Raw genomic sequence first — 115,343 nt, 5'->3', positions numbered from 1 at the left:
TGTTCCTTGTTGCGTTGCCAAAGATTTTCAAAATCAACTTCTTTTTTGGAAAGTTGGATGGCCAGACTGTCTTTCTCGTTTCGAATGTTTTCTTTTTCGGAATTTGATAATTCCAGTTGTTTTTCAAAAGCGGTTTTATCTAATAGAAATTGTTCTTTTTGCTGGTTGAATTGTGAATTCAGTGCGATTAATTTCTCTTCTAGACTTACTTTTTCCGACTGGAATCGTGCCGAAAAAATGAGTTTACCAATAAAGATACCGATTGCAAGGGCAATAATAAAAACCAATAATAAAGGAAGAGTTGTTAACATAGAATTTCATTTTAAAAAAGTAAAAGTACGCATTAATACGTAGTACTTAATTTTAAAAAATGAAATTTCACGAATTATTCTAAATCTAATGCTAAACGAACAATTTTATTTTTTTTAAATCGAAACGCAACCTTTTTATTGGAAAGTCATCTTTACTATATAACCAATTAAAATATAATATGAAGAATTTAATTTCAATCTTGTTTGTCGCCTTAAGCTTTTATTCGTGTAATGATCTATCCGATGATAATGCACAAAATTGCGGCAGTATTACCAATGTAGTTTATGAGAGTTTTAGTTATTGCGGGGTTTTGAAAGAAAACCCAAAACAATATTCTTTTGTGATTTTAAACTCAAACGAAGAGGTGCAAAAAATATTTACAACTTGTCAAACTGTCGATGTTGCGCTACCAGATTTTACTCAGAAAAGGATATTAGGAATTTATGCTGGCCCAAAACCAACAAGCGGATATGCTATAAAAATTCAAGCGGTGGTTGAAGATGATTGCCAAATAGTTGTTGAGTATTTTGAAAAAGAACCAACAAAGGATGAGGTTGTAACTACTGCTATAACTTACCCGGCAGATTATGTGATACTTCCAAAATCTAACAAACCTATTTTATTTAAGAAAGCAAATCAAATTAATGATTATGTAGTTATGGGAACTTATTTTGGTAACTGTACTGGGAATGATTGTCAACAATTTTTTAGAATGGAAAATGCGAAAGTTCTTCATTATCTAAAAGTAGGTTATGGTTCATATGATTTTAATCATTATAGTTATAAAGCGTTAGGTTTTAAAGATGATTTTGCAGCTTTTCTTTTGAAAATCCCAACTGAAATTAAAGATTTGAAAGGGAAAACAAAAACATTTGGTTCACCTGATTCCCACGATCAAGGTGGTGTTTATTTTGAATGGAGTCAAGCTGGTACTGTGACTAAAATATATTTAGATACCGATAATTCAACAGACCAAACGCAAAATATTATTCTCTTTAAGAAAGTTATTCAAGATAAAATAGCGGAATTAAAAACTAAATCATAAAAAAAATCCACTAAACGTAAATGATGATTTTCGGATAATGAATCGGAATTGAAGATGAAAACCAGTATCAATATTTAATACTTGCAAAATGGGAAAATTAATTTTTATAATTTTTATTGGACTTACTTTTTGTTCGTGTGCCAATGATGATGCTGGTTTTGATTCAAATTCCAAAAAGAAAATAGTGGAGAGTTGGGCATGGAAAATTTTTATTTTTACAGATGAAGGAGAATTTACGCCTGTTGAGACAGCCAAAAATAAAATTGATAATACTACAAAAGTAAGCCCTATTTTTGTAGAAGATGTTTTGGAAATTTACAGTAATGAAGATTTGTTTTTGAATAATCAAAAAGAATCGTTCAATGATCCCATTGCTTTTACCAATTTTAATTTAACTAAAAGAAAAAACTAACGAGTTAAAACTTATTTCTTGAAAGAAAACATAGAACTATATATAAAAAAATGTGTCGAAAACGACCGGGAAGCACAACTGAAAATTTATCAGTTGTTTTCTCCTGTTTTATATGGGCTATGTCTTAAATACATGCGAAATGAAGATGATGCCAAAGATGTTTTTCAGGAGGCTTTTGTAATTGCTTTTCAAAAAATGGGGCAATACAAATTTGAAGGAAGTTTTGAAGGTTGGATCAAAAGAATCTTTATCAATAAATTACTGGAAACACTAAAGAAAAAGAAAAAGGATGTACTCTTCCTGGATGTTTTTGATACCGATATAATTGAGGACGAAGAATTAGAATTGGCTTCAATTGAGCAAGAAAAATTATTAGAATACATTCAAGAATTACCAGACCAGTACCGAATGGTTTTCAACTTGTTTGTTTTCGAAAAAATGAAGCACAAAGAGATTGCAAAGTTGCTTGAGATTTCAGAAGGCACATCGAAATCGAATCTGAATAGAGCCAAGAGTATTTTGAAAAAAAGAATTTTGGCCGTATTAAATTGTAAAACAGCATAACAAAATACCATAAAAGTAAATAAGCAAGGCATGAAAAATAAAGAAGCAAAATCTATTTTTTCTTCATTGGAAAACTTCTCCAGTATACCGCCTCCCGAATTGTGGGAAAAAATTGAAGCGCAACTAGATGAACCTAAAAAGAAGAATCGTGCCATTATTTGGTGGTCGATTGCCGCCAGTTTAGTAGTTGGACTTTCAGTTCCAACTATTTTGTATTTTAATGCCAATCAAGGAAATGGTCTTGAAATAAATGTGGAAAATAATGTGAATAAAGTTGTTTTGCAAAAGGACTCGAATTTGAAAAGCAAGAGTACTCATGATGGGAATAAGAATAAAAATGAGAATAGTAATCTCAATCGCAATGATAGAGGAATTAAAAATGATGATTTAAATAACAATCAAGTTGTCACAACGACAGTTTCAGGTGTTTTTTCCAAAACAAAAGATTCTGCAAAATTTAATAATTTGAGTCAGTGGAGAAAGAAAGGAAAGATCCAAATTGTTAAGAATGAATCACAATCGAATGTGATAGTTTCAAATCAAAATGCGACTCCTGTTATTCTTCAATCTGAAATTCCAATTGCCAAATCAGCTCAAGTTGGTAATTCAAATTCAAACAAAAATGGAATAGTAAGAAATCAAGGCAATAGTATTTCAGAAGAAAATAAGAACAAGACAATTGCAGAAAATACCATTTCAAAATCAGAGATAGTAATTGATAAATCGGTTCAAGTAAAACAAACAAATGCCAATAACAAATCTATTGTAAGTAATCAAAATAATGAAATTTTGGGATTGAACAACGATAAAGGACTTACAGAAAAAACAAGTTCAAAAGATACTTTAAACAAAATAAAATTAGAAGTTGAGCAATTAGAGCAGGCTTTAGTGGAACTAGATAAAGGCAAATCAAAGAAAAAAAAGGTTTCAGAAAGCATAGATAAATGGTCGCTTCAAGTTTTTGCGGGTGTTATGAGTTCTCAAAATTATAGTAATGAAAAAGCGCTCGGAAATACTGTGGCTTCAAAACAGTCTAATGGTTATGGTGTGAAGACGAATTATAAACTGAACAAAAAATGGGGTGTAAGTTCCGGTTTCAAAATTAACGAACTAGGGCAAAAGATAGCTGGGGTTTCTTATTATGATAAGCAAAACTTATATGGGGCTGTTTCCGGTTCACTTCCACTTACCAATGATAATTATGTGCCTAATTCATCAACCAATTATCAATTTGTTTCCATTTCAAAAAATGAAGAATATTTATTTTCTTCCAATTCAAAAAATGAAAGTGGTCTTGAAAAAGGAGATGTAACACAAAACTTGAAGTATTTCGAAATGCCATTGGAGGTTTCGTATGCTATTTTGAGTAAAAAGAAAACCAATATTAGCATGAACACGGGCGGTTTTGTCGGGAAGTTAATTTCTAATGATATTGCTTTGAATGGAAATTCAATAGGGGAAAACAAAAATGTAAATGAATTTGTTTACGGAACTTTATTGAGTAGTACTCTGCAGTATGAACTCTTTAAAAAGACTAAATTTTTCATTGAACCTGGAATGAATTATTACATCAATCCGTTAGAAAATCAATCATTCAATCAATTTCAATGGATGTTTAATGTGGGGTTAAATGTTACATTTTAATTGGAAAAATTAATTCTTTGGCACTATTTTTTAATATGATTAATATAAAATGCTGGATGCTCCGTAGAGAATCTAGCATTTTGTATTTTTAAATTAATTTTAAAACGAATAAATTTTACTCATCCAATTTTTGGTTTCCTCTGTCTATATGATTGTCTGGATTTGAGTTTGGATAGCGATTGGGGGTTATGTCAGAATTTCGATCTCTATTTTCTAGTGTTTTTTCCGTGTCTTTTTCCGTTAAAACTCCACGGTTCAAACCTTCTTTTTCTAGTTGATCTTTATCGATTTCTTCTGGAAGATCTGGAGTGGTTCCTTCAATATTACGAGCTCTTTGGACTATTTTTTCATTTCCATGACTATCAATTTCTATTTCTTCCTTAAGTTTTGATATTTCTGGATTCAAGTTTTTACTGATGGACTCGGTGTCAGAATTTTGTTTGTTATTGGTTTTTTTAGAACCTAGATTATTATTTTCCATATCGCTAAATTTTATGTTAATACTATAAATTACTATAATGATACGCTTTTTATCTGCAGCAATTCAATCAATTAACATAGCATTGGGTTTGAAGAGTGAAATGTGCAGTGGTCTTTTTTTAAACTGAAAAAACAAATCTATCTTTGTACTCACAAAACAAGTCTAGAATGTCCCACCATCATTTCGTCCTTCACAAACCCTATGGTTATTTAAGTCAATTTATTTATGAATTGAAGCGCAAGAAAAAACTCTTGGGTGAGTTATATAATTTTCCAATTGGAACAATGGCTATTGGTAGGCTTGATGAAGATTCTGAAGGTTTACTTTTACTGACGACTGATGGGAAAATGAGTGAAATTATTCGGAGCAAAAAAGTCGATAAACAATACTATGTTCAAGTTGATGGTATCATCACTCCCGAAGCCATTGAACAATTGAAAAGTGGTGTCGAAATTGGTTTTAATGGCACAAAGTACATCACTAAACCCTGTGAATCATTTATTGTAAATGAAATTCCTAATTTTGGAGCAAGAGGGAAAAAGATTCGGGATGAACGCCATGGTCCTACTTCTTGGGCTTCTATAACTGTGAATGAAGGGAAGTTTAGACAAGTGCGGAAAATGACCGCAGCTGTTGGTTTTCCAACTTTAAGATTGGTAAGAGTCCGAATAGGAAACGTACTTTTGAATGACTTGCAAGCCGGTGAGGTTTTGGAGGTTTCCAATTTCCAATTAAACGATTAAAAAATTACCAATTAAAGAAATATATATGCTAAACATTGTTCTTGTAGAACCTGAAATACCTAACAATACCGGAAATATTGGTCGTTTGTGCGTAGGTACCGAAAGCCGTTTGCACTTAATTCATCCTTTTGGATTCGTAATCAATGATAAAAACCTAAAGCGTTCCGGGCTTGATTATTGGGTACACCTTGATGTAACCGAATACCAAAATGTAGCTGAATGGATGTCTCAAATTCCAGACTTATCCAGAGTTTTTCTGATGAGTTCACATGCTGAAAAGTCCTATTTGGAAAATCAATTCCATGATGGTGACTGGTTAGTTTTTGGAAAGGAAAGCGTTGGTTTGAACGCAGAAGTTTTAGCTTTGTTCGAAAACCATCTGACTATTCCCATGTCTCCATTAATTAGAAGTTTTAATATTGCTAATTCAGTTGCTTTTGTGGTGGGTGAAGCAAAGAGACAGATTACCGGGCGATGAAATTAATATAAGATTTTATAATTCTATTTACCGTGCTTTCCAATGACGGTTTTACATCTTTGAAATCTTCCTTGAGTTTACCGTCGGAAGTAAAAAAATCCGCTACCGTAGTCTTCATAAGAACCCTATCCGTATAAATTTCTTTTACAGTAAATGTAAGGGTATATTTTTGATTTTCTCCAAACACAATTTTAAGACTGTATTTGATGTCAAAATTGTATTTTACGGCTAAATTCCAGTAGTAATAAGCATTTTCATAGCGAGCTTCGATGGTTAAGGAATTTTTAGAAACATCAAAAACATCAGAACCTTTTTCATTGTAATACCGTGCCCATTCTTTGGATTGCTCTATTAAATTAGTAATGGGTTGATTGGGCATATCTATTTCCAAAGGGGCAAATCCTTTGGGGGTCATTTCCAACTTTGTCTGTGCCGAGCTTGCGACAATCCAAAAAAACAAGGTTATTTTAAGAAAGTGTTTCATCTCTAGGTTTTTACGACTCTTACAAAGATAAACAACAATGGTAGGTTTTTGAAAGTAAATTTTCCTTTTTCCCTTTTGAAAAAAGATTTTCATTTCTAAATATAATATCAAAAACTATTTTATCATTCCTAATGAAGCTATTAATCATCAGTTTTAATATTGCTAATTCAGTTGAGATAGACAAAGAACACATAGGATTATGTATTTAGGGTGAGGAGTTTAAAATCTATTGGCTATATGGAAATCTGTTTTTTTAAAGGAAATTTCATATATTTGAGATAGACAATGTTAGGTCTTAAATCTCTTTTTATGATAGATAACGTTTCCTTACGAAGTACTATTTTTAGACATCTCGACGGTTTAGTAACTGCTCCGGTAGCTTTTTGTTTGTATAAAAAAGGAGTCTTAGCTTATATTTTAGAGAGAAAAGAAATATGTCTCTCTGAACTTTCCGCAAAGTTTAAAACCAATGAGGGCTACCTAAATGTTGCTTTACGGGTTTTGGCATCACAAGGTTTTCTTGATTATTACGTAAACAACAAAACAGATTTGATTGCTTTTCGTATTAATGAAAAAAGTGAGATTGCTTTTTCTCTGTTTCCATTGTACAAAGATGTTGTAGATTTATTGCAATATTCAATGGATTTTCATCCCAGATTATTTGAAGAAGCTCCTTTTGAACGCTTAAAATCTATTTTCGATAAGTATAAAGATAATTATGGAATTTCGTTCTCTTCGGATTCTTTAACCAATACCATTCAACATCAAATTTTAAAGCATATTGAAGGCTTTTTGGTTGGCCCAACCGTAGTGCATCTTGGTATGAGTGGTATGTTTCATAAATATTTTATGGAAATATCTTTCCGACCTGAAGAGTTTCATAAATCACCCGAAAATTTCAAAATAATCCTTGACTTTTTGGTTGATTTGGAATGGTTCACCCAAAAAAAAGGTAATTATCAGTTTACCGAAACAGGTTTATTTTTCGCCAAAAGGGCTTCTGCCTATGGTGTGACAGTTTCGTATTTGCCTACTTTTAGTAAAATGGATGAATTGATTTTTGGTGATCCTTCTGTTTTAAGAATCGTTGGAGATGGGGATGATGAAATTCACGTCGATCGAGAAATGAATGTGTGGGGAAGCGGTGGTGCGCACGATACTTATTTTAAGGTAGTTGACGAAATTATCATCAAATTATTCAATTTGCCAATTGCTAAACAACCAAAAGGAATACTGGATATGGGCTGTGGAAATGGTGCTTTTCTGGAACATATTTTTGATGTGATTGAACGTCAAACTTTGAGAGGAAAAATGCTGGACACACATCCCTTATTTTTAGTGGGTGCCGATTATAACCAGGCTGCCCTCAAAGTAACGCGAGCCAATTTGATCAAAGCCGATATTTGGGCCAAAGTCATTTGGGGAGATATTGGTCGGCCGGATTTGTTGGCAGAAGATTTACGAGAGAATTATAATATCGATTTAAAAGATTTGTTGAACGTTAGAACTTTTCTGGATCACAATCGAATTTGGGAAATGCCAAAACAAATTACAAAAGGAAGAATAAGTACTTCGACTGGTGCATTTGCGCATAGAGGTATTAGAATCAGTAATAATTTAGTGGAAGATAATTTGTTCGAACACTTCAAAAAATGGTCGCCTTATGTTCATAAATTTGGATTGCTCATTATCGAATTGCATACTGTTTCACCTCATTTAACAGCTGCAAATTTGGGAAAAACAGCTGCGACGGCCTATGATGCCACACACGGTTTTTCGGATCAATTTATAGTTGAGATTGATGTTCTGCATAAAGTTGCCGCCGAAGCAGGATTATTTCCAGACCCCAATTATTTTAAAAAATTCCCAGATTCAGAAATTGCAACGGTAAGTATTAATTTATTGAAAGGAATTTAAAAAAAGTTTGCAGATTTCAGTTTACAGATTTCAGTCTTGTGCAGTAAACCCAAAACTCATAATTCTAAGTAATAACAAATTTGCCTTTTTCGCTGTCAAAAACGATATGTTCGTCTTTGAATAAAGTATTAAAACTTCCTTTAGTGATTAAGTTGCAAGGGTCGTCTTGTACCACAGTTTCGGGTGTCATGATAATCATCTCGTCACTTAATTGTATGGCCATATCGATGTCATGGGTCGAAAATAAAATGCATTTTCCAGTTTCGTGGGTTAGTTTTTTCAGGAGTTTTAGCAGCGAAACTTTGTGTAATAAATCCAAATGTGTTGTAGGCTCATCCAGAATAATCAAGGGAGTGTCCTGTGCCAATGCTCTTGCAATCAAAACCTTTTGCAGCTGACCATCACTTATTTCGTAATGTTTTTTTTGGGACAAATGACCAATTTGCGTTAGTTCAATTGCGTCTTGAACGATTTGAACGTCTGCATCTGATAACGTTCCAATCCAATTGGTGTACGGCTGACGTCCCAGTGCCACCAGTTCAAAAACGGTTAAATTACTGGGAGGCAATTTTTCGGTCAAAACCATGCTTAAATTTTGGGCTAATGCCAATGGTTCGTAACTGGTTATTTTCTTATTGTTCAAAAAAACAGTTCCCTGCAAAGGTTTTTGAATCCCCGTAATCGTGCGCAGCAAAGTAGATTTTCCAATACCATTTGCTCCAATTAAAGCAATCAGCTTGCCAGCTTGTAAGTTCAGGTTGAGGTTTTCGGCGATGGTCACAGTTTCTTTTTTGGAAGTGTACCCAATGCTTAAATGTTCTGTGGTGAGGATATTGTTTGCCATTTTTTTATTAAAAATTATGAACTCGTGAAAATGAATTTAAACACATAGAAACATAGGTAATTATTGTTTGGGTAGAAGTTTAAAAAAATCATTTACAAATGTTTTTTGTCCTTCTTTGAAAATATTATAACAATTAAAATTTATGATTATTCCTTTGGGTGCTTTTAAGAGTTGCATATAGGTTAGAAGCTGCGCTTCAAATATAGAATTCATTTCTAATACAGATTTTAATTCTACGACAACACAATTTTCAATGAATAAATCACATCTGAAATTAGTTGTTAATTCTTTTGTTTTATAAATTATTGGGACATTCATCTCTGTGTGAAAATTTATTTTCCTCTGAGATAGTTCTTCCATCATACAGTGATGATACACACTCTCAAGTAATCCTTTGCCAATAATTTTGTGAACCTCAATGGCTGAACCAATGATTTCATATGTTAGTTCGTCTAAATATTTTTGAGTAATCATTTGATTTTGTTTATGATATTAATAGGCTTAAAGTGTAATTCAAAATTATTATTTAACACTTAGATTTGGCTATGTGAAAGTATTACGACTATCTAACTCTTACTAATAGCTATAAATTCTATGTCTCTATGTGTTTAAAAACTTTATTTAAAATTCCTCTTTCGAATCAACAGCCAAATGACCACAGGCGCGCCCAATATTGAAGTAATAGCATTAATTGGCAAGGTAATTTCCATTCCCGGCATTTGGGAAACCACATCGCAAACCAACATTATAGCTGCTCCAAAAAGCAAAGTACTCCAGAATAAAACGGTATGATTACTGGTTTGAAATACTAACTTGGCAATATGGGGAACCGCCAATCCAATAAAGGCTATTGGGCCTGCATAAGCCGTTATGCTTCCTGCCAAAATACTCGTTGCTAATATGATAATAAGTCGGGCTCTGTTGAAATTTAATCCCATGCTTTTGGCGTAATTTTCACCAAGGAGCAATGCATTCAAGGGTTTGATACTGAGTAGGCTGAGGAATAATCCTAATAATACGCAAATCGTCAAAATGAGGATGGATGTCCAGGACAAATTGCCAAGATTTCCCATCGACCAAAAAGTAAATTTTTGCAATTGCTCTGCAGAACTGAAATACGTTAAAACCCCCACAACAGCACTGGTGAAACTGCCAAACATAAGTCCAACTATCAAAATTGCCATAGTGTCACGCAAGCGTTGTGAAACCAATAAAACCAATAATAAAACAGAGGTACTACCTAGAGTTGAAGCCAAAACAATTCCGTAAGGAGATAATAAAATGCCACTCAAAAAAGAAGGCAATACACTGGCTCCCAATATTACAAAGGCAACCCCCAAACTGGCCCCCGAACTGAGTCCCAAAACATAAGGTCCAGCAAGCGGATTTCGAAATAAAGTTTGCATCAGCAATCCGCTGATAGACAATCCCATTCCAACCAAAACAGCCGTAATCGCTTTGGGCAAACGGTAATTAATGATGATGTATTCCCAAGTCGATTTACTGGATTGGCCTCCTGTCAAACAGGTATAAACTTCCTTGAAAGGGATAGTAATCGACCCCAAACTGATGTTCACAAAAAACAGCACAATGAGCCCTAAAAAAAGGAATGAGAATAAGATTGTATTTCTTTTTTGATTGTTCAATTTGTATCTAATTCAATTTAGTAGCAAAAGTAAAAGCATAATCGGGAAGCAATTCAGGATGAAAAATTTTAATGTAATCTTTCAATACCAAATCAGGTCTTGATGGTGACAATTCATAAAAAATAGTACCTCCAGTGGCTCCCATTTTTCCTTCGAAAGTATAAATGGTTTTATTTGTAAAAGCATCAAACTGACTGTAATGAGGATTGGCTTTTTCCAATTCAGACAATGATTTGAACGAACCAGTTGCGATCCAAAAATTAGCAGTTTTTGCTTTGTCCAATATGTTTTCAAAAGACAACCCAAGACTTCCGGTACCTTCGAGGTCTTTCCAAAGATAATCGGCTTTGGCATCTTTCATAAATTGCGCAACCCAGCTGCTGCCTTTGGCCACAAACCATTGGTCTTGGTACATAGAACCATACAAAACAGTCGATGTTGGTTTTTTGTCAGCAACCAATGCAAGGGCGTTGTTGTATTCTTTTACGATGTTTTCAAACAGAACGTCAGCTTCTTTTTCCTTTCCAAATAAGGCTCCGTAAAGTTTTAGCCATTCTGCTTTTCCAAGAGGAGATTGCTCCATCCAATCGGCTTGAATGAGTACTTTTAAGCCACTTTTTTGTAAATTTTCAATAGAGGGATTGTTATTGTCAATCCCAAAAGTTACGATGAGTTCCGGTGCCAATTCGATAAGCTGTTCGATGTTGAGTTTTTCGTTTTGTCCAACATTTTTTACTGAACCAGCATCAATTAGGGCTCTCGTTTTTTCGGATGAGATATAATCGGTATGAGGGAAACCAACAAGCGATTTTTCGACACCGAGCATTTCAAGAAAGGGAATATTTGTGGTCGAAGTCACAACAATAGATTGCAATGGAACGGAAATTTCAGTGTATTTTTTTAAGCTGTCCGGGACAATTCCGTTTTTTTCTTTTAGAACATAAGTGAAATCTTTCACTGCATCCGGCCAAGGATTTGAAACCTCTATAACCGTATAGCCTTCATGCTTGTAAATGGCTAAATTTTTAGCATAATGAATACTGTTCGTAGTTTTGACATCAGTTAGAGTGTCGTTTTTTTCATTTTTTTTGCATCCGATAAATGAAAAAAGAATGGTTAATAAAATAACTTTGTAGAATGAAAATCGCATGTTTTATATTTTTCAATAAGAGCAAAGGTAGATTAATTTACAAATTTCCTGTTTAGTTTTTGGAGTAAAAAATATAACAAACGTTATCTTTACCAAATGAATATAATAAAAGTAAAACATTGTTCGGCTTGTAAAATGCCTTTTGATTGTGGAGATACGGTACAAGGAGAGAAATGTTGGTGCAATGATTTTCCTCCTATTTTTAATCCTTTAGATATTGCAGATTGTCTTTGTCCAACTTGCTTTACGAACGCTTGTTCTACTAAAATAGACGAATTTGTTGCCACCATAACTCCCGAAACGGCGGTTGGAAACAAAGCTTCTCTTTTGCCCGAAACCGCACAAATTATAGAAGGAATTGATTATTATTTTGAAGATGGCAACTATGTTTTCAAACCCTGGTTTCATCTCAAACGCGGATATTGTTGCAAAAGTGATTGCACACATTGTCCTTATTAAAAAAATAGTTACAAAACACAATATACCCAAAAATGATTTATTTAATTACAGGTGGAGAACGTTCCGGAAAGAGCAGTTATGCCGAAAATTTAGCCAAAGAATTATCCGAAAAACCAATGTATGTGGCGACAGCCAGAAAATGGGATGAAGATTTCCAGAAACGCATTGACCGCCATCAAAAAGACCGTGATGAGCGTTGGATAAACATAGAAAAGGAAAAGCATCTTAGTGAAATTGATTTCTCTGGAAAAGTGGCTATTGTAGATTGCGTGACGCTTTGGTTAACTAATTTTTTTGTGGATACAAAAAACGATGTTGCCTTAAGTTTGGAACAGGCCAAAGCCGAATTGGATGCCATCGCACAGCAAGAAAATAGTACGATAATTATCGTTACCAACGAAATAGGAATGGGAGTCCACGCAGATACCCATATTGGCAGAAAATTCACTGAATTACAAGGTTGGATGAATCAATACATAGCTCAAAAAGCTGAAACTGTCGTATTGATGGTTTCAGGAATTCCTGTAAAAATAAAAGGATAGATTTTATAAATTTGGGCGTTCCCCAAGGGTCGGGCTTTTCGTTACAATCTCCCGAAAAAAAATCGGGAGGATTTTCACTTCAATCCCTAACGCAAAAAAAATACTAGACATAATGACCTTAGATGAAATTATAAAATCCCGTCGCGACACCCGTCATTTTACAAACGATACCATACCGGATGAAGTGATTCAAAAAGCGTTGCAAGCAGGACATTGTGCCCCATCGGTTGGCCTGACTGATGCCACCAAATATTATTTGATCAAATCGGCTGAAATCAAAAAAGCCGTAAAAGAACTTTTTTTGGACTATGATCATAAGGCATCAAACTTAACGGACGATGAACTTCAAAAAACACAATATAAAGCCTTAAAACTGGAAGCGATTGAGGAAGCACCACTCGGATTGGTGATTTGTTACGACCGTTCTGTTTTGAATAATTTTACGATTGGAACTGTAGGCAGTAACGAAGCCATTAAATTTAGCGCAGTTTGTGCGGCCCAGAATATTTGGCTTTCATTGACGGAGCAAGGCTATTCGATGGGCTGGGTGTCAATTATAAACTATTACCAGTTCAAACTGCTTCTGGGTTTACCCGAAAATATAGAGCCGTTGGGGTATTTTTGCGTAGGCAAACCCGCAACCAATTACAACAACCAGCCTATGCTGCAACAGCTGAATTGGAAGCAAAAACAAGAGAACCCACATGTTGAGGAGATTTTGTTTTCAACTCCCGTCTCGGTTCCTGATTCTTTGCGAGTAACGACGCAATTACATACCGATGATTCCGCTATAAGCGAAGCACTTCAACAAGAAATAGACAATAAAACCAAGCCTTTGGGTTCTCTTGGTGTTTTGGAAAGTTTGGCGAAACAAATAGGAATTGTTTTCCAAACATTGGAACCCAAAATAACAAAACCCAATATAGTTGTTTTTGCTGCGGATCACGGAATTGCCAATCACGGTGTAAGCGCCTATCCGCAGGATGTTACCCGACAAATGGTGAATAATTTTCTGGAAGGAGGTGCTGCAATAAATGTTTTTTGTAGACAAAACAATATTGAATTAACCATTGTGGATGCTGGTGTAAATTATGATTTTCCGACAAATATCAATCTGGTTTCGGCCAAAATAGGTAAAGGTACACAGTCGTTTTTGCACGGTCCGGCAATGAGTCAAACCGAACTGGATTTGTGTTTTGTCAAAGGGGCAGCAATCGTGAATTCTATTTTTGAAACAGGTTGCAATTGTATCGGTTTTGGCGAAATGGGGATAGGGAATACTTCTACGGCTTCAATTTTGATGAGCATCCTCTTGCAATTGCCTATTGAAGATTGCATCGGAAAGGGCACAGGCGCTAATGACGAAAAGCTGATTCAGAAACAAAATATTTTGAAAAATGCCCTTGGGAATTATAGAGGGTCAGACGATTTACAAAGCAAGTTGGCTTATTTTGGAGGATTCGAGATTATGCAAATGACAGGTGGAATGCTACAGGCGAAAGAAAATAATATGCTCATTTTGGTGGATGGTTTTATTTGCACAGTCGCTTTTTTAATAGCCTATAAAATGAATCCGTCAGTAAAAGAAAACGCCATATTCTGTCATTCATCGGCAGAGAAAGGACATCAAAAAATATTGGATTATCTAAATGTTCAGCCGTTGTTGCAACTTGATTTGCGATTAGGAGAAGGTACAGGTTGCGCTGTTGCATTTCCAATTATCCAATCGGCTGTTTGTTTCTTGAATGAAATGGCCAGTTTTGAATCTGCTGGTATCAGTAAAAAATAAATAAAAATGAAAAAAGAAATCCATATATTTTTCACGGCTTTGATGTTTTATACTCGAATTCCGTGCCCCAAAAATATCGACCACGATCCAGATTATTTAAACAAGGCATCACGCTATTTCCCTTTAATTGGCTGGATAGTTGGAGGAGTATGCTTTGGAATGTATTATTTGGCTTCGTTTGTGTTTTCTGTCGAAATTGCTTTGATATTTTCGATAATTGCAGGGATACTGACGACAGGTGCTTTTCACGAAGACGGTTTTGCCGATGTTTGTGATGGTTTTGGCGGAGGTTGGACCAAAGAGAAAATCCTTTTGATAATGAAGGATAGTGCCATTGGAGCCTATGGAACTGTTGGTTTAGTTTTGCTTTTTTTGCTGAAATTTGAAGTTGTTATCAGCCTAGTTTCCAAATCAGAAATCGTTAATCTGCAATCTGCAGTCTGCAACCTTTTACTCTTTGTTTCTGCCCATTCAGTAAGTCGTCTAGCGGCTGTCTCTATAGTTTTTACCCACCAATATTCAAGGGAAGATGCATCGAGCAAAAGCAAACCAATTGCCCAAAATTTTACTAGGAAAGAAGTAATTGGAGCCTTGTTTTTTGGTTTATTGCCTCTTGTGATTTTGTCGTTTTTTCAATGGCAATTATTGTTGGCTTTAGTGCCTGTTTTTCTTGCTCGATTTTTTCTTGTTCGTTATTTTGAGAAATGGATTGACGGTTATACAGGAGATTGTTTAGGAGCAACGCAACAGGTCTGTGAAGTGGTTTTTTATCTGTCAATTATTGGGATATGGAAGTTTATTTAGTTCGTCATACCGAAACAGTTTGTGAAAAGGGAATCTGCTATGGCCAGAGTGATGTTGGAATTCGTGAACCTTACGATACTGTTTTTGAATCTATTCTAAATCAATTGCCATCAGACGCTATTTTGTATTCCAGTCCGTTGCAACGCTGTGTTATTTTGGCTAATCACATCAAAGAAAACACTAAAATCGAATCCATTATTGAAGATACAAGATTAATGGAAATGAATTTCGGTGATTGGGAATTAAAAAGGTGGGATGCTATTCCTAGAGAAGTTTTAGACCCTTGGATGGAAGATTTTGTTACCGTAAATGTGCCTAATGGAGAATCGTTTGTGGATTTGGATTATAGAGTCCAGGAATTTTTGGATAATGAGATCTCGGAAACACATTTAAAGCCGATTATAATTGTGGCGCATTCCGGAATTATCCGAAGTATTTTGTGCAAAATAAATAATCTTCCCCTGCAGGAAGCTTTTAATGCGCCACTGGATTATGGGGTTGTTATTAAATTAGAAATGTGAAATCGGTCCATTTTTAATTTTAAAACACTGATAAACAATTTTTTATATTTGTAATGAAATTAAAATGGGTCATTAATTTTAGTTTTCAATGTTTTTAACTTTATATTTGCACCCGAATTAAGGTTGTGTTTTACATTTTACGAAAACACATTAAAAGGGAATTAGGTTCAAAACCTAAGCTGTTCCCGCAACTGTAAGCTATTTAGCTTGTTGTTATCTACAATGCCACTGTCTCGTTCTAAAAACGTGATGGGAAGGTGAACAACAAGACGCAAGCCAGGAGACCTGCCTTTTTTCTTAACGAATATCGAACTTTCGGGAAAAAAGGTTCAGAAATTATGACTTTAAGAAAACTAATATTAGCCCTTTTTGTGTTAATGTGCCAATTAATTTCGGCGCAAAATGATTCTATAACCAATTTGAAAGAAGTTGTAGTCTCAGACCGTACTTTGTATTCTAGCAATAAATCACAAACCATTCAGATTCTTAATGATTCGGTTATTAATAAAAATCAATCTTCCCTTTCCAATTTATTAAATTATAACAGCGTGTTGTATTTCAAGGAATACGGGCGCGGAATGCTGTCAACAGTTTCTTTTAGAGGAACGACTGCTTCTCAAACGGCCGTAATTTGGAATGGAATAAATGTCAATTCTCAACTCAACGGAAGCGCCGATTTCAACACATTCACAGCTCCCGATTTTAATTCGATAAGTATAAAAGCGGGTGGAGGAAGTGTTAGTTATGGAAGTGGAGCCATAGGAGGAACTGTTCATTTAAGCAATGAATTGGTTTTCAAGAGCAAATTCGAAAATGATTTACGATTGGATTATGGAAACTTCAATACCATTAGCGCCAATTATAAAATGATTTTTTCGAATAAAAAATGGAGTACTCAAGTTGGCTTTTCCAGAAATAGCTCAGATAATGATTATCCCTACATCAACCAATATACTTGGGACGGAATTCAACGGAAAAATGAAAATGGTCAATATTCTACAACCAATTTGTTTGCCAATGTCGGTTACAAAATAAAACCCAATTCTATCATTACTTTTTACAGTCAGTCTTCAAATACGGATAGAAATCTTGCTTTGATATCCGAATCGGATTCGAAAACTAAATACGTGAATACTTTTAGCCGTAACCTTTTGGAATATTCAACAGCAAAAGATCGTTTCAGCAGTAATTATAAAGTGGCGTATCTCACAGAGCAATATCAATATTTTGAGAATATCGAAAACGATGATTTTAGTTTTGGAAAATCCGAATCATTTATCGCAAAAATAGATTTGGGTTACAAAGTGACGGAGTCCATTAAATTGAATGGAATTCTGGATTACAATCGAACCAAGGGTTACGGTACTAGTTTTGGGAATAATATCAGACAAATTGGTGCGATTGCGATAAAAGTGGTAGAACAACACAACGAAAAATGGCAAAACGAATTGGGGTTCAGGAAAGAAGCGAGTTCGGATTACGATAGTCCATTTTTGTTCTCGTTGGGTTCTTCCTATAAGTTTAGTGCACTTTATAATTTAAAAATCAATGTTTCCAGAAATTTCAGGATTCCAACTTTCAATGATTTGTATTGGGAAACAGGCGGTAATCCTAATTTGAACCCAGAGAGCTCCTACCAGGCTGAGGTTGGTAATATTTTTACCTATAAAAAATTCACATTATCAGAAACGATTTATTTTATAAAAATAAGCGACTTGATTCGTTGGGCTCCTTTGGATGGTAGCAATTGGACACCAGAAAATATTGACCGTGTCAATAGTTATGGTTCCGAAACGAATTTGGGTTGGTCCAATTCGTACGGGAAAAATAATTTGGCACTAAACGCAAGCTACGCTTACACTGTTTCAGAAAATGTTGAAACGGGGGAGCAATTGATCTATGTTCCGTATCATAAATTCAATTCGAATGTTTCCTATTCTTATAAAAAAATAGTAGCTACGTATCAATTTTTGTTTAATGGAGCGGTTACGACTCCTTCGCAGAAATACAATTTGGTCAAAGAATATTGGGTTTCCAATTTGGGCGTTTACTATGATTTTGGAAACAAAAATACATGTAAAATTGGTTTGCAGGCATTGAACCTTTTTAATCAAAATTACCAAAGCATTTCCCAGCACTATATGCCGGGACGAAATTTTTTAATCAACCTAACTTTTAAATTTTAATAAAAATGAATTTCAGTAAACTAGTTTTAGTAATGGTAACGTTCTCCATTTTTTTTGTTTCGTGTACCAATGATGACAATAATAATGATGCTCCACTAGGGAGTTATGATAATGGTTTTTTGATTTTGAACCAAGGCGGATTTGGTCATAATGATGCTTCGGTTTCTTATGTTTCTTCAGATTTTGCTACTGCACAAAATGATATTTTTTCGGTAGTAAATCCAACAGTTACTTTGGGAGATACAGGACAGGACGTTGGTTTTAATAATGATTTGGCTTATATCGTTCTGAATGCAAGCAACAAAATAGAAATTGTAAATCGCTATACTTTAAAGAGTGTTGGAAGTATCAATTCTGGATTGAAGAATCCAAGATATATTGGTTTTGCAAATGGTAAAGGGTATGTTACCAATTGGGGTGACGGAAGCGTTGCAACAGATGATTATGTAGCCGTAATCGATTTGACCACAAATAAAGTATCAAGCTCTATTCCGGTTGTAGAAGGACCTGAAAAAGTTATAGCGAATTCGGGAAAATTATATGTAGCCCATAAAGGGGGGTATAGTTATGGTAATAAAATTTCGGTTATTGATGCCGCTACAAATGCTGTTTCCACTACAATAACTGTTGGAGATGTTCCCGAAAATATGGAAATAAAAGACGGAACTTTGTGGGTATCGTGTGCCGGAAATCCAAGTTATGTAAGTGCTCCTTTGGCAGAAACAGCTGGTCAAATTGTTAAAGTAAATCTATCGACAAATAAAGTATCAAGCACAATTGGCTATTCGAATGCGACTAAGCATTTATCGAATTTGGTATTGAACGGACAAGATGTCTATTATACTATCGATTCTGATATTTATAAAATGAGTGCATCTGCAACTGCATTGCCGGCAACTTCAGTGTTTAGTACTACAGCGCAGGGTGTTTACGGGGTGTATAGTTTTGCAGTTCACGGAAATCATATTTATGTTGGTGACGCTGGAGATTACACACACAATGGGAAAGTATATGTTTATGCATTAAGCTCACCATCAATTGGTACATTGGAAAAAACGTTCTCGGTTGGAGTTATTCCAGCGGGTTTCTATTTTAATGATTAATTGTTAGGTATTTGTTTTTGAAAAAAAAGAGGCTTTCAGTAATGAAAGCCTTTTTTGATTGAGTTGTTTGTTTTAATTTGTATAGAAATGATAATAATTTAACAGTACTTTGTCTATTCCAAAGATCTTAACAATCCAGCTGGAACTTTGTCAACATACATTTGATTTTGTACTCCATTAATTGATTTTGAATCTTCAAAATAAGGGAATTGTTTTCCTGTAGTTTTTTTAACCATTTTGGCAGTTCCAGTAATTTTTCCAATGGCCGTACTTAGCAAAGGCTCTGACGTGGTACCCAAAACTCCCAAGTTAGTTATATTTTCTTTTAAGGAATAGGTAGGTTCCAAACCATTAAAGTAATCGCCAAAATCATTTGCGTTTACAATTTTTAGAACAATAGGCTGCATTGCGTAACGGTGATGTGGATTTCTGTTTTCTTTGCCAAAAGTAGGGGAGTCATAAATGGTTATAGATCCTACATTTTTTCCTGTAGTTATATCCCCAATTTGAACCACATCGATATAGGGTTTTAACCCATTTATTACCAGTTCACTTGCAGAAGCAGTGCTTTTTGTTGTTAAGATATAAACTTTGGTAAGGTTTAAGCTGTTCACTGTTGTTCCTTCAATAGTACTTGTAAATAAATTATTCAATGCGCTTGGATCTTCGGATTCGAAATAAGCATTGATTTTGTCATTCCATCTTTGTTTAGAAAATACTTTGTCGGTAAATTGTCCTGTTATCATGCTGGCCAAGCGTGTTGCTGTTTGTACAGACCCACCACCGTTGTATCTTAAATCTAAAACTAAGTCGGTAATACCTTGTGATTTTAATGAACCAAAAGCGTCATTTAATTGTGAGTCATAGTTTGGATAAAATCCATTGTACATAAGATATCCAATTTTATGAGCTCCAGTTTCAATTACATTGTTTATTAAAATTGGATTTTCGGAAAGTTCTGTTTTTGTTAATGTTACCGATTTTCCGTTAGGTGTAATTTGACCATTATTGTAATCGGCTAAATTTAAAGTGTAGTTTTCTGCATTTAATAGTAAGGTTTGGTAATTACTTACTGTAAGTTGAGTTCCATTTACACCATAAAAAATAGCACCACGCTTAATATCTTTTGTTGAAGCATCAGAATTGGGTATGATATATCGTACCCAACCAAATATATCATTAGAATCTGAAGCTTTACGGTAAAGACCAAAATCAACACCGTCATTTTTGGTAGTTCCTTGCAGCATTCCTTCTAATTCTCGATAATCGCTTACAATCCAACTGAAGCGATCTATCGATTTATCAACTCTTAGTGCGTCAAATAAAGTTTCCGGTTCCGGATATCCTTTTAAGAATGTATTTAAATCGCCTTGATTGGCAAATCGGGTATCAGCTAAATTAGGAACATCGGCTTGCCATAAATAATATAAATTGAGACCTTTCCATATAAAATCATTTACCTCCAAATACTCTGGAGCGGCAACATCGTCCATGTCTTCGCAACTCTGAAAAGTAAGAAGGGCTATGAATAATAAAAGTGTAATTTTGAAAGATGCCTTCATGTTAAGAATTTATTTGTAGGTATAGAACGCAAAAATACTAACTTTAGTTTAAATTAAATTTTTTTTGTAACAAATATAATTGTTAATCGTCTTGATTATATAACCGAATTAATATAGCCATTTTATGAACCAAAATGAATTTGTGCTTTTAATCAATCCATTCAAAGATAAACTTTTTCGATTGGCTAAGCGATTACTCGTAAGCACAGAGGAAGCAGAAGATGCTACTCAAGAAATTTTGGTAAAATTATGGAGTAAAAATGGAAATTTAGATTCGTATAACAGTGTTGAGGCAATGGCAATGACAATGACCAAAAATTACTGTTTGGATCAGTTAAAATCGAAAAGGGCGGGTAATCTTAAAATTGTACACAATAATTATGCAGATAGAGAACCAAGCTTAGATAAAAAAGTCGAGGATAACGATAGTTTAAATTGGGTTGAAAAAATTATAAACCAATTGCCGGAACAGCAACGATTGATTATTCAGTTGCGGGATGTAGAGCAATGCGAATTTTCGGAAATCGCAAAAATAATAGAGATGAATGAAACTGCCGTGAGAGTGGCACTTTCAAGAGCAAGAAAAACAATTAGAGAATATATGTTAAAAACACACAGTTATGGAGTTCAATAAAATGGAAGCACTTTTAGAAAAATACTTTGAAGGAGAGACGAGTATTGCCGAAGAAAATGAGTTGAAAAACTATTTTTCTTCTTCAAATGTAGCGCCACATTTAGAACAATACCGACCGCTATTTGGATATTTTACTGAAGCAAAACAACAAAAGCCTGCGAATGATGTATTTTTAGTTTCTAAAAAAAGAAAAATAGCATGGTTGTCGATAGCTGCCTCGATTTTAGTTTTGATGGGAGCAGGGACATACGCTTATTTTAATACAGATACAGTAAAAGAAAGTAAAGAATTGGGAACATATGACGATCCTAAGGAAGCTTTTGTAGCGACCCAAAAAGCATTGGCCATGTTATCTGATAATGTAAATGTTGGAATTGAAGGGGTGCAATATCTTCAGGTGTATGAAGTAACGAAAGAGAAAGTATTTGTTGAATAAATGGAATGAATTTCAGAATAAAGCAGTTTTTTTTGCGTGAGTGATGGAAGTGGAGTTCTTTTTTTGAGAGACTTTTTTTGTCTCTCAAAAAAAAACGGGAACGTACAGCACGACCCGCAGTTTTTGCGAAGGGACACGCCCAAAATATTTTAAAAAATTAGTTGAAGAAAACAAGTATTAAAAATAAAGCGAGAGTGATTCTAGAGCATTCAAGCCCAATAGTTGAATTTAAATTTTAAATAATAATAATAATCATTAAATCAAAATAAAATGAAGAAGTTAATAATCACATTAGTAGTAGTATTAGTATCAAGCCCGTTTTTTGCTCAAGGAGCATTCGATAAATTTGACGGCCAAGACGATGTAACATCGATTGTTGTCAATAAGAAGATGTTTGAATTGATGAGTAAGGTGAAAGTGGACACCTCCGATAAAGAGGCGCAGCAATATATGAACCTGATCAAGAAATTAGATAATTTGAAAGTGTTTACCACTCAGAGTACGAGGGTAGAAGGGGAAATGAAAGCTAGTGCGGACAAATATATTAAAACTGCTGGTTTGGAAGAATTGATGCGTGTAAATGACAAAGGAAGAAACATTAAAATCATGGTTAAATCTGGAGCAAAAGACAGTCAAATTAAAGAGTTACTGATGTTTGTTGAAGGAGGAAAAGATGAAGATACGGTTTTGATGTCATTGACAGGAGACTTTGATTTGGATGAGATTTCGGTTTTGACAGACAAAATGAAAATTCCTGGCGGAGATGATTTGAAAAAAGCAACAAAAGGTAAAAAGTAAAATGAAAGCCATACTATTTGTAATCACGTTGCTTATGAGTTTGGTTTTTGGAAGCTGTAACTCAGAGCCTACTTTGCAAAAATATTTTGTTGAAAATACAGAAAATAAAGATTTTATTGCTTTGGATATTTCATCAAACATTTTGAATGTTGATAAAACAAAATTGACTGTTGCTCAAAGTGAAGCTTTGCATTCTTTTGATAAAATGAATGTTTTGGCTTTCAAATTGAATGATAAAAACAAAGCAAAGTTTGAAACGGAGCGAGCTAAAGTGAATTTAATTTTAAAAGATCCAAAATATCAACAGTTGATGAAGTTTGGTTCAGGCAAACAAGGTGCATCTGTAAGCTACGTTGGAACTGATGACCATATCAATGAATTTGTTTTTTTTGCCAATAAAAACGATGCAGGTTTTGCGGTCATTAGAGTTTTGGGAAAAGACATGAATCCGACGAATATTATGAATATGATTTCGGTTTTGAAAGAATCGAAAATTGATTTGGAGCAATTAAAGCCGTTGCAGGAATTAATTAAGAAATAAGGTTGAATTTAATTTTGAAAAAAGCGTTTCGATAGATTTCGGAACGCTTTTTTTGTGCTTATTTCTGATTGGAATTTGAATACTCTGCCCAATCGTTTGGAGTGTTTAAGTTTTTTAGAATACAGGAATCGGTTACGGTTATTGTTGTTATTTTGGAAGGAATTGTTTTTTTGATTTCTAAATCCAATCGACTGTTTTCATCGGCTGGATTGAGTAAAAGTAGCGATTCCCAAAAATCAGAATGTAACTTTATGGGATGACCGTTCTTACCTTCAAAATTTGGAAGTACAATTTGGTTTTGTTCTTCAATAATGTTTTGTAGTTCGGTTGTGTTCAGTATCGGAATGTCAATGGGGTTAATCAATACTGATTTGTTTTTAGGAATTTGCTGCAGAATGGTTTGAAGTGTTGAGAAAGAGCCAAGTTGCGGATTTTGGTTTACGACAACTCTCACTTTTAAATTTTTATAAAAAACAGAATGCAATTGTGCTTCTTTAAACCAAGGAATTTTGTTTGTATATTCTTCGTGATGATAACCCAATCCAATATAAATTTCGGTTATTGTTGAAGTTGCGATGCGATTTATTTGTTCCAAAATCCAATACGTATTTTGGTATTCCAGCAAGCCTTTTGCAACGCCCATCCTTTCGGATTTGCCTCCGGCCAACAATACAAATACGATATTATTTTTCATAATAGACCTTCAGTAATTCGGAGGCTACACTTATGGCAATTTCTTTTGGGGAATTCCCACCCAAATCCAATCCTATGGGGCAATGAACAGGGGTGATTCCTGGTTTGAAGTTCAATTCGTTTATTAATAAGTTATTGAATTTGTTTTTCTTGGTTTTACTACCAATCAGTCCAATATATTTAGTTTGTTGGTGTAATGCTAGAGCAGTGATTTCAAAATCCAGTTTGTGATCGTGAGTCAAGATAACAACGTAGCAGTTTGGTCCCCAGTTAATGGATTGTTTATAAAGGTCAAAAGGAACGGAACTGTAAGTAACCGTTTGGTCAATTTTGATAGTGTCTTTCCAGTTTTCTCGAGTGTCCAAAAGCGTTATGGCAAAAGGAGTGTCTTTTAAAACATCACAGATGGCAACTCCTATATGTCCAGCTCCAAAAAGGTATAATTCTGGGGATTGATTCATGGGTTCAATAATTAATTCTACTTTTCCTCCGCAACATTGTTCAAATTCGGGACCTAAAGTGTAAGTGCATTCTAAAATTTTATTTTCTTGAATGGCACGAACTGCTTCGTCGATTACCTGAAACTCTAATTTTCCGCCCCCAATAGTTCCATATATTTCTTTTTGTGGCGTTACAATCATCTTTGAAGCTACTCTGCAGGGCGCAGAACCAAGAATTTTGGTAACAGTAACGAGTGCTACAGATCTTTTTTTGTTTTTAAAATCTTGTAATAGTTCAATCCAATTGTTCATTAAAAAATAAGTATTCGTTGGGTATTTTGGTCAATCAGTTATACAAGGTCGTAATCACTTAAAGGCAAGTTGTAATATCGTTTTCCTGTTAGTTTAAATATAGCATTGATTATGGCTGGTGCAATTACTGGAACGCCAGGTTCTCCAACTCCTGTAGGTCTTTCTGAGCTTTCCACAATTTCTACATGAACCTTCGGAATTTCATTCATACGAATCATTCGGTAGTCACTGTAGCTGTTTTGTTCAATTGCTCCATCCTTAGCTGTTATTTTTCCGTAATAGGCCAATGACATCCCAAAAATAGCAGCACCTTCCATTTGGGATTTTATGGTGTCTTTATTAACAGCTATTCCGCAATCAATAACAGTATGAACATTATGTATTTTTACTTTGTCATCAACCATTGAAAGTTCAACTACGGAAGCTACATAGGAATAAAAACTATAATGAACTGCTATCCCGTGGGCATGTCCTTTGGGTAATTGTTTTCCCCAATTGGCATTTTTTGTTGCCATTTTTAAAACATTTTTGAGGCGAGCTGTATTGTATTTTATGGGGTCTTTGGTGTCTTCTATTCGATCATCTCCAATTAATTTTAGTCTAAATTCTAAAGGATCTTGTTTGGCGGCATGCGCCAATTCATCGGCAAAAACATTGATTGAAAATCCATGAAGAATATTGATTACAGATCGCATCCAGCCAATTCGAACCATTGCAGGAGCTTGACCAGATTCAACTTTGAAATTTTTTATAGCAAAAGGCACATCGGCTGCGCTAGAAGCTTCCCATCCTGCTGGATAATCGGTGCCCGGTTTAAAAGTGGACATGATCGAAGGAAATGCGGACCGGTGCAACCAACCCGTAACATTGCCTTGCTCATCCAGAGAGGCTTTCATGTATTGCGAACTTACGGTGTGATAATAACCGTGTTTTATGTCGTCTTCCCGTGACCAAACCACTTGCACAGGTGCATTAATGGCTTTGGAAATCATAGCAGCTTCTACAATATAGTCGGGTTTTGATTTTCGTCCAAAACCACCGCCAAGGAAAGTGACATTTATGGTAACTTTATCTAAAGCGGTCCCTAAATAATTAGAAACTTCTTCTCTGGCAGATTGTGGAGATTGAGTTGGTGCCCAAACTTCGCAAGTGTCCCCTTGAACCCAAGCTACTGCATTAGGAACTTCCATTGGAGCATGCGCCAAGTGAGGTAATTGAAAAGTGCTTTCGATAACTTTAGCAGCTTCGCTAAAAGCTTTGTTTACATCGCCAATTGCTTTTTCGGTTTTACCTGCTTTATGAACTCTTTCCGTTAATTCAACCATGTATTTCTCGGAATCATACCCTTCGTTTTTGCCATAATTCCATTGTATTTCAAGAGCTTCTTTCCCTTTAAACGCTGCCCAGGTGTTTGAAGCAATAACGGCAACGCCACCAAGTGGTCCGAAAGGTTTTTCGATTCTTGGAATTTCGATTACATCTATAACGCCACGAATTTTCATAGCTGCTGTTTTGTCAAAAGATTTTACAGTTCCAAAAGTAACGGGACATCTTGCTATAGCGACAACCTTCATATTGGGTAAGCGTTTGTCAATACCATAAATAGCACTTCCGTTTGCAAAATCTTTAACGTCAATACTTTTTAGAGTTTTACCAATATATTTGAAATCTTTAGGGTTTTTATAACTAATGGTTGTTGGAACTGGCAATGTTTTTACTAGATCTACCAATTCTCCATAACCTAATTTTTTTCCACTGGAATGAACGATAAAGTGGTTCTGGGCTTTACATTCACTTTCAGGAACTTGCCATTTTTTTGCGGCTGCGGTAATAAGCATCATTCGAGCCATGGCACCCATTGTTCGCATGGTATCATAAAAATCGGCTACACTTCTGGAGCCATCGGTGTTTTGATCACCATATTTGGCGTCTCCTGTGGCTTGTTTAACTGATACTCTATTCCAATCGGCTTCCATTTCATCTGCAACGACAGAGGTTAAGGAAGTTCTTACTCCATTACCCATTTCGGAGCGGGAAGCAATTATAATAAGACTTCCATCTGAATTTAATTGCACAAACAGATTTGGATTAAATTCGGTTACATTTCCAGATTCGGTATCCTGAGAAAATAAAGTGTAATTACAGGCTAAGATTAATCCACCAGACGCTAATCCCATGTTCTTGATAAAAGCCCTGCGGCTTATGTTTTGAATTTCATTCATGATTAGCGTTGTTTTTTAAGTTCTACTGTATGTTTAATGGCACTTTTGATACGTTGATAAGTGCCACAGCGGCAAATATTACCACTCATGGCATCGTCTATATCATTATCCGAAGGATTTTTATTAGAATTGAGTAGAGAAGTGGCCGTTATTAATTGTCCAGGTTGGCAATAGCCGCATTGTGGTACATTGAATTCTTCCCATGATTTTTGCAATAATTGTAAATTTTCTGTTGTACCCTCAATAGTTGTAATGTTTTTGCCTACAACCGTCGAAACAGGAGTCAAGCACGAATAGGCAGCGACATTATCAACTAATACTTTGCATGCGCCACAAGCGCCAATACCACATCCAAATTTGGTTCCTGTAAGACCGATGGTGTCTCTAATAGCCCAAAGTAATGGCATTTCTGGATCAACATCGATAGTGTATTTCTTCTTGTTTATGAGTAGTGTCGTCATTTCAATTTCAATTTTGCAATTAGGAAGTTGAAAGTTATAACTTTTTTTAAAATTTGTGTTTAATTTTTTATAAAGAAGATATGTGTTTAAATTTAATATAAAAAAAACAGCAACTATAATATAATAGCTACTGCTCTTTCTTATGTTGAGGTTTAATTAATTTTTAATAAATCGATTTTCTTATTAATTGATATCGCTCTTTACTTTTAGATGAAATTTGAGATAGACTGTATTTACCAAATAGTTTGTCAAAATATAATCTTGATTTCAGGAAGTTTTTATTTTCATAATAGTAATTTCCTAGAGACTCATATATCTCGACAGATTCGTAGCCTTTAGCTATAATTCTTTCATACGTTTTTTCTACATCAACAAGAACGAATTTTTGTTTATTTATAGAATCATAATGAACAGTTTGGGAATTAGCATTTGTTATTGCCAAAAGAATAAAAGCAAAGCTTAAAAACTGAGGAAGATTAATTTTTAATGGTTTTACAGTTTTTTTCATGGACGATTTTTTTTGGTAGAAAGGGATTGCTAAAATATTTAAATTAAGTTAGTTAACGTTTTTATTTACCAAATATTGTTCTTGAATAAAAATATTAATTAAAAATTTACACTAATATTGATTTGCACTTCCATGAAATTCCACCTTGAAATCAAAAAGAGTATTAAAAAAGCTATGTAAGTTTACTTTTTTAATACTCTTTTTGATTTTTGTGACCCTGATGGTACAGAATTCGAACCTTTTATTGGAAGATTTAAAAATTCTAAATGAGATTTAACACTATTGATTTGAAAATAAACCCGATCGATTAATGAATTCGATTTAATGATTTAAAACAAATCATTAAATCGGAACAATTATCAATACTCATCCTTTATAAGATAACTATCTATTATCATGTCAAAAATATTATCTTCAATAACAACTTGCTTGAATATTTCTACTTGAATCTCTGCATCGAGTTCTTCTTCATTCATTGATTGTGCGTCGGCAATATAAAAATTCCATGAAATCAAATCAATTTTATCTTGATGCTCAAATAATAATTTTGCAAGTTCCAACTCTGACTCCGATACTTTTATCAGTGTACCCCACTTATCAAAGCCTGCTATATTGGCGATTATATGTTGTGCGTTCATGAGGGTAAAATTTTCCTCGTCGATATCAAAGTCCGAAGCAATTGCGTCTATAGCGAAATATTTCGGGGTGTATACATAAGCAAAACGATTAAGTTCCTTGTCAAAATCAAGAATTTTTGTCTTGAAATCTCTGTGCAGATTTTTTGCTTGAAGTTTGAAGTAGTCAATAGTATTCATAATATAATCCTTTAGTTCAAAGATTATTATCCTGAAATATTGCGTTCGTAAACTTTAGTCGGATAATAAGCTCTGGAGGTTATATTATCTAGCTATTGGTTGATGAAATCTTTGCACGAACGAGCCGGCGTACCAAAACACCTGACACAAATATATAAAAAAAAACATTTAAATTATTCGCTATTATTATAAATCTTTCACTTGTTAAAAAAAGAACTGGACTACAGCTAACAGGTACTGCAACGGATTTGGACAATTGGCTTAATGGGAAGTTAGTTTTGTATGTTAGATGATTTGGCAAATAATAATAATTGGCTTAATTTAGTCCCAAACCCGAACGTTTGGGTAATCTTAAGCAGACCAAACAACCAAAAATATATGAGGAAATGATTCAAGAAGATCTTAAAATTCCAAAACGGTTTGATTTGATCCTTTTTTTTCAGTATAAGCCATATATGTCCAAATACTATAATCAATTGAACGTCTAGAAACATTCATTATGTCAGCTGCAAATTCAACTATTCCTTTTGAAAAATGATAATCTCTAGCTTCAATTCCTGCTTTTTCTAGAAAAGAGAATATATGTCTATCAACTGCAATTGTATCAACATTCATTAATTTAAGGAGATAGTCATAAGTTTTGCTACCAATTCCATTAATAGATAAGAATTCTTTTTTATTGTCTTCTTGTAGTAAAAAAAATTTCAGTTCCTCAGTAGAGTCAATCTCATTTTTCAAACAAAAATTTATTAAATCGATTATTCTTTTTAATTTGATTTCATGTTTCCATTGTATAATATTCTCTAAACCATCTGCTTCTATAAGGTTGAAAAAGTTTTTAACTGTATTGGCTTCAGGGTAATTATGATAAACGCTATTAACTCTGGGAGATACAATATGTTTATAATTTAGTCCTGCTTGTAATATTATATCCGTAAATAGTGCACCTATGTGGTTGTCATATGGGCAATTATTTGATGGAATTAACTCTAAATTAATTTCATTTTCTATAAAATCTATAAGCTTTCTAGCGTGAATTAGTTTCTCAATATTCATAACATTAAATGTTTTCTTTTTCGATTTGCTTCAAAGCATCTAGTCTATCAACACAATTTGGGCATGCACCACATGGTATATTTGGAGATGCTTGGCATGAAAATGTTATTCCTATGGGAGCATTTAAATCAATTCCTAGTTTAGCTACTTCATATTTTGAAAAGTTTCTAAATGGCATGAGAATTTTTACAGCTCCATATTCTTCTAATAAAACGTCTAAACTATCAAAAAAATTCGAGGAGCAATCGATTTCTTTTGCATGATTACTATTTATAAAAGCCGAGTAAACTTTATCCATCCCCATTGTCCTCGCAAAGGATGCCCCAATAGTTAGTAATAGAACATTTCTATAGGGGATATATAAATCGTCAGCATTAACTTCTTCATTCCACAAATCGGGAGCTTTTATAAATTTTGATGTTGAATATTTATAAATGTCAGAAACGTCAATAATTTCTATTTTTCCAATGTATTCAACAGGCAAAACTTGTTTTAAGCGATTTAATTCTGTTTCAAAACAATGTTGACCATAGTTTATTATTAGTGGTATAAATTCTATTTCATTTTTAATAAAATAATAGGCTAGAGTGGTAGAGTCTAGTCCTCCTGACATTAAAATTACCCCTTTTTCTATATTTATGTCTATCATATAATTTTTTGTGAGACTTCAAATGTTTTACAAATAATTTCATCCAAGCTAGATGATAATAAATCTGGAATTTGAGTTAGCATGCAGTTAGTGGCAATTTTATAGGGGTCATATACTAAAGTTGGAATTCCTCTTTCTACTGCTAAACCAATTTCAATTAATGTACCAGGGTCATTATAAAGAAGTACTGCAATTAATATTTTACATTGATTAAGTAAAACCATATCGTTATGAAATAATTCATTCTTTCTATTAGAAGATGCATCTTTCTCCATCTGTCCATTTTCCTTAATAGGACGTCTAGGACAAAAATTATGATATTTCAAATTATTGTCTAATAAATCTATTAGGCTAGTATCTTCAAAGTCAAAATCAGGAGCAGCAATATAAATATTAATTTCGCTTCTCTTTTCCCAAGGAAGCTTGAGCCCTCCTAATGCCATTAAATCTTGAATAGGACTTTTCAAAGTTCTTTGAGTCATTCTTTTAAAATCTTCAGGAAAAGTTGTTAATGCATATTCTGTTGCTATCCATGAAGCATAATTAAGGCTCTCTTCAAATGAAAACTTTTTTGACTGATTTAAAAAAATGCTATTGTAAACATCCCCAACACCAACTGAATGATTTATTGGTTGAGTCTGCGAAGGTATATAAATTAATTGACCTGCCGAAAATTCTAATGCTCTACTACCACCCCTATTTTCTTTAAGGACTACTTTTTTTGTTACTGGTTTCAAATCATTGAAAAAATCTAAAATTTCAAATAAGCCTGTGTTTTTATAATAATTTTTAAAATAATTTGAAGATGTAGATATAAAAATTGTTTCATAAATATGTTTGCCACTAATTTCTTCTAATTTATCAATATTGTTTGCAAAATCAATGCTGATTTGGCAATCTAAACTTAATAAATTTAAAACTTTTTGCAAATCGTAACTTCCTGATATGATTAGGATTTCTGAAAATTTATCGAGTTCATTAAACAAACCTTCATTATAACTTATTTTTAAATTTTCTCTTAGTAAGAATTCATATCCTTGATCACCAATTTCCTTCACCTCATTAATTAACATTACGTATGGAGAGCTTTCAACCTCTCCTAAATAAATAAGCTCTGGATCTCCTAATTCTTTTAAAAAAATCTCAATATGACTTTTAAGATATTTTGGTGCGAAATATGCTAAAGAATATTCAGTACCAGAAGCCCACAAAGCTCTAGCACAATGAATAATCCCACCTAATCTCATTTTTAAAGCAGAGTTTTTATCTCCTAAAGAAACATCAACTATAATGTCACCAATAATGCATAATTTTTCCATCTAAATATGTACTATATCGACGGAAACAAATGGTAAAGGATTATTTGAGGAACTTGATACAATTCCTTCGTAATTAAAATTATCGTCCATACATGCTTTTAAATAATTAAAACTAGTAGGTAAATATCCAATACAAAAGCCATTAGAATCAGTAACCGCAAGTCTTGGTCGTATGAAATTAACATGAACTTCCGTTCCAATTGGAGGAACTATACCATGATTAGTAAAATATTGACAGGTCTGTACTTCTTCAAGAGAAGAATTAAATGCTTTTGAACATCTATCTTGACCGCTATCACCACCTTGGTCAGCATTACCAATATTCCTTTTATAATCTGAAAAATTTCCCGAACCTGTACTTCCCATCTGTTTTGTTTTTTAAATGTTTTTTTTTTTACAATTAACTCAAATATAGGATTTTAACTTGTGTAAAAATTTATTTATTATTAAACTTCTTAAAATTCTCAGCTTGTTCAAAAATCTCTTTATAAATTTCATCACGATCCACTGGTGGATAGCCACTTTCTGCTAACAAGATAATTAGATCAACTTTTAGCTCTGCCTTTATATCGTCTCTCTTACTCCAATCAGTGTACTTTGCTTTGTCATCCACTACGAGCTTTACCTTTTGCGCTAAGATGATTAATTTATCTTCAGGATAATTGAAGTCGTATTTATGTGCTAAAGCTTTTAGAATGTCGTAAAATGCTTTTTCTTCAAAATCAATACCTAAATCTTTAAACGATTCCTTTTCTTTTTTGAGAGCATAATACAAATCTATGATTTCATCTGTGAAATCTTCCAATACACGACTTTGCAATACATCATCTTCCTTGCGTTCATTGTATTTATCAACAATAAACTGCAATCGTTTAGAAAAATCTATACCAGTAATTTTGTTTATTCTTTTTACATCATCAATTGCTTTGGCTAGTAATTTTTGTAGTAATTTAATTTTAGTATTTGGCAGTTTAATTTTATCAATTTTAGCCATATAATCATCCGAGAAAATATCGACTTCGGTTTGCCCTTCGTCTCCTAATTTGAATATCTCTTCAATACCATCACTTTCAATTGCATCTTGCAGCATTTGCTTTACTCTATTATTCATTTGAGCGGTATCAGGCGCAACACCTTTGGTCAATTTAAAAATAATAGAACGAACAGCCAAGTAAAAATGAATTTCATCTCGTTGCTCTTCAGAAAAGATTCCTGAACCTGAACAAATATCGTAAGCTGATTTTAATCTTTTCACGATGTACATAAAACGCTTTTCAAGTTCTTGAGTGAGTTGAATAAATTCAGAAGCCTGATTGAGCGTTTTTAATTGCTCTAATGGCGTACCACTGAAATAACCCGACTTATCAAATTTGTAAAACAATCTGCTTAATAAATCCAACTGGTCTTTTACTACGACAATAGATTGCTCAATATCTTCAATGTTTTCGTTATCGGCATTGCTGTATAAGGCCAAAGCCATGTTCATTTGTTTTTTGATGCCAATATAGTCTACAACTAATCCTTTTTGTTTTCCTTCAAATTTTCTATTTACTCTAGAAATCGTTTGAATTAAATTATGACGTTGAATCGGTTTATCAATATACATGGTATCCAAGAAAGGAACATCAAAACCTGTCAACCACATATCAACTACTATAGCAATTTTGAAATTTGATTTTTCATTTTTGAACTGACGATCTAGCTCTTTACGATCGTCCTTAGTTCCTAACAAATGATAAAGTGTTTCAGGATCATCTTTCCCACGAGTCATGACCATTTTGATTTGCTCCATCGGTTTGATTTCCTTTTTGTCTTTGTCTGACAACACAATATCGTCTGCTGCGACTTTTATTTGTCCCCATTCGGGTCTTAGTTCCAAGATGTTTTTATATAATTCATAAGCAATGGGTCTATTGCTACACACAAACATGGCTTTCCCTCTTACCGTTGAACCTTCTGCAATTCTATTTTCATAGTGCGTGACAAAATCTTGGGCAACCGTTTTTAAACGAGTAGGATCACCAATAATCGCATTCATTTGCGACATGGCTTTTTTACTTTCCTCTATTTGATTTTCATTACTTCCTTCTTCAGCACATTGATTGTAATAGGCTTCGATTTCGGCAAGTTTTTGATTATTCAACAATACTTTGGCTGCTCGTCCTTCATACACAATGCGAACGGTAATTTCATCTGCAACCGATTCGGTCATGGTGTAAGCATCTACTATTTCTCCAAAAACATCAATCGTAGCATCTATAGGAGTTCCCGTAAAACCTACATAAGTAGCATTGGGTAAAGAATCGTGTAAATGTTTGGCAAACCCAAAAGATTTTTTAACCCCAGTCTCTGTAACTTTTACTTTTTGATCTAGATTCGTTTGGCTTCTGTGCGCCTCATCTGAAATACAAATTACATTGGTTCTATCCGTTAATAATTTGGTGTCTTCTGTAAATTTATGAATGGTGGTCAAAAACACCCCGCCACTATTTCTGCCTTGCAATAGTTCTCTTAAATTAGAACGGCTTTCCACACTAATTATCGATTCATCACCCACAAATCCTTTCGCATTGGTAAACTGTCCTGACAATTGATCGTCTAAGTCTGTTCTATCAGTGATAATAACAATAGTTGGACTCGCAAAATATTTGCTTCGCATAAGCAAACGAGTCAGATACAACATCGTATAACTCTTTCCGCAACCAGTAGTCCCAAAATAAGTTCCTCCTTTACCATCACCCAATGGTTTTTGATGTTGTTTGATATTTTCAAAAAGTTTCGTTGCTGCGTAATACTGAGGATAACGGCAAACAATCTTATCATCCTTCTTGGAACTATCAGGTAAAAAAATGAAGTTTTGAATAATTTCACGAAGTCTTTTGCGATTAAACATCCCTTGAATAAGTGTAAACATTGCATCTATACCATCGACTTCTTTTATCATGCCTTCAATCTTTCTCCAAGCATAAAAGAATTCATAAGGAGCAAAAAATGATCCTGCTTTGGTATTGGCACCGTCACTAATCACACAAAAAGCATTGTATTTGAATAATTCTGGAATATCTCTTTTGTATCGAGTGGTTATTTGTATATAAGCATCATGTAGGGTTGTGTTTTCTTGAATGGCCGTTTTAAATTCAAAAACGACCAAAGGCAATCCGTTGATGTATAAAATCAAATCAGGAATGCGCATTTCATATCCTTTAATAGCTAATTGATTGACAATTTTATACGTATTATTATCGTTTTCCGAATAATCAATTAGTTGAACATAAAAATCTTTTTGGCTTCTATCCTCTCGCTTTAAAAGAAAACCATCACTCACCATTTTCATAATGGTTTTATTGCTTTCGTATAAATCGGATGAAGGCAAACGATCCAAATCTCTAACGATAGATTCAATCTCATTTTCAGTGATGTTTTCAGCTGCATAGACAGTTCGTAAATAGTTTTTCAAATCTTCTGTTAGCAATACTTGTTCACTAACAACATGACCGTAAACCGTTGGTGGCTCAGTTACGCCGTTATATTCTGTTTTACGTACTTCACCGCCTACTCGATGAGTCATTTTCTCATCTTGCAGTAAACTGATAAAGGCTTGTTCTAGTTGTGCTTCGGTAAATTTCATTTATTTAAATTACCATAACTTAGGTTAAATTAATTCGTTTTAAAATTTCTCATTACTTCTTTCATTCTCTCTAAAAGATCAGGAAAAGATTTAGAATCTCCAATAATCATATTTTCCTGCATCGCTTTATAATCTTGCTCCCACTCATTCAGTATTTCATTAGGCGGAATTATTTGCAAAGTATCCTTTTTGTGAAATTCATAACTTATGTTACGTAATGGGGTTAAGGCTTTTCTGTGCGCTACAATTTGTTCAAAAAGAGAATGATCTTCATACGCTATTTTTGCGTATTCAGAATCTACTAACTTATCTATATCGTACAAATGACGAGATAAACGATCGCTTCGTATTTGATTGATTGGTTTTAAAAATTCTTCATGCAGCAACAACACTTTTTCTATAAAAGTCCGTGTTGGCACGACCACATTTACCTTTGTTGCTTTTTTCGCAAAAGGAAGGTGTGCGTATTCGCTGTCTATAAATGAGATTACTTCTCGTTCCTCAGCAGGTTCAGTCAAAGAACGAGCGCCCATTTCAATTAATACTCTTGGCAGAATATAGGCATTATTACTCTCTATTAAAGGCTCATAATAAAATTCTAATGTATTGGGATCACTGGTGTCATCTACTTTGTCGTTGTATTTGATAGTGTAAGTTTCCGATGCAATTCCTAATTGTGTTAATTGATTTATCAACTCTTCTCGGAATTCGTTTATAATAAAAGATCCCGAAGCTGTTCTTAATCTCTTTATTGCCATTTTTGATGGTAATGCTGCAAAACCTAATAAACTTTTATCAATTATTAAATCAATATCTTCAGAGAAACGATTGATGATTTGGTAAGCCTTACTAAGGGAAGTTCCTCCTTTAAAAATAATATGAGGAGCATATTTTGATTGAAAAACAGCTTGCAATATAATACAAACCCAAGCATCCTTCTCAACCGCATAATCAGGCAAACCCGTTTTTACAGCTGTTTGTCTGATTAGATTTTGTTTTTGCTCTTTCGTAAGGTGTACCCACATAGCTTAATTTCTTAGTTCTGTAATTATTTTTTGTATCCAAACTGGCGCAAACTTACTTTGAGATTTTAGGATCTCTCCATCTACTTGCAAAGCAAAAGGCTTTAGTTTTTCTAAATCGCTTTCATTAATTTTATGCTGACCAATTTCTTTTAGAGCCTGAACAATTAACATCAATAAATGATCCTTAATGGCTAAATTGCGAGGAACTGTTTTTTTAAATTGAATAGAACGATTGCCAATTTCGATAATTCTTTGCGCTCCATCTGTTAAATAAACCGCTTTTAGCGGAATTTGAGTTGATAACCCCAATTGGTATAAAGCCAACGCTCCTGTTGGGGTAATACGTGTTTTGTCTCGCTTGGCAATCTCTACCGCAATTTCCTCTGTTGTGGGATATAATGTACCTAGCAGTTCATCTTTTTTAGGCACTAAGTAAATGCCGTGGGTCAAACGCTCCAACAAACCTTCTTTTTCTAAACGTGACAATACCTTTCGAATATTCTCTGGCGAGCCGAATTTTACAAAATCATCTGCGAAAAATATTTTACCCTTAGATGATTTTTTAATCTTTAATTCTATTTGATTATGTGAGGATTGCACGGTTTGTTGTTTAGAATTATGTCACAAATTTAGTAAATATTTGTGACATAATAATTTTATTTTGATTAATCGATGTAATGCTTTAACTTTGACATAGTCAAAGTTAAAGCATTACTATCATTAGACGTATTATATGTTTATTGGTTACCAAAACCACATACGGTTCAAAGCTTTTTAATAACTTACTTTTTACTCACCTCCATAACAAACTCAATATAGGTGAAAACATATTCATAGAAGCTCGCTAAGATAAAGACAACAATTTTAACGCAATACCATTCTTTTAAATGATATAAAAATGTCAAGTTTTTTGTATAATAAACTGGGTATTTTGTGTTTGAAATTGTTTTGTCAAGTTTTTGGAGTAGGAAACTTGATATTTATTTTTATAAACTTTCGTAATAGACTTTTAATTTATTAGACATTAATCTTCTACGTTCTTCTAAAAAACCTTCGTATGCCAAGTGATTTGCTTCCTCAATACTGCTTGGAATATCATTATTAATCAAGTTTTCTTTCAGGCTATTTTCAGAATCTAAAGTGCTGATTTCATTTGTTCCAGCTTGTATTTGAGCTTTTACCTTATCCAAATAATCTTTAGGTGTGAGCATACCCACTTTTATATTAGTCGCTTGTTCTGTAAAAACAAAATTAGCAACTTGGTTGTATGCCTTTTGAGGATAGCCATTGTTCATCAAGTATTTTTTTGGAAAAATATGATGTACATCACCTCGTTGTTCAATTAAACTACTAATTTTCATGCTTTTAGATAAAAAAGCCACTGTATTGTTATTTACTTGTGCCGCTAAATATAAGTTGTAAGCATTGTTGTTTACACTGGATGTTTCTAAATCGTTTATGATTCCGAAATCCCAAAATCCGGCACCTAAATGAGCTTGTTCCATTTGAGTTAAATAAGCTACTATACCTTTTTCGTTAATTTGCTTAATATCTTCATCTATTCGTGATTCAGCAGAACCCGAATAGCGACCGATAAACATACTCATAACCAACCAACGTTTTACGTAACCTTGTGATTCTGCTTCACCCATGCCGTCTTCACGCAATTTTAAATACAAGGCATAGGCAAAATTTAAACTGTTTTGGGAGGATATTAATTTCTTACTAATTAAACCTGTCGATTTAATAATCATAACAAATCGCTGGTAATTGGTTTGATTCACAAAAGCGGATAATCCTTCTGAGAGTTTGACATAACTTTCTTCTGCGATTTCAATATCATAGGAACGACTTTCAAAATTACGCCCAGATAATAAGGCAACTAAATCACTGAATTTGCCACGGCTAAATTTAAAAGTGAAAGCCACACGCAACATGTCAATGTAATCGGGAACATATAAATCATCACTACTTGTCGCCATCCATTTTATTTCCTTATAAAAATCGGATTGGCTAAATGTACTGTCGTTATCTAGAATGTGTTTATTGAATCCTTTATCAACTAATAATCGGCAGAAATAATCAATCATTTTGCGCATTGTATTTCCTCCAAATTTTTCATCTGAAGCAATTTTAGACATAACAAAATCTGCATTACTTAGTACAACTCCTTTCTGATTGATACGGATAAAAATCTCAGTTACGGTATCAATATCCAGACCAGCATCTAACTCAATAATTCCAACTTGTTTCGTTTTGATACGCTTTAAGTTTTCTATCCGTTCTTCAACTAAATCCTCATTGGCTTTAGGATTATCGGCAATGTATTTTTTAATAGCTTTCGAAATTGATACTTCATCATTTACAATTGGGTTGATATTATCTATCCATTCGGAGCTTTTTTCGATTGCCTTATTCAAAACTTCAAATTTTTCGTCAATGGGATTAAAAGCAATTCGGATAGTAGTTTCTTTATAGTTTTTATCCAATACTCGCTGACCTACAATAGCAGCAGTAAGAGCAGTAATACGCTGTTGACCATCAATCAAAACTCTTTTTCCAGCAGAAAGTTGCCCGTTTTTTAATTTAACGTCCGGATTACGCCAAGTGATAATGTAGCCAACAGGATAACCTTGATATAATGAATCAATTAAATCTCTAACCTTAGTGCTGTTCCATACAAATGGACGCTGAATTTCAGGAATTGCAATGTCGCCAGATTTGATCCAACTTAATAAAGTTTCTACTGGTTGTTGATGAACGCTGTATTTTGCCATTAATTGTTTTAATTTAAATTAGGAACGCCAAATGTTTTCTCTAGTTATACTTCTGTGAATTTTATTAATTTCAAGATTTAACTTAGATCAGGTGATTTTTAATTGATATAAATAATCTAAAGCATTGTCTGATGCTCCAGCATAATTTTTTCTCCAATTATTTAAATCAGTTATTGTTAATTGCGTTAAATGGTCTGTGTCTAAATTATATTCAATCTCAAAATGTGAGAATGTTTTAGTTCCTTCAAATAATTTTTTAATTCTATGTTCGTCGATTTTTTTTCTTTTTATTAGCTTTGTCATTCCAATTTCTGAGTAAATCCAAGGAGAAATGACTTTACTTATAACTTCTTTCGGTTTAACTGAATTGGGTGTATTTAGAAATATGATACATTCGCAATTATCAATCATTTGCATTAATGCCGTATTAAGCATCATGTGAACATGACTAGAAGCGTATAGAACTTTATCATAATGATATTTCCCATCTGCAATTCTGCTGTATTTTTCATCGATGATATTTTGCAAAACTTTGGAATATCCCCAAATGCATGAGTCAACGAATACTTTTAAATCAAAAACATTTTTTAACCAACCCGCAAATGCAATAACCAAGTCTTTATCAGCATGTGAGTGCGATAGAAAAATATCAGCATCAATTTTAGGAAACCAAGCAGATTGCATTTTATTTCCGTCAATACTTCCATCGGTATCACTGAACTCTTTAATTGTTTCACTTATTTCTAACTCATACTCATCAAAATCTTTTTTACCTATTTGTAGATATTTTTTAAAAGAGCCTTTGAAACTATCTTCTTTTAAATTTTTTAATTCAAAACCTATAAACATATTTATTTACTGTTGTTTTTAATAACACACTCACATTCAGTTTTTTCAGATTTTATTTTTGATTCGATATTAAACATTGAATGGTTAGCCAATAGTAATAAAACAATCATAGTCCCATAAACTGAAATTAAAGTTCGTCCCATAAAACAAGCCCAATAATTACATAAATATTTATTATGCAAAGTATACGTTATATTAAATAAGGAAATTAATACAAATACGACAGTAAAAATGATTTTGAATACTACCTGATCAAAGAAAAAATACGATACAAGTGCACATAAAACACTAACTGCTGAAATACAATAATAAAGTTTACTTGAAATAGACGGCGACGTATCGTAATTCTTATAATTCATATCAAGTATCAAAGTATTATTAGAACCTGGGGAATTTGGATTAAATGGTTCTATAGTTTTAGAATAAATGTATATATACCTTCTTTCTTGCTGTAAAAAATAAGCATTGATAAACCAAAATAAGAATATGATTAAAAGTACAATTACCATTTCTATAGGGAAATTATAGAATGATTTTTTAAATATATAATTTCCTTCAAGCTTATTTAAACCTAAAATGATACCTACTAATGTGATTGCCCAACCTTTTATTATAAATGAATTTGTACTCATACGATTAATCGTATTTTGTATAAATTCTAAATGTTTCAATGTTTTATCGTCCATATTATTTTCTTTTTAACCACTCTTTTAAAGGTAAAACATTTTCAGTATCGGCATCAATTGGAGTTTTTACGTAGTAACCTTTGGGGATATAACGACCATTTTTGTATGTATTGCTTCCGTCTTCAAAATCAATATAAGGATAAATTCTTAAATATTCTGCTCCTCTAAATGATTGTGATGCTTTATTGATAGGGAATAATGCAATGCTTTCAATATACTTAGCTGCATCGCCCAAACCTAATTCCCAATTACACCATTTTGAGTTAATGGCATCTGGAGTTGCAACTAAAATAAATTTATCGGCAGATTTTATTTTATTTTTTAATCTAACTGCGGTTGCTCCATTAGTATATGCGGGCATATCATTATCCATCCAATCTACATATACATCAACTCCTTCTTGTTTGAGAAAAGCTATAACATCTTGTAACATAGAAAATTCATCATGTTTATGAGACAAAAAAATCATTGGTTTTGTTTTATCTCTAGATACGTTTTCATTTAAGTTTACAATATTATCAGCAGAGAATGTTTTAGTTCTATTTCTATATTGAGAAAGTTGATTTTCGTTTATGTAACTCATTTTTATTATACAGTTTTGGTTATATTGTAATTATCTTTTGCTTCTCTTATTTCAATAGCTTTGTTCAAATAGGTGTTAGGGTAGCTTTTGAAATCACTCCATTTGACTGTTTTAATAAATGAGAAATCTCCATGATGAATTATCAAGCCATTACATGAAGACTCTGTTGGATTCTTCATGTTAAACATATTTCTACTTAAAATATTAAAAAGTTTATCGGTATGATGTGAGGTGCAATTGCATGCTGGATTTTCAGTATAATACCATTCATAGGAATTATTTTCATCGGGTAGCACAATTCCTAAAACTGCATTCATTCGACTTGTTCTATCATTTCTAGTAACTTCTTTAAGGGAATATGAAATTTCCCAAGGTATCCATTGATCTTTTTCAGGAGAATATCTTTCTACCATTCCTTTAGAAATCATAACGATGGTTATAGAACTTCTATATATTTTGTCTTTTAAACTGGATTGAATATAACCTTCCGAGAAATCCTTTAAACTTTCACCATCCTTTTCTCCTAGATTAATATGATCTTCATCGTCTAAAATAGATTGAAGTTCATCAACATAATCTCTTACTCTAGTTAACCGATCTCTAGTAATGAACTGTCCATTGACGTAAGCAAATTCTCTTTTTCTTAAAGAATTAACCAAAGTATCTGCATATTTATAAGAAACAAAAATATTTTTCCCCATACTTCTCAATATTGATTTCTAATTGTTATCGCTTTTTCAACCAAATTTGTTATATTATTTTTAATGTCGTCATATACATAGCTACTTGAAGAATACTCTGATTCAAAAACCGGAATATGGCTTGCTAATAATCTCTTTCCTTTTGTAGATTGTTTTCCGTTAGAGTCTTCTAACTTGTGAATATAAATTCCACAGACCGCTTTTCCTAACTCCCAAGCTTTCTTGATTTCATAATTTACCCATTTACGTTCACTAGTTTTTTCTCCAATTAGAACAACTAGACAGGATTTGTCTTTCAGATTCTCATCTATCCACGCTTGAATAATTGAATCACTCTTACTTTTTACTTCTTCCCATTTATTTCCGTTTACTGGCTTGTCGCCTTCAACTGAACCAATGTTTCTAATTTGACCAGCCCTCCAATTATCATTGTCAAAATGGAAGCTATAAAATACTTTTCGAGGCATAATCTATATTTTATCAATTAATAACTTTTGAAATAAACTAGTGTAACCATAATCATTGAGAAGCCTTTCTTCCTTGAATTGTTCAGGTAGTAAACTATCATAAACAATTTTTGTTGCTGCTCCAGTACTTGCGATAGGTAAAAGTAAAGCTTCCGGATGTAACTCTTTAAACATTTTATATTCAACTTCGATTCCATCCATACCTCCAATAAAAACAGCTGCTGCAAATTCATTTTCAGAAAACATTCGTTCTCGCATTCGTTGAATACTCGAATGTATATCACCCATGTTTTCTGTGAATTCAATATTTTCAAATTTGTTATTGTCTGTTGGGAAAATATCTTTGAAAAATAAAGATTGATAAAGTTTTACATGTTCTTGGATATTTAAATTCATTTTTTCCATTACATAATTAACTAGGGGAGTAATTGAAGGATGTCCTCCCCATATGATTCTATGATGTGGTAAAACTATTGATGTTAATGCAATTAGGGATTCTCTAATTGCGATAATGTCGGCTGTTTCATAATACTTCGCATGTCTTTCAGGCAACGGTATACTCGCTGATAAAAATATATTTTTCATAATGTAGAAAACCATTTATTAAAATTCAGTTTCTTAATAGTTTGTATTTTTAGATATTTATTAAGCCAATCTAAATGTTCTAGCCAATAGTCTCTAATTGACATTTCATCGTAAATTAAATGGATAGAATCGATTTCTCCTTTTTCTATCTTTGCTATTAATTTTTCGGAATTGAAACAATTAATTGATTGAGGAACTCCTATAGTAGGAATATAAATTCGTCTTTTTCCATCTGATAAATTTTCAGTAATATATCGACTAAATTGTAAATTTACTTCAATATTGTTATAATTAGCAGCTTCGATAAATTCTGTTATTAAAGCATCTTGTCTTGCTGCTAAGTTTCTCGCTCGAACACTTTCTATAAGATCTATTGTTTCCGTTACTTTTCCAATTTCTAGTCTACCTTTAGCTAAATCACTAAAGAGTGGTTTGTCAAAATCACTGTTCGTTAATTTTATTGAATGTGCTAATTGCGCAAAATTCTGAAAATCATTATCGGGCCAAATTAAATGAACGATTCCAATTCTTTTAAGATGGGCTTTTTCTAGTTCATATCCACACCATTCACTTTCCAAAAAATCCTTTGTATTCAACATTAAAATTACATCACAATCTGTCATTCTATGCCATAATTCTTCTTGAAATTCTTCTCCTTTATCTATAGAATGAGTATCTAGAAAGACATCAAAATTATTTTTTTCTAAAGCTTCATATAATTGAATTGCGACATTACTTGATTCCGTTCGTTTGTATGAAATGAAAATTTTCCTGTTCTTTCGTAACAATTCAAATCCTTCTAAAACAAGATTACAAATTCTATTTATGTTATTATCGAATTGCAATCCATTTTGATTTCTTAACTCATCAGGCATTTCGTCACCGAATGAATTTATAAAAAGTGGAAGAATTGTGTTTCCATCAATTTTTTGCTTTTTAAGCGCCTCTAAAGCACCATCATCTAAATTGTTTTTATTGCCTGAATATATTACATAGGCAGGTTGACCACCTGAATATTCAGTGATATTATCCATAGTGATAATTTTTAATAGATCACCAATAAGTTTTAACTCATCAAACCTCGTAGCTAATGAAGCTATAATTTTATCAAATAATGCTTCATTATCGGCTAGTAATATTAATTGGTACTTATATTTCATATATTTTTAATTTCTAATTTAATAATATTTATAATTAATTAAAAAATTACTCTTTTTTTTCTTTATAACTCTTAAACAAAAAAACCGCCATTGAACCAGCTAAATTTACAGCAAGTTCACCATGCCTTACGCTCGGTTTTACATTCGTTTTGCTTTTCCCATGTGCGTCACCCAATTTATTTCGCAATGCTCCTAAGCCAGTAACAACACTACTAATACCACCTAAAATTTGTTTAAAGATACCTTCGTTATGAAGTTCAGGGGCAAGATTTAACGATTTTGCAACTTCTTTATACAATACAGGTAGATCCGCTCCATCGTTGTATGAAATTGATTGCTCATCAAGAATATATTTCAGTACACTTTCAATCAAAGTTCTAGCAGCAGTAATAGCTCCTTCTGGATCACTTTCTTTTCTTTCGATGGCTTTTTCCCATAAAGCATGAATATAGGATTCATTAAAAACGATTGTTTCATTTAATGGTGATATTTTATCCGTTTCAAGATAAGAAAGCAAAGAATTAAATTCTTCCCAAATAAATTCTCTTCTTTCCTGATAGGTACTATAACGAGCTTTTATAAACATCCAAAATTGATCCGTTGTTCTATTTACTGTTAACCACTTAGGTAATAAATGAGAAATCGATTTATTTGAAATCAATAAATCTCTACTCTTCACAAAAGCATCTTCGTTAAAACCACCTCCAGTAGAACGTAAAATTAAATGATCTTGAAAGTATTGTACTAGTTCAAAATCAGTTAACGAATCAATATATTTTAATTCATCATTCATTAAACTGTCTCTATTTTAGTTTCAACTTTTGTCATTTTCGCAAGTAATAAGATATTCAATTCTTCTAGTTTATCTATCATTTCTAGACTTTTAAAATTATCAATTGATGATGCTGTTTTTGAATAAATTTTCAATGTATTTTCATCTGGTATCAAAACTTTTAAATCTTTTATTTGGTTAGGAGAAATATTAGCTTGATTAGCACTACCTGTTGAACCATTTAATAATTCCGTTTGGATGTCTTGAGATGAAATAAATTGAAAAATAAATTCATTATAAAAATCTTGCTTTGGTAGTATCTTACAAACCCTTTGATTAATTAATGCTTTTACTTTATAATAATACTTACCGACTTGACCTACTGCTGAATTTAATTGATTTGCTCCCGATCCAGTCATCGAAATTAGAATGTCTCCTTTATTTGCAGTTAGCTTTCGAAGATTGGCAGAAATTTTGTTATTATAATACTGTGTGTCACTTTGAATATAAACATATGGTGCTTTTATATTTTTAATTTTTATTATTGGGTAAATTCCTTTCAGATCAAAATCTTCACTTTTGAAAGCATATCCATTAATTGTTTCTATTAGATTACCAAAGTAGTTATATTCCCATCCTACGGGAATCTCCTTCTCCAATTCTTCGCACCAAATCATTTTCCCTCCATTACTTTTATAAGGTTTTCCCTTTTCATCAGGAAATTCAAAATCCACAAACCATTGTTTGTAAATAGTCTGAGCAGTTTCTTCTAGTGTAGTGATGAGTTGTTTGTTTAAGGCAATACGGTTTTGAATGATGTTGTATTCTCGAACAATTTCTTGTTGTTTATCAACTGAAGGGATAGGCACAATTTCATTCCACAGAAATCTTCCCATTCTAAGCTTCCTCTCACACCACCAACGGCATGAAAGCAAGCTTCACGGTCAAATTCAGAACGAGTAAACCACATCATTAAATATTCAGGTAGCAATTCTTTTGTATTTATGATTTCAAAAATCGGATACGCTTGTGAAATAATTGCAGGTGCATCTTCTAAATATAAAGCTACAGGCATTTTTTTATCACGACGAACTTGCATTGTATTACAAGCAAAGTGATTTTTACGGATAATTTTGTAATTCTCCATATCAGTGCCAATAGTATTCGCAACTGATTTTATGAATTGTTTAGAAATACTAAGTCCCAATAATGAAGTTATTTTTAATCCTTTGTTGCGTTCATCCACTAATTGGATATAATCCCCAATAGGTTTATAATTCGATCCCATAACCTAACTCTTCAAATACGGTTAATAAATCGGTTTTAGACTGTTCTTCGGCTTTTAATAATTCCGAAAATTCACTTTGTAAGTCTTTCATTTTATCTTCAAAATCAATATTTTCATCACGATTGACAAAAGTGATGTATTTACTCGGCACTAAAGAAAAATCTTTGGCAATTAGGTCTGTCAAAGTCGCAGAGTAAGAGAACTCAGGAACATTTTCATAAACAGATAAATCGGTCTGCCAATTGTGGTAGGCTTCTGTAATTTCAAGAATATTCTCTTCTGAAAATTGCGTAAATTTCTTTTCAAAAGGAATTCCTTTTTCACGTAAGTCTAAAAACAAAATTTCGCTTTCTCTATTGCGATACTTTCGTGTAGCATCAGGTAATTGCACTGTTCTGGCTTTTTTGTTTTTATTCAAAATCCAAAGTGTCACACTAATATTTGTGGTGTAAAACATATTTTGTGGCAAAATCACAATAGCCTCTACAATATCATTTTCGATCAATTTTCTACGAATTTTATATTCTTCACCACCACCCGAGAGTGCGCCATTGGCTAAGATAAAACCTGCTACGCCATTATCTGAAAGTTTGGCAACCATATTCAAAATCCAACCGTAATTAGCATTGCTTGTTGCTGGCACATCGTAGCCTTTCCAGCGAGGATCATCTACTAATTCATCACTGGCTCTCCAATCTTTTTGGTTAAAAGGAGGATTAGCCATTATGTAATCAGCTTTTAAATCGGGATGTTGGTCACGTCCAAAGGTATCCGCAGGAACATCGCCCAAATTAGCTGCAATACCGCGAATGGCAAGGTTCATTTTGGCAAGCTTATAAGTCGTAGCCGTGTATTCTTGTCCGTAGATGGAAATTTCTTTTTTGTTCCCGTGGTGGTTTTCTATAAATTTAATAGACTGTACAAACATACCACCTGAACCACAAGCAGGATCATAAATCACGCCTTTGTAAGGTTCTATCATTTCGGCAATCAAGTTAACAATACTTTTTGGGGTATAGAATTCTCCTTTTCCTTTTCCTTCGGCTAAGGCAAACTTGCTCAGGAAATATTCATACACACGACCTACAATATCTTGCTGTTTGTCTTTTATAGTATCAATATTGTTTATGGTATCTAATAAAGCTGCCAGTTTACTCACGTCCATATTCAGGCGTGAAAAGTAATTATCAGGCAAAGCTCCTTTAAGAGCAGGATTGTTTTTTTCGACAGTATGTAAGGCAGTGTCAATTTTTAATGCAATATCATTTTGTTTGGAATTGGCAATAATAAACGACCAACGGGATTCTTCAGGCAAAAAGAAAATATTCGACATATTGTAGAATTCCTTTATTTCAAGGTATTTTTCTTTTCCTTCTGCAATCAATTCTTGTCTTCTTTCTTCAAACTTGTCACTGGCAAATTTTAGGAAAATCAATCCTAAAACAACGTGTTTATATTCAGATGATTCTACTGTTCCTCTTAATTTATTGGCGGATTCCCAAAGTGTTTCTTCAATGCTTTTTTCTTTCTTTGCTTTAACTTGTTTGGCCATTATTCTATGATAACTATTAGGGTAAGATTTTATTCTTTGCTAAGGTATCTAAAAAAATAATTTTAAAAATGTGGTAAACCATAAAATGAGAATAATTTTCCCTTTTTTAGTCCTATTGTAGAAGTTAATATGTTAGCTTCAAGGTCAAGAGTTCAAATATGTTTGTTATTATGTACAAAACAATTGTTTTTGATTGAAATAACAAGCGTTTTATTAATTTGATGTTATTTATTCGACAATCCTTTTCTCCTTTTTCCCCTCTTTTTGTTTTTCAATTGGTATGGTAAGTAATCAGAAGAGTATTCAGTATGCAAGAGCATATCCAGTACTTTTACCAAATCTTGAATAGTAAGTGTATCTTTTTGATGTTGAAGAATATCAATCAACGATTCTTTAGGAGGAAGTTTTTTATACATCTGATTCCTTTTTTCTTCATCAGCAATTTTTAATCCACAACGTTCTTCAATGGCTTTTCCACTGTATTGTTTACCTAAGCTACTGCCATTAAAAACGTTTTTTGTAGTATGATCAACATACGTTATGCCATATAATTGACCTTCGACACTTTTTCTAAAGACAGTATGAATGCCTTCTTTTTCCAATAACTTTGCCAATTCCTTTATGGATATCTCCCGATCTTTTAGCAGAACCTTATCAATGGCATTTTTTGCTCGTGTTTTCTCTGATACTTTTCTAATTTCGTTTCCTTTAAATTTTCCCTCTAAAAACTTCAAAGTTGGTTTAAAATATAAATCACTTGCTTTAATTGGAACGCCAATGGGTTTGCCCTGTTCGTTTAGTATTCGGTACACTAATCCATTTGCCAAAAATATTTTTGAATTCTCACTACCACTATCTGCCAAAATATTATATTGTTTCAGCACCGCATTCAGTTCGGGAAGACTTGAATATTTATACTCATTGAGCACCTGGTTTAAAACATTGGTTAAGGCTTTTTTTGACTCAATTTTTCCATACTGAACTTTTCCCATTGAAATTGGTTTCAAATTAAATTCCTCTTTCTTTTTTCGTCCTTCCGCTTTTACCAGTCCAAAGAGTTCTTCAATTTCTTTTCTAGCGGGTTCTGATTTTCGTATTCCTAAATGATGGAGATCAATTCGTTTGCCATCCCTTTCGATATTTATTGAAACCACATGAACGTGCGGATGTCCCGCATCGTGATGTTGGTACACCAAATAAGGTTGTTTTCCGAAGCCTATTTTCTCCATATAGGTATCAGTAATTGCCATTAGTCTTTCTTTAGAATGATTTTCTGAGGGGTCAAAATTCAGTGAAATATGCACGCTGTTTCGTTTTGCATTTTCATTAAGTTCTGCCAGTTTTAAAAACCTATTTAGTTTTAACGTAAAGTTCAATTTTTCTAATTCTAATGGATAATTTACTGCACTGATACATTGAGCAACTCCTGCTTTAACTTTGTTTTCGTTGTAATTTAGAATGCTGTGTATAGAATGACTTGTTTTTATAATTGTAACCATGACTCTGATATTTTTTGAGTATGGTTTCTAACTTCATCCATTTTATTAAAGAGTATTTTTTTCTCAAATTCGAAGCGAAGTAACTGTTCCTTAAATTCCGGAATTTGTTTTAATGTATTAACCTTTTTAGCAATTTGATTAATGTTGTTTCCAATAGAATTTAGTTCATTGGTAAGCGTAATTGTTTCTTCAATAAAATCGTCTAACGACTGATTTCGATAAGTGGTCACAATAGGTTTGTTAAATAAGTGCCTTCTGATATGGTCACTTAATTTTCGGCAGGTACTTGCTCTAAATTTGCGCTCAATCTGTGCATATTCTTCGGGTGTAAACCTTAACCCAACAATGCGTGTTCTGTTTGAATTTTCTCTTTTCATCATCTTTCATTTTTATTGTTTTCAAACTCTCTTCCTTTTAGTGTCACCACCACCGAGTTCCGAGGTAATAGGTGGCAAGATAGGCGGTTGTTTAACAACCGTTCATCTTGCCGATTGCAGGAACGTGGCAATCTTTGAGATTTTTAAAAGTCTGACACTAATTTATAAATGAAAAAAAGATATATCCTATCGTAGTTAAATTTCTACTAGGATTGAAGGAGTTGTGTTTTATGGAAAGAAGTAGTCAAAACCGCTACAGCCTAAATCACTTTCCCAAAGAAAAAGGAAAAAAAGAAAGCAGATTTGAAATTGGACAGTTAGGTAAACGGAGTGCTATAAGTCCCGAAGGGTGACAGGACGAGGAACGAGGATTGTCATTATGCGCACGTAGTTGCCGATGTCCAATACCTTGGCTGATTTTTTCTCCTTTGGGTAGAGAATTATTTAAACTTTTAAAAAGCTCAAATAGTTATTCTCTAATGTCTTTTGAAAGTGTACACTTCTTAAAAGCAAATGAAAAATAATAGAAAAAAAGAAGCGTACTTTTTCAAAACAATATACTTTTAAAATCCATAAAATTCTGACTGCTTTTAGGAAGATTTTTGTGGATATCTTGGGGGAATTATGGTAGTCAAAAACAATTTAATTCTTTGTGCTAACTAAAGTAATAGTACCTGTAAGATTATTATTTGAAATATAATCTAGTATAAAATCTTCCGCCTCCTTTTTGTGGGCTGGTGAAGAAGAAAATGAATTAAGGTAAAAGTCATCATTTTCATCAATAATGTGAATAATTTCAGTGTACTTTTTGGCAATTAATGCACCTTTTAATTTTAATACTTTAAGCTCATCACTATTGCCAATTTCCTTTTTTACACGGAGTTTAATAGTCTTGTTCATTTTGTAGGTTTTTATTATTGTGCACCATAAATCAAAAACATTCCTAAACAAGAAAGAGACCCTGTAGAGTCTCTTTTTCTGAATTAATTTAGATAATGGTATACTGGTATACTGAGTATATCATTATCATAGTTTATATATAATTAAACAAATATTCACTGTAACACTAGAAGAGCTTCGTTGTAAATATCTACTTGGCAAAGATATTCATCATACAAGAATTAAAGATTTTTTGCTGTAGTACTTTCAGTAATGTTAAATTTTCAAATTAAATTAATTTTATCAAATTCTTCGATTGTCTTATAACCTAAAAATGAATGTCTTCTCTTTTTATTATACCAATTTTCAATGTATTCGTATACGTCGGCTCTCATCTGTTTTCTCGGCAGAAGTTTGTTTCGATTAATTAATTCTTTTTTAAAAGAGCTGAAAAAGCTTTCGGAAACGGCATTGTCAGTATGATTTTGTTTACGGCTCATACTGCGTCTAACACACTTATAAGAGTCTAATGTATTAGTGAAAATTTTATTAGCATATTGAATACCTCTATCAGAATGGAAGATTAAATCTTTAGTGATTTTCCTGTTATTTACTGCCATTTCCCAAGCGGGCAAAGTTGTTGCTTTAGTGCTCATTTTGGTACTTAAACTCCATCCTATGATTTTCCTGTCAAATAAATCCATAACAATGGTAAGATATAAAAAGCCTTTGGTTGTTTGGATATATGTTATGTCTGAAACCCAAGTTTTAGCAGGCTCATTAACTGTAAATCCTCTATTTAAAACATTTGGAACTACATAGTGATTATGATGTGAGTCAGTTGTTACCTTATAATTTCTTTTAACTTTGCTACGTAAACCCAACATTCTCATATAAAATTTTACTGACGAGTTTTTTATTTTAAATCCTCTGCTTTGAAGTTCTTTTGTAATTTTGGTGCATCCATATCTTTGCTTAAATTCATAAAATATGGATGTAATTTCTTGTTTTAATAAAATCATTCGAGATTCTGTATCTGTAAGCTCTTGTTTTTTTCTTCTATAATATGTAGTTTCCGATACTTCTAATACGGCACATATTTTTTGAATCGAAAATTCAGATTTATTGTTCTCAATGAATTGTTTAGTCATTATTTTTCCTTGCGAAACATATTTGGTTCCTTTTTTTAAAATTTCCAGCGTAATTTTTGAATCTTTAATTTTCTTTTCAAGGTTAAAAATTACAGCCTGCTCAGGAGTTAATTTTACGTGACCAGATCCGCAAAAACTCCCTGTTCCAAATTTTTCAAAGTCTTGTCGCCATTTGTACAAGAAATCTGGAGCTATTCCCAATTCTCTTGCAAAACTTGCAATTTGCCCCTTGCCTCGCTCATAACTTAATTTAACTACATTCTCTTTGAAAGAAGGCTCGTAATTTTTCATAGTCTGAAGTTTGATAATCTATAGTAGAATGTCTTTTTAATGTAGATTTCCAAGATATTCAAATATTTTTTGTTCCATTTGTTCTTTAGGAAGAAGTATATTTAAATCGACTAGTTCAGATTTAAGGGAAGTAAAAAAGCTTTCACAGATAGAATTGTCAGAATGATTTCCTTTTCGATTCATACTTCGTCTAATAAACTTATAAGAGTCTATTTTACTGGAAAGCATATTGTTAGAATACTGAATTCCTCTATCAGAATGAAATATTAAACCTGTTTTTGTTTTACGATTTTGAACAGCCATTTCCCAAGCTGGTATTGTAGTTTCTTTAACGGTTAATCCATTGCTTAGGCTCCACCCGATGATTTTCCTGTCAAATAAATCCATAATAATGGTTAAAAATAAAACTCTTTTCTTCGTTTGGATGCGAGTTATCCCTGAGACCCAAGCTTTAGAAGGTTCTTCAACCGTAAATTGTTGATTTAAAATATTAGGAAAAGCACAACGATTATAACGTGAAACAGTTTTGATTTTATAATTTCTTCTTATCTTGCTAACGAGACCTAGTTCTTTCATATACTTAGCAACTTGTCGTTGTTTTGTCGTAAAGCCTCGACTTTGTAATTCTGCAGCAATTCTTGCACTGCCATATATTTCTTTGTATTCAAAGAATATGGAAGTTATTTCTTCTTTTAATAAATTTGTTCGACGTTGTGTTGGGGAAATTACTTGCTTTTTCCATTTAATATATGCGTTTCTATTTACTCCAAAAACTTTGCATATTTTTCCAAGTGTATATTTTTCTACATTATTTTCAATAAAATGATAAGTCATTAGTTTCCCTTGAGAAACATATTTACTCCCATTTTTAAAAATTTCAATTTTAAGTTCTGATTGTTTAAGCTCTCTTTTAAGTTTTATTTTTTGTTTGGAAAATATTTTTTCTTCAGGGGTTAATCTCGACTTTCCAATTCCGCAAAAACTCGCAGTGCCATATTTAAGCAGCTCCTGTCGCCATATAGTTATAAGTGAAGGCGCTATATCAAGTTCTCTGGAAGCTTTTCTCACACCTCTTTCGGAACCCAATTGGATTGCTTTTACTTTAAAATTACGGTCATAAATTTTACGTTTCTCCATTTCTTAAAGTTCAGATTCTCTTTTAAGTGAATTTAAAAAATATAAATCACATAGATACATAAATAATTTGTAGTTTATTTAATGTGTAGTGAATGCATAAACTTTAATGAATTGAATAACTAACTCGTATTATAAATAATAAAAGATAAATAAAAGATAATGGTATACTGGGTATATCATTATCTTTTATTATTTATATAAAGGTTATTTTCCTTTTAGTAATTTTTCCAAATATTCGACTTTTTCTTTCTCGGCTTGAACTAATCGTTCGTATAGTTTTTTGTTTTCTTCATAAGCATCAACCAATTTATCTAAAGGATTGAATGTTGGCTGGTATTGAAAAAAAGATGCATTGTCATGATTATTTACAGTATTCCCAATAATATTAAATACAGCTTCGTCACTATAATTTTTTATGCCATCAGCAGTAACTCCTAAAACTTCAGCAATTGCCTGTAGTTTTTCTTCGTCAACTGTTTCGCTTCCCTCAATGTTAGAAACGGATTGCTGGCTTACTCCAATTGCAGTAGCAAGGGCTTCTTGTTTCATTCCTCTAAGCTCTCTAATTCGGCTGATATTTCTGCCAATATGTTTTGGTTTTGTTGCTGTGTCCATAGCTCAAAGATATTTAAAATTCGTTTAAAAAAAAGGCTTTGGTAAAAAACAAGCTTGCTTTTGTGGGTTACAATTTCGAATAGTTCGGTACGGTACAATCTATTGCTTACTTGCTGTGTATTAAACAAAAATACAATTTTTCAGAGAAGTATTAATTAAATAAGCAAAATTATGAAAGCAATTGACAACAAAGAATTACAAATAATTAGTAAAGTTATTATTGGAAGCATCAGTACTAACGGGATTTACTGTTTTGGAGAAAAGAGGCAAACCCAGCTTTTCTATACTCCTTTTCAGGAATCTGTTAAACAAGAGGAGTATATTCATTTGTATCTCTTAGTTCTTGCAGAAGAAACCATAGAAAATGCGACCAATGATATTTGTGATAAAATAAAAATAAAAACGCAAGGACGTATAACTACTACACTGCTTATACATCAAATGCAGAGTCTTAAAAAATTGTGCGACGACCAGAAGTACTTTTTTTGGAACATTATGCAAAACGCCGACTTATTATTTCAAGATGCAAACAAACCTCCATATCTGATTATTGATGGAATTCCAAAAAGAAATCCAAAATCCACCTCGCTTTATGTAGCAAATAGGAAGAATACTATTTCCACCATTTGGAACTGGGTTTATAATGATGATGATATTAGTTCCTCAGTTGAAGTAAAAATGTGTGGTCTTCATCAAATAGTGGAACAAACTTGTTTGGCTTTGATTCGTGTTTTTATGGGATACACCCCCAATTATTTTTCATTAGAGCATTTATTTAATCTTTGCGCGTATTTCACCACAATGACAACAGATTTTTTTCCTCACAAAACCAAGCAAGATCAATCCTTGTTTAAGCTACTTAAACAACAGCCAAATACCCTGCGTTTTAGTAAAGCTAATGATGTTGATTATTTGTACTATGAGCTACTGGAAGAAAGATGCTGTAAATTTAAAAATCAGGCGGATGAACTCATGCGGAAAGAACTTGGGAAAGCAGAGCAAATAGAGAGTGTAGAAGGTCAAACCAATGTAAATAAATAAAGGTCATGGAAACAAATGAAATTAACAAATTAGAGACTATTAAAAGATTAACGGTCAGTTGTCTCAGCACTTTGAGACCAGTTGACAATAAAAACAGGATGCACACTGCTGAAATTAAAGTATATGATTATTATGAGCTTGCCTCAGTAATAAGAAACCTGATGAGGTTATGTATTGTAGCTCTGGATCATGATAGTGCTGAACTTCCCATTACAATAGAAAACAGGTCGATAGATGTCGGGCTTATTTTGGGGATTGCCTTGCAGTTATTTCCAATTGATGAATTTGAACTTTTAAATGAAATCAGCATATTGTTTCCTGCAGGTTGTGAAAATGAAGACGAAAATATTTCCAAGCAATAACAATCCACAGCTATCATAGATATATTTTGCTTATGATCGTTACAAATCAAGATCTTATCTTTATAGCGATAGATGATTGTTGAACAAAAAAGACCAGTGATGGTCTTTTTTTAATGGAGGGGACTTTACAAATGAGAAATGATGATGAGAATGAAAGAGGAAAATTAACAGCGGAGCAAGCTGTAAAAATGCTAAAAAAAGAGAATGTAGATGTAACACTTGACCAAGCAGGATTAATCTTGGAGTTTTTAAGAAAACTAGCAAACCTAACAATTTCCAACTATTTAAATCAAAAAGATGAGAAAGATAGCAGACCTATATGTGAGAGTAAGTACAGACGAACAGGCGGACAGGGGATATTCCCAAAGAAATCAAGAAGAAATGCTCGTAAAGTACTGTGAGATACATGCAATTGAGATAAGGGATATTATTTACGAAGATCATTCAGCAAAGACATTCAATAGACCACAATGGAAAAAACTATTGATTAATTTGAAAAAGTTGAAAAACAAGTCTGATTTAGTACTTTTTACCAAATGGGATCGATTTAGCAGAAATGCTGGTGATGCGTATCAGATGATAAGCATATTAAGAAAGTTAGGGGTAGAGCCACAGGCAATAGAACAGCCTTTGGATCTTGCCATTCCTGAGAATAAAATGATGCTGGCATTTTATCTTGCAGCTCCCGAAGTTGAGAATGATAGAAGAGCCTTAAATACTTTTCATGGCATGAGAAGAGCAAGGAAAGAAGGTCGATATATGGGGCTGGCTCCTTCTGGTTATGTAAATAAAATAACTGAGGATGGTAAAAAGTATATTGCTTTTGATGAACCAGAGGCAAGTATTATCAAATGGGCTTTCCATGAAATATCCAAAGGTGTTTTTAATACGGAACAAGTCTATCTTCAAGCCAAGAAAAAAGGACTCAAAGCAAGTAAGAATAATTTTTGGAGATTGATTCGTAATCCGCTTTATTGCGGAAAGATTTTAATTCCAAAGTATAAAGATGAAGAAAAGCGTTTTGTTATTGGCACACACGAACCATTAGTACCACAAACACTCTTTTATCTTGTGCAGGATGTTCTTGATGGTCGAAGAAAGAACTTTAGAACAAAAGTAGTGACCAACGAACCATTTCCTTTGAGAGGCTTTTTTAAGTGTCCTAAATGCGAGAATATGTTAACTGCTAGTATTTCTAAAGGGAGAAACAATTACTACTCTTATTACCACTGCCGTAAGGGTTGTACTTATCGTATAAGTTCAATAACGGCAAATAATATTTTTTTGGAGAATTTGAATATCTATATTCCTAAAGTTGAATTTGTAAAACTCTATGTTCGAATAATGAATGAGTGTTTCAAAGAAAACACAAAAGAAAGTCAAGAGGAAAAACAAAGAGTAATTTCAGAGCTTAAAGAATACGAGAAGCGACTTTCATACATTAGGGATCTTTTGGCTTCTCAACAATTAGGGGTAAAAGATTATATTGAAATGAAAGAGGATTATGATGTTAAAATAAATAGATTGGATTTAAAATTGTCTGCTTTAAATGAAAATCAGATAGATTTAAATGATTTACTTAAAGTTGGCATCAAAAACCTCCTAAAGCTTGACAAATGCTGGAATACCGAAGATTTAATGAAATCTAGAGATTTGATTGGTTCGATTTTCCCCGAAAATTTTACAATTCAGGAAAATGAGTTTCGAACCGCTAGGATAAATGAAGTTGTGAAGATTGTTTATATAATTAACAACGAACTAGACCCAAATAAAAACGGGACCAAGAAGGATATTTCTTCTTTGTCCCATCAAGTGACCACGGTGGGGACAAAGTCCATCAGTTTCTTTATTTTTTAATATTTTCTAATACCCTATTTTTATTGGGTTTATTGTGTTTATTTGCGTATCTAAGCGTATTAAAAAGTAATTAAATATCGGTTTGGTTAAGTAGATGTTAAGTAAATTTGAATTTATAGCTATATTTGCTGAATCAAACTAGTAATGTGAAATTATGGCTACTTTAAAATATCTACTGCAAAGTAAAAGTGAAAATTCTCAGATTTATATTCGTTATTCCATTGACAGAAAAAATGTATTATGGAGAAAGTCAGGTCATGTCATTGATTCAAAATATTGGAGCGAAACTTTATCACAACCAGTTCAGAAAACTGATGCACTTAAAAACTTGAAGTCCAAACTGGATAAGCTTTCTATATTCATAAATGACAGATACAATGACGGTGTAAGTGCTGGAATTGAATTTACTGGTGAGTGGCTACAACTTCAAATTGACGTGTTTAACAAAAAAACGCCTGTTGTTGAATTGGATGTTTTGACTAACTACATACAAAAGTATATCGATGAAGCACCTTTCAAGCAAAATCAAAAGAAAGAGCTTGGATTGAGTAAGGGACGTATTCAGAATTTAAAACTTTTCAAGAATACAATTTTAAAATATGAAGTTGAGGCTTTGAAGGGTAAAAGTATTTTGGTCAAAGAAGTAAATTTGCAATTTCTTGAAAAATATAAAATGTGGATGTTTGGCAAAGGTTATTCTACTAATTATGTTGGAAAGAATATTGCTAATTTTAGAACAGTGTGCCGAGATGCTTTTAAGAATGATATTGAAACCTCAACACAAGTTAAGAATTTCAAGGGCGTATCTGAAAGTAGAGAGCCTCAGGATATTATAGTTTTAAGTGAAATGGAGCAGGAATCTATTAAAAAGGCTGTGCTTACTAGAGAAGCGTTGATAAATGCTAGAAAATGGTTGTTGTTGGGATGTTTAATTGGTCAACGTGCTGGTGACTTGTTAAGTATTACTGAAAACAATATAAAAGAAATTTCTGGTGCTAAAATCATTGAATTAAAACAACAAAAAACTGGAAAATTAGTCGCTATTCCATTGCTACCAAAAGCAATCGAAATAATAGAAAGCGGAATGCCTTATAAGATTTCTCTTTCTCGTTTCAATGAGTATATTAAAGATGTATGTAAAGAAGCAGAGTTGAACACTCCAACAAAGTGGAGAAAGAAAGAAACGCAGGGAGAACCTAGTGTGATTAAAGTTTCTCCAAAACATGAAGCTATTAGTAGCCATATCTGCAGACGTTCTTTTGCAACCAATTTTTACGGAAGGATTCCGACTCCTATTTTAATGAATATTACGGCACATAGTACTGAGCGTATGTTCTTATCTTATATAGGAAAAACCACCTATGATAATGCACATCAAATGTTAGAATATTTTAGTAGATTAGCGGATAAGTAAATTGTTTTTACCTTCATTATAAAAATTAACAATCAAAATTTATGACGGATACCGAGTTGAAATTGTTTTATGAGAATATTAATAGCGTGTCTTCTTTTTCAAGAATTCGAAAAATATATGAATTGACAAATAATTTAGATGAATATTTATTGTATCAATTAAAAAGAGATTTTTTTATTTTTTACATGGAAAGATTAAAGAATAAATTATCAGAGTCAAAAGAATATGAGCAAGAAGATATTGATGTTATTTTTGGAGATGTGCTATTAAACGAAGATTTTGAAAATTATTTAGAGGAATTTGAATTGTCTTTTTCGAGTGCTTTTGATTACGAATACCTTGAAGAAGCATTAGATATAACAAAGGATTTCATAAACGAAATAGAAGATTTAATAAACATAGAAAATGCTAAAAAAAGACTCCAAATAGGATATTACTATGATTATGCTCAAAATACTTATTTGAAAGTTAAAACTGATAAAGAGATTGAGGAAGAAAAAAAATTAGAAGAGGAGGGCGATGAGGAAGAAATCGTAGAAACTGGTAGTATTTCTATTGCTATGAAGGTGATTTATTTGGAAAGGCTCGGTATTATTGAACTCTTAAAAAACAAAAAACCATTTAATACTTCTAGAAATAGTATGGCTAAAGTTTTGAGTAGAATCATTGGAGCTAAAGTTGTTTCAGTACAGCCATTGCTTAATTCTATATTGAGTAAAGATACAGACAGTAGGCACAATCCTCTGAATTCTGAAAAAAATGTAGAAATTGTAGATGACCAACTTATAAACATCGGGTTTGATTTGAAGAAAAAATAAATGATTTATCGATGATGTTTTGAATAAATGATTTCTTTAATTTTATCTTCACTTAATTCATAACTCTCTCTGAAGCTAATTTCTCTTAATTCTAAAGCTCTATCTTTCATGTAGCTGTAGTATTCATTATATTTACCAACGCACAAGGTTATAATAATTATTTGAGTGTTGTTTTCAAGTTCGTGTTCTATATCTTCAACATAGAAATAATTAATTGGTATCAAAGCACTAACAAAGGGTACACTTATGCTGTCACCAATTCTTGGTAAATGGGTTAAATAATCAACTGTAAATTGGCATCTATAATCAAAGTATCTAATGTAAAAATGATAAATAACTTTTTTGAAACTTAAGTTTAATTTGCGTTCATAAGTGAAAATTTCAGAATGCATTTTTAATAAAATTTTCCTTAAGGTATAGGGCTTTAGTCCAGTAGCCGATTCAACATCTTTTAGTTTAGGATAAGGAATATTTAAATCTTCATTTAGATAATCTTTGGCCAATAAAAATTCAATGATGGGTTTGTAATCTTCTCTGTTTGTGAAAAGTTCTTTTAATTGCTTACCGATATAAATAAAATCAATAATTATTTGTTTGATAGATACTTGAGTTTTCATTTTATTAATTTTTTAATATACCTATGTACTAAAAGTACTTGAATGAAAAACAGTGACTCATTCAATTGAGGTTTGTAGTGTTTGCCTCATATATTTGTAACCCAATTGTATCTGAAAAATTAAATACTACATCCACAAGACATTAATTATTGTTGCTTTTTATTTTTGGATAGTCCCGCATTGTAATATGTGGGGTTCTGAATCCGAGAAGCGAAGAAATTCAAAAATAATCCGACAAAAATAAAAAATAGAATAATTTGAAATATAATAAATCTTTTAGCAAGGATACTGGTAGGAAAATAATCACCATATCCCAAGGTTGATGATGTTACAAAACTAAAATAAATTGCGTCCGTATGTGTCACAAATTTTTTGTTTAAAAAATTTGAATAATGATTATTGAAGTAAGAATATATTACGGCAAAATAGAGTACAATTTCAATGAAATTTAAGAATAAGAAAGTTAAAGAACGCCTATATGAAACTGGTTCTGCAAATTCATTCGATAAATAAATAAGAGTTGCCAAATAAAGAACTGTTTCTATCATTAGATAAAATATGATAGCTGTCATAAAGGCATTTGAAGTTAAATCTAGTTTGAAAATCAGAATGGGTATTAGTATTTTTATTATTACATATAATTCAACGTATAATTTTCTACTGAGTAATCCATATTTGCCAGAGACATGTCTCACTAGTAATCCTGGAAATATAAATTGAGATATGGCTAGAAATAACCTAATGAATCTTTCAGTACCAAAATCATTATATTTTTTATTCTTCCATATTCGCATAATATTTAAACTATTGTTTTTATATGCTGGAATTAATTTTTTTTTTAGTCTTGCTTTCGGTTGACCTTTAAAAAGTATATCTAAAAAAGTTATAAGAGCTAAATAATATGTAGTTATTTTTTTTTCTGCCATTTTATATATTTTTTTAACATTAGTATTCGATATAATAAAGTATAAAGCCAATTTTTTGATAAATGTACTTTATTAATTAATTTGATTTCATCATCTACATCCTCATCTTTTCTGTAATAATGCCAATCTATTTTGTAACCCATAGTTTCAAGTTCAGCTTTTATTTTTTCTTTTGATTCGCCATCAATAATTAAGTTAAGAAGTAGAGGTTTATATTCCTCTTGCTCATTTAGTGGAATAACACTTTTTTCAATGCTTTGAACCCAAAACCGTCCATTTTGTCTGCCAATTCTTTTTTCTCCAATATAATCAAATTTATCATCCAACATATATACAGGTGTATTTATCATCATGTCAATTGAATTGGTAAAAGGGTCTGTTTTCGAAGACACTTCCTTTATTTTTCTATCATGATAAAGCAAATCTCCAGGGACTAAAAAAATAGTTAAAGTACCATTTTTTTTAAAATAGTTTTCATTTTCAACGGCAAACATTAATGCTACTCTCCAGTCTATTGACCAATCCATTAATCTTGTTAATAAACCAATATGTTGTGCTTGAAACAATGAATACCACTTATTTTTTAATTCATAACCTTCATAATCTTGAGTGAAAGGTTCTCTTATGTAATCCTTTTTAGTTTTTATTAACTTATAAAATTTATTATAAATATCATTTTCTATTTTACTTAATTCTGAAGGTGTTTTGTTATATCTAGCTAAACCAGAATTTAATTGATAACTTTCTAAACTATGACCTCGATAATTTTCCATAATATCAAAGTAAATTCTTAAATTTTGTATTTCACTTATTATTGGCTTCAAGTCATTGATTGAAGTTATTTTTGAATTTTGATATTTAGCGATTAGTTCTGGTATCATATTTAATTTCATATTATAAACTCATGTATATATCATCCAATTCCTCTTGTCTAATTCCTAAGTACCTTTTTGTTATCGCTTGTGATGAGTGATTGAATAATTCACTAAGGTATAAAAGGGCTTTATCACTTTCTCCATTATTAGCCCAAACTTGGCGACCAAACGTCTTTCTGAGTGAGTGACTGCTAATTGCAACGTTTTTAGTAGCAAACATTTCTTTTAGTTTACGGTTTACATATTGTACCGTTATTACTGTTGATTGGTTTGAAGTAAAAATATAGCCACTTCTTTCATCTGTTCTTGTTTTAAGAACTTCGTAAGCGTTCTTGATGTTATCGTTTAATCTAATTACTCGCTTCTTATTGGTCTTAGATTCTACTAAAGAAATTGAATCGTTTTCTAAATCTTCAAATTTCAATTTCAGAATGTCAGAAATTCTCAATCCTGCATTTATGCCAAAAACTACTAAAAATCCTAATTTATAGTTTTTTTCAGTTTTGATGATTTTCATTGCTTTGTTCAATGTTGAATCAAAATTTAGATAGTCGCTAGTAGTAATTGAATTTTTAAGGCTCATGACTGTAATTATTTATTACTGTAAAGATAATATTAAAAGTTTCAAAAACAACTAAAATTAATCAAAAGTGAAACTTTTTTGATTGTAAAATTCGTCAAAAGACTGTTAGCCCTTTATTAGCAAGGGTTTAGCCAAAATAAAAAGTTTCACTATTGTTAGAAGTGAAACTTTTTGTTATTCCTATATAGAAGACAATCTGGATTTTACTTATTTATTGGATTTTAATTTATACTGATTCATTGATGTTACTAACTGCTATAATAACATCATTTTCAATATGACTACTTTTAGCTAATATAACATCAAGATAGTCGGCTCCAAGTTTACGTTTTAATTCAATTATATTAATTACTAGCTCATCATAACTGTTCTTTCCTTCACCTAAAATCAATCTTCTAAGAGTGAATTTTGAAAGTGTTTTGTATTTTTTAATATCTTTCAAAAGAGTATCAATAAATGAAATTAGGTTTTGGTCTAAATTATCTTGTTTAACTTTTAGTAATGATTTTAAAGAAGTATTCGCCTTAACCTCTAAAGTTGCCTCAGATTTACCAGTGCTATATTTAGGTTTAAACTCTTTAATTTCTTCATAAGACCTCCAGAATTTATGCGTTAAGGATTGTCGTTCTTCTTCAAACGTACACTTAACATGTTGTAATAATTCTTCGAAAGTTTTTTCGGTTGGTTTCCCTTCAAGCTTTTCTTGGTCAAATTGGTGAACAATTGAAAATAAAGCCATTCCTTTTTTTCGAAGCACAACGGTATTATTTTCAGTATACAACTTTGCAGTTTTTGTTCTGTTTGGTAATTTTTTAATTTTTTCAATTACTTCTGGATGGTTATTAAGCACTTCATTATAATCATTTCTGATTATTGTATTTATACTTAATTCCTCATGTTCTTCTGGATTCTGACTCATTTTTACAAACAGTCCACTTGCTGTTGGTTTTTCATCTGCATCAAACATTTTAGAATCTTCACCTAATGCACTATGAATCAAAAACATTTTTTGTTGTGCTATTTCTCGACTTTTTACAATATCTGCACCTTGTTCAGTTGGAAAGAAATTGTAAATATGTAATTCATCAAATACCTTCGCACTCATTCTATTTATCCTTCCAACACGTTGAATAACTCTTGTAGGATTCCAAGGAATATCATAATTAATAATTAAGCCTGCTCTATTTAAGTTGTACCCCTCAGAAAGTTTATCACTTGTTATTAGAACATCAAAATCATCAACTTTGTTTTTATATTTCGCATCAAAATTTGCATTCAACTCCAGTGCAAAATTCTTAGTGATACTACCATCACAAAACATAGCTCTACCACCTAATTCCTTCTCAAACAAAGTTTTCAAATGTCTAACTGTATCGGTATATTCTGTAAACAGTATCACTTTCCTTCGTGGTGAATGCTCATTTTTAATGACATTTTTGATAGTTTCTAATACAGCTTTTCGTTTTGGGTCATTTTGGACTAACTGCAATCCTTTAACCTCATCATTGATTCTTTCAAATAATTTAATATCATTTTTAATGTCGGTTAAAAACTTATCTCTAAATTCAAACTTATCAACCTCGTAGATTTTGGTATGTTTAGGTTTCTTCTTGAATTCAGCATTTTTTTCAAATTTTTCTAATGCATCCTTAATTGCTTCAAACGTAAAATCGTCAGCACCATCTTCATCATCATAAATGTATTCAATAACTTTTCTATCCATGACGTACCTATCGGAATGCTCAATGAAAGAAAGTACCATTTTATGCGTTCTTAAAAATCGCTCAATACTTTTTTCGAAAGCACCAAACGAACTCTCAAATCGTTTCACCAATAATCTTCTCATAAAGTCATATAAATTCCTTTGTTGTTGAAGTGCTCGGTTGTCATCCTCACTTAATTTATCTTCGTCTTTTAGCTTATTCTCATATTCAAAAGGTTTGTATATAGCTCCGCTAAAATTACCTTCTTCACTAAAATAATCGGTGATAATTCTATTGTAAAAATCTGATTGCTCTTTAGATAATGCAAAAAATTGTTCTTCTGGGTCTTTAACTGTTGATAGGTTTTGAATTTCATTTTTATATTCAAAATCTGTCTTTAAATCCAATCTGTTTCGTCTCAATACAACTGGAGTAATGATGTTTTTAATATCATTAGCCATCGCACTAACATTTTGTCTTACAATATGAATATCAATTGGAGGCTCAAATCCAAATAACTTAGTATAATCATTTTCAGCTTTTCTAAGCTTTTCTGGATTTAAAGACTGATGATACTTAATTATATTAGATAAGCGTTTAAAACGATAGTTATAAGCGTTAAACCTGCCTTCTAAATCTTGTTCTAATGTTATACCAGATTGACCAGGTATTATAAATAATTTTAGTAATGAAAATATATCTGCAGGAGAATTATTAAACGGAGTAGCAGTAAGAAGTATCACTTTTTTTCCTCTACAAACATCTAACAAAGCTTCGTAAGCTGATGTATCTTGGTTTCTAAATTTATGAGCTTCGTCTACAATAATTACCTCATAATCAAGGCTATTATTTAATATGCTTTCCGCTTCATTTTCTAAATTACCAGAACTTGCGATATCCCAATTATGAAGCTTGAATTTATTTTTATACTCCCACCATCCAGTGCCTTCTTTTTTGCTTCCAATTAAACCTGGAGGACAAAGTATAAGTCCTCTTTTACCTATTTGATTGGCAATCAATGACGCAATAATACTTTTACCCAATCCTACCACATCGGCTATTATTACACCATTATAAGTTTCAATAATACTCAACGCTTGGTTAACAGCATCTAGTTGATATTGATATTTTTCGAATCCATTACTCTCTAAAAGTCGGTCTACGGCACTATTTATTTTCTTTGCTTCTTGCAGTTCTAGGTAGGTTTTTAGGATAAGTGCATAGGCCTCGTATGGAGTTATAAGCGAAGCTTGACTCTTGTTTTTTAAAAAATCTATGATAATTTGAGAACCATTATGAGCTTCGGTAATTGGTATTGATAGTAGCCATAAATCATCAAAATACTTTTCGGCACTTTCAAAACCATAATCTTTAATCTCAACATTAAATTCTTCTTGGCCTTGCAAACCTGCTTTAGTTAAATTACTACTTCCTGTAATAAAACCTTGTTTTAAAATTTGAGATTCATTTAGTTTAAACAAGTATAATTTAGCATGATTAGGATTTAGAGTCTTACGAATTATCAAACGTCCGTCTTCTAACAACTGAATGAAAAAAGCAATTTGATTATAAAAAGCCTCATTATCCATGTCTGCATTGTTAATAGCATAACCCATCGATTTCATGAACTGGGTAAAATACTCTTCTTGGCTTAAACTATCATCTTTTACACCTACCTCAACAATGTTAGACAAGTATTTATCGACTTGTAAACCAACTAGTATTTTTATCGTTACATCTGGATTAGACTCTAGTTTCTGATATATTTCTTGCCATCCTGAAAAATAAAAAAAACCAACTAAAAACTTTAATTCTTTACTTGCAGATATTAAGGTTTCTAATCGTTTTTTTAGTGTAGCATTATCTCCGTTGTTTGTTATAAAATTATTACTCATTACTCAATTATAATGCTTTCATATTCATCTTTGCTTAATTCTAGTGTAGAATCTATTAATAGAACTTCATCGTGATTTAAATCATATAACTTATAAACGAATAAGTTTAGCTTGTTGTATTCAATTTTAAATTCATCAGTGCCATACTTTTTTTCTAAATTAGAATACAATTCTTTAAAAATATTTAACTTAGATACTTCTATTAATTTTATCGGTAAGGTCTCTAGAAATGTTTTTGAAATATTTACAGTTAAATCAGAATTATTTGAAAAGTTATTAGCATAAAACCAGTTAATTAATTTTGAATTTAACAAACAAGTTATAAATTCATAATACTCTCGATATTCTTTTTTAAGAACTATATTATTAGTTGAAGCAAATGATTTTCTTTTCATTAAGTCAATTGCAGCTACAAGAGGCATTTTCCCACCACTTATTCTTTGCATAACAATCTTTTTTTCTTCTTCCCAAAGATATTCTGGTCTAGTACGATGAATTTCTTTTTTATTCCAAACTATAAAATTCGAACATTCTCTTATATTAAATCTTTTAATGTCCTTTCCTTCGATTAAATCGAAAGAATTCTCTTCTCTTGTCTCAAAAATTAAATGTTTATGAGCTACAATTCCTTCTATAATATCAATACAATAATTGCCAAAATCATTTTTTGAATTACTAATCTTATTAGATAAATTTGTTTGCTCCTCATCTAACATTATGTTAAACGTGTAACTTGTGTTATTCAAAAATACACTTTGATGAATTTTCTTTTCATGATAATCTCCGTTTACAAGAGATTTCACATCCGTAATTACATTGGCCATGTCACTTCCCACTGCTTTGTTTCCAATTTGAAAGACAATCGTAGAAGCAGTTACTTTATTAAAAATTCCAGCTCCTAAGTCAACAATCGAGATAATGTTATTTTTATTTAATATATCAAATCTAATAACATCATAAACAGTACCTCTTAAAATATTATTTGGGATTATATATGTAAGTGTCCCTGTATTACTAATTAATTTTTTACCTAAAAGTAAAAAAATAGCGAATAAGTTAATTTTTCCTGCTTGTCGAGACTTAGATTTTTCAGGCAATGCAATTCTTGAAAAATATTCCTTATTAACATAATCCTTAAAACCACTCCCAAAATTTACATCTCTAGTATAAACATAAGGAGGATTACCAATAACAATGTCAAATTTTTCTATTCCAAACATCCATTGAGGGTCAAACCATGTTGATGCTTCATCTCCAAATGGATTCCAACTCATTAATTTAAAACTTCTACTTTCGTGGTCGGCAAACAAATTATTTTGAGAACTAAATGCTTTTTTTTGCACTCTAGAGAAACGTTCTTTAATATCCGACTTCTTTTTACCTGAACTTTGTAGGTAATCTCCTCTCAATTGTTCTAATAGTTGAAGCTCTTCAAATTTATCAAACATTCCTTGCTGTCCACCGTCTTCAGGTAGCCCAATTAGTGTATTCGCTGTTACAAATTTAAATTCAAGGTTTGGTAAAGGCTCAATCCCTCTGTTTTCTGCATTATCATAGATACTTTCGTCAATAACTAAAGATAAAAAACTTCGCAGTTTAGAAATTTCAGTAGCTATCGGTTGTAAATCCACACCATAGATAGAGTTTTGTATTACTCCCAATTTTCTGATGTAATCTGGGCTTTTAGAATCCAAATGTTCTTGCATATACTTTCTAGCCAATGCATTAGGGATATTTTTAATTTGCTTTTCCTTCCACCAAATTGCATCAGGGTCAAGTTTATGTAAAATAGTTATGATTTTATGTAATGCTCCCATCGGGAATGCTCCCGAACCACAGGCAGGGTCTAAGATTTTAACGATATTAAGTGCTTCTAAAATTTCAATCGTTTGTTCTTCATCAAATTCATTAATACCACCTTCTTTGTATAGGTCTTGTAAAGCAACCTCATCAACTATTGACGTTTTTGTCTTCAAATATTGATTGATAGATTGTTCCACCATATAATCAACAATTTCTCTAGGTGTATAAAAACTTCCCGTTGATTTTCGGGCACTTTTTTCGGTATCTGGGTCTATTTCTGCCAAAAGATTTTCAAAAATAGTTCCTAACATTTCTGGGTCAATACTTACCTCAGCATCGTTAAGACTGTTCTCATCAATAGTAAAATTAAATTGTTCTAAAACTTGAAAGAACTTAAAAAACCATTCATTAGGTATTCTTAGATTATGAGCAACTTTATGAATACCGTTACTGTCTCTAGGAAAAAAATCATCGACATGAGGTTCAAACAATCCGCCATTTAAAAATGGAATGATGTCGTGGCCATCAGGTAAATCATAAATTGTTCTTTCATCTTGCTTTTTATTAAGAATAAGAAAAAACAACTTTTCTAAATAATCATGATAATAGTTAAATCCACCATTACTTAAAAGTTGAACCGTGTCTGATTGCAACCAATTTTCAGGTATAAGAGGTAGTTTATTTGGGGATTTTTTATTCTTCAAAAACCAACAAAATATCATTCTACCGATTAACCTTACCGAAAACTCTTGATAAATTTTTCGATTTGCTAATGGAGTTGATGGTAATTCTAAAACAGCAGTAAAATCATATTTCTTACTAGCGATGCTGATTTTACCACCAATTAATTCATAAAATGCTTTAGATACTTCTTGATAAAATAGTTTATTTAATGGCTCAACACTAAAAGCTTTTATAATTTCATCAAGTGAGTTGAAACTACATTCTCCAACTTGTTTTATAAAAGTTTTGTTTGATTTGTTTTTATCTACAAAATATGTGTACCGTTTAAAGTCTGAATAATTTCGCTTCTTACCTAAATAGTTTGTATTTACCAAACTGAATCTAAAGTTGCCTTCATCATCATAAAATACAAAAATAGAGGCATCCTTACTCTCTTCTTTTAATATTTTTTTTGCTATTTCGTATTGATTTTTCTTTCCAGACTTTTCTGTTAAAGAGTCAGTAGTTTTAGACAATATTACAAGTAGGTCATCACCATTAAGATTAGCCTCACCAATTTTCTCAATTGATTCGTATTTTTCAAAAACCTCATCTTCAAACAAATGACTTAAATCTTCATCATCTGGTTTAAACGTTGGTATTTTGCTTCTTAAATATTGAGTTAAAATTTTTGAGCTAAAATTGTGGATGAGATTATCGATGTGCATATTTCTTTGTGATTTTAGCTCTAAAGGTAAAAATTTTTACTGTTTATAGTATTTTAAATTATAGTTTTATAACTAATTCAAAATATCATTTTATATACATTGAAAATATTATTTCTAATTAATTAAAACGATTCACGAGCATCATCAATAAAAAAGCCACTATTGATAGTAAATAGTGGCTTTTTTAAATAAAACGTTGGAGTAAATACAGGAGCATATAGGTACAAAAAGGGAGGGGGGAATTCCAGAAAAAAAATTTTCCGAACCTCATCGACTACCCCATTAAAACAATGTTTTTTTGGTTATTCTGAGGGAGGTAACGAGTGATAATCATAATCCTATGAGCAGGGAGGACGGGGAGGGCTATCCCAACTGTTCTATTTTTTTTCTGATAACAGCGATTTCTTTCTGAAATTGGAGCTTGGTCAATTGGATGTGTAATTCAGCTTTCCGTTCTGGATTTTCTTCAATACTAATTTCCATCTGTTTAAGTCGTATTTTATCGTCAATACTATTCATCTTTCAATTTATTTAGGAAACATTCCGCTTCAAAAAGCAGATTCAATTTATTGTCTTTTAGTAATAATTGGTATTCTTGCCACAAGTGCCAATCATCGGTTATTGAATTTTCTTCATATTGTAGTTCACAATAGTTTTTCAGTAATTCTCGTAAGTGTGGACTGAAATTAAAATTTGTTATTTCATATTCTTTCATTGTAATATTATATTATTTCTGTTATTATTGGGGCTTTATTAGCGTAGTTTACGCTATTATATTTGTTCGTTATGCTTGTGGCTTCAAAAGAGATTTCGTTCCAGGAAAAGTACTTATAAATCACATTTTCAACTATTGCTTTCGCTTCGAGTAATCGACTATCTGTGATAAAGTGAACATGGTTGAATCCTCTTCCGTCCAGTTCTATAGTGTACTTAATATAGTTGTCTGGCATTTCACTTTTTATCTGGTAAATCAGTTCTTGATGGTATTCCTTGTCATAGTTTTCAAAAGGATTCCAACTCACGAAAGTTTGCCAATCATAGTTGTTCTCAGTATAAGTTTTTCGTTTGTTGATTGGCATAAACTCGTTAACGATTGAGTAATGTATTTTCCATTGCTTACCATCTTTATCTAATAAACTAGTTACTCCTGCATATTTTTCTTTGATTTTAATCATTTTGTATTTCAACATTCTTATTGATAGTCCTGTTATTTGCGGTAGTTGGTTAAGCTTATAATAGGTCTTGTATCTTTTACTATTTGCATTGTTGATTAATTCATTAAACTTTTCTTTCATTCTAATTTGGATATAATAAGGTCAAGAGAGGTTGCTAATCTCTTGGGTTATGTCTGCTGTCATATATAAATATGTGAAACTTTTAAAAAAGTTGCCCTTTGAGTAAAAAAAACTGTTTTTATTTTTTATAGGGTCTTAGTTGAGTTCAATTTTCAACTAAGTATAGAATAAATGCAAAATAAATTATTGCACCTATTGTCAATAAAATCAAGTGGTTAAGTTTTGGGTGTGCGAATTAGGGAAACCCTAAAAAATCCCTAATAAACCTTTGCAGAGCATTTAAAAAGAAAATACTATGACAGCACAAATTTTACTAAACGGCATTACGATTGAGCAATTAGCAGAAGCTCTAAAACCATTATTGCAAAAACCATTGGCCGAACCTCAGCATGTAACAAACGAATTAATAGGTAGAAAAGAAGCATGTGCGCTCTTGCATTGCAATTTGTCGACTTTACACAAGCATACAAAGTCAGGTAGATTAAAATCCTACGGAATAGGCAATAGGGTTTTGTATAAAAAGTCAGAGGTTTTAGAGTCAGTTACACCAATTAATCACTAGTATTATGAGTATAGAAAACACCAATGGAACCGAAAAATCATTGTCGATTGTTCAAGGTAGAGAAGACTTTAAGAAACTTGTTTCAAATAATATTGAAGAATTAAAAAATACTACTGAAATGAACCAAATAAATACAGATGATATTTTAAGTGAACTTTTGGAAAGTATTTGTCCAATAGATTTTAAAGTGTTGGCCTTTCCAGAAAGTAAGCAGTACATCTCATTTCAAACAAAAATTTCAAATGGCGAGACATTGACAAATACTCAAAGCGTTGAATTTGAAGAGATGAAAAACAGGCTGTCGAATTTTCAACCAACCAAGAACCATTATTTAATAATTTGTATCGAGCAACTTCTCAAAATTGCTGAATTGAATCAATGGGGACTTTGTAAAAAGAACGGTAATGTTTTTTTGTATAACGGTTGTTATTGGTCTGAAATAGATAAAGAACGTTTTCAGTTTTTTTTAGGTCGAGTGGCCTTAAAAATGGGAGTTGAAAAGTTCAAAGGAAAGATTCATACGTTTAAAGATGAGTTGCATAAACAATTTATGTCGGATGCTTATTTGTCTTCTCCAAAAGAAAAACCAGATAGTGTTCTAATTAATTTAGTTAACGGAACTTTTGAAATTCAAGGAGCGAAGAGAGCATTGCGAGACTTTGAAAGAAAAGATTTTGTAACTCACCAATTACCATTTGAGTATTACCATGAGGCGACTGCTCCTCAGTTTCAAAAGTATTTAGATGAAGTGTTGCCTGATAAGGATAAACAGAAAGTGTTTGCTGAGTATTGTGGTTACATTTTTATTAAGTCAAGCGTTTTGAAACTTGAAAAGATGCTAATTCTTTACGGTACGGGAGCGAATGGTAAAAGCGTATTTTTCGAAATACTCAACGCATTACTTGGAAGTAAAAACGTGAGTAACTTCTCACTTCAAAATCTAACTAATGACAACGGTTATTTTCGTGCCAAAATTGGTAATAAACTTGTGAACTATGCAAGTGAGATTAACGGCAAACTTGAAACAGATATATTTAAACAAATGGCATCTGGTGAACCTATAGAAGCTCGTTTGCCCTATGGAGAGCCGTTTATATTAAGTGACTATGCAAAGCTAATTTTCAATTGTAATGAACTTCCAAAAGACGTTGAGCATACAAATGCATATTTCAGACGTTTTTTAATTATCGGTTTTGATGTGACAATAGCAGAAGACAAACAGGATAAAGGATTAGCCAATAGAATAATCAAAAACGAATTGTCGGGAGTGTTTAACTGGGTTTTAGATGGTTTGGATAGGGTTTTGGAGCAAAAGAAATTTAGCAAATGTGAAGCTATTGATAATGCTCGAACAGATTATGAAAAGCAAAGTGATAGTGTTCAGTTGTTTATTACGGAATTTGAATATAAAACCTCAACTACCGACTACATTTTAATTTCTCAGTTGTACCCAGAATACAAAAGTTTTTGTCTTGAAGATGGCTATAAGCCAGTTGGTAAAACAAAATTTATTCAACGATTGAAGCATTATAAAATACATGTCAATCGTATCAATGTCGGTAATGTAGCTTATATCACTAATTATAACTAAAAAAAAAGATTGTTTTTGACGTACATATTTTACACTGTTTGCACCACTTCAAAAATTTAAGTGTAAAACGTGTAAAATGTGAACCCAAAACAAAACATTTATTTTATGGAAAACTATAAATATACACTCGATAAAACCAGTAAAAAATTCATTTGTCCAAACTGCAATAAAAAAAGTTTTGTATTATACATCGATACTGAAACGGATAATTATTTAGTTGATAATTTTGGTAGGTGTGACCGTGAAACGAATTGCGGTTATCACAAAGCACCACCAAAAGCGAGAAAGTACTTTTTGATTCCTTTTTTGTGCTTGAAGAACATGTCAGATAAAGTAGTTCAATTGACAGATATAAACGGCTTTAAATTTATAATTCCAAAGTCACAAATATTGGAGCAACAAGAAAACGGTTGTTGGGTGTCTGAATGGTTTTTAAAAAACAGCACCATTTTTTATTTAGGAAATCAAAGTAAATATTTAAATAATGATGAATTGGTTTTGGTGAATACCGTTATTAAAAGAGATAAACCACCTGATTTAGTTCCAAGCTTTCATAGTCTGGAGTTGTTGAATGAAATGTATTTTGAAAAACCTCACATCGATAATTTAACTACATTTCTAAAAAGGCATTTTTCACAACATGAGGTTTTTGAAGTGATTCAAAAGTATTTTATAACAGGGGTAGGTCATTTTTGGAAAAACTCAACTGGATTTTGGCAAATTGATGAAAAGAATAAAATTCATGCGTGTAAGATTATGCTTTATGATGAATCTACGGGTAAGAGGATTAAAAAGCCATATAATCATATTAATTGGCTACATAAAGCATTTAAAGACTCTGAATTTAAGCTTAGTCAATCTTTGTTTGGTTTACATCTGATTAATGAAGACTATGAGAAAACAATTGCTATCGTTGAAAGTGAAAAGACCGCAATCATAATGAGTATTTTATTGCCAGATTTTATTTGGATTGCCACAGGGAGTAAGCAAAACTTGAAGTTTGAACTCTTGAAACCATTAAAGAAGAGAGAAGTTGTGTTGTTTCCTGATAAAGGCGAATATTCAGTTTGGTTTGAGAGGGCGACTGAGTTAAACAAAGTTGGTTTTAAAATAACAGTTAGCAAGTTGATAGAGCAAACTAATTTTGGGGATGGATTTGATTTAGTAGATTATTATTTGAAGTTGTAGTTAAAAGGTGAGCCGTTGCGGTTCGCCTTTTTTTATTTAAATTAGCTTGAGAATTGTTGAGTTGCGGTAAAAAAAAACACTCTAAAATATAGAGCGTTTTAATATTGATTAAGTAGATGTTAAGTAAAACATCTGTTAAGTCCTGTAAACAGGCAATTAAAGTGACCACGGTGGGATTTGAACCCACACGCCCTTACGAGCACCACCCCCTCAAGATGGCAAGTCTACCGTTTCTCCACGTGGCCTTAAAAAATAAAAGGTCAAGTAATAAATTACTCGACCTTTTGTGACCCGACTGGGGCTCGAACCCAGGACCCCATCATTAAAAGTGATGTGCTCTACCAACTGAGCTATCGAGTCATTGCTTCAAGAAACTTATGTTTTGATCACATAATTTGTGACCCGACTGGGGCTCGAACCCAGGACCCCATCATTAAAAGTGATGTGCTCTACCAACTGAGCTATCGAGTCATTTCGTTTCTTGAATGCGGGTGCAAATATAGGGACTTTTTTTCGAAGTTTCCAAGTAAAATTATTATAAATTTGTCTTTTTTAATTAAAAACTCTTAACGCCTTAATATGTAAGGTCTTATTCAAATGAAAAAAATTATATTATTAGGGTATATGGGTTGTGGTAAGTCTACGATTGCTCAAAAACTTTCTGGAATGATCTCTGTTCCCTATGTTGATCTCGATGAATATATCGAAAAAAAAGAAAAAATGTCCATAAAACAGATTTTTGAGAACCATGGTGAAATTCATTTCAGAAAATTAGAGCATACTTATTTTTTGGAATTGTTAAATAATCCAGATGAAAATATCATCGGTTTAGGAGGAGGAACACCTTGTTACGCCAATAATCATGAATTGCTAATAGGAGATGGTGTGGCTTCTATTTATTTAAAAGCCTCGATAGATACATTATTTAATAGATTGGTGTCTAATAAGAGTAAAAGGCCGCTCATTGCGGATAAAAGCGAAGAGGAAATGAAAGAGTTTATAGCCAAGCATCTTTTTGACAGAAGCTTTTATTACAACCATGCACAATATAAAGTGAATGTTGATGATAAATCAATCGAGGAAACGGTAAATGATATTTTAAATCTATTAGCTTAAACTGGCATAACTATCGCCATTATTGTCAAAAACAACATCTACGTGTTCTAATAGGGAAGTAGAAAGTGATATACCTTTAAAATCGGCTTTAATCGGGAATTTTTTATGATTTCTATCAACAAGAACAACGGTTTTAAACTTTTTTAAAGGAACATCAAGAAAGTGTCTAACCGCATATATTAAAGTAGTTCCAGAACTCAATACATCATCTACAAGTACTAATCCTTTATTGCTGTATTGCTCCTTTGTTAAGGAAGTAGTTATGGGGGATTCTGGATTTTGCTTACTGACATTAACTTCGCAAAGCGAAATTTTGATAGGTGAAATTGTTGTCAATACTTGGGCAATCTTTTCGGCAAAAATAAAACCATTTGTTGTAATTCCGGCAATCACAATTTCTTCTTCCTCTACAAAAGTTTCATAGATTTGGTAAGCTATTCTTTTTGTGGTGTGCTCGATTTGTTGATTTGTAAGAATAATATTTTTGCTCATGGCGTATTGTTGTTTTTTTCAAAGATAAAAAAGTTAGACGAATTTTAGGTCATTTAATCTGGTTTCAATACTGAAAAGGGAAATAGAATATTTTAGTCTATTTCGTCTTCATCTTTTATTTCATTCCCAAATTCATCAATGTCTCTTCGGTCTTTTTTGGTGGGTCTTCCAGCTCCGGTTTTTCTGTAATGCTCTTTTGAAAGTTTTAATAATTCTAAGTGAGCATAAGCTTCGGCGGGTGTTTCATTTTTTCGATAGATATCAACGAGTTTGGCACCTACACGATTATCAGGTATGTCAAGAACGGTGATTATTTGTGTGATTTGATCTTTTCTAAAAGTAATTTTATCTGTTGGGAAAACCTCTTTCGATGGCTTGGCAACAATACCATTTACGGTAATGTGATTTTTTTTGCAGGCTTCGGTTACCATATTTCTGGTCTTGTAATACCGAATGCACCATAAATACTTGTCTATTCTCATGAAATTTCTAAAATCGAAGTTAAATACTTTACAAAAGTAAATCATTAATGTATATTTGCGACTTAAACTACATCTAATAATGAGCAAAATTAAGTTTTATTTTATTTTATTAATAGCCACTATCATTACAATAAGTTCATGTTCAAAAGATAGTTCAGAACCTATAGCTCCTCCAAAGCCTTATGCTGAGCAATATCCCATAGATATTGCTATTATAGAAGACTATTTAAAAGCAAATTATATCACTGTTGTAAATAATCCAGGAGCTTTAAATGATCAGGATGTTACAATTGCAACTTTAGATGCAGACCATCCAACATCAATTTGGGATCAAAAGGTATATCCTTTAAAAAGTAGAAATGTGGAGCTAAATGGTATTGTGTATAAGATGTATTATTTAGTTTTACGACAGGGAGTTAATGAGTCTCCTTGTAATGTGGATGGTGTATTTACTGCTTATAAAGGTAACTATTTGGCAAGAGAAACAGTATCGGGAACAACTACAACTACAATTACTTCAACATTATTTCAGGAAGTGAAGTCTCCAAATGCTATATTTGAATTGTATAGTACGATAAGAGGTTGGAAAGAATTTTTTCCACAATTAAAATATGGAACATCTACATCAAATGCAAATGGAACGGTATCTTATAATGATTTTGGTGCTGGTGTAATGTTTCTTCCTTCAGGTTTGGGATATTATAGTAAGGCGCAAGAAGGTATACCTGCCTATTCCCCTTTGGTTTTTAGTGTAAAATTATTTGCAATACAACGCACTGATTATGATTCAGATGGAATTCCTTCTTTTCAAGAAGATCGTGATGGAGATGGTTATATGTGGGTAAAAAGTGAATTGCAAGATGGAGTTTCTACAAATTTAGATGATACAGATAGCGATGGGACTCCAGATTTCTTGGATTTTGATGATGATGGCGATAATTATGCAACAAGGGGAGAAATTAAAGATGCAAATGGAAAGTATTATCCATATAATGGAGCTTCTGTAGACGACCCTTCGACACCAGATATTAATGAAACTTATGGAATTCCTAGAAAATTTACAGGACCACTTAAATATCCTCTTTTAGATGAATCCCCTACAAATATGCGTACCCCTCAGGCTTCAGATTTTACGGATCCAGGAAGATTGAGAAGACATCTTGATCCGACATGTTTTCCACCGTATCAAAGTTAAAAATAATAAATAAAGCCCCGCTTCAAACGGGGCTTTTTTCTGTTTGTCAATTTTAAATAGCAACATAAAAAAAATCCCATCTCATTTTTTACAACGAGATGGGATTTTTTATTTAAAGTTGGAAGATTATTTTCTTTTGATCACTCTTTCTACAGCTTCAACAATCGCTTGATTGTTCAATTTGTATTTCTCCATTAATTGTTCAGGTGTTCCAGACTCTCCAAAGCTATCATTAACAGCAACAAACTCTTGTGGAGCTGGATGGTTTAATGCGAGTACTCTAGAAACGCTTTCTCCAAGACCTCCAAGGATGTTATGTTCTTCGGCAGTAACGATACATTTGGTTTTTGCCAATGATTTTAGAATCGCTTCTTCGTCCAAAGGTTTAATGGTGTGGATATTGATTACTTCGGCAGAGATTCCTTTTGCTTCCAAAGCTTCAGCAGCGATTAAAGCTTCCCAAACCAAATGTCCTGTAGCAACAATCGTTACGTCAGTACCTTCGCTTAAAAGAATCGCTTTTCCAATTACGAAAGGTTCGTCAGCTGGCATGAAATTAGGCACAACTGGACGACCAAAACGCAAGTAAGCTGGACCATGGTGGTCGGCAAGAGCTAATGTAGCCGCTTTTGTTTGGTTGTAATCACAAGTGTTGATTACAGTCATTCCAGGTAACATTTTCATTAATCCAATGTCTTCCAAGATTTGGTGTGTAGCTCCATCTTCTCCAAGAGTCAATCCTGCGTGAGAAGCACAAATTTTAACATTTTTGTCTGAATAAGCAACTGATTGACGAATTTGGTCATAAACTCTTCCGGTAGAAAAGTTAGCAAAAGTTCCTGTGAAAGGAATTTTCCCTCCAATAGTTAATCCTGCTGCAATTCCGATCATGTTTGCTTCGGCAATTCCAATTTGGAAAAAACGCTCTGGGTGATTTTTCTTAAAATCATCAAATTTTAATGATCCAATTAAATCTGCACAAAGAGCCACTACGTTTTCATTCTTTTGACCCAATTCAGTCATTCCCGCTCCAAAACCCGAACGAGTATCTTTACTTCCTGTATTTGTATATTTTTTCATTTCTTAATTTAAAAAGTTGAATGCATTCATTACTGAATACTGAAATCTGAATACTGCAAACTAATTAATAGTCTTGTTCGCCGCCTCTATTGTAGTTTTGAGCTAAAGCATTTTCTAGTTGAGCATCATTAGGCGCTTTTCCGTGCCATGCGTGAGTGTTCATCATAAAATCTACACCATTACCCATTTCAGTATGTAATAATACGCAAACTGGTTTTCCTTTTCCTGTTCTAGATTTTGCATCTGTCATGCCAGCAATAATAGCCTCAAGATTATTTCCTTCTGTTATTTCAAGAACGTCCCAATCAAAAGCTTCAAATTTTGCACGGATACTTCCCATACATAAAACTTCGTCAGTAGTACCATCAATTTGTTTTCCGTTAAGGTCGATAGTTGCAATAAGATTATCCACTTTTTTGGCAGATGCATACATAATTGCTTCCCAGTTTTGACCTTCCTGTAACTCACCGTCACCGTGTAGCGTGTAAATAATGTGGTTGTCACCGTTTAGCTTTTTAGCCTGTGCAGCACCAATTCCTACAGATAATCCTTGTCCTAATGAACCAGAAGCCATACGAATACCAGGTAATCCTTCATGTGTTGTTGGGTGTCCTTGCAAACGAGAGTTTAGTAATCTGAATGTAGCCAATTCCTTTATTGGGAAATAACCGCTTCTTGCCAAAACGCTGTAAAATACAGGTGAAATATGTCCGTTTGAAAGGAAGAATAAGTCTTCTCCAATTCCGTCCATGTCAAATCCTTTTTTGCGATCCATAAGGTTTTGGTACAAGGCCACTAAAAATTCGGTACAGCCAAGAGACCCTCCTGGGTGACCTGAATTAACAGCGTGAACCATACGAAGAATGTCTCTTCTTACTTGGATAGTTAAATCGTTTAATTGTTGTGTGTTAGGCTTCATTTTGTGTGTAAAAGTTAAACTGCTGCAAAAGTAATTTTTTTTTGCCGTAAGACAAATGATTTCAGTGGCAATTTCGATGATAAAGGCAATTTCAACAATAATTTAAAATATTACCTCGCGTGAAGTCGAAGAGGTCAAGTCTAAAATCTGCAATCTGACTTCATCTGGGCGTGCCACCATAAGAAAAAGGGGCTGACTAATAGTTACCGCTTAGTTGCCCCTTTTTCTTATGCTGTCGGGCTATCCGCGCTACTTTGGTAGCTAGCTATTATCCCTCACGCAAACCGTAAAATTTAGATGTTTAGTATAAAGAAGAAATTTTCTTAAATTTTACTTTGAAGATTTCTCCATCCATCACCATTATGGACATCTGTATATCCATGTGTTTTGAGGATGTTTTTTGCCCTTGCGCTCCTCATTCCCGAGGCACAACAAGTGATAATGGGTTTGTTTTTGTCTTTCAATTGAGACAAACTATTTTTCAAAATATCTACAGGGATATTTTTGGAACCTTCTATATGTCCGCTGGCATATTCCACCTTGCTTCGTACATCCAGAATAATGGCGCCTTGTTTTACAAGTGCTGCATAATCTACAGTAGATCCGAAGCCAAATATTTGTTTTATTTTATTTAGCATTTTGTTTATTATTTGGATTGATAATAATTGACATCCAACCAAGAACCGCCATTGTAGCAGTCGATTCCTTTTTGAGAAAGATAGTGCTGTGCTTGTCCGCTTCGGTTTCCGGAGGCGCAACAAAGAATCAACGGAGATTTTAGGTTTTGTATTTCTTCAAATCGTTCTTGAATTTCATTCAATGGGATATTAATCGAACCGGTAACATGTCCGCCGCTAAATTCCTCTCGCGTTCTTACATCTACAATTGTGCCTTTTTTTTCTTTGATTATATTTTCTAAAGTCATAAGTGTTTGCTTTAAAGTGTATTGTTTTTATAACGCAAAATTACAACAGAAATTAAGTATGTTCAGTAACTTTTGTTACATAGATTTTTTTGTTGCTACTGTTTTGAGTGTGTACTACTTGTCAAGGTTTTAATCAATGGTAAATGAAGATAATCCCGAATTTATACAACAAGTGTACTGAAGTCCTAAAGGTATTCACGGATAAAGTCGACCGCCTTTCTTCCAAACACCAAACCAGCTTCCCATTAAGCCAATTGCCCAAACCCGTTGCAGCTGTTGGCTGCTGCGTTGCGTAGTGCTCGGTCAATAGTGATTATATACTCTGTCCGAAAGTCAGTAGATTGTTATCCGGGTCCAGTAAGGAAAATTCCCTTTGTCCCCATGCTTTTGTCTCTAATGTACCATTCGGGTGTATGCTTATTTTATTGTCCAACAATGATTGATATAAACTGTCAATGTTATTGGTTCGGATGTAAACTCCTGAATAGTTTTCTTTCGAGCCAAGTTCTTTAAACTCAAAAAAGTGGATTTCTATGTTGTCTTTTTCAACCATCAAATAACCGTCATAGTCAGAACTTCCAACGTTCCGAAATCCTAACTTGTTTATGTAGAAATCTTTTGTTGCGGTCTTGTTCCGCATTGGCATTTTTGGATTTACGTTTGTCAGCATATATTTATTTTATTAAAAAATTTGTTCCTCTGTCATATTTTAATTGCAGTGAGGGCAGTCATCCGGTGTCTAATTGTTACTCTTGCAACGGTTGTATAGTCGTTTCACACGGTTGCTGCCAACGTTTCGCGGCTTAAGCGAGGCTGCGATTCAAGCGGACTGAGTTTTCTCTGCCACGATAAAACATTCTTCGTGAAAATAAAATTTCATGTTACCGAAAACCAGCAATCTCCCTTAGCCGCTGTTAGCGGTAGTGCTTTCTATCCTTGTCGTTTCATTTTAAGATTTATACCTCCAGAAACTATTGTTAAGTCATATTGGTTTGTTTGTTTGTTAAGCGTAAAAATAAAACCATCCTTTGTAATTGGACTTTCAAAAAAAGTATTTTCGCTATCAGGGTGCAATTGGTATTTGTCTCCATTAACATCAACTTGAAATAATGTGTTGCTTATTAATTCAATAGAAAAAGTCTGTGTTAAGTCAGCTTCCAACGCAAATTTACCCGTATATTTTTTTAGTATCTCTGTTGAAAGTTGAATCTCTACTCGATTTATTTTATGAGGAACTTCATAACTTTTGTTATCAAGAAGATTTATAACATCTGTAGTCACTTCTTGAAACGGAATGTCTGTGTAATTTGAAAGAAAGATAAATGTCACATCTGTTTTTAAATCCTTATAAAAATAGGATCTGTAACCCGACCTTCCGCCGGACTGATTTAGAATACTATCATGTCCGAACATTTCAATTGCTAGGGATTTTTTTAATGCTTTGCCTAATAATATCTGCTGGCTGAAACTATACAAATCTCCAATGGTGGAAAGATAATTCCCAGTTTCAGCTTTTTTTATTTTATTTATAGAGGTTGGGATTAATTTCCCGTTTTCATTGTCAAATCCTATAGCAAATTTTGGGACTGACTTAGTGGAATTGAACTCTAATGTATTGTTCAACTTCATTTTGTTGAAAATTTCATTTTGTATAAAAGCTAAATATCCGTTACTTGAACTCTTGTCAATAATATAATGCAAAAGGAAATAGCCAACATTGGAATACAGCGTTTGTGAACCTGGTTCAAATTGGAGCTTTTCCAATTTTGCTAATTCAACAATTTTTGAAAGCGATAAGCTGTCATACGAATCTTTTGTTGAAAGTTCTCTAGGTAAACCCGATTGATGATGGATCAAATCGTCGATAGTTATTTTTTCCCCGTTTGGGAAGTCTGGTATTAGATTAGTTAAGTTATCTGTGAGTTGGATTTTTTTTAACTCAACAAGCCTCAAAATACTGAATTTGATAAAAATTTTTGAAACAGAAGCAATGATAAACTTGCTGTCTTTAGTAATCTTTAAACTATCTGTCTCACCTTCGATGTTATAAGTTTTGTCCAGAAGCAGTTGCCCGTCTTTTGATACCATTACGTTACCGTTAAAGTTTTTAAATACTGTCAATGCTGTAAAATACTCGTCCAGTTTATAAGGTAAGTTGTCTTTCCTTGTTTGACCAAAAGCACTAATTGATAATAGTATAAGCAATAAGATTGTCGAAAGTCTTTTCATTTTTTTTGTTTTCTGTACGATTATTTGTGCACGCAATCTTGACGTATTACCGCTAACTAGTCTATATGTGTGACTTCGTCATAAATACTCACCCAAATTTGGGTAGCTTTGTCTGACAAACATACCGTTTATTTTTCAAATAGAATTGATATCAAGTCAATTCCAATACTGTTTATTACTTCCGGATCATTTCCTTCATTGTCTCCAATTGGATTTCCATTTTTTGTATGATGGCTTCTTTCTCGGCCAGTTGTTCCAGTAGCGCCTTTTCTCTAATGGTCTCAAAACGGTAGGGCAAATACTCTCCCAATTGGGCAATAAAATTGTGTTTCAATACCATGCTAAGTTTCCATAAAATTGCAAATTGCAGGGAATCTCTCTTAAAATAATCATTCAATCCCGTAGGGATGATGCCCAACTCCCGAGCGACCTCGGCTTTTTTAATTTTGTTGTGAATGATGTGGTAATGAATAAAATTACCAATCAAAGGGTACCGTTCGCCTAGATCTTTCTTGTATTTCTTACTGCTGTTTATCATTTTTTGTATGTTTTATTCTATAAAAATAATTATTTTTATCAATAAAATGGTGTTAATGACTAATAATATTGGTGATAAATACCTCTATTATTGGTTGTAAGAGCCAGTATTGTTGGTTTTTATTACCAGTATTATTGGTTTTAATTACCTCTATTATTGGTTGTAATAGCCAGTATTGTTGGTTTTTATTACCTGTATTGTTGGTTTTTATTACCAGCATTGTTGGTTCTAAGTACCAATATTATTGGTGTTAATGCCTAATTTATAAAGATAATCAGAGATTATGGCTGGATAATACCTTATGTTACATAGATTTTTATATACTAAGGTATTGAATGTCTTTTGTTTGCAAATTTTTTACTCGGTTTTATAGGCGTGAATAGATTGTCCTACAAGTTTCCAATCGCCATTTACTTTTTCTAATAACCGAATCTCATGCGAAAAGGTTTTTTTGCCGTCTTTGGAAATCGATACTTCATCATGACTAACCCAGGCATTATCATCGTGAATGCTCATTTTGTAATTGGAGTTCATAGAACTACCGCCACTGGCATTCACAATTGGTTTTATCATAGCTGTCGGAGGTACTTCAAAAGTTTTACCATCAGCAGTTGAAATTAAAATTTTGCTATAAGGCTGTATGTGCCAGCAGGCAGCATGTGCTTTACTATCGCCCGATCTCCAACTGGATGATTCTTTTTCGAGGAGGTTTTTAATGGCTTGCGATTCATTTACTTTAGAATTGCAACTTAACAAAAGTAAGCTTGGAACAAAGAACAGGGCTAATTTTAATTTCATGATAGTATGGTTTTTTGGTTTAAAAGAATTTGAAAGGTACGGTTTTTGGAAATAATTTTTTAAATACAAATGAAAACCAACTTGTTGGGTGTAATTCATGAAATTTTTATTAAACACACAGAAACATAGACTTTGTTAAAAAAAGAATGCCAAAAAGAAATATATTTCTTCCACATAGCGCACTATGTGTGTTTCAAATAAGTGAAACACCTCTTTTTTGAGCTTACAAAATCTATGTTTCTATGTGTTTGAAATTATTGCACCCAATGGGTTAAACCCAGATGGTATTCTTAAAAAAGCGGTGTGCAGTAACTTTTGTTACACGAACCATTTTTACTTTGGTTTCGTTTTTAAAAACTCCAGCGACCTCTTATATAAAAAGCATTTACTAAGTTACTGTATGAATTGGACTGATCTTGGAAAAAGGATTGTAAAATGAAATCGATATCAAAATTGTTGGCGACATTCCACGAATAGGTAGGGACAAGTATTAGCGTGTTTTTTTCTGGAGAATAAATAAAAGAAAAATTAAAAGTACTAATAGGGGATATTGTTTTTACAATAGTGAAATAAAAATTATAGCGAAAAGGGAAAAGAGATTTTGCCGAAATGTTCGGGCTATAAAGCGACCCATTGGTCAAGAGAACATTCGAAGGATTGCTGTTGTATAAGGTAGCCACAGAAACATACCAATTGTCCGGAAAAGTGAGGTCAGACATTAACGATAAATTGAAAGTGTTTGCAGAGTCTACAGCATTTTTTTTGGGATGAAAATAACTCATCTCTCCCTTGAAACCCGCTTTTTTGACGTTGCCAGCCCAACCACCACCTACAACATAATCCGTCTGGTATAATCCTCCCAAGAATTGAAAATCATAATTCCATTTGTTGTATTTGTATAAAAAAGCAGTGGTGGGAGTGTCTTTGTTTTTTTCGAATTTATAGGCGAATTCGATAGAAGCATTATTGCTTAAGTTGCGTTGGATACTTACGGCATCACTACCGGGACGTTCTTCATAATCAAACTCCAGGAAGTTATAAGCATTGAAAATATCATTGGCATTCCAAACATTTGTGATGCCCCAATTAATGCGTTGTCGCCCAATTATGATATCCCATTTTTCGTTGGAATACTCAAGTAGCATTCTGTCGATTACAGATTGAGCCACAATCGATTTTTCATCAATCCATAAAAAAGAAAGATCAAATAAGCCATTTTCCTGATCAATTGATTTGCCAAATTCAGGCGTTTGTTTGATTAATTCCCCATAAAAAATCCGAGTCCGAATTTCCAATCGACCGGTAAATTTTGGAGTCATGTTGACTTTAAAGTTTAATCGATTGTGGATTAAATTTGCCGATGCATTCGAATCGATTTTTTGGATAAAATAAGTGCTTTGCATGTCTTTTATATACCCTTTGAGTTCTATCAACGGTGTTTTTGTACCCTCAGTTTGAGCCGTGGCTGTCATATAGGGGAAATATAGAATGCCGAGTAAGATGTAGATGTGAAATTTCACAATAGCGTATTTTATTCCAACAGTTGTTCGTGTATTATGGTTGTGGGAGCAGTATCTGCAACAATTTTTCCGTCCTCAAGAGTGATGACCCTTCGGGCTCTATTGATGACTCTTTGGTCATGCGTAGAGAATACAAAAGTCATGTTTTCTTCCTGATTGAGTTGGAGCATCATGTCCAGTAAATTTTCTGCCGAAACAGAATCGAGATTTGCCGTGGGTTCATCGGCTAAAATAAATTGAGGTTTTGGTGCCAAAGCCCTTGCCACAGCAACTCGCTGTTGTTGCCCGCCGGATAATTCTCGTGGTCTTTTATTGATTTTATCTTCTAGTCCTATTTGTTTGAGTAATTCGGAAACACGTTGATCCGTTTCTTTTTTGGAACGCTTTTGCAAAAGCATAATAAATTCAATATTCTCTTTGGTGGTAAGCACCGGAATTAAATTGTAGGATTGAAAAACAAAACCAATATTGTTCAATCGAAAGTCAATTAATTCATTGCCTTTGAGTTTTGTAATATTGGTTCCGTTGATTTCAACAAAACCCTCCGAAGGAATGTCCAATCCTCCAATCATGTTCAGTAAAGTCGTTTTTCCGGAACCCGAAGGTCCTTTAATAGCGGTAAATTCTCCTCGCGAAATGTGGAGGTGCACTTTGTTTAAAGCATATACCGGAATGGTTTTTTCGTCGTATATCTTCGATAAGTTGTGCGCATCGATAACTGTTTTTTGCATAGCGATTATTTTTTTAAAGATTCCGCCGGATTCAATTGTAATGCTCTTCTTGCGGGTAATAAAGCCGAGAATATTGCTGTTATCACAACTAAAAACATAATGATTTCAAACTGTCTTACTGTTAAGCTGGGATAAATGATGGAACTGTACCCAAAACTGGAATACACCTCCGAAAAATTACTGAAATCGATTCCCGTCCGCTGGCTTATGGCAATAGAGAGAAAACCAAGTAGTATTCCTATTGGGCAACCAGCCAAGATCAGGAAAAAAGTTTCCAGAAGAATCATCATGAATATTTTGAATTTATTCATGCCCAAGGCAAGTAGCATTCCAATTTCCCGAGTTCTTTCCAATACCGCCATCATCATGGTGTTGACAATTCCAAAAGCCAATGCCAACAGTATAATTCCCATAAAGATGAACACCATTTGGTCACCCACAGAAACCGTTAATCTTAGTTCAGGCGCGATTTCCATCCAGCTCATAATTTCGGTACCGGGAAATTCTTGTTTCAATTCGTTTTGGGTTTCATTCAATGATTTACTGGATTGAAGCAGTACGGCAATTTCATTCACTTCATTGGGTATCCCCGCCAGCGAATCGATGTCATTGATTTTGACAAAAACATTACTGTCATCATATGGTGTGTTGATGGTTTTATAAATTGCTTTAATTCTAAAAGCTGCCGATGCCAAATTGCCATTTTTATCCTGAAAAGTTAGAATGTTTTTTTTGTTGAGGTTGAGGTTGAGTTTTTTTCGAAGCTTCTCACTTAAGATAATTTCATTGTTTTTTTTGGGATCAAAATAACTTCCTTTAATGATTTTTCCCTTGAGATTCGTAAGTTGTTGTTCGAGTTCCGGGATTACACCATTAATTGTGATACCACTACTGCCAGAAGGGGAAGCAATCATTCCTTTGATGATTATGCGGGCTGAAGCGGCTTTTACTTTATTGTCTTTGCGTATAACTTCAAGCATCTTTTTACCCTTCGGCAAATGATATTTTATTTCGTACTCTTTTCTGAATTCGCGATTGTGCAATTGTATGTGTGATAATTCGCTTGTGATTGCACTATTTACCCGTTGTTCAATCATGCCATTGTAAAAAGCCATCATAAAAATACCTGCCCATAAACCAATGCTTACTGCTGTGATAATAATGAGGCTTCTTTTTTTGCTTCTCCAAATGTTTCTGCTGGCGATTTTTGTCAACATAATGGTTTCTTTTTTTATTTTTTCATCGCTTCTACTGGATTCAAGCTGTTTACGTGCCACAGCGGATACAAGCCAATAATCACCGCCATTGCCAAAACAATTAGGGATTGGTTGATGAAGATGTTTTTGTCAACAGCAGTAGGGAAGAGGGCTTCAAAACCAAATTGCTCATAGACTTTGGCTATTTCCCCGCCAAAACGGATTGGTTTTTCTTTTAAATAAATGACTAACGGTAAACTCAACACAAAGCCCAAAAGCACTCCAAACAAAGTGATGAGAATTGTTTCTCCGAATAAAATCAATTCTAATTCGGATTTTTTCATACCAATGGCAATGAGCATACCGAACTCGTATTTGCGTTCGGCGGTCATCATTAAAACTGTTCCAAACAGTCCGAAACCGATGATGATGTATAGTATTCCCGAAAAAATGTAAAATGAAAACCCGTCAGCTTTAATGTGATTGGCTATTTCTGGCATCATTTCCTGCCAAGGCATTATCTCGTATTTATTTCCGATTTGAGTTTTTAAATTTTGTACAATAGCATTGGTATTCTCTGGGGCGTCAATTCCAAATGAGATTGAAGTAAGTCTGTTTTCGGCGCTCAAGAAATATTGGGTGGCTGTTAATGGCAAATACACAAAAGTGTCATTCATCGACGGTGATGCAAGATGTACGATACCTTTTATTTTGTATTTTCCAGCGGCCATTGCACCATGAAATCCTTGGCCAAAAAGCACAATGGTGTCATTGGTATTTGCACCCAATCGTTTGGCTAAACCTTCTGCAAGGAGCACATTTTCTTCATTATTTTCAAAATAGCTACCCTTGATTATTTTCTTTTTTAATTGGGTTAAATTGTTTTCTTTCACAGCATCGGTTCCTACAAGAAGGCATCCTTTGGTACTGTTTCCTTTAGAAACCAAAACAAAAGTTTCCAGGCGAGGAGCAATTTTCTTTATTTGAGTGTTTTGTTGAAGTTGTAAGATTAATGCGTTTTGTAGTTCAAAACTGTTATCCAAAACCTGTTCGTCCCAATACCCCTTTTGGTGAATTTGAATGTATCCGGAGTAATAACCAACTACGTTTTTGATTAAATTATTAAAAACACCATTTTGAAATGATTTCATTAAAACCGCAAACAAGACCGCAAATGCTATCGAAGCCATTGTGATCAATGTTCGTCGGCTGTTGCGCCAAAGGTTCCTCCAAATTAATTTGAGTATCATTTTGCCTTAGTTATGTTTTGGGTGTTAAAAAAGGAATCGTCCAAAGGAGTGTCAAATATCAAAGAATTGTAAATCAACACCGTTTTGTTTCCTTTTTTGTTAGCAGGAACCATTTCCATTTTTCCGGGCAATAATCGGTCGCCCAATAGTTTTATATCAGAGCAATGCATAGTGTTGATCAGCACGCCGTCTTCATCATAATATTCGACATGGAGCATCATGAAATCTTTTTTGTCAATATCCATGATTACTTTTCCCCAAACCACAGCTGATTTTGGTTTGGGCAGAAGTTGAATTTTATAACAGTTCCTTGCGTCTATAATGACATCTTGTAAAAAGGAATGGTTATAGTCTTCCAGAATTGAGGCTTCCTTGACCAAATCATCATTGGTAAAATCGGTTCCCATCCAACTCTGACTCATCATCGAAGGGGGCATTTTGATGTTTCGTTCTATAGAGGGAATCCAATTCCATACTTCTTTTTTTCGTTTCAGGAATACGACTCCTTTTTCTTTGGCTGGGGCCAAAACCAATATAAAACTTAAATCATTGCCTTTTGTCCATGCTTTTACGGTCATTTCCCGTGTCCAACTCGGGCGAATTGTTTGAATGGTAATCGTAGCAATTGACGTTTTTCCCTTGGCTTTTTCGTCTGCTTTTCTTATAATATCTTTTGCTTCTTGCGACGAAGCAATGATTGATAAATGAAAAAATAATAGAAGTAGTATCTTTTTCATGTTAAAACTAATTTTAGGGTGAATAAGATATTGTTATCATCATTTCTATTCTCAGATTTTGGAAATAGAATGGTTGTATATGTCAATTTTAAACGTAAATCGGTTTTGCTTTATTTAATAAAAAAGTAGGTTTTTGCGAAAAGACAAAGAGCTTAATTGTTAAAAAAGCATTCTGATTTATGTGCTATATTCAGTAAACTGTTTATTGGTTTTTTATTAGTGTTATTTGTGATGATTGAACCAAAATGGGACTGAATAGATGTATCTCAAAGGTAGCAAAATATCTTTTTGAGGTAAGTGTAAATGAAGGATTTATTTTTAATTAAGTATTTGGTTAGTAGTATTTTATTTAAAAATAAAATGGATTTATAAGCTCTGATTTATTGATGTTTAATACTTTGGTTTTTTATAATGTTTAGTTTTTTTCTGCTTGAAGTTTAATTTGTGAGAGATAGTTTCGGCACTCTTTTTAGCATTGTAATGGAAGTAAAGCGACAGCGAATGATTCAATCTCGAAAGCATACTAAACTTGAATTCATAAAACATTTTTAATTTTTCAATTGAAGTAATTATCTAATTTTCAAATTAACCTATCTTTGCCGTCCCGAACGGTCGGGAGAAAAACGCAAATATGAAGTTTGATTTACTAAAAACGGATCCGCAGTCGAAAGCTCGTGCGGGAAGTATTACTACAGATCACGGTGTTATTGAAACGCCTATTTTTATGCCTGTTGGGACGGTTGCATCAGTAAAAGGGGTGCATCAACGGGAATTGAAGGAAGAAATAAACCCAGATATTATTCTTGGAAATACTTATCATTTGTATTTGCGTCCGCAAACCGAAATTCTTGAAAAAGCAGGAGGATTGCATAAATTCATGAATTGGGATCGTAATATTTTGACGGACTCTGGTGGATATCAAGTGTATTCTCTTTCTGCAAACCGCAAAATTAAGGAAGAAGGGGTAAAATTCAAATCACATATCGATGGTTCATATCATTTTTTCACACCAGAGAATGTGATGGAAATTCAACGTACCATTGGGGCCGATATTATTATGGCTTTTGATGAGTGTACACCTTATCCTTGTGATTATCGTTATGCACAACGCTCAATGCATATGACGCACCGCTGGTTGGATCGTTGTATCAATCATTTGGATAAATTGCCTTTTAAATATGGTTATGAGCAAACTTTTTTTCCAATCATACAAGGAAGTACTTATAAAGATTTAAGAAGACAATCGGCTGAATATATTGCCAATTCGAATCAGCAAGGAAATGCGATTGGTGGACTTTCGGTAGGTGAACCTGCTGAAGAAATGTACGCTATGACTGAAGTTGTTTGCGAAATTCTACCTGAAGACAAACCTCGTTATTTGATGGGAGTGGGAACTCCAATCAATATTCTTGAGAACATCGCTCTTGGAATTGACATGTTTGACTGTGTGATGCCTACGCGTAATGCCAGAAACGGAATGTTGTTTACGGCTAACGGAACTATCAATATCAAGAATAAGAAATGGGAAGCCGATTTTTCTCCACTGGATGAAATGGGCTATACTTTTGTTGATACTGAATATACGAAAGCCTATTTGCGTCACTTGTTTGCTGCAAATGAATATTTGGGGAAACAAATTGCCACGATACATAATCTAGGTTTCTATATGTGGTTGGTTCGTGAGGCCAGAAGACATATCTTAGCGGGCGATTTTAAACCATGGAAAGAAATGATGGTGAAAAATATGAGCCAACGACTTTAAAAAGTTTAGAAGGTTTATAAGTTTAGAAGGCTTAGGGAGACTTAGAAGATTTAGTTTCTAAACTTTCAAATTCTAAACTTCTAAACGTTTAAACCTAATAACCTATACTATGCTAACAATAATAGACAAATATATTTTAAAAAGATATTTAGCCACTTTTGCGGTGATGCTTTTGTTATTTGCTCCTATTGGGATGATTATTGATATATCCGAGAAAATCAATAAAATGATTGAGAATAAAGTGCCGGTTTTAAAAATCGCCATTTATTACTATCATTTTACGATTTACTTTATGAATAACCTCTTTCCGATATTTTTGTTTATATCGGTTATTTGGTTTACCTCAAAATTAGCAAATGACACAGAGATTATTGCTATTTTAAGCTCAGGAATTTCGTTTACTCGATTCATGAGACCTTATATTATAGGGGCTTCCATAGTATCTGTTATCGTTTTGCTCATGGGGTTTTGGGTTATTCCCGTATCAAGTGAGGGTTACAATAATTTCCGGTACACTTATCTGCGGAATGATGGGAAGGCGCTCATGCGGGGTGATAATACCGATGTTTACAGACAGATAAGCGATAATGAGTTTATCTATGTAAATAGCTTTAATAATGAATCTCAAATGGCTTACAATTTTTCATTGGAGCGATTTAAAAAAGAGAAATTAGAATACAAAATAACGGCTAGCAGAATCAAATGGAATCCTAAAGAAAAGAATTATTCTTTATTTGATTATACCAAAAGAATCGTTGGAAAAGAAGGGGACGTGATCGAAAAAGCACCGGAAAAGAAGATGAAGTTCAGTTTTGATCTGGAGGATTTGGCACCAGTGGTTTATATTGCCGAGACTCTAAGTCTTGGGGATTTGAAAGCTTTTATCGAGAAGGAAAGAAAACGTGGTTCATCCAATATCAATGTTTATTTGGTTGTTTTGTATAAAAAATTCAGCGTTCCCGTTTCGGCATTTATATTGACTATTATTGCTGTTTCTGTTTCGTCAATGAAGCGAAGAGGGGGAATGGGAGTCAATTTGGCCATTGGAATAGCAGTGGCGTTTTCATTTGTCTTTTTTGATAAGATATTTGGTGTGTTGGCCGAAAAATCTGCATTTTCACCACTTTTGGCCGTTTGGTTACCCAACATTGTTTTTGGAATATTAGCTGTTTATTTATTACGAAATGCGAAACGATAATTTAAGAAGTTACCTTAATCTACATTTAATTGTTTTTATTTGGGGGTTTACAGCGATTTTGGGTGCATTAATTACGATACAGTCTCAATTTTTGGTTTGGTACAGAATGTTTTTTGCGGCAATCTTTATTGCTGTTTTTCTTGCTGTCAAAAAGAAATCATTTAAAGTTGCTCCCAAGTCATTAGTCAAATTCATATTTGTTGGTCTTTTGATAGCGCTGCATTGGATTACCTTTTTTGGAGCGATAAAAGTCTCAACTGTATCCATAACCTTATCTGTTTTTTCATTGGGTGCATTTTTTGCCTCCTTGTTGGAGCCTTTGTTCTACGGACGAAAAGTACTTTGGTATGAGGTTTTCTTTGGATTGATTATCATTGCGGGTTTAGGATTAATCATGCAAGTGGAGATTAATTATTGGAGTGGTATGTTATTGGCATTGGTCTCCATAATATTGGGAGTACTATTTACTTTAATAAATGGAAAGTTAATCGCAGATCATGACCCTTCGGTGATTTCATTTTATGAATTTTTGGCCGGTTTTATTTTTATTTCAATCTATTTTCTATTTCAAGGTTCTTTCAATACTGACTTTTTTGTGTTGTCTGCCAAAAATTGGATTTTGATTCTAATTTTAGCGTCCATTTGTACCGCTTATGCCTTTACGGCTTCGGTAAAAGTAATGCGACAATTATCGCCCTATACGGTGATGTTAACGACTAATTTAGAGCCTGTTTACGGCATAGTGCTTGCTTTTTTTATCATTGGCGGAAAAGAAAAAATGAGTACGGAGTTTTATATTGGAGCTGTTGTAATTGTGATTACGGTACTCTTAAACGGTATTATAAAACATTATAGAAAAGAAGATGAATTGTAAGATTTTTAATTGCCGTAACACCTATTTTTTCTACTTGAATAAAAAAATAAGTGTATAACGATATTAAATTTTATATTTGCAGTTCCAAATCGAAAAATTAAAAACAATAATAAATACGCACAAATCCTATGGAATATTTAGATTTTGAGCTTCCAATAAAAGAACTTACAGAACAATTAGATAAATGTGTTGTTATTGGTTTAGAATCGGATGTTGATGTTACAAATACTTGCAAACAAATCAACAAAAAATTAGAGGAGACCAAAAAACAGATTTATAAAAACTTAACTGCTTGGCAACGTGTGCAGTTATCAAGACATCCAAGCAGGCCTTACACTTTGGACCATATCAGAGGGATTTGCGGAGATACTTTTCTAGAACTTCATGGGGACAGAGGATTTAAAGATGATAAAGCCATGATTGGTGGTTTAGGAAAAATAGGAGGTCAATCTTTTATGATCGTTGGACAACAAAAAGGATTCAATACCAAGACGCGTCAGTATAGAAATTTTGGGATGGCAAATCCTGAAGGATATAGAAAAGCATTGCGTTTGATGAAAATGGCTGAGAAGTTTAATATCCCAGTAGTTACTTTAATTGACACTCCGGGGGCTTATCCAGGTTTAGAAGCCGAAGAGCGCGGACAAGGAGAAGCTATTGCAAGAAATATTTTTGAAATGGTTCGTTTAAAAGTGCCAATTATAACTATTATTGTTGGTGAAGGAGCATCAGGTGGAGCATTGGGAATTGGTGTTGGAGACCGTGTTTATATGTTGGAAAACACATGGTATTCTGTAATTTCGCCAGAATCTTGTTCATCAATTTTATGGAAAAGTTGGGATTTCAAAGAGCAAGCTGCCGAAGCCTTAAAATTGACTTCTGCCGATATGAAAAAACAAAAATTAGTTGACGATATTATTCCAGAACCATTAGGTGGAGCTCATTATGACAGAGCGACTACTTTTACTACAGTTGAACAATATATCATAAAAGGATATAATGAATTGAAAGACTTATCAACAGAGGAATTAATCGCTCAGAGAATGGATAAATACTGTAAAATGGGAGAGTTCAAAGAATAAACCGCCATTTTTAAGACCTTAATCCGAAGCCTTACAGTTTCGGATTTTTTTTTGGTTATAAACAAAAAACAGGTATTTATAAACAATAAATTATAATAACTCAATTGTGATTTTTTTTTAATTTTAGTTACTTTCGCTACATGGAAAATTTCAAAAATATTAGTCCGGTTAAAGTGGACAAAACAACAATTATAAACCTAGAAAAAGGAAAATTACCACCACAAGCATTAGATTTAGAAGAAGCAGTGCTTGGGGCAATGATGATTGATAAAAAAGGGGTAGATGATGTAATTGATATTCTGCAAGCTGATGCATTTTATAAAGATGCTCACAAATATATTTTTGAGGCCATTGTTCAATTATTTAATGACACACAACCGATCGATTTGCTGACCGTTTCGGCTCAACTTCGAAAAACTGCTAAATTAGATCTTGCAGGAGGTGATTTTTATTTAATTCAGCTTACACAAAAGATTTCCTCATCGGCACATATTGAATTTCATTCCAGAATTATTCTGCAAAAATTTATTCAACGAAGTTTAATTCGAATTTCCTCTGAAATTATTGAAGATTCGTATGATGAAACTACTGATGTATTTGATTTGTTGGACAAAGCTGAATCTAAACTTTATGAAGTGACACAAGGAAATATCAAACGTAGTTCCGAAACGGCTCAGAGTTTAGTTTTGCAAGCAAAAAAGCGTATTGAAGAAATTGCAGGCCAAGAAGGACTTAGTGGTGTTGCTACTGGTTTTGATAAGTTAGACAAACTAACTTCGGGTTGGCAGCCAAGTGATTTAATTATTATTGCGGCGAGACCTGCAATGGGAAAAACTGCTTTTGTATTATCGATGGCTAGAAATATAGCTATCGATTTTGGACATCCAGTTGCTTTGTTTTCGTTGGAGATGGCATCCGTACAGTTGATTACTAGGTTGATTTCTTCTGAAACAGGTTTGTCTTCAGAGAAGTTACGTACCGGAAAATTAGAAAAACACGAGTGGGAACAGCTTAGTACCAAAGTTAAGAACTTAGAAAAAGCACCACTTTATATAGATGATACACCTTCTTTATCCATTTTTGATTTACGTGCAAAAGCACGACGTTTGGTGTCGCAACATGGTATAAAAATTATCATTATTGATTATTTGCAGCTGATGACTGCTGGCGGAAATGGAAAAGGCGGAGGAAACAGAGAGCAGGAAATTTCCACAATTTCCCGAAATTTAAAGGCTTTGGCGAAAGAGTTGAATATTCCTGTGATTGCACTTTCGCAATTATCGCGTGCTGTTGAAACACGTGGTTCCAGTAAAAGACCCTTGCTTTCGGATCTTCGTGAATCTGGAGCAATTGAGCAGGATGCTGATATCGTTTCATTTTTATACCGACCTGAATATTACAAAATTGATGAGTGGGATGATGAAGAAGCCTCTCCAACTGCTGGTCAAGCAGAAATCATGATTGCCAAACATAGAAATGGTGGTATAGAAAATGTTCGTTTGAAATTTATTGGTCATTTAGGTCGATTTGACAATTTAGAAGATTATAGCGGTGGTTACGATGATTTGCCATCCAGCATGAATCATGATGAAAATTCATTTATAACCAAAAATCTTCCATCGGCAAATGAGGCTTTCGGGAGTAATTTTAATAATGATGAAGATGATGACGGTGATGTTCCTTTTTAAAATTTTAAAATAGTATTTCGAAAAAAAGGAGAATATTTTATGAAGATAAGATATTCTCCTTTTTTTGTGAACTTATTTTTTATTTACTTATTATTATACTGGTTTACAGTAATTTAAATTTTTTTGTTCTTCTAAAATAGTAATTTTTACTATGTTTGTGCTGATAAAAATTTATTTAATTTTATTAGGAAAATAGCCAAATGTAATTATATTTGTCGTCTAAAGTTGCGAAAATTAGACAAAGTGTATGTTTATTGATTTAAAATGAGATAAATAATGCAAAATTATATATACGATAAGGAAATGTTAGTTATACTTACAATAAAAACAATATGGAAAAGAAATTAGAATTTGATAATTTAGATATTTTCCTAAAAAACAAACAATTATCAGCAGTAATTCGTACGCTAGAATCGGATAGAAAGCGAATTGCACAGGAATTACATGATAATATATGTTCAAAACTGAATGTGATTTCGTTGAATTGCCATCTTCTGAAGATTCCTAATTTACCTCCAAAGGATATTGAAGAAATCACCAAAAACATTATTGAATACACGTCAAAAGCTTTGAATAGTTCCAAAAAAATGACGCACAGTTTACTTCCACCGGTATTGGATAAATTTGGACTTCATGCGGGAATTGAAGAATTATGTGCCCAATTAATTAATGATGTAGCTATTGATATTCAATATGAGAATAATTTAAAATTTGATTTCAAAGAGAACGATAATCACATACATGTTTTTAGAATTTTACAAGAGTTATTTGCTAATTCGATACAGCATGGAAAAGCAACGTCAATTTCTGTTTTTTTTGATGAAATTGATGGGAAAAGAACATGTAAGTATTCAGATAACGGAATCGGTTTTGAATTGAATCAATTGGAAAATCATAAGGGTCTTGGAATGAAAAATGTTGTAAGTAGGGTAGCTTTTTTAGAGGGGAGTCTCTCGATTGAATCGCAAATGAATAATGGAATTTCAGTGATTTTTAATTTCTAAATTATGAAGGAAACTATAAAAATAATTTTAGTGGATGATGAGGTTCTATTTAGAAAAGGAATTTCTTTTTTATTATCCAGGGAAGAAAATATTGAAGTAATTTTTGAAGCTTCGGATGGTGTTGAATTAATTGATTTTCTTAAGGGTAATAATCCCAAACCCGATATTGTGATTATGGATTTGAAAATGCCATTGCTTAATGGGATAGAAGCCACTAAAATTATTCATAGAGATTTTTCGGATATAAAAATCATTGCCTTGACGAGTTACGATTCAAAATCATTTATAGCCAATATGATTGATGTGGGAGCTGTTTCCTATTTGGTTAAAAATGCCACTCCTCAGGAATTATTCGCTACCATATATGAAGTATCCTCAAAAGGATTTTATTATTCAGAATATGTGATGAACATCATTCAAAATGATTTAATTGCGAATAAAAAAACAAAGTGTAGTTTTGATACTGGTTTTATAACTTCCCGTGAATTGGAAGTATTGCAGCTTATTTGCAAACAAAAAAGCACCATCGAGATAGGTGAAAAACTATTCATCAGTCCCAGAACTGTTGAAGGTCACAGAAACAATTTGTTGCTTAAAACTGAATCCAAAAACATTGCAGGACTGGTCGTTTACGCCATTCAAAATGCCATAGTGTCTTTGGATATTTAGTAGCTGAATGTTAAAAAGTTTTTTTTGCATGATTATAAAAGATAAAAAGAGTACTTTAATTACTTCCAATTATCTTTGTTTTAAAATAGTTTTCAATGATGTGCAAAAGAATTCTTTTTATATTTATTTTTCTAGTATCGATTTCTTCTAGGGCTTCCTTTATTTTGTTGCCAATGGACGAAACTACGCAGCAAAACCATCTTAAAGCGTATGGAATTACCTATTGGTGTTTAGCCAAAAACTATAAGGCCAGTTGGTTGCTTAATTACCGTGGTGGTTCTTTTTTATTGCCAGATGCTGAAGAAATTAGAAAGGAATGCCAAATTCGAGGTGTGAGTTTTGAAGTCATTTCGGATGCTGAAGAAACGTCAATTTTAAATGAGATTTCAAGTCCTTCACAGAATATGGAAGCTGTTATATTGGAAAAAGCACCCAAAATTGCTGTTTATACCCCAAAAGGAAAACAGCCTTGGGATGATGCCGTGACTTTAGTGTTAACCTATGCGGAAATTCCTTTTACACCCATTTATGATGAAGAGGTGTTAAGTGATCAATTATTGCTTTATGATTGGCTGCACTTGCATCATGAGGATTATACCGGGCAGTATGGAAAGTTTTATGCAGCTTATAAAAATATTCCTTGGTATATAGATCAAAAGAGAGAGGCAGAGGCATTGGCGAAGAAATTGGGTTACGAAAAAGTGTCTCAAGAAAAAGGAGCAGTTGCCAAAAAAATTCGCGATTTTGTAATTGGAGGAGGGTTTTTATTTGCAATGTGTTCTGCAACGGATAGTTTTGATATTGCTTTGGCGGCAGATGGTGTTGATATTTGTGAATCCATGTTTGACGGCGATCCCAGTGAAGCTAATTATCAGTCCAAATTAAATTTTAATAATACTTTTGCCTTTAAGAATTTCACTTTGGAGCGAAGACCTGAGCAATATGAGTTTTCGGATATTGATATGACCTTAAAAAGAAAGGTTCCTATGGATAAGGATTATTTTACTTTGATGGAATATTCGGCAAAATGGGATTTCATACCAAGCATGTTGTGTCAAAATCATACGCAGTTAATCAAAGGGTTTATGGGACAAACGACCTCATTTGATCCAGAATTGGTAAAATCGAATGTTCTGGTTATGGGAACTTGTGAACTGAATGGTGAAGCACGTTACATACACGGTGAAAAAGGAAAAGGAATGTTCACTTTTTATGGTGGTCATGATCCAGAGGATTATCAACACCAAGTGGGTGATCCCGCAACAGTTCTGGATTTGCATCCCAATTCTCCTGGCTATCGATTAATTTTGAACAATGTATTGTTTCCGGCTGCAAGAAAGAAAAAGCAGAAAACATAGAAAGAATTAATCTGTTACTGAAAAATCCAAATTCCAATTGTAATTATTGAAATTTGGATTTTTTTGAAATCAATTCAAGGAAAATTCAAACCAAATAGGAAGATGATCAGATACTTTTCGTGCCTCTTTTAAAGAAATGAATTTCTTATAAAACAAAATCACGTCCGATTGTATATAGTTTATGGAACTGGTTTTATAAAAGATATTGTCATATTCAGATGCCAGATAATTACCTCCTTTAGGTTTTGTTTTTAGTGATGTTTTTTGATTTTCTAAAATAGGAGCGAAGCCCATTTTCTTTAAAGGCTTAAAGACTGAATGTGATTGGGGGCAATTAAAATCTCCTGCAAACAGTAGATTCAAAGTAGGGTATTCTTGTGGTAGAAGCTTGAAATATTTTATCTCAGTTTCGGGTTGTTTGTTTTTTGTGATGGCATGAAAAGTAGCAATGGTAATATCTTTTCCTTTGATTTCAAAAGTGGCATAATAAGGCTCACGATCTATTTCCAAATGATATTTTTGCTCCAGCCAGGGTTTGCCTTTTAGTTTTAGACTACTGGTTTTCCAGATAAAAGCATAACGTTCTGTTTTATAGTTACTGCTTGAAGTGGGGACACTTATTCGATAATCCCATTTACTTCCTTTACGGTTGAGTGCATCGGCAAGTTTTACCACGGCTTTCGCTCCGCCGTTTCCAGCCACGACTTCTTGAATAGTGATTATATCATAGTCTTCGATTGTATTGGCAATAAACGCAATCTCCTGGTCTGATTTGGATTTACCAAAGTTTTCCAGATTCCAGGAAAGGAGTTTGGTTTGGGAATAAAAAGTATTGAAAAAAAGTAAAAAGAAAAGTAAAAATGCTTTGTTCATGAATCTGGATTAATGCCCAAATATAAAGATTGTAAAAAGAATTATCAGTCTTCCTAATCACAAAGAGTTGTTTTCAATTGGCTTCCAGGTTAAAAATATTTTCATCTTCATTTGTACCTTTTTGTTTATTATAATCAATCCATTCGACTTGAACATTTACGATTTTTTATCGACATTGATGATTATAGTAGTGCCCTGTAAACTTCTTATATTAATGACACCCGATACGGGTTTCATTAATATAAGGAATAAGGTTGTCTAATTATTTAGTATTTATTATAGGTCTTGTTTTTTTCTATTTATAAATGTTTCATTTTCCTGTCCAGATGATAAATATCATGTTAATATAGGAAGCGGGGAAGTAATTTTACTTTTAAAAAAAATAGTAATGATATTTTAATTAATTTTATTATAAACTTATTTTCGATTTAAACGTATGCTATTTTGAAAAATTTATCTAAAGTCTTAGCTGTATTGTTTCCTCTTTTAATCTTCGGTCAAGGGGCTACAAAAAAAGAAGTAAATCAACAATTTCAAACCTGGATTTCATTGAACACTGTGACAAAGTTTAGTGATCACTGGGGAGTTGTTGCCGATGCCCATATTCGTGAAAACGGATTTTTTGAAAGCAATAATTTTTATTTTTTGCGGGGTGGTGTTTCTTATATTCCCAATGCATCTGTTTCGGTAACCGCAGGTTATGCACATATGTGGTTGGCCCCAACAAAAGAAGGATGGTCAACTTATGCAGATGAAAACAGAATTTACCAACAAGCGCAATTAATTACTAAAATTGGAAAAGTAAGTGTATTGCAAAGATTGCGAAACGAACAAAGATGGCAAGAGAAAATGGCGAATGACGAACCCACAGGCGAACTTCGTTTTACGGATAGAATACGTTATTTGGCCAGTTTCACTATTCCAGTATTCAGTAATAAAAAGTTACCTTCATTGGTTTTATCAGATGAGCTATTAATTCATTTCGGCAAAGAAGTGGTCTATAATACATTTGATCAAAACAGATTGTTTATTGGAATCAAGCAAAATATCAATCCAAAATTGAGTTATGATTTTGGATATATGAATGTCTATCAAGAAAAATATTCAGGTTATCAATACGATATGAATCATACCATTCGATTGTTCTTTTACCTGAATACAGCACTAAAGCATGATACACCTAAAGCTCCCGAGCATCATTCTGGAGACGAATAATTGCTATATCTAGTTAGTTTTTAAATAAATATCAAAAGGTAATATTTTAAAGTAATATTTAACGATTTGGTATTGAATATTTTAGTAAGTTTATGTTGTAAAATTCAAAAAGCAGGAATCCTCTTTTTGTACTATTATTTTTTTGAAGTTTTCTTTTATTGAACGAAATGATTTTAAGAATATTCATTTCTAATTGTAATAATAGATATTTTATTGATTTTAAAAAACATATAATTTTTAAAACTGATTAAAATGGACGATAGCACTGGTTATTCAATATTACGGAATCCTCGACTAAATAAAGGATCAGCTTTTACGCAGGAAGAAAGAGATAAATTTGGTTTGCAAGGATTATTGCCAGAAGCAGTTGAAACCATTGAAACGCAAATAATCCGTATTCAAGAGCAACTGGAAAATTTTGAAAAACCCATAAATCAATACATTTTCCTGATGCAGTTGTTGGAGAATAATGAAACTTTGTTTTTTAAAACAATTATCAGTGATCCTGCTAAGTTTCTACCTCTGGTATATACTCCGACAGTTGGCGAAGCTTGTCAAAAATTTGGACAAGTAACGCGAAGACCTAGAGGTTTATATCTATCAATTAATCAAAAAGAGCATATAAAAGAGATTCTGAGAAATTGGCCTGAAAAAGATGTTCGATTTACCGTTGTTACAGATGGCGGACGTATATTAGGATTGGGAGATTTGGGTATTTTCGGTTTAGGAATACCAATCGGAAAATTAGTTTTATATACCAGTTGCGGAGGAGTTCCTCCAGAATATACGCTACCAATTGTATTGGATGTTGGCACCAATAATGAAGAGTTTTTGAATGATCCACTATATCCAGGTTTAAAATGCAAAAGGATCAGAGGCAAAGAATTTGATGATTTTGTTGCCGCTTTTGTTCAGGCTATGAACGAAGTTTTTCCTAAAATTTGCATACAATGGGAAGATTTTCCCGGAGTTGATGCAATTAAGATCTTAAATACCTACAAAGAGAAAGTCTGTACCTTTAATGATGATATACAAGGAACGGCCGCTATCGCTACTGCAGGATTTATTTCCATAAGTCGTTTGATGAAAAAAAGATTTATTGATCAGCATTTTTTATTTTTAGGTGCGGGTGCGGCAGCTTTTGGTATTGCTGATATGCTTGTTAAAAAGTTTCAAAGAGATGGTTTGACCAGAGAACAAGCTTTAAATCAGATTTGGATGTTTGATGTGAATGGATTATTGGTAAAAAGTCGAACAGATCTTGTCGAACATCAATTAGAATTTGCCCATGATTCAGATCCATGTACGAATTTTGCCGAAGCAGTCCTCAAAATTAAACCTACGGCCATTGTAGGTGTTAGTACAGTTGGAGGAGCATTTAATCAGCAAGTAATCGAAAATATGAGTGCCGTAAATGAACGGCCTATAATTTTTCCTTATTCCAACCCAACTTCTCATTCTGAATGTACGGCCGACCAGGCGTATAATTGGAGTAAAGGGAAAGCTATTTTTGCTAGTGGAAGTCCATTTGCTCCAGTAGAGTATCAAGGTAAAATCTTTACGCCAGGTCAAGGAAATAATGTCTTTATTTTTCCTGCTTTAGGACTCGCTATTTTTGCTACCGAAGCGAAGAGAGTTACAGATGATATATTATTGACCGCCGCAGAAGCTGTGGCAGAACAAGTATGTCTGGCGGATTTTGAAAAAGGTTTGATTTATCCCAATGTTGCCGATATCTTGAGAGTATCAGTAAATGTCGCTGTAAAGATTGCCGAAGATATTTTTAATTCTGGTTTGGCAGGTGTTGAAAGGCCCGAAAAGATTAGTGATTTTATCAAAAGCAAAATGTACATTCCGAAATACAATTAATCTAATAAGTTTTGGAATATTTTTTTCTAATATATTATGAAGAATTAAAAATATTATGATTGTTAAGTTATTATGAGTGGTTGCTAATTATTGAATATAATTGATAATATTACTTATATTTAATATAAGTATAACAAAAAAAGTCTGATTTTTTTTGTTGTATTTATTTTTGTATTAACTTTATTGTTAATTTAAAAGCTTGCCCCAGTTTTTAAAATAGAGTGTATTTTGTTAATGGATCTTAAATCTGAAGTTAATGGAAAGTTTTGCACGTATTTTACGAGATCATCCTGAGCTAGCTGTTTTTTTAACACTATCTCTAGGTTTTGCTTTAGGGCATATAAAAATTGGTACTTTTAAAATTGGGGTAGTTTTGGGGACTTTGTTCGCAGGAGTGCTTATTGGCCAATTGAACATAGAAATCCCTCCAATTGTCAAAACTATTTTCTTTGATTTTTTTCTTTTTGCTACAGGATACAAAGTCGGACCCCAATTTTTTCAAGGTTTAAAGAAAAATGCATTTCCTCAATTGATGTTAACGGTAGTGATCTGTGTTTCTTGTTTATTGATTGCTTATGGAATGTCCAAACTTTTGGGCTATGATACGGGAACAGCAGCAGGACTTTTAGCTGGAGCATTTTCAGAATCAACTCTTATTGGAACAGCCTCTGAAGCCATTCATCAATTGCCAATTTCTGAAATAGAAAAAACACGATTAGTTAACCATATACCTGTTGCTTATTCCCTTACTTATCTTATTGGAGCAACTTCTTTTGTTTTCTTTTTAACAACTATTGCGCCTAAATTATTAGGGATAAATTTAGTTGAAGAGAGTGAAAAACTTAGTCAAACATTGACTGGGGATACTGAGCATGAACCAGGCATTCAATCGGCCTATCAACGATGGATAATAAGGGCTTACCAAATTACGAATGATAAATGGGTTGGAATTACTATTTCTGAGTTTGAAGAAATAAATAAAGATCTTCGATTAATTATTCAAAGAATTAGACATAATCAAGAATTATTAGAACCTTCTCCAGAAACCGTTATTCATAAAGACGATATACTGGTAATAATGGCACAGCACGGTATTATTTTGAACAGCCTATCTAATATTGGCCCAGAAGTCTTAGATGAAGAATTATTGAAATTTCCATTGGCACACATGGATATAACAATCACAAACAAAGATATTTCGGGAAAAACAATTAGACAACTTCGTGATCGTTTCGGCAATGGGTTGATGTTGGATAAGATTACTAGAGAGTATCAGGAAATTCCATTTAATTTAAATACGGTTTTACTTAGAGGTGATGTTTTGAAACTTACAGGTAAAATGGTTTTAATGGAAAAGGCAGCCAAAGAAATAGGTTATTTAGATAGATTAAGCACAGCTACTGATATTGTTTTTTTAGGGTTGGGAATTGTTTTGGGAGGCCTTTTTGGATTGCTTTCCATAACTATTTTAGGAATCTCAATAACCTTAACGACTAGTGGAGGAGCCTTGGTAATGGGATTGGTTTTTGGTTGGTTGCATTCACGAACTCCAATATTTGGTAGCATTCCAGAACCTGCCCTATGGATTTTTGATAATGTGGGATTGGCAACTTTTATTGGTTTGGTAGGAATGGCTGCAGGACCTAGTTTTATTTTTGGACTTCAAGAAATGGGTTTTAGCATTGTTATAGCTGGTTTTGTTGTAGCAATTGTACCGCACATCATTGGACTTTTTTTTGGAAAATATATTCTGAAAATGAACCCAATAATTTTGTTGGGAGCACAAACAGGAGCCGGAACATCCACTATTGGGCTGAAAGCGATACAGGATGCTTCGGCCAGTAAATTTCCGGTTTTAGGATATACAATCCCTTATGCTTTGGGAAATATATTATTAACGGCTTGGGGACCAATTTTGGTTTCTATGATGAATTGAATCAGTTTTTATATTTAATGAAATTTGCATCAGGATTTAGATAATTAAAATATTTTTTTATTTTAAAAAAAAAGAAAAAATAACTTTTAAAGCGTTATTTTTAAGTTAATTTAATTATTTTTATATCGCAAATAAGTCAAAAAAACAATTATTAAGATTATTATGAAAACAACAAGAAAAGAACACGATTTTTTAGGAGAATTGGAAATTCCGGATCACTTGTATTATGGAATACAAACTTTCAGAGCAGTAGAGAATTTTAATATCACTGGAATTCCAATTTCCAGAGAGCCATTGTTCATAAAGGCATTGGGTTATGTAAAGAAAGCTGCTGCAATGGCCAACAAAGATTGTGGTGCTTTAGATGCTAAAATTGCTGAAGCTATTTGTTATGGAAGCGATCAAGTAATCGCGGGAAAATTTGATCAAGAATTTGTCAGCGATTTGATACAGGGAGGCGCTGGAACTTCTGTAAACATGAATGCCAATGAGGTTATTGCCAATATTGGTTTAGAATATTTGGGGCATAAAAAAGGGGAATATAACTTCTTGCATCCCAATAATCATGTGAATTGTTCTCAATCGACTAATGATGCATATCCATCAGCATTTAGAATAGCACTTTATTTAAAGATGGATCATTTTATAAAAACAGTTGAAAATCTTGAAAAAGCTTTTGCTGCAAAAGGTAGCGAGTTCAAGGAAGTTTTAAAAATGGGAAGAACTCAGTTACAGGATGCGGTGCCGATGACTTTGGGACAGGAATTCCATTCCTATGCAACTACAATAGGTGAAGATGTTTTAAGGTTAAAAGAAGCCCAAAGTTTAGTGTTAGACATTAATATGGGGGCAACAGCTATTGGAACCAAAGTAAATGCACCGGAAGGTTATCCGGAAATTTGTGTCAATTATTTGGCTAAAGAGGTTGGAATTCCATTGACATTGTCGCCAGATTTGATCGAAGCAACTGTGGATACTGGGGCTTATGTTCAAATAATGGGGACAATGAAAAGAACAGCGGTTAAAATTTCAAAAATATGTAATGATTTACGTCTGTTGAGCTCAGGGCCAAGAACAGGATTTAATGAAATTAACCTGCCTCCTCGTCAGCCTGGTTCATCGATTATGCCGGGAAAAGTAAATCCTGTAATTCCTGAAGTGGTGAATCAAACCTGTTTTTATGTTATAGGACAAGATTTAACTGTAACGATGGCGGCTGAAGCTGGGCAATTGCAATTAAATGTTATGGAGCCAGTAATTGCTTTTGCAATGTTTACCTCATTGGATTATTTGTCAAATGCTATTCAAACATTAATTGATAAATGTATCATTGGTATTACTGCAAATGAGCAGCATTGTTATAATATGGTGATGAATAGCATAGGAATTGTAACTCAGTTGAACCCAATTTTAGGATACGAAGAAAGTGCCAGCATTGCAGGAGAAGCTTTGAAAACTGGAAAAAGTGTTCATCAAATTGCAGTTGTTGAGCGCAAACTAATTACTCAAGATAAATGGGATGAAATCTATTCAATAGAAAACTTAATAAATCCTAGGTTTATTACTTCATGATTTTATTTTAACAATAATATTAAACTAATGAAAAATGAATTAAAAAATTTGATGATAGTGTCTTTAGTTCTATTTAGCTATTCGTTGTTTGCTCAGTTTAGAACAGAAAAAGATTTACTTGGAGAAAAACAAATTCCCGCTGATGCTTATTATGGTGTACAAACTGCCAGGGCACTAGAAAATTTTCAGGTAAGTGGTGTAAAAACTAATTTTTATCCAGATTATGTGAGGGCATATGCTATGGTGAAATTGGCCGCTGCAAGGGCTAACGCTGATGTTGGTCGTATGAAAAAAGACCGGCTTGACGCAATTGAAAAAGCCTGTCAAGCAGTAATTGATGGGAAATACCACGATCAGTTTTTGGTGGATCTTTATCAAGGGGGAGCAGGTACATCAGCCAATATGAATGCTAATGAAGTACTTGCAAATATCGCTCTTGAATTAAGTGGACATAAAAAAGGGGAGTATAAATTTATAGAACCTCATGACGATTTGAATATGGGGCAATCAACAAATGATGTGTATCCAACAACCATTCATGTTGCATTGTTATTGCATAATGATAAATTAATGAAAGAAGTAAAGTTGCTTTCTGATGCTTTTCATAAAAAAGGGGATGAATTTAATAAAATACTAAAAATGGGTCGTACCGAGGGTCAGGATGCTGTTCCAATGACTTTAGGTCAAGAGTTTCATGCTTTTGGATACCAATTGGACGCTGAAATAGAGGGTTTACGCAAAAGTGAGGCCTATTTGTATGAAGAAAATATGGGAGCTACAGCTATCGGTACGGGAATTACTGCTACTCCTGGATATGCTGAAAAATGTGCAGTACATTTGGCAAAAATCACAGGAAAGCCTATGGTATTGAGTCCGGATTTAATTGCAGCCACTTCAAGTATGCAAGGATTTGTGATGTATTCATCAGCACTTAAAAGTTTGTCTGTGGCATTGTCAAAAATTAGCAGTGATTTAATTATCCTGGCAATGGGACCCCGTACAGGGCTGTTTGAGATAAACCTGCCTGCCCTTCAGCCAGGCTCTTCCATTATGCCTGGCAAAGTGAATCCAGTAATGCCGGAACTCATGAATCAGATTTGTTATAAAGTGATTGGTAATGATTTGACCGTGACACTTGCTTCTTCAAATGGACTTCTTCAATTGAATGCTTACGAACCAGTAGTTGCCATTTCTATTATGGAATCTCAAGCTCTTTTTTATAAAACGATGCCTTTATTTAGAAAAAATTGTATTGATGGAATTACTGCAAATGAAGAAGTATTGAAACATTATATTGATCGAAGTGTAGGTATAGTTACCGCTTTAAACCCTGTTTTGGGTTACGAAAAGACTACTGAATTGGCTAAAGAAGCACTTTCAACCAATAAAGGAATACTTGAACTTATCCGTGAAAAGAAATTATTGACAGAAGATCAAATCAAAAAGCTTTTAGATCCGGCAACAATGACGGGTCAGAAATAATGCTTTGAAGTTTTATAGATTATAAAAATCAAAAATTAATTGAATTAACTTTAACTAGATAAATTATGAAAAAGATTGTTTTAATATTTATGATTTCAGTTTTTGGTTTACCAGTGCAAGCACAAAATAAAGCACCCAAAACTTCGCCTCGAATCATTATTTTGGCGACAGGAGGGACCATTGCTGGCTCAGGGGAATCAGCAACTAAAGCTGCTTATACAGCAGGGAAAGTGCCTATTGATGATTTGCTAAATGCAGTGCCTCAAATTCATGATTATGGGAAAATAACTGGAGAGCAAATTGCTCAAATTGGTAGCCAGGATATGAATGTGGTGACTTGGTTGAAATTATCAAAAAGGATAAATGAAATTTTTAAAAATAATGAGGCCGAGGCAGTAGTGGTTACACATGGTACGGATACTCAAGAGGAAACTGCCTATTTTTTGGATTTAACAGTGATGTCCGATAAACCAGTTGTTCTAGTTGGAGCAATGCGACCATCCACAGCGATGAGTCAGGACGGAAATAGAAATTTATTGGATGCTGTAATGGTTGCTGCAAGCCCAAAAAGCCAAGGAAAAGGTGTGATTGTTGCTATGGATGAAAAAATTTATGATGGCAGAGATGTGACTAAAACCAGTACCACAAATTTAGAAACTTTTCAATCTCGTAATTTTGGACCTATTGGATTAATCTACGATGGTAAAGTAAATTACTATTATCAATCGCTAAGAAATCCTTCTAAAAAGTTTGATGTTACTAAATTAACATCATTGCCACAAGTTGAAATTGTTTATGGTTATGCCGATGCGAGTCCTGTATCTGTAACAGGTATAATTAATTCAGGTGTAAAAGGTATCGTTTATGCAGGAATGGGAAATGGTAATTTTGGTGAGCCGGTAGGTAAAGCATTGGCAGAAGCAGCTAAAAAGGGAATTTTGGTATGTCGTTCTGGAAGAGCTGGATCAGGTAGAATTACTTTAGACAATGAAGTAAAAGATGCTGAGCTTGGCTTTGTTGTAGCGGATGATTTAAATCCGCAAAAGGCTAGAGTTTTATTGATGCTGGCTTTGACAACTACATCGGACAGAGAAAAGATACAACAGTTTTTCTTTGATTATTAGTAAACAAAAAAGTGAATCTTTTGTAAGGTTCACTTTTTTGTTTCAATTAGAATAATAGTAATAACCTTAAAATGCAACTATATGATTTGGATTGAATTTGCTGTTCTTATCGGAATGATTCTTATAGGGTCACAAATGAAAGGAATTGGATTAGGTGTAATGGGTATGGTAGGACTGTTTATTTTTCTTTTTGTTTTCAAAATGAAACCTACCGATCCTCCATTAGACGTAATGTTAATCATTATGGCTATTGTAACAACAGCCGCAACTTTGCAGGCGTCTGGGGGGCTGGATTATCTTGTGAGTTTGGCTGAGAAAATTATTCGAAGCAACCCATCAAATATCACATTTATAGCACCTTTTACAGTTTACTTTTTATGTCTATTTGCAGGAACTGCTCATATAGTGTATTCCTTATTACCCATTATTTCGGAAGTATCTGCTAAAAAAAGAATTCGCCCTGAACGACCGCTAAGTATTTCGGTTATTGCTTCTCATTTAGCCTTAACTGGAAGTCCTATGAGTGCTGCAACGGCGGCAATGGTTGTGATATTGGGCTATCCCGGAGCATTGGTAGATATTATGATGATTTGTATTCCTGCCTGTATTATTGGTATATTAGTAGGTTGTTTTTCTGTTTTCAAGAAAGGAGCAGAACTGGATAATGATCCCATTTTTATTGAAAAAATGAAGGATCCCGAATTTGCAAAAAGTATGGAAGTAGATACTGAAGGTGAAGAAAAAAGTTTAAGACCTGGAGCTAAGACTTCAGTTTTAATATTCACGTTTGCAATAGTTCTGATTGTAATTGCCGGAGCGTTCCCAAATTTAGTTCCTAGTTTTGAGCCTGGCGTCAAAACGCTTGCAGTTGCTGCTAATGGTTCTTTATCTATGGTAACTATAATTAGTGTTATTACACATACTGCTTCTGCTGCTATGATGTTAATCACTAAAACAAGTACTTCAGATGTTACTAAAGCAAGTCTATTTACATCTATGGCTTCTGCTGTAGTTTCCGTATTTGGAGTGGTTTGGATGAGTTCTACCTTTATGAATTCCAATAACGATATAATTCAACAAGCCTTGGGGGGTATTGTTAATGAATATCCTTGGACTTTTGCGATTGCAGTTTTTGTTATGGGCGTCCTGATGTTTAGTCAAGCTGCCACTACAAAAACAATGATGCCATTAGGAATTGCTTTAGGGCTTCCTTCATCAGCATTGATAGCTATATTTCCAGCTGTAAATAGTGACTTTGTTTTGCCGGGATATCCAACATTATTGGCGGCTATAAATTTCGATAGAACAGGAAGTACCAAAATAGGAAATTATGTTGTCAATCATAGTTTTAATGTTCCTGGAGTGGTTGCCATAGGTGTGGCAATCGCAGTTGGATTTTTATTGGGATCATTTTTATTGTAAATTTTAAAATTAAATAATTATGAAAAAATATTTTATTTTTTTAATAATTGGACTTTTGCCAATTATAACATTTAGTCAGGTAGACCAAATGGATAAACAAACAAATGAAGGGGGGGGCTTCATCCCGGATTCGCTAAAATCTTTGATACCAATTACAAAACAATCTTTGTTAAGAGATGTTGATGTAATTTTTAATTCCCGTATGGCCTATAATAGTAATTTTATGGATGGCAGTCATACGTTATCTGAGTTCAATGTAAACCAGCTTCGTTTTGAAGTGAAAGGAAAAATTTACGATAAAGTGTATTTTAGATTTCGTAATAGATATACAAGAGAACCCATTCCAGGGAATTTGGATAATATAAGTCGATCAGTCGATCTCGCTTTTTTGAGGATTGATTTATCTAAAAGTACCAAGTTTTCTTTTGGGAAATTATGTGCCGACTGGGGAGGTTTTGAGTTTGATTTTAATCCTATTGATATCTTAACTTATAATGACATTATTGAAAATGCTGATAATTTTTTGGTAGGAGCTGGAATATCCCATGATTTTGCCGATGGTAAAAACTCAATTTCTTTTCAAGTATTAAATTCTAGAACCAAAACCTATGAAGAGCAATACGGTAACTCTGCACCACCAAACATAACCCCTTCTGAATATCCATTGGCATTAGTGGCTAATTGGAGAGGAAGTTTTTTTGATGGTAAATTTGAAACCACTTATAGTTATAGTTTTTTCAACGAAGCACAAGGAGCTCACATGAACTATATTGCACTCGGGAATAAGTTTAAAGTAAAAAACTTCGTTTTGTATTATGATTTTCAATATGATGACGAAGGTTTAGATCGTTTGGGAATTGTCTCAAGTATAATTAGCAGTAAATACCAATATGCAGCGCAAAACGCTCTTTATGTAGAAAACTGGGTAAGAGCAGAATATTTGGTTACTCCTAAGATTAATTTACTTTTGACAGTAATGAATAGTAATCATTCTTGGAAAGATAATCCAGATCCGAATGGCAGCTCAAAACTATCTACTAGTTATGGTCTTATCCCAACTATACAGTATATGCCTTTCAAGGATTTCAATATTAAATTTTATGTGGCTTATACAGCTAGAAGATACGAGTATACAACCTATGCCGAAAATGCTTTCGGAGTCAAAGATTATACGACTGGTCTTTTAGGCTTTGGATTTATAGCTCCTTTATTGGTTCTGTAGTTTTTGCGAGTCAATAAAAACAAAAAACCCAATCGAAAGATTGGGTTTTTTTATAAGTAAGTAATTCTAAATTGAGTTTATATAACGTTTATTTTACTTTATTAAGTACTGCTTTGAAAGCTTCAGGGTGATTCATCGCTAAATCAGCAAGAACTTTACGGTTCAATTCGATTCCGTTAGCTTTTACTTTACCCATGAATTGAGAATAAGACATTCCTTCCAATCTAGCTCCAGCGTTAATACGTTGAATCCATAATGAACGGAAATTTCTTTTATTCACTTTTCTGTCACGGTATGCATAGCACATTGCTTTTTCTACCGCGTTTTTTGCAACTGTCCAAACGTTTTTACGTCTACCAAAGAAACCTTTGGCTTGCTTCATTATTTTTTTTCTTCTTGCTCTTTTTGCAACTGAATTTACCGATCTTGGCATAATTTTATTGTTTTTTTTGTAGTAGGCGTCCTGAATTGAATCAAAGGAACTTATTGGCCATACTCCAAGGTTATTAAATTTGTTTTAACCTAAAGAAATCTCTAGTCAAATGTTTGAAAGTGAAATGTCAAAAGTCAAGTGTTGACTTTAAAAACTTTGCGCCTTTTTTCTTTCGACTTATTAGATAATTCTTAATTGTTGTTTGATGCTTTTCATATCTGTAGAGTGAACTAGCGCTGAGTGAGTCAAAGCTAATTTACGTTTTTTAGATTTTTTAGTCAAGATGTGACTTTTAAAAGCATGCTTTCTTTTAATCTTTCCAGAACCAGTAACTTTGAAACGTTTCTTGGCGCTAGATTTGGTTTTCATTTTAGGCATTTTTTCCTAGTGTTTTAATTTATTATTACTTACTTATATTTAGATCTAAAATTTAAAAGCCAGTTCGTGACTCTTAATTTTTAAGACTTATTTCTTTTTCTTAGGAGCAATAAACATAATCATTCTCTTTCCTTCAAGAATTGGCATTGCTTCAACTTTTCCGAATTCTTCTAAGTCAGTAGCCAATCTCAATAGTAAGATTTGCCCTTGGTCTTTATAGATAATTGAACGCCCTTTAAAGAATACAAAAGCTTTTAATTTAGCTCCTTCTTTTAAGAATTTTTCAGCATTCTTTCTCTTAAATTCGTAATCATGCTCATCCGTTTGAGGACCAAAACGTATTTCTTTTACTACTACTTGAGTAGATTTCGCTTTTAGAGCCTTATCACGTTTCTTTTGTTCGTAAACAAATTTCTTGTAATCCATGATTTTACAAACTGGCGGCTCTGCGTTTGGAGAAATCTCAACTAAATCCAATTCAAATTGGTCAGCTAATCTTAAAGCTTCTGCAAGTTTAAAAACTCCAGGCTCTATGTTTTCACCCACAAGTCTTACTTCTTGTACACCGCGAATAAAATTATTTATTCTGTGTGCATCCTTTTTTTCTACGCGAGGTTGGTAACCTCTGTTGCTTCTTATTGCTATGACTTTATAATTTAAGTTAAACTGTAAATACTTTTAATGTTTTTTTGATTTCCTCGTCAACAATCGAAGCAAATTCTTCTATTGTAACGCTGATATTGCCTTTTCCTTCTTGACCATGACGGCGAATAGAAATGGTTCCGTTTTTCTCTTCTTCCTCACCAACAATCAGCATAAACGGGATTTTTTGCATTTCTGCATCTCTAATTTTCTTTCCTATCGTCTCGCTTCTGTTGTCAATTAGGGCGCGAATTTCGTGATTTTCTAGCAGATTTAAAACTTTTTTAGCATAATTTTCATATTTCTCACTCAAAGACAGTATAATTGCCTGTTCAGGCATTAACCAAAGCGGGAAATTTCCTGCTGTGTGTTCTAATAAAATCGCAATAAAACGTTCCATAGATCCAAAAGGCGCTCTGTGAATCATAACGGGTCTATGTGGTTCATTGTCAGATCCTTTGTATGTCAATTCAAAACGTTCCGGTAAATTGTAATCTACCTGAATCGTTCCCAGTTGCCATTGTCTGCCTAAAGCATCCTTTACCATAAAGTCCAATTTTGGACCGTAAAAAGCGGCCTCTCCGTATTCAACAACGGTATTTAATCCTTTGTCTGCAGCGGCATTGATGATTGCGTTTTCCGCTTTTTCCCAATTCTCATCAGAACCTATATATTTATCTCTGTTTTCTTGGTCTCTCAATGAAATTTGAGCAGTAAAGTTTTCGAATCCTAATGAACCAAATACATAAAGTACTAAGTCAATTACTTTTTTAAACTCTTCGTCCAATTGCTCTGGAGTACAGAAGATATGGGCGTCATCCTGAGTAAACCCACGTACACGAGTTAAACCATGTAATTCACCACTTTGTTCATATCTGTAAACTGTCCCAAATTCAGCATAACGCTTTGGTAAATCTTTGTATGACCAAGGTCTCACATTGTAGATTTCACAGTGATGAGGGCAGTTCATAGGTTTCAATAAAAACTCTTCGCCTTCGGCAGGAGTATTAATTGGTTGAAAGCTGTCAGCTCCGTATTTGGCATAATGTCCAGAAGTTACGTATAACTCTTTTTGACCAATATGTGGAGTCACAACTTGCTCGTAACCTGCTTTCTTTTGTGCTTTTTTCAAAAACTGTTCCAAACGATCTCTCAAAGCAGCTCCTTTTGGTAGCCATAATGGCAAACCTTGTCCTACTTTTTGAGAAAAAGCAAATAATTCCAATTCTTTCCCTAGTTTTCTGTGGTCGCGACGTTTTGCTTCTTCAAGTAATTCTAGGTATTCAGTTAAGTCTTTTTGTTTCGGGAATGAAGTTCCATAAACACGAGTTAATTGCTTGTTTTTTTCATCACCTCTCCAGTAAGCTCCAGCAACACTCATTACTTTCATTGCCTTGATGATTCCTGTGTTAGGAATATGTCCACCACGACATAAATCAGTAAAAGTTGAATGATCACAAAAAGTGATAGTTCCATCTTCAAGATTCGTAATCAGTTCGGTTTTGTAAATATTGTCTTTGTACATCTCCAATGCTTCTGCTTTAGTAACAGGACGCATTTTGAATTCGTGCTTTTCTCTTGAAATCTCAAGAACACGGTCTTCAATTTTCTTGAAATCAGCTTCTGTTATTTTTTGATCTTCAAAGTCAACGTCATAGTAAAAGCCATTAGAAATAGCAGGTCCCAGAGTTAATTTTGCTCCAGGGTACATTTCTTCTAGAACTTGTGCCATAACGTGCGATGTCGAATGCCAAAAAGCTTTCTTGCCATCAGCATCATTCCAAGTATATAATGTAAGACTGCCGTCGGTCGTCAGTGGTGTTGATGTCTCAATAGTTGTACCATTAAAAGAAGCCGAAATTACATTTCTGGCAAATCCTTCACTGATGCTTTTTGCAACATCCATCGGAGTTACTCCTGGAGCATACTCTCTAACTGACCCGTCGGGCAAAGTAATCTTAATCATTGTTTTTTATATTTTAAGATTGCAAATATAAAGTATTAGCAAAACACATACAATAGGTATATAAGGTTTGTTCTATATATAAATATAAAATCCAAATGTACGTTGTTGTAAAAGATGAATCAGAATACTCAGGAGCTATTTCCTGCTATCCGCTGCAATCTTATAAGCCGAACCCCGGCTTATAAGGATTTCCGCTACTATCGGGGCTAGAGTATGGGTTTTCATAAGATAGAAAGTGAAAGATTCACACCTTATATATATAGGAAACGAAAATGCAAAAAGAAATCCGCTCCTTATATATAGGAAATGTGGTTTGAAAAAGGAAAGATCCGCAGGAACCCGTTTTTTTTATGTTTTATTCAAGTCTCTCCAACCTCAAAACAACCCAAAAAGCAACAAAACCGATTAAATTATCAGAAATGGCCTATTGAGATTTTTAAATCCATAAAAAAGGTGATATGTAAATTTCGATATATCAATGCGTTAAAAAATAAATGTAAAAATAAAGTAAAATAAATGTAAAAAGTCATTGTTTAAACGAATAAACGTGCTACTTTTGCACCCGCAACGACGCAGACGTTCCTAGAAATACTGACAAGCCTATGAAATCGAAACGAAAATTTATTTTCAAAAAAAGATTTAAAAAAGCTTGTGAGATTCGAAAACGTAAGCTATTTTTGCACCCCGCAAAACGCGTAACGTTCCTTGAGAGACTGGTAAGAAATCGAGAAGAAAATTGGAAATAAAAATTTTCAAAAAAACTTCAAAAATTGCTTGCAGGTTTAAAAAGAATAGCTACTTTTGCACCCGCTAATCGAAAGACTGGCGCACAAAAAAAGAAGATACGTTCCTA

Annotated in this window: 112 protein-coding genes, 3 tRNA genes and 1 riboswitch (1 of these 116 running past the window's edge); of the genes, 44 read left to right on the top strand and 71 right to left on the bottom strand. The window is 33.1% G+C overall.

What is annotated here, in order from left to right; all coding sequences use genetic code 11:
* Positions 1–311 carry the 5' portion of a DNA recombination protein RmuC gene (locus DOS84_RS13320; protein ID WP_111410616.1) on the bottom strand. It extends 1,063 nt beyond the left edge of the window, so the window shows 311 of its 1,374 coding nt (coding positions 1–311); its start codon is at positions 309–311; its stop codon lies beyond the left edge, outside the window.
* A gap of 179 nt (positions 312–490) precedes the next feature.
* Here DOS84_RS13320 and DOS84_RS13315 point away from each other — a divergent pair, with 179 nt between their 5' ends.
* The 4 genes from DOS84_RS13315 to DOS84_RS13300 all read left to right on the top strand — a co-directional run bounded on the left by DOS84_RS13315 (position 491) and on the right by DOS84_RS13300 (position 3,977).
* Positions 491–1,357 (top strand): protease complex subunit PrcB family protein, encoded by an 867-nt coding sequence (locus tag DOS84_RS13315; RefSeq protein ID WP_111410615.1) that lies wholly within the window; start codon positions 491–493, stop codon positions 1,355–1,357.
* A gap of 88 nt (positions 1,358–1,445) precedes the next feature.
* Positions 1,446–1,769 carry a hypothetical protein gene (locus tag DOS84_RS13310; protein WP_111410614.1) on the top strand — a complete coding sequence of 108 codons (324 nt, stop codon included), beginning with the start codon at positions 1,446–1,448 and terminating at the stop codon, positions 1,767–1,769.
* A gap of 18 nt (positions 1,770–1,787) precedes the next feature.
* Entirely contained in the window at positions 1,788–2,333 is a 546-nt protein-coding gene (locus tag DOS84_RS13305) for an RNA polymerase sigma factor (protein ID WP_111410613.1), read from the top strand.
* 30 nt (positions 2,334–2,363) lie between these two features.
* Complete coding sequence (locus tag DOS84_RS13300; RefSeq protein WP_111410612.1) at positions 2,364–3,977, top strand: hypothetical protein; 1,614 nt, start codon at positions 2,364–2,366, stop codon at positions 3,975–3,977.
* Positions 3,978–4,092: 115 nt separating this feature from the next.
* Here the strand turns inward: DOS84_RS13300 and DOS84_RS13295 are convergent, their stop codons facing one another.
* Positions 4,093–4,458, bottom strand: coding sequence for a hypothetical protein (locus DOS84_RS13295; protein WP_111410611.1), 366 nt, complete (start codon positions 4,456–4,458; stop codon positions 4,093–4,095).
* A gap of 167 nt (positions 4,459–4,625) precedes the next feature.
* On the opposite strand from DOS84_RS13295, the gene DOS84_RS13290 reads away from it, so the two are divergent.
* Positions 4,626–5,201, top strand: a complete 576-nt coding sequence (locus DOS84_RS13290) for a pseudouridine synthase (RefSeq protein WP_111410610.1) — start codon at positions 4,626–4,628, stop codon at positions 5,199–5,201.
* Between the two features lie 25 nt (positions 5,202–5,226).
* Positions 5,227–5,679 (top strand): tRNA (cytidine(34)-2'-O)-methyltransferase, encoded by a 453-nt coding sequence (locus DOS84_RS13285; RefSeq protein ID WP_111410609.1) that lies wholly within the window; start codon positions 5,227–5,229, stop codon positions 5,677–5,679.
* On the opposite strand, the gene DOS84_RS13280 is transcribed toward DOS84_RS13285, so the two are convergent.
* On the bottom strand, positions 5,666–6,163 hold the full coding sequence (locus tag DOS84_RS13280; protein ID WP_124020647.1) for a hypothetical protein: 498 nt from the start codon (positions 6,161–6,163) through the stop codon (positions 5,666–5,668). The genes DOS84_RS13285 and DOS84_RS13280 overlap by 14 nt on opposite strands.
* A 309-nt stretch (positions 6,164–6,472) precedes the next feature.
* On the opposite strand from DOS84_RS13280, the gene DOS84_RS13275 reads away from it, so the two are divergent.
* Positions 6,473–8,080, top strand: coding sequence for a class I SAM-dependent methyltransferase (locus DOS84_RS13275; protein ID WP_111410607.1), 1,608 nt, complete (start codon positions 6,473–6,475; stop codon positions 8,078–8,080).
* Between the two features lie 64 nt (positions 8,081–8,144).
* On the opposite strand, the gene DOS84_RS13270 is transcribed toward DOS84_RS13275, so the two are convergent.
* The 4 genes from DOS84_RS13270 to DOS84_RS13255 form a co-directional block, all read right to left on the bottom strand.
* Entirely contained in the window at positions 8,145–8,924 is a 780-nt protein-coding gene (locus DOS84_RS13270; protein ID WP_111410606.1) for an ABC transporter ATP-binding protein, read from the bottom strand.
* 60 nt (positions 8,925–8,984) lie between these two features.
* Positions 8,985–9,398 carry a GxxExxY protein gene (locus DOS84_RS13265; RefSeq protein WP_111410605.1) on the bottom strand — a complete coding sequence of 138 codons (414 nt, stop codon included), beginning with the start codon at positions 9,396–9,398 and terminating at the stop codon, positions 8,985–8,987.
* A gap of 143 nt (positions 9,399–9,541) precedes the next feature.
* Positions 9,542–10,570 (bottom strand): iron ABC transporter permease, encoded by a 1,029-nt coding sequence (locus DOS84_RS13260; protein ID WP_111410604.1) that lies wholly within the window; start codon positions 10,568–10,570, stop codon positions 9,542–9,544.
* Positions 10,571–10,577: 7 nt separating this feature from the next.
* On the bottom strand, positions 10,578–11,720 hold the full coding sequence (locus tag DOS84_RS13255) for an ABC transporter substrate-binding protein (protein ID WP_111410603.1): 1,143 nt from the start codon (positions 11,718–11,720) through the stop codon (positions 10,578–10,580).
* Positions 11,721–11,816: 96 nt separating this feature from the next.
* On the opposite strand from DOS84_RS13255, the gene DOS84_RS13250 reads away from it, so the two are divergent.
* The 7 genes from DOS84_RS13250 to DOS84_RS13220 all read left to right on the top strand — a co-directional run bounded on the left by DOS84_RS13250 (position 11,817) and on the right by DOS84_RS13220 (position 19,124).
* Positions 11,817–12,179, top strand: coding sequence for a DUF5522 domain-containing protein (locus DOS84_RS13250; RefSeq protein WP_111410602.1), 363 nt, complete (start codon positions 11,817–11,819; stop codon positions 12,177–12,179).
* A 32-nt stretch (positions 12,180–12,211) separates the two neighbouring features.
* Positions 12,212–12,721 (top strand): bifunctional adenosylcobinamide kinase/adenosylcobinamide-phosphate guanylyltransferase, encoded by a 510-nt coding sequence (cobU, locus tag DOS84_RS13245; protein ID WP_111410601.1) that lies wholly within the window; start codon positions 12,212–12,214, stop codon positions 12,719–12,721.
* A gap of 112 nt (positions 12,722–12,833) precedes the next feature.
* Positions 12,834–14,510 (top strand): nicotinate-nucleotide--dimethylbenzimidazole phosphoribosyltransferase, encoded by a 1,677-nt coding sequence (gene cobT, locus DOS84_RS13240; protein WP_111410600.1) that lies wholly within the window; start codon positions 12,834–12,836, stop codon positions 14,508–14,510.
* Positions 14,511–14,516: 6 nt separating this feature from the next.
* Entirely contained in the window at positions 14,517–15,314 is a 798-nt protein-coding gene (locus DOS84_RS13235) for an adenosylcobinamide-GDP ribazoletransferase (protein ID WP_111410599.1), read from the top strand.
* Complete coding sequence (cobC, locus tag DOS84_RS13230) at positions 15,299–15,835, top strand: alpha-ribazole phosphatase (protein WP_111410598.1); 537 nt, start codon at positions 15,299–15,301, stop codon at positions 15,833–15,835. Before DOS84_RS13235 ends, cobC begins: the two co-directional genes overlap by 16 nt.
* 103 nt (positions 15,836–15,938) lie before the next feature.
* A riboswitch (cobalamin riboswitch) is annotated at positions 15,939–16,142 on the top strand.
* Between the two features lie 31 nt (positions 16,143–16,173).
* Positions 16,174–18,021: a TonB-dependent receptor plug domain-containing protein gene (locus DOS84_RS13225; protein WP_111410760.1), complete on the top strand. Its 1,848-nt coding sequence runs from the start codon at positions 16,174–16,176 to the stop codon at positions 18,019–18,021.
* 5 nt (positions 18,022–18,026) lie between these two features.
* Positions 18,027–19,124 carry a YncE family protein gene (locus DOS84_RS13220; RefSeq protein WP_111410597.1) on the top strand — a complete coding sequence of 366 codons (1,098 nt, stop codon included), beginning with the start codon at positions 18,027–18,029 and terminating at the stop codon, positions 19,122–19,124.
* A 113-nt stretch (positions 19,125–19,237) separates the two neighbouring features.
* Here DOS84_RS13220 and DOS84_RS13215 read toward each other — a convergent pair whose 3' ends face one another.
* Positions 19,238–20,686: a S41 family peptidase gene (locus DOS84_RS13215; RefSeq protein ID WP_111410596.1), complete on the bottom strand. Its 1,449-nt coding sequence runs from the start codon at positions 20,684–20,686 to the stop codon at positions 19,238–19,240.
* A gap of 124 nt (positions 20,687–20,810) precedes the next feature.
* On the opposite strand from DOS84_RS13215, the gene DOS84_RS13210 reads away from it, so the two are divergent.
* The 4 genes from DOS84_RS13210 (at position 20,811) to DOS84_RS13195 (ending at position 23,095) form a co-directional block, all read left to right on the top strand.
* Positions 20,811–21,320: an RNA polymerase sigma factor gene (locus tag DOS84_RS13210; RefSeq protein ID WP_111410595.1), complete on the top strand. Its 510-nt coding sequence runs from the start codon at positions 20,811–20,813 to the stop codon at positions 21,318–21,320.
* Positions 21,307–21,756 (top strand): hypothetical protein, encoded by a 450-nt coding sequence (locus DOS84_RS13205; RefSeq protein WP_111410594.1) that lies wholly within the window; start codon positions 21,307–21,309, stop codon positions 21,754–21,756. Before DOS84_RS13210 ends, DOS84_RS13205 begins: the two co-directional genes overlap by 14 nt.
* Before the next feature lie 270 nt (positions 21,757–22,026).
* Positions 22,027–22,554, top strand: a complete 528-nt coding sequence (locus DOS84_RS13200; RefSeq protein WP_111410593.1) for a DUF4252 domain-containing protein — start codon at positions 22,027–22,029, stop codon at positions 22,552–22,554.
* Position 22,555: 1 nt separating this feature from the next.
* Positions 22,556–23,095 carry a DUF4252 domain-containing protein gene (locus tag DOS84_RS13195; RefSeq protein ID WP_111410592.1) on the top strand — a complete coding sequence of 180 codons (540 nt, stop codon included), beginning with the start codon at positions 22,556–22,558 and terminating at the stop codon, positions 23,093–23,095.
* 58 nt (positions 23,096–23,153) lie between these two features.
* On the opposite strand, the gene DOS84_RS13190 is transcribed toward DOS84_RS13195, so the two are convergent.
* From DOS84_RS13190 to DOS84_RS13040, 31 genes are all read right to left on the bottom strand, one after another.
* Complete coding sequence (locus DOS84_RS13190; protein WP_111410591.1) at positions 23,154–23,789, bottom strand: nucleotidyltransferase family protein; 636 nt, start codon at positions 23,787–23,789, stop codon at positions 23,154–23,156.
* The gene (gene xdhC / locus DOS84_RS13185; protein WP_111410590.1) at positions 23,779–24,540 is read right to left on the bottom strand and encodes a xanthine dehydrogenase accessory protein XdhC; all 762 of its coding nucleotides are present in this window, start codon (positions 24,538–24,540) and stop codon (positions 23,779–23,781) included. Before xdhC ends, DOS84_RS13190 begins: the two co-directional genes overlap by 11 nt.
* A gap of 38 nt (positions 24,541–24,578) precedes the next feature.
* A complete protein-coding gene (locus tag DOS84_RS13180) occupies positions 24,579–26,762 on the bottom strand; it encodes a xanthine dehydrogenase family protein molybdopterin-binding subunit (protein WP_111410589.1) in 2,184 nt (727 codons plus the stop codon).
* Positions 26,763–26,764: 2 nt separating this feature from the next.
* Positions 26,765–27,223, bottom strand: a complete 459-nt coding sequence (locus DOS84_RS13175) for a (2Fe-2S)-binding protein (protein ID WP_111410588.1) — start codon at positions 27,221–27,223, stop codon at positions 26,765–26,767.
* 163 nt (positions 27,224–27,386) lie between these two features.
* On the bottom strand, positions 27,387–27,731 hold the full coding sequence (locus DOS84_RS13170; RefSeq protein ID WP_111410587.1) for a hypothetical protein: 345 nt from the start codon (positions 27,729–27,731) through the stop codon (positions 27,387–27,389).
* Positions 27,732–28,090: 359 nt separating this feature from the next.
* Complete coding sequence (locus DOS84_RS13165) at positions 28,091–28,546, bottom strand: hypothetical protein (protein WP_111410586.1); 456 nt, start codon at positions 28,544–28,546, stop codon at positions 28,091–28,093.
* A 402-nt stretch (positions 28,547–28,948) separates the two neighbouring features.
* A complete protein-coding gene (locus DOS84_RS13160) occupies positions 28,949–29,602 on the bottom strand; it encodes an HhH-GDP family DNA glycosylase (RefSeq protein WP_111410585.1) in 654 nt (217 codons plus the stop codon).
* A 4-nt stretch (positions 29,603–29,606) separates the two neighbouring features.
* Entirely contained in the window at positions 29,607–30,251 is a 645-nt protein-coding gene (locus DOS84_RS13155) for a 7-cyano-7-deazaguanine synthase (protein WP_207802064.1), read from the bottom strand.
* Entirely contained in the window at positions 30,248–31,570 is a 1,323-nt protein-coding gene (locus DOS84_RS13150) for a nucleoside 2-deoxyribosyltransferase (protein WP_111410584.1), read from the bottom strand. Before DOS84_RS13150 ends, DOS84_RS13155 begins: the two co-directional genes overlap by 4 nt.
* Complete coding sequence (locus tag DOS84_RS13145; RefSeq protein WP_111410583.1) at positions 31,571–31,936, bottom strand: hypothetical protein; 366 nt, start codon at positions 31,934–31,936, stop codon at positions 31,571–31,573.
* A 70-nt stretch (positions 31,937–32,006) separates the two neighbouring features.
* Entirely contained in the window at positions 32,007–35,198 is a 3,192-nt protein-coding gene (locus DOS84_RS13140; protein ID WP_111410582.1) for a type I restriction endonuclease subunit R, read from the bottom strand.
* 29 nt (positions 35,199–35,227) lie between these two features.
* On the bottom strand, positions 35,228–36,223 hold the full coding sequence (locus DOS84_RS13135) for a nucleotidyl transferase AbiEii/AbiGii toxin family protein (RefSeq protein ID WP_111410581.1): 996 nt from the start codon (positions 36,221–36,223) through the stop codon (positions 35,228–35,230).
* 3 nt (positions 36,224–36,226) lie between these two features.
* Positions 36,227–36,823: a DUF6088 family protein gene (locus DOS84_RS13130; RefSeq protein ID WP_111410580.1), complete on the bottom strand. Its 597-nt coding sequence runs from the start codon at positions 36,821–36,823 to the stop codon at positions 36,227–36,229.
* A 386-nt stretch (positions 36,824–37,209) separates the two neighbouring features.
* Positions 37,210–39,000 carry a GmrSD restriction endonuclease domain-containing protein gene (locus DOS84_RS13125; protein ID WP_111410579.1) on the bottom strand — a complete coding sequence of 597 codons (1,791 nt, stop codon included), beginning with the start codon at positions 38,998–39,000 and terminating at the stop codon, positions 37,210–37,212.
* An 87-nt stretch (positions 39,001–39,087) separates the two neighbouring features.
* Positions 39,088–39,849, bottom strand: coding sequence for a hypothetical protein (locus tag DOS84_RS13120; RefSeq protein ID WP_111410578.1), 762 nt, complete (start codon positions 39,847–39,849; stop codon positions 39,088–39,090).
* Positions 39,850–39,851: 2 nt separating this feature from the next.
* Positions 39,852–40,535, bottom strand: a complete 684-nt coding sequence (locus DOS84_RS13115) for a transmembrane 268 family protein (RefSeq protein ID WP_111410577.1) — start codon at positions 40,533–40,535, stop codon at positions 39,852–39,854.
* Between the two features lies 1 nt (position 40,536).
* A complete protein-coding gene (locus DOS84_RS13110; protein ID WP_111410576.1) occupies positions 40,537–41,118 on the bottom strand; it encodes a toll/interleukin-1 receptor domain-containing protein in 582 nt (193 codons plus the stop codon).
* A 5-nt stretch (positions 41,119–41,123) separates the two neighbouring features.
* Entirely contained in the window at positions 41,124–41,819 is a 696-nt protein-coding gene (locus tag DOS84_RS13105; protein WP_111410575.1) for a TIR domain-containing protein, read from the bottom strand.
* A gap of 5 nt (positions 41,820–41,824) precedes the next feature.
* A complete protein-coding gene (locus DOS84_RS13100) occupies positions 41,825–42,286 on the bottom strand; it encodes a TIR domain-containing protein (protein ID WP_111410574.1) in 462 nt (153 codons plus the stop codon).
* 3 nt (positions 42,287–42,289) lie between these two features.
* Positions 42,290–42,871: an SLOG domain-containing protein gene (locus DOS84_RS13095; RefSeq protein ID WP_111410573.1), complete on the bottom strand. Its 582-nt coding sequence runs from the start codon at positions 42,869–42,871 to the stop codon at positions 42,290–42,292.
* On the bottom strand, positions 42,868–44,031 hold the full coding sequence (locus DOS84_RS13090; protein ID WP_111410572.1) for a toll/interleukin-1 receptor domain-containing protein: 1,164 nt from the start codon (positions 44,029–44,031) through the stop codon (positions 42,868–42,870). The genes DOS84_RS13095 and DOS84_RS13090 overlap by 4 nt, the downstream gene beginning before the upstream one ends.
* A gap of 46 nt (positions 44,032–44,077) precedes the next feature.
* Positions 44,078–44,824 (bottom strand): abortive infection family protein, encoded by a 747-nt coding sequence (locus tag DOS84_RS13085; RefSeq protein ID WP_111410571.1) that lies wholly within the window; start codon positions 44,822–44,824, stop codon positions 44,078–44,080.
* Entirely contained in the window at positions 44,824–45,699 is an 876-nt protein-coding gene (locus DOS84_RS13080; RefSeq protein WP_111410570.1) for a restriction endonuclease subunit S, read from the bottom strand. Before DOS84_RS13080 ends, DOS84_RS13085 begins: the two co-directional genes overlap by 1 nt.
* The gene (locus tag DOS84_RS13075) at positions 45,597–46,091 is read right to left on the bottom strand and encodes an HAD family hydrolase (RefSeq protein ID WP_111410569.1); all 495 of its coding nucleotides are present in this window, start codon (positions 46,089–46,091) and stop codon (positions 45,597–45,599) included. Before DOS84_RS13075 ends, DOS84_RS13080 begins: the two co-directional genes overlap by 103 nt.
* The gene (locus DOS84_RS13070; protein WP_111410568.1) at positions 46,075–47,643 is read right to left on the bottom strand and encodes a type I restriction-modification system subunit M; all 1,569 of its coding nucleotides are present in this window, start codon (positions 47,641–47,643) and stop codon (positions 46,075–46,077) included. Before DOS84_RS13070 ends, DOS84_RS13075 begins: the two co-directional genes overlap by 17 nt.
* A gap of 224 nt (positions 47,644–47,867) precedes the next feature.
* The gene (locus DOS84_RS13065; RefSeq protein WP_111410567.1) at positions 47,868–49,142 is read right to left on the bottom strand and encodes a relaxase/mobilization nuclease domain-containing protein; all 1,275 of its coding nucleotides are present in this window, start codon (positions 49,140–49,142) and stop codon (positions 47,868–47,870) included.
* Positions 49,127–49,519 carry a plasmid mobilization protein gene (locus DOS84_RS13060; protein ID WP_341537934.1) on the bottom strand — a complete coding sequence of 131 codons (393 nt, stop codon included), beginning with the start codon at positions 49,517–49,519 and terminating at the stop codon, positions 49,127–49,129. Before DOS84_RS13060 ends, DOS84_RS13065 begins: the two co-directional genes overlap by 16 nt.
* 642 nt (positions 49,520–50,161) lie before the next feature.
* Positions 50,162–50,419, bottom strand: a complete 258-nt coding sequence (locus DOS84_RS13055; protein WP_111410565.1) for a hypothetical protein — start codon at positions 50,417–50,419, stop codon at positions 50,162–50,164.
* A gap of 263 nt (positions 50,420–50,682) precedes the next feature.
* A complete protein-coding gene (locus DOS84_RS13050; protein WP_424320177.1) occupies positions 50,683–51,840 on the bottom strand; it encodes an IS3 family transposase in 1,158 nt (385 codons plus the stop codon).
* Positions 51,841–51,876: 36 nt separating this feature from the next.
* Positions 51,877–52,977, bottom strand: coding sequence for an IS3 family transposase (locus DOS84_RS13045; RefSeq protein ID WP_111410563.1), 1,101 nt, complete (start codon positions 52,975–52,977; stop codon positions 51,877–51,879).
* A gap of 204 nt (positions 52,978–53,181) precedes the next feature.
* The gene (locus DOS84_RS13040; protein WP_111410562.1) at positions 53,182–53,592 is read right to left on the bottom strand and encodes a helix-turn-helix domain-containing protein; all 411 of its coding nucleotides are present in this window, start codon (positions 53,590–53,592) and stop codon (positions 53,182–53,184) included.
* A gap of 171 nt (positions 53,593–53,763) precedes the next feature.
* Here DOS84_RS13040 and DOS84_RS13035 point away from each other — a divergent pair, with 171 nt between their 5' ends.
* The 5 genes from DOS84_RS13035 (at position 53,764) to DOS84_RS13015 (ending at position 59,084) form a co-directional block, all read left to right on the top strand.
* A complete protein-coding gene (locus DOS84_RS13035) occupies positions 53,764–54,633 on the top strand; it encodes a hypothetical protein (RefSeq protein WP_111410561.1) in 870 nt (289 codons plus the stop codon).
* 5 nt (positions 54,634–54,638) lie between these two features.
* Positions 54,639–54,995, top strand: coding sequence for a hypothetical protein (locus tag DOS84_RS13030; RefSeq protein ID WP_111410560.1), 357 nt, complete (start codon positions 54,639–54,641; stop codon positions 54,993–54,995).
* Positions 54,996–55,292: 297 nt separating this feature from the next.
* The gene (locus tag DOS84_RS13025; RefSeq protein ID WP_111410559.1) at positions 55,293–56,852 is read left to right on the top strand and encodes a recombinase family protein; all 1,560 of its coding nucleotides are present in this window, start codon (positions 55,293–55,295) and stop codon (positions 56,850–56,852) included.
* 154 nt (positions 56,853–57,006) lie between these two features.
* Positions 57,007–58,266, top strand: coding sequence for a phage integrase SAM-like domain-containing protein (locus tag DOS84_RS13020; protein ID WP_111410558.1), 1,260 nt, complete (start codon positions 57,007–57,009; stop codon positions 58,264–58,266).
* A gap of 122 nt (positions 58,267–58,388) precedes the next feature.
* The gene (locus DOS84_RS13015) at positions 58,389–59,084 is read left to right on the top strand and encodes a hypothetical protein (RefSeq protein WP_124020646.1); all 696 of its coding nucleotides are present in this window, start codon (positions 58,389–58,391) and stop codon (positions 59,082–59,084) included.
* Positions 59,085–59,089: 5 nt separating this feature from the next.
* On the opposite strand, the gene DOS84_RS13010 is transcribed toward DOS84_RS13015, so the two are convergent.
* The 9 genes from DOS84_RS13010 to DOS84_RS12975 all read right to left on the bottom strand — a co-directional run bounded on the left by DOS84_RS13010 (position 59,090) and on the right by DOS84_RS12975 (position 70,172).
* Positions 59,090–59,701, bottom strand: a complete 612-nt coding sequence (locus DOS84_RS13010; protein WP_111410556.1) for a hypothetical protein — start codon at positions 59,699–59,701, stop codon at positions 59,090–59,092.
* A gap of 146 nt (positions 59,702–59,847) precedes the next feature.
* Entirely contained in the window at positions 59,848–60,627 is a 780-nt protein-coding gene (locus DOS84_RS13005; RefSeq protein ID WP_111410555.1) for a potassium channel family protein, read from the bottom strand.
* On the bottom strand, positions 60,609–61,508 hold the full coding sequence (locus tag DOS84_RS13000; protein ID WP_165830437.1) for an FRG domain-containing protein: 900 nt from the start codon (positions 61,506–61,508) through the stop codon (positions 60,609–60,611). Before DOS84_RS13000 ends, DOS84_RS13005 begins: the two co-directional genes overlap by 19 nt.
* 13 nt (positions 61,509–61,521) lie before the next feature.
* Positions 61,522–62,085, bottom strand: a complete 564-nt coding sequence (locus DOS84_RS12995; RefSeq protein WP_111410553.1) for a tyrosine-type recombinase/integrase — start codon at positions 62,083–62,085, stop codon at positions 61,522–61,524.
* Positions 62,086–62,311: 226 nt separating this feature from the next.
* Positions 62,312–65,683, bottom strand: a complete 3,372-nt coding sequence (locus DOS84_RS12990) for a helicase-related protein (protein WP_111410552.1) — start codon at positions 65,681–65,683, stop codon at positions 62,312–62,314.
* On the bottom strand, positions 65,683–68,877 hold the full coding sequence (locus tag DOS84_RS12985; protein ID WP_111410551.1) for an Eco57I restriction-modification methylase domain-containing protein: 3,195 nt from the start codon (positions 68,875–68,877) through the stop codon (positions 65,683–65,685). The genes DOS84_RS12990 and DOS84_RS12985 overlap by 1 nt, the downstream gene beginning before the upstream one ends.
* 363 nt (positions 68,878–69,240) lie before the next feature.
* Positions 69,241–69,396, bottom strand: coding sequence for a hypothetical protein (locus DOS84_RS19120; RefSeq protein WP_165830436.1), 156 nt, complete (start codon positions 69,394–69,396; stop codon positions 69,241–69,243).
* The gene (locus DOS84_RS12980) at positions 69,389–69,592 is read right to left on the bottom strand and encodes a hypothetical protein (RefSeq protein ID WP_111410550.1); all 204 of its coding nucleotides are present in this window, start codon (positions 69,590–69,592) and stop codon (positions 69,389–69,391) included. The genes DOS84_RS19120 and DOS84_RS12980 overlap by 8 nt, the downstream gene beginning before the upstream one ends.
* A gap of 7 nt (positions 69,593–69,599) precedes the next feature.
* The gene (locus DOS84_RS12975; RefSeq protein WP_111410549.1) at positions 69,600–70,172 is read right to left on the bottom strand and encodes a hypothetical protein; all 573 of its coding nucleotides are present in this window, start codon (positions 70,170–70,172) and stop codon (positions 69,600–69,602) included.
* A 295-nt stretch (positions 70,173–70,467) separates the two neighbouring features.
* Between DOS84_RS12975 and DOS84_RS12970 the strand changes: the two genes are divergently transcribed.
* The 3 genes from DOS84_RS12970 to DOS84_RS12960 all read left to right on the top strand — a co-directional run bounded on the left by DOS84_RS12970 (position 70,468) and on the right by DOS84_RS12960 (position 73,513).
* Positions 70,468–70,734, top strand: coding sequence for a helix-turn-helix domain-containing protein (locus tag DOS84_RS12970; RefSeq protein ID WP_111410548.1), 267 nt, complete (start codon positions 70,468–70,470; stop codon positions 70,732–70,734).
* Positions 70,735–70,738: 4 nt separating this feature from the next.
* Entirely contained in the window at positions 70,739–72,325 is a 1,587-nt protein-coding gene (locus DOS84_RS12965) for a DNA primase family protein (RefSeq protein WP_207802063.1), read from the top strand.
* A 105-nt stretch (positions 72,326–72,430) separates the two neighbouring features.
* Positions 72,431–73,513 (top strand): DUF6371 domain-containing protein, encoded by a 1,083-nt coding sequence (locus DOS84_RS12960; RefSeq protein ID WP_111410547.1) that lies wholly within the window; start codon positions 72,431–72,433, stop codon positions 73,511–73,513.
* Between the two features lie 162 nt (positions 73,514–73,675).
* Here DOS84_RS12960 and DOS84_RS12955 read toward each other — a convergent pair.
* From DOS84_RS12955 to DOS84_RS12945, 3 genes are all read right to left on the bottom strand, one after another.
* Positions 73,676–73,758 (bottom strand) — tRNA-Leu (locus DOS84_RS12955).
* A gap of 42 nt (positions 73,759–73,800) precedes the next feature.
* A tRNA-Lys gene (locus DOS84_RS12950) sits at positions 73,801–73,873 on the bottom strand.
* A 38-nt stretch (positions 73,874–73,911) separates the two neighbouring features.
* A tRNA-Lys gene (locus DOS84_RS12945) sits at positions 73,912–73,984 on the bottom strand.
* A gap of 126 nt (positions 73,985–74,110) precedes the next feature.
* Between DOS84_RS12945 and DOS84_RS12940 the strand changes: the two genes are divergently transcribed.
* A complete protein-coding gene (locus tag DOS84_RS12940) occupies positions 74,111–74,629 on the top strand; it encodes a shikimate kinase (protein ID WP_111410546.1) in 519 nt (172 codons plus the stop codon).
* On the opposite strand, the gene DOS84_RS12935 is transcribed toward DOS84_RS12940, so the two are convergent.
* Both DOS84_RS12935 and DOS84_RS12930 read right to left on the bottom strand, forming a co-directional pair.
* Positions 74,621–75,121 (bottom strand): phosphoribosyltransferase family protein, encoded by a 501-nt coding sequence (locus DOS84_RS12935; protein WP_111410545.1) that lies wholly within the window; start codon positions 75,119–75,121, stop codon positions 74,621–74,623. The genes DOS84_RS12940 and DOS84_RS12935 overlap by 9 nt on opposite strands.
* A gap of 92 nt (positions 75,122–75,213) precedes the next feature.
* On the bottom strand, positions 75,214–75,603 hold the full coding sequence (locus tag DOS84_RS12930) for an RNA-binding S4 domain-containing protein (RefSeq protein ID WP_111410544.1): 390 nt from the start codon (positions 75,601–75,603) through the stop codon (positions 75,214–75,216).
* A 79-nt stretch (positions 75,604–75,682) separates the two neighbouring features.
* Here DOS84_RS12930 and bamM point away from each other — a divergent pair, with 79 nt between their 5' ends.
* On the top strand, positions 75,683–76,798 hold the full coding sequence (gene bamM / locus DOS84_RS12925) for a BamM family beta-barrel-assembly machinery protein (protein ID WP_111410543.1): 1,116 nt from the start codon (positions 75,683–75,685) through the stop codon (positions 76,796–76,798).
* 126 nt (positions 76,799–76,924) lie between these two features.
* Here the strand turns inward: bamM and DOS84_RS12920 are convergent, their stop codons facing one another.
* The 13 genes from DOS84_RS12920 to DOS84_RS12860 all read right to left on the bottom strand — a co-directional run bounded on the left by DOS84_RS12920 (position 76,925) and on the right by DOS84_RS12860 (position 88,721).
* Entirely contained in the window at positions 76,925–77,878 is a 954-nt protein-coding gene (locus DOS84_RS12920; RefSeq protein ID WP_111410542.1) for a transketolase family protein, read from the bottom strand.
* Positions 77,879–77,942: 64 nt separating this feature from the next.
* On the bottom strand, positions 77,943–78,797 hold the full coding sequence (locus tag DOS84_RS12915) for a transketolase (RefSeq protein ID WP_111410541.1): 855 nt from the start codon (positions 78,795–78,797) through the stop codon (positions 77,943–77,945).
* 323 nt (positions 78,798–79,120) lie between these two features.
* A complete protein-coding gene (locus DOS84_RS12910) occupies positions 79,121–79,435 on the bottom strand; it encodes a rhodanese-like domain-containing protein (RefSeq protein ID WP_111410540.1) in 315 nt (104 codons plus the stop codon).
* A gap of 8 nt (positions 79,436–79,443) precedes the next feature.
* On the bottom strand, positions 79,444–79,722 hold the full coding sequence (locus DOS84_RS12905) for a rhodanese-like domain-containing protein (RefSeq protein WP_111410539.1): 279 nt from the start codon (positions 79,720–79,722) through the stop codon (positions 79,444–79,446).
* 313 nt (positions 79,723–80,035) lie between these two features.
* Positions 80,036–80,392: a bleomycin resistance protein gene (locus tag DOS84_RS12900; protein ID WP_111410538.1), complete on the bottom strand. Its 357-nt coding sequence runs from the start codon at positions 80,390–80,392 to the stop codon at positions 80,036–80,038.
* A 260-nt stretch (positions 80,393–80,652) separates the two neighbouring features.
* Positions 80,653–81,951 (bottom strand): serine hydrolase domain-containing protein, encoded by a 1,299-nt coding sequence (locus tag DOS84_RS12895; RefSeq protein WP_111410537.1) that lies wholly within the window; start codon positions 81,949–81,951, stop codon positions 80,653–80,655.
* 175 nt (positions 81,952–82,126) lie between these two features.
* Positions 82,127–82,489, bottom strand: a complete 363-nt coding sequence (locus DOS84_RS12890) for a transcriptional regulator (RefSeq protein WP_111410536.1) — start codon at positions 82,487–82,489, stop codon at positions 82,127–82,129.
* A 357-nt stretch (positions 82,490–82,846) separates the two neighbouring features.
* A complete protein-coding gene (locus DOS84_RS12885) occupies positions 82,847–83,287 on the bottom strand; it encodes an endo-arabinase (RefSeq protein WP_111410757.1) in 441 nt (146 codons plus the stop codon).
* A 350-nt stretch (positions 83,288–83,637) separates the two neighbouring features.
* The gene (locus DOS84_RS12880) at positions 83,638–84,807 is read right to left on the bottom strand and encodes a hypothetical protein (RefSeq protein WP_124020645.1); all 1,170 of its coding nucleotides are present in this window, start codon (positions 84,805–84,807) and stop codon (positions 83,638–83,640) included.
* A gap of 11 nt (positions 84,808–84,818) precedes the next feature.
* Positions 84,819–85,538: an ABC transporter ATP-binding protein gene (locus DOS84_RS12875; protein ID WP_111410534.1), complete on the bottom strand. Its 720-nt coding sequence runs from the start codon at positions 85,536–85,538 to the stop codon at positions 84,819–84,821.
* A gap of 5 nt (positions 85,539–85,543) precedes the next feature.
* Positions 85,544–86,755 carry an ABC transporter permease gene (locus DOS84_RS12870; RefSeq protein WP_124020644.1) on the bottom strand — a complete coding sequence of 404 codons (1,212 nt, stop codon included), beginning with the start codon at positions 86,753–86,755 and terminating at the stop codon, positions 85,544–85,546.
* A gap of 14 nt (positions 86,756–86,769) precedes the next feature.
* Positions 86,770–87,984: an ABC transporter permease gene (locus DOS84_RS12865; protein WP_111410532.1), complete on the bottom strand. Its 1,215-nt coding sequence runs from the start codon at positions 87,982–87,984 to the stop codon at positions 86,770–86,772.
* A complete protein-coding gene (locus DOS84_RS12860; protein WP_111410531.1) occupies positions 87,981–88,721 on the bottom strand; it encodes an outer membrane lipoprotein-sorting protein in 741 nt (246 codons plus the stop codon). Before DOS84_RS12860 ends, DOS84_RS12865 begins: the two co-directional genes overlap by 4 nt.
* A 631-nt stretch (positions 88,722–89,352) precedes the next feature.
* Between DOS84_RS12860 and tgt the strand changes: the two genes are divergently transcribed.
* The 8 genes from tgt to DOS84_RS12820 all read left to right on the top strand — a co-directional run bounded on the left by tgt (position 89,353) and on the right by DOS84_RS12820 (position 98,356).
* On the top strand, positions 89,353–90,483 hold the full coding sequence (tgt, locus tag DOS84_RS12855; protein WP_111410530.1) for a tRNA guanosine(34) transglycosylase Tgt: 1,131 nt from the start codon (positions 89,353–89,355) through the stop codon (positions 90,481–90,483).
* A gap of 109 nt (positions 90,484–90,592) precedes the next feature.
* Positions 90,593–91,681: an LptF/LptG family permease gene (locus DOS84_RS12850; RefSeq protein ID WP_111410529.1), complete on the top strand. Its 1,089-nt coding sequence runs from the start codon at positions 90,593–90,595 to the stop codon at positions 91,679–91,681.
* Positions 91,668–92,555, top strand: a complete 888-nt coding sequence (locus tag DOS84_RS12845) for a DMT family transporter (protein ID WP_111410528.1) — start codon at positions 91,668–91,670, stop codon at positions 92,553–92,555. Before DOS84_RS12850 ends, DOS84_RS12845 begins: the two co-directional genes overlap by 14 nt.
* Positions 92,556–92,683: 128 nt before the next feature.
* Positions 92,684–93,637, top strand: a complete 954-nt coding sequence (locus DOS84_RS12840) for an acetyl-CoA carboxylase carboxyltransferase subunit alpha (protein ID WP_111410527.1) — start codon at positions 92,684–92,686, stop codon at positions 93,635–93,637.
* 140 nt (positions 93,638–93,777) lie between these two features.
* Positions 93,778–95,325, top strand: a complete 1,548-nt coding sequence (gene dnaB, locus DOS84_RS12835) for a replicative DNA helicase (protein ID WP_111410526.1) — start codon at positions 93,778–93,780, stop codon at positions 95,323–95,325.
* Between the two features lie 332 nt (positions 95,326–95,657).
* Positions 95,658–96,329 carry a sensor histidine kinase gene (locus tag DOS84_RS12830; protein WP_111410525.1) on the top strand — a complete coding sequence of 224 codons (672 nt, stop codon included), beginning with the start codon at positions 95,658–95,660 and terminating at the stop codon, positions 96,327–96,329.
* A gap of 3 nt (positions 96,330–96,332) precedes the next feature.
* Entirely contained in the window at positions 96,333–96,998 is a 666-nt protein-coding gene (locus tag DOS84_RS12825; protein WP_111410524.1) for a response regulator transcription factor, read from the top strand.
* Between the two features lie 95 nt (positions 96,999–97,093).
* Entirely contained in the window at positions 97,094–98,356 is a 1,263-nt protein-coding gene (locus DOS84_RS12820; RefSeq protein ID WP_424320176.1) for an asparagine synthetase B, read from the top strand.
* A 69-nt stretch (positions 98,357–98,425) separates the two neighbouring features.
* Here DOS84_RS12820 and DOS84_RS12815 read toward each other — a convergent pair whose 3' ends face one another.
* Positions 98,426–99,229, bottom strand: a complete 804-nt coding sequence (locus DOS84_RS12815) for an endonuclease/exonuclease/phosphatase family protein (RefSeq protein WP_111410522.1) — start codon at positions 99,227–99,229, stop codon at positions 98,426–98,428.
* Between the two features lie 444 nt (positions 99,230–99,673).
* Here DOS84_RS12815 and DOS84_RS12810 point away from each other — a divergent pair, with 444 nt between their 5' ends.
* The 8 genes from DOS84_RS12810 to DOS84_RS12775 all read left to right on the top strand — a co-directional run bounded on the left by DOS84_RS12810 (position 99,674) and on the right by DOS84_RS12775 (position 111,071).
* Complete coding sequence (locus tag DOS84_RS12810; protein WP_165830435.1) at positions 99,674–100,444, top strand: DUF2490 domain-containing protein; 771 nt, start codon at positions 99,674–99,676, stop codon at positions 100,442–100,444.
* 252 nt (positions 100,445–100,696) lie between these two features.
* Complete coding sequence (locus tag DOS84_RS12805; protein ID WP_111410520.1) at positions 100,697–102,313, top strand: NAD-dependent malic enzyme; 1,617 nt, start codon at positions 100,697–100,699, stop codon at positions 102,311–102,313.
* A 256-nt stretch (positions 102,314–102,569) separates the two neighbouring features.
* Positions 102,570–104,249: an aspartate-alanine antiporter gene (gene aspT, locus DOS84_RS12800; protein WP_111410519.1), complete on the top strand. Its 1,680-nt coding sequence runs from the start codon at positions 102,570–102,572 to the stop codon at positions 104,247–104,249.
* A gap of 162 nt (positions 104,250–104,411) precedes the next feature.
* Positions 104,412–105,821: an aspartate ammonia-lyase gene (gene aspA, locus DOS84_RS12795; RefSeq protein WP_111410518.1), complete on the top strand. Its 1,410-nt coding sequence runs from the start codon at positions 104,412–104,414 to the stop codon at positions 105,819–105,821.
* A 51-nt stretch (positions 105,822–105,872) separates the two neighbouring features.
* Positions 105,873–107,303, top strand: a complete 1,431-nt coding sequence (locus DOS84_RS12790; RefSeq protein ID WP_165830443.1) for an aspartate ammonia-lyase — start codon at positions 105,873–105,875, stop codon at positions 107,301–107,303.
* 65 nt (positions 107,304–107,368) lie between these two features.
* Entirely contained in the window at positions 107,369–108,427 is a 1,059-nt protein-coding gene (locus DOS84_RS12785; RefSeq protein ID WP_111410516.1) for a type II asparaginase, read from the top strand.
* A gap of 81 nt (positions 108,428–108,508) precedes the next feature.
* Positions 108,509–109,849, top strand: coding sequence for an anaerobic C4-dicarboxylate transporter family protein (locus DOS84_RS12780; RefSeq protein WP_111410515.1), 1,341 nt, complete (start codon positions 108,509–108,511; stop codon positions 109,847–109,849).
* A 19-nt stretch (positions 109,850–109,868) separates the two neighbouring features.
* Complete coding sequence (locus DOS84_RS12775; protein ID WP_111410514.1) at positions 109,869–111,071, top strand: porin; 1,203 nt, start codon at positions 109,869–109,871, stop codon at positions 111,069–111,071.
* 88 nt (positions 111,072–111,159) lie between these two features.
* Here DOS84_RS12775 and rplT read toward each other — a convergent pair whose 3' ends face one another.
* The 4 genes from rplT to thrS all read right to left on the bottom strand — a co-directional run bounded on the left by rplT (position 111,160) and on the right by thrS (position 114,490).
* Positions 111,160–111,504 (bottom strand): 50S ribosomal protein L20, encoded by a 345-nt coding sequence (gene rplT, locus DOS84_RS12770; RefSeq protein WP_086453231.1) that lies wholly within the window; start codon positions 111,502–111,504, stop codon positions 111,160–111,162.
* Between the two features lie 180 nt (positions 111,505–111,684).
* Positions 111,685–111,882 (bottom strand): 50S ribosomal protein L35, encoded by a 198-nt coding sequence (gene rpmI / locus DOS84_RS12765; protein ID WP_007810722.1) that lies wholly within the window; start codon positions 111,880–111,882, stop codon positions 111,685–111,687.
* A gap of 87 nt (positions 111,883–111,969) precedes the next feature.
* On the bottom strand, positions 111,970–112,527 hold the full coding sequence (gene infC, locus DOS84_RS12760) for a translation initiation factor IF-3 (RefSeq protein ID WP_394338673.1): 558 nt from the start codon (positions 112,525–112,527) through the stop codon (positions 111,970–111,972).
* A gap of 16 nt (positions 112,528–112,543) precedes the next feature.
* Positions 112,544–114,490 carry a threonine--tRNA ligase gene (gene thrS, locus DOS84_RS12755; RefSeq protein WP_111410512.1) on the bottom strand — a complete coding sequence of 649 codons (1,947 nt, stop codon included), beginning with the start codon at positions 114,488–114,490 and terminating at the stop codon, positions 112,544–112,546.
* Positions 114,491–115,343 lie beyond the last annotated feature (853 nt).

The organism is Flavobacterium aquariorum (assembly GCF_003254745.1).
Lineage (GTDB): Bacteria > Bacteroidota > Bacteroidia > Flavobacteriales > Flavobacteriaceae > Flavobacterium > Flavobacterium aquariorum.
Note: the sequence above shows the minus strand (reverse complement) of the source record. Positions and strands in the feature narration are given on the sequence as shown.

Bases quoted from the DNA above. Each gene is read 5' to 3' on its own strand.
- DOS84_RS13315 (WP_111410615.1), top strand. From the start codon at position 491: ATGAAGAATTTAATTTCAATCTTGTTTGTCGCCTTAAGCTTTTATTCG.
- DOS84_RS13310 (WP_111410614.1), top strand. From the start codon at position 1,446: ATGGGAAAATTAATTTTTATAATTTTTATTGGACTTACTTTTTGTTCG.
- DOS84_RS13300 (WP_111410612.1), top strand. From the start codon at position 2,364: ATGAAAAATAAAGAAGCAAAATCTATTTTTTCTTCATTGGAAAACTTC.
- DOS84_RS13295 (WP_111410611.1), bottom strand. From the start codon at position 4,458: ATGGAAAATAATAATCTAGGTTCTAAAAAAACCAATAACAAACAAAAT.
- DOS84_RS13290 (WP_111410610.1), top strand. From the start codon at position 4,626: ATGTCCCACCATCATTTCGTCCTTCACAAACCCTATGGTTATTTAAGT.
- DOS84_RS13285 (WP_111410609.1), top strand. From the start codon at position 5,227: ATGCTAAACATTGTTCTTGTAGAACCTGAAATACCTAACAATACCGGA.
- DOS84_RS13280 (WP_124020647.1), bottom strand. From the start codon at position 6,163: ATGAAACACTTTCTTAAAATAACCTTGTTTTTTTGGATTGTCGCAAGC.
- DOS84_RS13275 (WP_111410607.1), top strand. From the start codon at position 6,473: ATGATAGATAACGTTTCCTTACGAAGTACTATTTTTAGACATCTCGAC.
- DOS84_RS13270 (WP_111410606.1), bottom strand. From the start codon at position 8,924: ATGGCAAACAATATCCTCACCACAGAACATTTAAGCATTGGGTACACT.
- DOS84_RS13265 (WP_111410605.1), bottom strand. From the start codon at position 9,398: ATGATTACTCAAAAATATTTAGACGAACTAACATATGAAATCATTGGT.
- DOS84_RS13255 (WP_111410603.1), bottom strand. From the start codon at position 11,720: ATGCGATTTTCATTCTACAAAGTTATTTTATTAACCATTCTTTTTTCA.
- DOS84_RS13250 (WP_111410602.1), top strand. From the start codon at position 11,817: ATGAATATAATAAAAGTAAAACATTGTTCGGCTTGTAAAATGCCTTTT.
- cobU (WP_111410601.1), top strand. From the start codon at position 12,212: ATGATTTATTTAATTACAGGTGGAGAACGTTCCGGAAAGAGCAGTTAT.
- cobT (WP_111410600.1), top strand. From the start codon at position 12,834: ATGACCTTAGATGAAATTATAAAATCCCGTCGCGACACCCGTCATTTT.
- DOS84_RS13235 (WP_111410599.1), top strand. From the start codon at position 14,517: ATGAAAAAAGAAATCCATATATTTTTCACGGCTTTGATGTTTTATACT.
- cobC (WP_111410598.1), top strand. From the start codon at position 15,299: ATGGAAGTTTATTTAGTTCGTCATACCGAAACAGTTTGTGAAAAGGGA.
- DOS84_RS13225 (WP_111410760.1), top strand. From the start codon at position 16,174: ATGACTTTAAGAAAACTAATATTAGCCCTTTTTGTGTTAATGTGCCAA.
- DOS84_RS13220 (WP_111410597.1), top strand. From the start codon at position 18,027: ATGAATTTCAGTAAACTAGTTTTAGTAATGGTAACGTTCTCCATTTTT.
- DOS84_RS13215 (WP_111410596.1), bottom strand. From the start codon at position 20,686: ATGAAGGCATCTTTCAAAATTACACTTTTATTATTCATAGCCCTTCTT.
- DOS84_RS13210 (WP_111410595.1), top strand. From the start codon at position 20,811: ATGAACCAAAATGAATTTGTGCTTTTAATCAATCCATTCAAAGATAAA.
- DOS84_RS13205 (WP_111410594.1), top strand. From the start codon at position 21,307: ATGGAGTTCAATAAAATGGAAGCACTTTTAGAAAAATACTTTGAAGGA.
- DOS84_RS13200 (WP_111410593.1), top strand. From the start codon at position 22,027: ATGAAGAAGTTAATAATCACATTAGTAGTAGTATTAGTATCAAGCCCG.
- DOS84_RS13195 (WP_111410592.1), top strand. From the start codon at position 22,556: ATGAAAGCCATACTATTTGTAATCACGTTGCTTATGAGTTTGGTTTTT.
- DOS84_RS13190 (WP_111410591.1), bottom strand. From the start codon at position 23,789: ATGAAAAATAATATCGTATTTGTATTGTTGGCCGGAGGCAAATCCGAA.
- xdhC (WP_111410590.1), bottom strand. From the start codon at position 24,540: ATGAACAATTGGATTGAACTATTACAAGATTTTAAAAACAAAAAAAGA.
- DOS84_RS13180 (WP_111410589.1), bottom strand. From the start codon at position 26,762: ATGAATGAAATTCAAAACATAAGCCGCAGGGCTTTTATCAAGAACATG.
- DOS84_RS13175 (WP_111410588.1), bottom strand. From the start codon at position 27,223: ATGACGACACTACTCATAAACAAGAAGAAATACACTATCGATGTTGAT.
- DOS84_RS13170 (WP_111410587.1), bottom strand. From the start codon at position 27,731: ATGAAAAAAACTGTAAAACCATTAAAAATTAATCTTCCTCAGTTTTTA.
- DOS84_RS13165 (WP_111410586.1), bottom strand. From the start codon at position 28,546: ATGAATACTATTGACTACTTCAAACTTCAAGCAAAAAATCTGCACAGA.
- DOS84_RS13160 (WP_111410585.1), bottom strand. From the start codon at position 29,602: ATGAATATTGAGAAACTAATTCACGCTAGAAAGCTTATAGATTTTATA.
- DOS84_RS13155 (WP_207802064.1), bottom strand. From the start codon at position 30,251: ATGATAGACATAAATATAGAAAAAGGGGTAATTTTAATGTCAGGAGGA.
- DOS84_RS13150 (WP_111410584.1), bottom strand. From the start codon at position 31,570: ATGGAAAAATTATGCATTATTGGTGACATTATAGTTGATGTTTCTTTA.
- DOS84_RS13145 (WP_111410583.1), bottom strand. From the start codon at position 31,936: ATGGGAAGTACAGGTTCGGGAAATTTTTCAGATTATAAAAGGAATATT.
- DOS84_RS13140 (WP_111410582.1), bottom strand. From the start codon at position 35,198: ATGAAATTTACCGAAGCACAACTAGAACAAGCCTTTATCAGTTTACTG.
- DOS84_RS13135 (WP_111410581.1), bottom strand. From the start codon at position 36,223: ATGTGGGTACACCTTACGAAAGAGCAAAAACAAAATCTAATCAGACAA.
- DOS84_RS13125 (WP_111410579.1), bottom strand. From the start codon at position 39,000: ATGGCAAAATACAGCGTTCATCAACAACCAGTAGAAACTTTATTAAGT.
- DOS84_RS13120 (WP_111410578.1), bottom strand. From the start codon at position 39,849: ATGTTTATAGGTTTTGAATTAAAAAATTTAAAAGAAGATAGTTTCAAA.
- DOS84_RS13115 (WP_111410577.1), bottom strand. From the start codon at position 40,535: ATGGACGATAAAACATTGAAACATTTAGAATTTATACAAAATACGATT.
- DOS84_RS13110 (WP_111410576.1), bottom strand. From the start codon at position 41,118: ATGAGTTACATAAACGAAAATCAACTTTCTCAATATAGAAATAGAACT.
- DOS84_RS13105 (WP_111410575.1), bottom strand. From the start codon at position 41,819: ATGGGGAAAAATATTTTTGTTTCTTATAAATATGCAGATACTTTGGTT.
- DOS84_RS13100 (WP_111410574.1), bottom strand. From the start codon at position 42,286: ATGCCTCGAAAAGTATTTTATAGCTTCCATTTTGACAATGATAATTGG.
- DOS84_RS13095 (WP_111410573.1), bottom strand. From the start codon at position 42,871: ATGAAAAATATATTTTTATCAGCGAGTATACCGTTGCCTGAAAGACAT.
- DOS84_RS13090 (WP_111410572.1), bottom strand. From the start codon at position 44,031: ATGAAATATAAGTACCAATTAATATTACTAGCCGATAATGAAGCATTA.
- DOS84_RS13085 (WP_111410571.1), bottom strand. From the start codon at position 44,824: ATGAATGATGAATTAAAATATATTGATTCGTTAACTGATTTTGAACTA.
- DOS84_RS13080 (WP_111410570.1), bottom strand. From the start codon at position 45,699: ATGGGAAGATTTCTGTGGAATGAAATTGTGCCTATCCCTTCAGTTGAT.
- DOS84_RS13075 (WP_111410569.1), bottom strand. From the start codon at position 46,091: ATGGGATCGAATTATAAACCTATTGGGGATTATATCCAATTAGTGGAT.
- DOS84_RS13070 (WP_111410568.1), bottom strand. From the start codon at position 47,643: ATGGCCAAACAAGTTAAAGCAAAGAAAGAAAAAAGCATTGAAGAAACA.
- DOS84_RS13065 (WP_111410567.1), bottom strand. From the start codon at position 49,142: ATGGTTACAATTATAAAAACAAGTCATTCTATACACAGCATTCTAAAT.
- DOS84_RS13060 (WP_341537934.1), bottom strand. From the start codon at position 49,519: ATGAAAAGAGAAAATTCAAACAGAACACGCATTGTTGGGTTAAGGTTT.
- DOS84_RS13055 (WP_111410565.1), bottom strand. From the start codon at position 50,419: ATGAACAAGACTATTAAACTCCGTGTAAAAAAGGAAATTGGCAATAGT.
- DOS84_RS13050 (WP_424320177.1), bottom strand. From the start codon at position 51,840: ATGAAAAATTACGAGCCTTCTTTCAAAGAGAATGTAGTTAAATTAAGT.
- DOS84_RS13045 (WP_111410563.1), bottom strand. From the start codon at position 52,977: ATGGAGAAACGTAAAATTTATGACCGTAATTTTAAAGTAAAAGCAATC.
- DOS84_RS13040 (WP_111410562.1), bottom strand. From the start codon at position 53,592: ATGGACACAGCAACAAAACCAAAACATATTGGCAGAAATATCAGCCGA.
- DOS84_RS13035 (WP_111410561.1), top strand. From the start codon at position 53,764: ATGAAAGCAATTGACAACAAAGAATTACAAATAATTAGTAAAGTTATT.
- DOS84_RS13030 (WP_111410560.1), top strand. From the start codon at position 54,639: ATGGAAACAAATGAAATTAACAAATTAGAGACTATTAAAAGATTAACG.
- DOS84_RS13025 (WP_111410559.1), top strand. From the start codon at position 55,293: ATGAGAAAGATAGCAGACCTATATGTGAGAGTAAGTACAGACGAACAG.
- DOS84_RS13020 (WP_111410558.1), top strand. From the start codon at position 57,007: ATGGCTACTTTAAAATATCTACTGCAAAGTAAAAGTGAAAATTCTCAG.
- DOS84_RS13010 (WP_111410556.1), bottom strand. From the start codon at position 59,701: ATGAAAACTCAAGTATCTATCAAACAAATAATTATTGATTTTATTTAT.
- DOS84_RS13005 (WP_111410555.1), bottom strand. From the start codon at position 60,627: ATGGCAGAAAAAAAAATAACTACATATTATTTAGCTCTTATAACTTTT.
- DOS84_RS13000 (WP_165830437.1), bottom strand. From the start codon at position 61,508: ATGATACCAGAACTAATCGCTAAATATCAAAATTCAAAAATAACTTCA.
- DOS84_RS12995 (WP_111410553.1), bottom strand. From the start codon at position 62,085: ATGAGCCTTAAAAATTCAATTACTACTAGCGACTATCTAAATTTTGAT.
- DOS84_RS12990 (WP_111410552.1), bottom strand. From the start codon at position 65,683: ATGAGTAATAATTTTATAACAAACAACGGAGATAATGCTACACTAAAA.
- DOS84_RS12985 (WP_111410551.1), bottom strand. From the start codon at position 68,877: ATGCACATCGATAATCTCATCCACAATTTTAGCTCAAAAATTTTAACT.
- DOS84_RS19120 (WP_165830436.1), bottom strand. From the start codon at position 69,396: ATGAATAGTATTGACGATAAAATACGACTTAAACAGATGGAAATTAGT.
- DOS84_RS12980 (WP_111410550.1), bottom strand. From the start codon at position 69,592: ATGAAAGAATATGAAATAACAAATTTTAATTTCAGTCCACACTTACGA.
- DOS84_RS12975 (WP_111410549.1), bottom strand. From the start codon at position 70,172: ATGAAAGAAAAGTTTAATGAATTAATCAACAATGCAAATAGTAAAAGA.
- DOS84_RS12970 (WP_111410548.1), top strand. From the start codon at position 70,468: ATGACAGCACAAATTTTACTAAACGGCATTACGATTGAGCAATTAGCA.
- DOS84_RS12965 (WP_207802063.1), top strand. From the start codon at position 70,739: ATGAGTATAGAAAACACCAATGGAACCGAAAAATCATTGTCGATTGTT.
- DOS84_RS12960 (WP_111410547.1), top strand. From the start codon at position 72,431: ATGGAAAACTATAAATATACACTCGATAAAACCAGTAAAAAATTCATT.
- DOS84_RS12940 (WP_111410546.1), top strand. From the start codon at position 74,111: ATGAAAAAAATTATATTATTAGGGTATATGGGTTGTGGTAAGTCTACG.
- DOS84_RS12935 (WP_111410545.1), bottom strand. From the start codon at position 75,121: ATGAGCAAAAATATTATTCTTACAAATCAACAAATCGAGCACACCACA.
- DOS84_RS12930 (WP_111410544.1), bottom strand. From the start codon at position 75,603: ATGAGAATAGACAAGTATTTATGGTGCATTCGGTATTACAAGACCAGA.
- bamM (WP_111410543.1), top strand. From the start codon at position 75,683: ATGAGCAAAATTAAGTTTTATTTTATTTTATTAATAGCCACTATCATT.
- DOS84_RS12920 (WP_111410542.1), bottom strand. From the start codon at position 77,878: ATGAAAAAATATACAAATACAGGAAGTAAAGATACTCGTTCGGGTTTT.
- DOS84_RS12915 (WP_111410541.1), bottom strand. From the start codon at position 78,797: ATGAAGCCTAACACACAACAATTAAACGATTTAACTATCCAAGTAAGA.
- DOS84_RS12910 (WP_111410540.1), bottom strand. From the start codon at position 79,435: ATGCTAAATAAAATAAAACAAATATTTGGCTTCGGATCTACTGTAGAT.
- DOS84_RS12905 (WP_111410539.1), bottom strand. From the start codon at position 79,722: ATGACTTTAGAAAATATAATCAAAGAAAAAAAAGGCACAATTGTAGAT.
- DOS84_RS12900 (WP_111410538.1), bottom strand. From the start codon at position 80,392: ATGCTGACAAACGTAAATCCAAAAATGCCAATGCGGAACAAGACCGCA.
- DOS84_RS12895 (WP_111410537.1), bottom strand. From the start codon at position 81,951: ATGAAAAGACTTTCGACAATCTTATTGCTTATACTATTATCAATTAGT.
- DOS84_RS12890 (WP_111410536.1), bottom strand. From the start codon at position 82,489: ATGATAAACAGCAGTAAGAAATACAAGAAAGATCTAGGCGAACGGTAC.
- DOS84_RS12885 (WP_111410757.1), bottom strand. From the start codon at position 83,287: ATGAAATTAAAATTAGCCCTGTTCTTTGTTCCAAGCTTACTTTTGTTA.
- DOS84_RS12875 (WP_111410534.1), bottom strand. From the start codon at position 85,538: ATGCAAAAAACAGTTATCGATGCGCACAACTTATCGAAGATATACGAC.
- DOS84_RS12870 (WP_124020644.1), bottom strand. From the start codon at position 86,755: ATGTTGACAAAAATCGCCAGCAGAAACATTTGGAGAAGCAAAAAAAGA.
- DOS84_RS12865 (WP_111410532.1), bottom strand. From the start codon at position 87,984: ATGATACTCAAATTAATTTGGAGGAACCTTTGGCGCAACAGCCGACGA.
- DOS84_RS12860 (WP_111410531.1), bottom strand. From the start codon at position 88,721: ATGAAAAAGATACTACTTCTATTATTTTTTCATTTATCAATCATTGCT.
- tgt (WP_111410530.1), top strand. From the start codon at position 89,353: ATGAAGTTTGATTTACTAAAAACGGATCCGCAGTCGAAAGCTCGTGCG.
- DOS84_RS12850 (WP_111410529.1), top strand. From the start codon at position 90,593: ATGCTAACAATAATAGACAAATATATTTTAAAAAGATATTTAGCCACT.
- DOS84_RS12845 (WP_111410528.1), top strand. From the start codon at position 91,668: ATGCGAAACGATAATTTAAGAAGTTACCTTAATCTACATTTAATTGTT.
- DOS84_RS12840 (WP_111410527.1), top strand. From the start codon at position 92,684: ATGGAATATTTAGATTTTGAGCTTCCAATAAAAGAACTTACAGAACAA.
- dnaB (WP_111410526.1), top strand. From the start codon at position 93,778: ATGGAAAATTTCAAAAATATTAGTCCGGTTAAAGTGGACAAAACAACA.
- DOS84_RS12830 (WP_111410525.1), top strand. From the start codon at position 95,658: ATGGAAAAGAAATTAGAATTTGATAATTTAGATATTTTCCTAAAAAAC.
- DOS84_RS12825 (WP_111410524.1), top strand. From the start codon at position 96,333: ATGAAGGAAACTATAAAAATAATTTTAGTGGATGATGAGGTTCTATTT.
- DOS84_RS12820 (WP_424320176.1), top strand. From the start codon at position 97,094: ATGATGTGCAAAAGAATTCTTTTTATATTTATTTTTCTAGTATCGATT.
- DOS84_RS12815 (WP_111410522.1), bottom strand. From the start codon at position 99,229: ATGAACAAAGCATTTTTACTTTTCTTTTTACTTTTTTTCAATACTTTT.
- DOS84_RS12805 (WP_111410520.1), top strand. From the start codon at position 100,697: ATGGACGATAGCACTGGTTATTCAATATTACGGAATCCTCGACTAAAT.
- aspT (WP_111410519.1), top strand. From the start codon at position 102,570: ATGGAAAGTTTTGCACGTATTTTACGAGATCATCCTGAGCTAGCTGTT.
- aspA (WP_111410518.1), top strand. From the start codon at position 104,412: ATGAAAACAACAAGAAAAGAACACGATTTTTTAGGAGAATTGGAAATT.
- DOS84_RS12790 (WP_165830443.1), top strand. From the start codon at position 105,873: ATGATAGTGTCTTTAGTTCTATTTAGCTATTCGTTGTTTGCTCAGTTT.
- DOS84_RS12785 (WP_111410516.1), top strand. From the start codon at position 107,369: ATGAAAAAGATTGTTTTAATATTTATGATTTCAGTTTTTGGTTTACCA.
- DOS84_RS12780 (WP_111410515.1), top strand. From the start codon at position 108,509: ATGATTTGGATTGAATTTGCTGTTCTTATCGGAATGATTCTTATAGGG.
- DOS84_RS12775 (WP_111410514.1), top strand. From the start codon at position 109,869: ATGAAAAAATATTTTATTTTTTTAATAATTGGACTTTTGCCAATTATA.
- rplT (WP_086453231.1), bottom strand. From the start codon at position 111,504: ATGCCAAGATCGGTAAATTCAGTTGCAAAAAGAGCAAGAAGAAAAAAA.
- rpmI (WP_007810722.1), bottom strand. From the start codon at position 111,882: ATGCCTAAAATGAAAACCAAATCTAGCGCCAAGAAACGTTTCAAAGTT.
- thrS (WP_111410512.1), bottom strand. From the start codon at position 114,490: ATGATTAAGATTACTTTGCCCGACGGGTCAGTTAGAGAGTATGCTCCA.